We start from the raw sequence: 112085 nt of genomic DNA, 5'->3' as shown, positions 1-112085 counted from the left end.
AAGCCGGTGATGATCGTCGTCGCGGAAACCACCAACGCCCGCCAGGAGGTGGTGGCCCACCTATTCTTCCGGGAATTCGCGCGCAAGGCGCTGGTCATCGCGGTCGCGCTGGCCGTCGTGCTGCTTGCCACGATCTTCGCGGTGAAGCCCATCGACCGCCTCGGCCAGACCATCCGCGCCCGCCACGAGGACGACCTGACGCCCCTCGACGGCCGCGACGTGCCGGCGGAGGTTCTGCCACTGGTCGGCGCCATCAACCACCACCTCGACCACATCGGGCGGATGCTGGAAGCCCGCCGCCGCTTCATCACCGATGCCGCTCACCAGCTGCGCACGCCGCTGGCGGTGCTCAACACCCAGGCCGAATACGCCCTGCGCCAGGACGACGCCGGCGAGATGCGCCACGCGGTGGAAGCCCTGCACCGCAGCCTGGGCCAGGCTACCCGGCTGGCCAACCAGCTGCTGTCCCTGTCCCGCGCGGAGCCGATCAACGGCTTGATGCTGAAGCAAGAGGACGTGGATCTCGCCGCGGTGGCGCGGGACGTGGTCATCGACCTGCTGGTGCTCGCCGCGCGGCACGACATCGACCTGGGCATCGAAGGCGGCGACGCCCCGGTGATCGTCCGCGGCCAGCCACTGCTGCTGCGCGAGATGATCTCCAACCTGGTGGACAACGCGCTGCGCTACACGCCGGCCGGCGGTGTCGTGACGGTGCAGGTGGATGTGCGAGCGGGTGGCGCCGACGCACCGCCGATGGCCCGCCTGCGGGTGGTGGACGACGGTCCGGGCGTTCCGCCCGACAGCCGCAACGCGGTGTTCCTGCGCTTCTACCGCCTGCCCGGCAGCGACCACACGGGCAGCGGACTGGGGCTGTCGATCGTGAAGGAGATCGTGCTCGGCCACCACGGCGAGATCGAGCTGGACGACGCCCGGCCGGGCGCCGCCGAACGGCCGGGGCTGGCCGTTACCGTGCGCCTGCCGCTCGCCGCCGCCGACGCGGCGGACTCAGCGCACGAGGAATGAACGGAAGTTGTTTTCCTTGCCGAGGACAAGCCGGCCAAACTCGTCCAGCAGCTCGGGGCCGATGGCGTCCGCCGGCACGCGACAGGACGTGAAACCGAAGCGCTCCAGGTTGCGCGACTCGATGACCACCTGGCGCGTCTCGAAGTCGGCCCGCCACACCACCAGCACGCTGATCTCGTCGTTCACCGTGAAGGTGCCGAGTTCCAGCTCGCGCTGGCGGTTGCGCCGCTCCACGCATTCGAAGCGCAGCCCGAGGTCGAACAGCATCTGGCGCAGGCGCTCGACCGCATGGCCGGCGCGCTCGATGATTCGCACACCGCCGCCCTTCAGCGTGTAGCCGAAGGTCACCCGCTCGATGCGGCCACCATCGCTCTCGGCCTGGGTGCGGAAGTCGGCAAAGCCTTCCAGCCAGGCCAGGTTGCGGAACGCGTCGCCGGCATCCAGAAAGATATAGTTGCGCGCCACCTTGGGCTTGAGATAGTTGAGTTGGGTGCTCAGGTCGTGGAAATACTCGAAGGCCGCACGCAGACGCCGGTCGAGGCTGGTCCTGGCTGCATCGACCCGTTCGAAGGCGTCTTCGGCAGCCCGCTGGCGGGTCTCCACCTCGCCGCGCAGCTGGTCCAGCAAGCCGCCACTCCGTACGGTCGGCAGCGGCTCCTCGTCCTTTTGCGCGGCGGCCGCCTGGCCAGCGAGGCGCACCGGCGGGAAGTCGTTGCCCGGGACCTCGTGATAGGTCTCCTTCGAACGGGGCAGGCCGCTGTAGCGGGAGTCGATCTCCTGCACGCGTTTTCGCGCCGCCTCCAGATCGAAGGAGTTGATGTCGGCGAGCAGGGCCTCTGCCTCCGCATCCAGGGTGTCGGCCTTCGTATCCTCGCGTCGGCTCCGCTCCTTGTCCGGACAGGAATCCGGAAGGGAGGGCGAGGCCATGCCGCGGCCGGGAGGGAAAAAGGAATCGGGTTGCACGGAAGTCAGGACACCACTGGAAATTGATCCGCTGGAAGGGACCGGGGTTATTACAGATGCAAGTATTCCGCTGCCTGCGGGCCCGGTCAATCCCGGAATGGTGCGGGATTACCCTCCAATCCCTGTGAAAAATTCCCAGTCCCGGAAACTCTGTCCCCGAAACGGGCAAAATCCAGCATCGTTCGCTGCCTTCCGCTAGGGCAGCTTGCACGCGTAAAGGACATGCGGTTAGACTCCGCGCCGTTACGGGTGCCGACCCTGCGTCTGCAGGGAAGGTGAAACGGGAAGTCCGGTGACGTCGGTGAGCATGCTCTCCCCGACCATTCCGGCGCAGCCCCCGCTGCTGTAAGCCTGACGAATCTGCTCCACGCCACTGGGTTTTTCCCGGGAAGGCCGGCAGAAGAGAGTGAAGGCGAGCCAGAAGACCGGCCTGTGACGATTTGGTGTGGTACCGGCCCCGGGGTGTGGGCAGATCCGACCGATGGGCTTGCCCAGACCCGTTGCCGTCCCGTTCCCTCCGCCGTCTTCCGGAACCGTCGCCGCCACAGGTCCGCACCCGCCTGGTCAGTATGCGTTTGTTCTGCACATCCCCGTTGCCCTGCCGCACTTCGTTCAATCGACACGAAGGAAAGCAAGCATGCACATCGAACCGGGGTACGTCGCCAGTGCCAAGATCGTCGCCGCCAACGCCGCCGCCGTGGCGCTGCTCGGCAGCCAGTCCATCCACCTCCTCAAGCAGCCGCAGCTGATCGCCCGCACGCTCATCGCCGGCGTCTTCTTCACGCTGTTCATGCAGGCCTTCCACCTCAAGGTCGGCCCGTCCGAACTGCACTTCCTCGGCGCCATGCCGATCTACCTGTCCCTCGGCTTCGTGCCGGCCCTGTTCGGCTTCGCCATCGGCCTGCTGGCCCAGGGCCTGCTGTTCGAGCCGACCGACCTGGTGCATCTGGGCGTCAACACCCTGTCCCTCGCCGTGCCGCTGATGCTGGTGCATGCCACCTTCGGCCAGCGCCTCGCCCGGCTTGATGTGCGCAGCATCCTCAAGCTCGATGCCGCCTACTACAGCGGCGTGACCCTGATGGTCGGCTTCTGGCTTGCCATCGGTGAGGTCGCCACGCCCTTCTCCGCCTGGCTGGCCTTCGCCTCGTCCTACGCCGCCATCGTGATGGTCGAACCGATCTTCACGCTGCTGGCCCTGCAGGCCATCGGCCGCCGCCAGGACAACCCGGTGGTGCGCTTCTGCTTCGCCGCGAAGGCTGCCTGATGGCTGGCAAGGTCTGGTTCGTGGGCGCCGGTCCGGGCGACCCGGAGCTGCTCACCGTGAAGGGCCGCCGCCTGCTCGAAGAAGCCGGCGCGATCCTCTTCGCCGGCTCGCTGGTGGATCAGGCGGCGACGCTGTTCGCGCCGCCCGGCTGCGAGATCCGCGACTCCAAGGACATGACGCTGGAAGAGATGAGCGCCTGGCTCCTCGACCAGACCGCCCGCCACGCCACCGTGGTGCGCCTGCAGACCGGCGACCCCGGCCTGTACGGCGCGCTGGTAGAGATGACCCGCCCGCTCACCGCCGCCGGCATCGAATGGGCGGTGGTGCCGGGCGTCTCGTCGGCCTTCGCCTCGGCGGCGGCGGCCGGCGAGACCCTGACGCTGCCGGAAGTCACGCAGACAGTGATCCTGACCCGCGTCGCCGGGCGCACGCCGATGCCGGCGGGCGAAGAACTGGAAGCACTGGCCGCCCACCGGACGACCCTGTGCATCTTCCTGTCCATCACCCTGCTGCACGCGGTGCAGCGCGCGCTGCGCGCCGCCGGCTGGGCCGAGGACGCGCCGATCGTGGTGGTGCAGAAGGCCAGCTGGCCGGGCGAGGAGAAGATCGTCCGCGGCACCCTCGCCGACATCAAGAAGCGCTGCCAGGCCGAGAAGATCGCCAGCCAGGCAATGATCATCGCCAGCCCCACGCTGGGCGCCGCCGACTGGCCGACCCTGGCCCGCTCCAAGCTCTACGACCCGGCCTTCGGCCACCGCTTCCGCAAGGCTTCGGCCGCCTCTGAAGAGACTTCCGCATGAACGACACCACCCTGCTCCTCGTCGGCCACGGCTCCCGCAACCGGGACGGCAACAAGGAAATCCTGCACTTCGCCGCCCAGTGGCGCGAACGTCACCCGGCCTGGCGCATCGAGGTGTGCTTCATCGAGCACGCCGACGTGCTGCTCGCCGAAGGCCTCGACCGCGCCGCCCGCGACAGCCGCCGCGTCGTCGTGCTGCCCTTCATCCTCAACGCCGCCGGCCACGTGAAGATGGAGCTGCCGGCCGCCATCGAGGATGCCCGCGCCCGCCACCCCGGCGTGGACTTCGGCTGCACCCGCCACCTGGGCATGGGCCGCGAGATCCTCGCCGTGCTGCAGGGCCAGCTCGACCGCCTGATGAAATCCCTGGCGATGCCCGACCCCCAGACCACCGGCGTGGTCCTCCTCGGCCGCGGCTCGTCGGACGCCGGCGCCAACGGCGAACTGGCCCGCATGGCACGCTGGCTCTTCGAGGACAACGATCACGAGCTGGTGGACCTGGCCTTCACCGGCGTCACCTGGCCGCGCCTCGAAACCATCGTCCAGCGCCAGGTGCGCCTGGGCATGACGCAGATCTGCGTGGTGCCGGTGTACCTGTTCACCGGCGTGCTGATCGAGCGCATCCAGGCCCAACTGGAGCGCCTGCGCCAGCAGTACCCGCAGGTCGCCTTTGCGCTGGGCACCCACTTCGGTTTCGACAAGGGCATCTTCGACCTGCTCGACGCCCGCGTGGCCGGCGCCGAATTGCCGGAGGGCGGCCTGCTCGAATGCGACGGCTGCAAGTACCGCCAGGCGGCCGAAGCCGAGCACCTCCACGACCACAGCCACACCCACACCGGCCATGCCGGCTGCGGCCACAACCATGACCACGAGCATGGCCACGACCACCCCCATGAACACGCCCACGCCTGAGCCCGCCATGAGCGCCAACACCGTCACCGAACAGCTCACCGCCGCCGGCCGCGCCATCGAGCACGACTCCTTCGCGATCATCGACCGGGAAGCCGGCCCCCACGCCTACAGCACTGAGCAATGGCCGCTGGTGCGGCGGATGATCCACGCCAACGCCGACTTCGAGTTCAATGGCCTCACCGCCTTCCACCCTCAGGCCATGCAGGCCGGGCTGGAGCGCATCCTGGCCGGCAACACGCCAGTCGTCGCCGACGTGGAGATGATCTGCGTCGGCCTGTCGAAGCCGCGCCTAGCCCACTTCGGCATGACGACCCACCAGTTCATCTCCGACCCGGACGTGATCGCCGCCGCCCAGGCCGAGGACACCACGCGCGCCGTGCAGGCCATGCGCAAGGCCCACCGGCATGGCCTCCTCGACGGCGCCATCGTCGGCATCGGCAATGCGCCCACGGCACTGATCGAGGTCGTCCGGCTGATCCGCGAGGAAGGCGTCCGCCCGGCCCTGGTCGTCGGCATGCCGGTCGGCTTCGTGTCGGCGGCCGAATCCAAGGACCTGCTGATGGAGCCCGGCGACGTGCCGTGGGTCGCCATCCGCGGTCGCAAGGGCGGCTCTACGCTGGTCGTCGCGGCCATCCACGCCATCCTGGGCCTGGCCGAAGAGCGCCAGCGCCAGGCCGCCTGAGGCCACCGATGGCTGCAGGTCACACCCTCCCCGAGAAGGTCCGCAAGGGCGATCCGAAGCGGGATCGCGGCAACCGCACGGGCTTCTCAACCGGCGCCAACTCCGCCGCCGCCGCCGCCGCTGCGACCCTCGGGCTGGTCCAGGGCCGGGTGCCGGAGGCGATCGAATGCGTGCTGCCCAACACCCAGCGGGTGCGCTTTTCCATCACGGAAGGGTGGACCGACGGCCTGCACGCCCGCGCGGTCAGCATCAAGGACGCCGGCGACGACCCGGACGCCACCAACGGCGCCCACCTCACCGCCGAAGTCGAGCTCCTGCCCGGCGCCGCCGGCCAGATCGTGCTGCGCGGTGGGCCAGGCGTCGGCACCGTCACCAAGCCCGGCCTCGGCCTCGACGTGGGCGGCCCGGCCATCAACCCGGTGCCGCGCCGCAACATCACCGACAACGTGCGTGCCGCCGGCGCTCCCATCCTGGAAGCCGGCGACGGCATCGCAGTGACCATCTCGGTGCCCGGCGGCGAGGAGATGGCCAAGAAGACCCTCAACGCCCGCCTCGGCATCCTCGGCGGCATCTCCATCCTCGGCACCACCGGCATCGTGCGTCCCTACTCAACTGCAGCGTTCCGGGCCAGCGTGGTGCAGGCGGTGGACGTGGCCGCCAACCAGGGGCAGACCAGCGTGGTGTTCACCACCGGGGGTCGCACCGAGAAATGCGCGATGCGCAGCTTCCCGGAGCTGGACGAAGCCTGCTTCGTGCAGATGGGCGACTTCGTCAAAGCGGCCTTCCAGACCGCCGTCAAACAAGGCATGCAGCACATCATCGTCGGCGCGATGGTCGGCAAGCTCACCAAAATCGCCCAGGGCCTGTCGGTCACCCACGCCTGGCGCGAAGAGGTCGACCGGGAGCTGATCGCCGGCGCCGCCGCCGAAGTCGGCGCCCCGCCCGACCTGGTGGAGGAGATCCGCGCCGCCGAAACGGCCCGCTTCGCCGCCGAACGACTGGCCGAGCTGAACCTCACCGTCGCCTTCCACCGGGCCCTCGCCGAGCGCGCCATCCGCAGCCTGCGCGAGCGCTACCCCGGCCCCCACCGTCTCACCGTGCTCGCCTGCAATTTCGAAGGCGTGCCCATCGTCACCGTCGAAGAACATGAACTCGCCTGAGCAGTGCCGCATCGTCGGCATCCTCGATGACGGCTGGTTCGGCCTGGGCGACCCGGCCCGCACCGTCCTCATCGAATCCGATCTCCTCATCGGCGCCCGCCGCACGCTGGATCTCGTGGCCCCCTACCTCCCTCCCAGGGTGGAACTGCGAGATATGGACGGCCAGCTCGGCCGTGTCCCGGAATGGGTCCGTGCGGCGCGCGGCGCCGGCCACACCAGCGCCGTGCTGGCCACCGGCGACCCCCTGTGCCATGGCATCGCCAGCTTCCTGGCCGGCAAGCTCGGAGCAGATGCCATTACCGTGCGCCCCGCCGTGTCCACGCTGCAACTGGCCTTCGCCCGCTTCAGGAAATGCTGGCAGGCCGCCGCCATCGCCTCGGTGCACAGCCGCGACGCTGGCGAATGGCAGGTCGGCGCAACGCCCGAGCACGGCCTCTACCCGCTCGTCCGCGCCGCCTCCCGGCATACGCTGATCGGCGCCTTTACCGGCCCTGACAACAACCCGGCGCGCATTGCCCGGGCGCTGATCGCCGCCGGCCACAAGGACGACTTCCGCCTGTCGGTCGCTGCCCGCCTGTGCCTGCCGGACGAAACCCTGTTTGCCGACCTGCCGCTGGGCGACGCCGCCGGCATGGACTTCCCCGATCCGAACATCGTCGTGCTGGAGCGCATCACGCCGCCCGACAGCCGCGCCACCTTCGGCTTCGACGATGCCGACTTCGTGCAGCGCGCCCCCGAGAAAGGCCTCATCACCAAGCAGGAAGCCCGTGCCCTGTCCCTCGCCAAGCTGGGCCTGCGCCCCGGAAGCCGGGTGTGGGACATCGGCGCCGGCTCCGGCTCGGTGGGCCTCGAAGCCGCCCGCCTGGCTTACGACGGCCACGTGTGGGCCATCGAGAAGAACCCCGGCGACGCCGACAACGCCCGTGAGAACGCCCGCCGCCTGAAGGCCAGCAACTACACGCTGGTGGAAGGCAAGGCTCCGGCCGGGCTGGATCAATGGCCCGATCCCGACGCCGTCTTCATCGGCGGCTCCGGCGGCGAACTGGCCGAGCTGATCCGCCTGGTCCTTGCCCGCCTGCGCCCGCACGGACGCCTGGTGATGAACTTCGTGACGCTCGAGAACCTGGCCACCGCCACCGCCGCGCTCAGCGCCGCCGGTGCAACGTGGGATGTGGTCCAGCTGCAGGCCGCCCGCAGCCAGCCCATCCTCGACATGCACCGCCTCGCCGCGCAGAACCCGGTGTGGATCGTCTCGGCCACCCCGGCCGCGCCCCAACAGCAAGGAAACCCGCAATGACCGCTCCCCGCCTCGGGCGCCTGATCGGCGCCTCCCTCGGCCCCGGCGATCCCGAACTCATCACCCGCCGCGCTTGGGCCGCGCTGCAGTCCGGCGCCCGCTGGCTGTACCCGGTGAAGAAGGCCGAGGAATCCTCCTACGCCCTCGGCATCGTCGAACGCGGCGGCCTGGCCGTGCCCGAGGATGCCGAAGCGCTGGTCTTTCCGATGACCCGCGATCCGGTCGCCCTCGCCAAGGCCTGGTCCCGCGCGGCGAGCCGCACCGTCGAGTTGCTGCGCGAAGGCCGCGACCTGGTGTTCCTCGTCGAAGGCGACGCCTCCACCTTCGCCACCTTCGGCCACCTGGCCCGCGTAGTGCGCGAGCTGGCGCCGGACGTCGAAGTGGAAACGATCCCCGGCGTCAGCTCCTTCGCCGCCGCCGCAGCCGGCACCGGCCTGTCCCTCGCCGAGGAGGATGAAACCTTCGCGGTGATCCCCGCCGCCTACGGCGTGCCGGTGGTCGAGCGCCTGCTCGACGAGTTCGACACGCTGGTGCTGCTGAAGGTCAAACCGCTACTCGACGAGATCCTGGACCTGCTGACCCGCCGCGGCCTGCTCGCCACCAGCTGCTTCATCGAGAAGGTCGGCTCACCGGAAGAACGCATCGTCCGCGACGTGGCCAGCCTGGCCGGACAGAAGGTCAATTACCTGTCCCTGATGCTGGTGCAGAACCCCAAGCGGGTCCGCGGCGAACTGCGCCGTGGCTGCCGCAAGCACGCAGCCGTCGCCCCCGCCTGAGCGGCCGGCATAGCCAACAAAAATCAACCAGAAGAACGCCTCCCCAACGGAACCCCGAGCATGTCCCAGCACCTGCCCTTCTCCACCAGCCGCATCGCGGTCGTCTCCATCACCCGCCACGGCATCGCGCTGGCCGGCCGCGTGGTTGCCGCACTGCCCGGCGCGCGCCTGTTCGCGCCGGAGAAGTTCGCCGCCGAGGCCGAAGCCGCCGCACCGGGCGTCGCCGCCTGCTACGCCGGCAAGACCGGCGAGCAGATCCCCATCCTGTTCTCCAATTTCGACGGCATCGTCGCCATCGTGTCCCTCGGAGCGATGGTGCGACTGGTCGCGCCCTACCTGGTCAAAAAGGAATCCGACCCCGGCGTGGTGGTCATCGACGAGGCCGGGCGCTTCGTGATCCCGATGCTGTCCGGCCACCTGGGCGGCGCCAACGCGCTGGCCGGCACCATCGCCAGCGCCCTCGACGCCACGCCGGTGCTCACCACGGCGTCCGACGCACGCCAGACCCTGGCCGTCGATCTGCTCGGCCGCGAACTCGGCTGGACCTTCGAAGCCAGCCACGACGAGGTCGTGCGGGCCAGCGCCGCGGTGGTGAACGACGAACCGGTGGCGGTCGTGCAGGAAGCCGGCAGCTCCGACTGGTGGCTGCGCCACGCCAACGGCCGCAGCGGTCCGCTGCCCGCCAACTTGGTGCCCTTCGCGCGTCTGGAGGACGTGGAGCCGGAGCGCTTCGGCGCCGTGCTGTGGATCAGCCACCGAGACGAGCCGGCCGAACTGGCCCCGCGCCTGGCCGGCAAGCGCGTCATCTACCGCCCGCCGGTGGACCGATGAATCGGCGCCAGCCCGTAGCCCTCGGCATCGGCTGCGACCGCGGCACGCCAGCCGCCAGCGTGGCCGCGGTGGTCACCGAAGCGCTGGCCCTGTGCGGCGCCACGTTGCATGACGTGGCCGCCGTCGCCAGCATCGATCTGAAGGCCGACGAGCCCGGCCTGCTGGAGTTCGCCCACGCGCAGGACTGGTACATCCGCTTCTACCCGGCCGTCGCACTGGCCGGAGTGGACGTGCCCAACCCCTCGGAAACCGTCCGCAAATACACCGGCACGCCGTCCGTCTCGGAGGCCGCCGCGCTGCTGGCGGCCGGCACCGACATGAGCCAGCTGCTCGTCGAAAAACACAAATACCGCGGCCCCGACGGCCGTAACGCCACCGTCTCCATCGCGAGGATTCCCCAATGAACGACATCGCCTCCGCCGCCCCGCGCGGCAAGATCATGCTGGTCGGCCTCGGCCCGGGCAGCCACGAGCACCTCACCGCCCGCGCCCGCGCCGCCATCGCCGAAGCCGACACGGTGATCGGCTACGTGACCTACATCCGCCTGGTGGCCGAGCTGCTGGAGGGCAAGGAAGTCATCAAGAAGTCGATGACAGAGGAACTCGACCGGGCCATCGAATCCCTCGACCGCGCCCGCCAGGGCAAGAAGGTGGCGCTGATCTCGTCCGGCGACGCCGGCGTGTACGGCATGGCCGGGCCGACCTTCGAGGTGCTGTTCCAGGCCGGATGGACGCCGGATTCGGACATCGAGGTCGAGATCATCCCCGGCGCATCTGCCATCAACACCTGCGCAGCACTGGTCGGCGCACCGCTGACCCACGACTTCTGCGCGATCTCCCTGTCCGACCTGCTGACCCCGTGGCCGACCATCGCCCGCCGCCTGGAGGCGGTGGCCGCCTCCGACTTTGTGGTGGCGCTCTACAATCCCAAGAGCGGACGCCGCACCCGCCAGATCGTCGAAGCCCGCCGCCTGTTCCTGCGCCACCGCCGGCCGGACACGCCGGTGGCCATCGTCAAGTCGGCCTACCGCCCCAAGCAACGTATCGAATTCACCACCCTCGAGCACATGACCGACTGCGACATCGGCATGCTGTCCACCGTGCTGATCGGCAACTCCAACACTTTCGTCAAGCACGGCCTGATGGTCACGCCGCGGGGCTACGCCAACAAGTACGACGTGGACAGCGGCACCACCCGTGACGGCGAGAAGGCCGGCCGCTCCCTGTCCACCGGCCTCGACGGCTGGCTGGCCACGCTCCACGCCAGCGGCCGCAGCGCCGCCGAGCTGGCGCGGGAATACCGCCTGCCCGAGGACTACATCGCCGAGTTGCTGGCCGAGCCTTTCGAGGACGACAGCGCAGCCCCTGCCGAGGAGGCCGAGGCGTGAGCGAGCCCATCAAGCCGAAGATCGGTAGCTACCGCCGCCACCTGCTGGTGTGCACCGGCCCGCGCTGCACCGCCGACGGCCAGTCGCAGGCGCTGTTCGACAGCCTCGGCGCCAAGTTCAAGTCGGCCGGGCTGGATGGTGGCGAACTGCGCGTCAAGCGCACCCGCGCGGCCTGCTTCGCCGCCTGCAAGGGCGGCCCGATCCTGTGCGTGCAGCCGGACGGCACCTGGTATTACGGCGTCACCGACGCGGTGATGGACCGTATCGTCGACGAGCATCTGGTCGGTGGCGAGCCGGTGGCCGAGCACGTCTTCCACCAGGCCGGCGAGCCGGACTAAACACCACGCAACGATGTCCGCACGCCTCTCCCGCCTCCTGCATCTTTTCCATCGCTGGCTCGGCATCAGTGCCGGCCTGCTGGTGCTGGGCTGGTTCGTCTCCGGCCTGGTAATGCTGTATTCACCCTTTCCGCGCCTGACGGTGGAAGAGCGAGTGCAGCATCTGGAAGTGCTGCACGGCGAGGCAGTTCGGATCAGCCCCGCCGAGGCAGCTACCCAATGCCCCGGCACGCCGCGCGGCGCGCGTCTGGCCATGCTCGCCGGGCATCCGGTCTACCACTTCAGTGGCGGCAAACCGGCCTGCAGCGTGTGGGCCGACGACGGCCGCTGGGTCGGCCCGGTATCCGCGGAGATAGCCAGCGAGGCGGCCCGTCGCTTTCTGCCCGGCGTTGCGCTGGCGGAGCCGGAACGCATCGAGCGCGACCAGTGGAGCGTCTACACCAGCTACAACGCCCATCGCCCGCTGTACCGCATCGCGGCTGACGACGCGGCCGGCACGGTGCTCTACGTATCGTCGAAGAGCGGCGAGGTGCTGGCCGACACCACCCGTCGCGAGCGCCTGCTCGGCTGGCTGGGCAGCGTACCCCACTGGATCTACTTCACCCCGCTGCGCGGCGACGACCTAGGCACCTGGCACATGCTGGTTTTGTGGCTGCCTCCCATCGCGTTGCTGACCGCCGTCGCCGGCCTGGCGCTGGGCATCCAGCGTGTGCGTGTGCGACGACGTTACCCGCGCGGCCAGATCACGCCCTACCACGGCTGGAAACGCTGGCACCATCTGGCCGGGCTGGCCGTCGGCGGCTTCGCCATCACCTGGCTGCTGTCCGGCTGGCTGTCCAACCATCCCTTCGGCCTGTTGGAGATGAGCAGCCCGCCGCCCGGTAGCGCCCAGCACCTGGCCGGCGGCCCCTTCCGCCCATCTGCCGACATCAACCTGCTGCGCCACCAGCTGGCCCAGGTGCCCGATGCCCGCGAAGCCGAGTGGTATCGCTTTGGCGGCCGGGACTACCTTGAAGTACGCACCCCGGCTGGCCCCCGCCGGCTGGACGACCGGGCTCATGCCGCCGCCCCCATCGACCTGCCCACCCTCGCCGCCGCCGTCGAAACCATAGAGCACCGGCCGGTGGCCCAGGCCGAGCTGATCGACCATGAGGACCTCTACCACTACGGCCGCAACAGCCCCGCGGTGCTGCCGGCAGTGCGCATCCGCCTGGCCGACGCCCAGGACACCACCTGGTATCTGGACCCGGCCACCGGCCGCATCCTGCAACGCATCGACGATGCCAACCGCTGGCACCGCTGGGTCTTCAACGCCCTGCACCGCCTCGACTTCCCGCCCCTCGCCAGCCTGCCCGGGCTGCGGGAGGGGCTGATCACCCTGCTCTGCCTGCTCGGCGCCAGCCTGGCCGGCAGCGGCTGTGTGATCGGCTGGCGCCGGCTGTTCCGCCGGCGTCCGCCCCCCGCCTAGCCACCTCAAGGACATCCCATGAAGAAGCTTTTCGCTCGCCCCTCCCGGGGGGCGCTGGCCCTGCTCGTCTCCAGCATTGGCACCACGGCCCACGGCGCCGGCATTCCGACGCTGCAGGAAGTCACGGTCAGCACCACCAAACAGGACCTGATCGGCGTCGCCGACTCGGCCACCGAAGGCACGGTGACCGCCGCCCAGCTGCGCAACCGCCCGCTGCTGCGCCCGGCCGAGGCGCTGGAGACGGTGCCCGGAATGATCGTCACCCAGCACTCCGGCGACGGCAAGGCCAACCAGTACTTCCTGCGCGGCTTCAACCTCGACCACGGCAGCGACTTCGCCACCAGCCTGCTCGGCATGCCGGTCAACATGGCCAGCCACGCCCACGGCCAGGGCTACATGGACCTCAACTTCCTGATCCCCGAGCTGGTCCAGGGCATCGCCTACCGCAAGGGCCCCTACGCGGCCGAGGATGGTGATTTCGCCACCACCGGCTCGGCGCGCATCGACTACCGGCGCAAGCTGGACGGCAACTTCGTGGACCTTGGCCTCGGCCAGAACGGCTACCAGCGCATCCTCGCCGCCGGTAGCCAGGCCCTCGGCGCGCCGGACAGCGGCGATGGCCGCCAGCTGCTGGCCGCCGTCGAACTGATGGGCAACGACGGCCCCTGGGAGCAGCCCGAGAACCTGGTGCGCCGCAACGCCGTGCTGCGCCTGTCGGACGGCAGCGCCGCCCACGGCTACGCGATCACCGCGATGGCCTACTCGGCGACGTGGACCGCCACCGAACACGTGCCGCAGCGGGCCATCGACAGCGGCGAGATCGGCCGCTACGGCGCCCTTTCGGCCCGCGACGGCGGACGCACCCACCGCCACAGCCTGTCGGCCGAATGGGGCCGCCTTGGCGAAGCCACCGCCAGCAAGGCCAGCGCCTACGTGATCGACTACGGCCTCAACCTGTTCTCCGCCCCGTCCGGCTACATCAGCGGCCCGCAGGGCGACCAGCACGAACAGGCCGACCGCCGCATCGTGTGGGGTGGCGACGGCCGCCACGCGTGGTTCCTCGGCCCAGCCTGGCGCGACACCGAACTGGCGGTCGGCGCCCGCCTGCGCCAGGACCGCATCGGCAAGGTCGGCCTGTATTCCACGGTGGATCGCCAGCGCACCGCCACCGTGCGCGAGGACCGCATCACCGAAACCAGCGTCGGCGTCTTCGCCGAAGCCCGCACCCAATGGACGAGCTGGCTACGCAGCACCGCCGCGCTGCGCCGTGACGAGCTGCGCGCCGACGTCACGCCCCTTGGTGGCCAGTACAACATGGACAACGGCGGCCACGCCCGCGCCGGCCAGACCAGCCCGAAGCTCGGCTTCGTCTTCGGCCCCTTCAACCTGGCCGGCGCCACCGAGTTCTACGCCAACTGGGGCCACGGCTTCCACAGCAACGACGCCCGCGGCGCCACCAGCGGCACCAACCCAGCCGACGGCAGCGCCATCGACCGCGTACCGCTGATCGTCAAGGCCAAGGGCTCGGAGGTCGGCCTGCGTGCCGCCCCACTGCCAGGCTGGAACACCAGCCTGTCGGTGTGGCAGATGGACCTGGCCTCCGAACTGGTCTTCATCGGCGACGAGGGCATCACCGAGCCGAAGGGTGCGTCGCGCCGCCACGGCCTGGAGTGGGCCAACTACATCACCCCGGCCGACGGCCTCATCATCGACGCCGACCTGGCCCTGTCGAAGGCCCGCTTCAAGGACGCCACGGCCGGCGGCGACCGGGTACCCAACGCGATCCCCGTCACCGCCTCGGTCGGCGTTGCGGTGGACCGCGGCGGCCCCTGGCACGGCGGCCTGCGCCTGCGCTACCTGGGCGCCTACCCGCTGGAAGAAACCGGCGAGCACAAATCCATGCCCTTCTGGACCGCCAACCTCAAGCTCGCCTACCGCGCCTCGGCGCGCGTGCAGTTCAGCGTGGATGTGCTCAACCTGTTCAACCGCCACGCCAACGACATCGAGTACTGGGGTGGCGCCTGCACGCGCAGCGAGACCCTGGGCGGCACCTGCAACGGCGGCATCGACGGGCGCCTGGTCCATCCCCTCGAGCCGCGCAGCCTCCGTCTTGGCCTACGTATCGGTTTCTGATGCCTGCGCATTCAATTTTGCTTCCTGCGAATTGAAATCCGGGATGGCGTAATACTTATCAACGCTATCCGAATCGAGTTCGCAGAGTCCTTATAAGCGTTCTGCCTGGCCAGAATCATATTCCTGACCGGCAGAACCTTGATCTCACATTCCCGAATTCAATACTGCCGGGCGAAGACTCGATGTGCACACGGCAATATTGAATGTTCCCCCCCGATATGCCGATAAAGCAGGCATGCACATGCACGCCGTCGTCGCACCCTCTTCGTGACGCAGCAGGCTTGAACCCGCAAAGGCGATGGAGGATCCTTGAGCTGTCGCCGGCCAATGGACGACGCATAACAACAACAGCACTACATGAGCTTTCGAGGAGCCGCGATGGGCACAGCCCTGGAGACGCTTCTCCACTACTTCGGACGCCTCGTCCTGCCCTGCCTGGTCGCACTCGGCGCAGCCGGTCTGGCCCACGGCGAGGACGCACAGCAGGTTTTCCGCGTCGGCATCACCTCCTTCCGTGACAAGTCGGTCACGCTGCGGGAGTGGGGGCCGACGATGGATTACCTGGCGCAGAAGATTCCCGGCAGCCGCTTCGTCGTCGTACCGATGGGCCTGCAGGAATTCGAAACCGCCCTCGGCCGCAACGAGATCGACTTCGTCATCACCAACCCCGAGCACTACATCGTGATGGAGGCGCGCTATGGCGTGTCCCGCGTCGCCACGCTGGTCAAGCGCGAGAACGGACGCCTGGTCAACCAGTTCGGCGGCGTGGTGTTCGCACGCAGCGACCGCCACGACATCCACGACCTGGAAAACCTGAAAGGGAAGCGGATCGCCTCGGTGGACCGCACGTCCTTCGCCGCCTACCTGCTGCAGTACGATCTGCTGAAAGAGCACGATGTGGATATCGACCGCGACTGCCAGGTGGATTTCCTCGGTTTTCCGCAGGACTTGAGCGTCACCGCGGTACTGGCAGGACGCGCCGACGTCGGCTTCGTCCGCACCGGCGTGCTGGAGGCGATGGCCCGCGAAGGGCGGATCGACCTGGCACAGATCCAGATCCTGCATGCCATGCCGGGAGACAATTTTCCCTTCCTGATCTCGACCGGGCTCTATCCGGAGTGGCCTTTTGCCGCCGTACCACGGGTACCGATCGACATCCGCAACCAGGTTGCCGCGGCACTGCTGCTGATGCCGCCGGACACGCCAATGGCACGGAGTGCACGCTATTACCGCTGGTCCACGCCAGTGGAGTACCTCAGCGTGCAGAGCCTGATGCGGCGGCATCACATCTACCCCTTCGACAAGGTCGAGGCGATCACGCCGGCTCAGATCTTCCGGCGCTACACGCCCCACATCCTGCTGGCCGCACTGGCCGTCGTGCTTCTGATGGCCACGCTCTACCTGCGCGCACGCCGCCTGAACAGTGCGTTGATCCAATCCCGCCAGCAGCTCGACCACCAGGCCCATTACGACGCACTGACCGGCCTGCCCAACCGCAACCTGCTCGACTACGATCTCGAAAGGGCCCTCAGCCAGGCACGTCGTAACGGGCACGAGTTCGCGCTGTGCCTGATGGATCTGGACGGCTTCAAGCCGATCAATGACTGCTGGGGCCACAAAGTCGGCGATGAAGTGCTGCGGGAAATCGCCCAGCGCCTGCAGGACAGCCTGCGCACCGGCGACCGGGTCGCCCGATGGGGTGGTGATGAATTCGTGCTGCTGCTGGGCGGGGTCGCCACCCGGCAGCAGCTGACCGAGATCATCGAACGCATCCTGCACGTGGTGGCCATGCCGCTCGACAGCTGCCGCGGTGCCCACGTCTGCGCCAGCATCGGCGTCAGCCTGTACCCGCAGACGGCGACGGACGCCGACGGCCTGCTGAAATCCGCCGACGAGGCCATGTACAAGGCCAAGGGCGCCGGCGGCAACCGCTGGGCGGCCCACGCATAGGGATGGGCCACCCAGCAGCGCTCAGACGCTGAACTGCTCGACCGAGGCCTTGAGCTGCCGGGCCAGGCTGGCCAGATCCCCGGCGGCAACCGACACGTCCCGCACGATGCTCGAGGTTTCCTCGGACATCTCCACGGTGCGCTGGACGTTGCCCGCAATCAGGTTGCTCGTCGCACTCTGCTCGTGCAACGCGGTCGAAATTTCCGCCACCGACGCCAGCACCTGTTCGATGCTGCCCTGGATCTGTCCCATCGCCGTATCGGCCTGCCCGGCCATCTGGACGCCTTCCTCGACACTGGCGAGGCCGCCGTTCATGCCTTCGACGGCAGCCTGGGTGTCGCTCCAGATGCGCTCTATCATCCCGGCGATTTCCTGGGTGGACAGCGCCGTCCGCTCGGACAGCTTGCGCACCTCGTCGGCCACCACCGCAAAGCCGCGCCCGTGCTCCCCGGCGCGAGCGGCCTCGATGGCGGCATTCAGCGCGAGCAGATTGGTCTGGTCGGCAATCTCCTTGATGACGCTGACGATGCGCGAAATCTGGTTGGAGCTTTCGCCGAGGGACATCACGCGCTCCGACGAGCGCACCACCGCCCCGGAGATCTTCTGCATCTCGCCGACCATCTCCTGCACGGCCCGGGTCCCGCTGCGGGCCAGGGTGCCCGTCTCCGACGCATGGCGGTCCACCTCCGACGCATTGTCGGCGATGTTGCCGATGCAGGCGGTCAATTGCTCGACCGATGCCGCCGACGCGGCAGAGGCATCGTTCTGGCGTTCCGTCGCCTGCAGCATCGCACTCGACGAGGCCGACAGACGCTGGGCCGAGGTGGCGAGTTCGGCGGCGCTCCGCACGATGCGCCCGACGATCTCCCGCAGCCCGACCTGCATCTGGCGGGTCGCAAAGAGCAGGCTGGAATCATCCCCCGGCCGCGTGACGATCTCTTCCGACAGCTTGCCCTGCGCGATGTGGCGCACGACGTCGATGACGTAGCGCGGTTCGCCGCCCAGTTGCCGGAGCAAGCGACTGACGATCAAGCCGATGAGCAGGAACAGCACGGCTTGCAGCAGCACCTGGCCGATCCACAGACCGCGGTTGAGCGCCCTCAGGGCCGCCATGTCGCTTTCGATATCGATGCTCACGCTGGCGCCGCCCAGCACGAAGCCCTCTTCCACACCATGACACTTGAGGCACTCGATGCTGCGGAAATTCTTCATCGCCACATAGGGCACGACGACACGCAGCTGGCTGCCGCCCGACGGCGGGTGGGAGAAACTGATTTCCTCCTTGCCGGATTGCAGTATCCGCTGGTCCAGTTCGTCCACCGGCAACTCCTGCGGCAGCGCCGGCGGAAACTCGTCGTCCAATTGCTTGGCACGGAAGACACGCAGTTCGCGGATGAATTCGGACTTGCCGATCTTCTCGATATACAGCGCGCGGCTCTTCTGATCGCTGATGACCTCGGCGTCGCCGGCCTTGGTGATCATCAGCGTATTGAGGCCGTTGATGGCGCCATCGGCGACCATCCGCGCCCGGTCGGCAGCGGCGGCCAGAGTCTGCCGCTCGAGATGCTGCATGAGCCACAACTGCATCAGAATGAAAACAAGCACCAGCGCGCCCTGGATAAGAAGCTGCAGCCTGGCCCGGAGCCCGAATCCCTGCCACCACGATGAAAGCCAATCCAAAATGTCCCCCTGCAGGGCATTGCCCATGATATCGATAGGGGAATTAGACCATATGGCATCCATCACAGCCATTTGCAGGCCTCTGCCCTGCGGACAGACAAAGCAAAAACGCCCCGAAAGGGGCGTCTTTACTGGGTATCTGGCGGAAGCGGTGAGATTCGAACTCACGATGGGTTTCCCCACGCCGGTTTTCAAGACCGGTGCATTCAACCACTCTGCCACGCTTCCAATGCATTGCCTGTGCGCATATGCAGGGCGCGCATTCTAACATGGGCGCCCGTTTCGCCAAGCCGCGTGAAACCCGGCTACGGTTGAAACTTCCTGGTGCCTTCGATACTCTCAGTCGGTGCAGGCCATCCTGCTAATGTCATTCGGAGGTTTTACATGCAACTCGACACTTACGGTCAGCAAACGCAGGTCTTGTCGCAAGGCGCCAACCGCGTGCTGCGCAACACCTACCTGCTGCTCGCACTCTCCATGGTGCCGACCGTTGCCGGTGCGCTGATCGGCGTACAAATGCAGTTCTCGTTCCTGGCGGGCAGCCCGCTGATGAGCTTCCTGCTCTTCATGGGGATTTCCTTCGCGTTCTTCTACGGGATCGAGAAAAACAAGAACAGCGGCGTCGGCGTAGCCCTGCTGCTCGGCTTCACCTTCTTCATGGGCCTGATGCTGTCGCGCATCCTGCAGGTGGCGCTCGGCTTCTCCAACGGCGCCTCGATGATCGCGCTGGCCGGTGGCGGCACCGCAGCCATCTTCGCGACGATGGCCGGTATCGCCAGCGTTTCCAAGCGCGATTTTTCCAGCATGGGCAAGTTCCTGACCGTCGGCCTGGTGGTCGTGCTGATCGCCATGGTGGCCAACATCTTCCTGCAGATGCCGGTGCTGCACCTGGTCATCTCGGCGGTCGTGGTGCTGCTGTTCTCGGCCTACATCCTGTACGACATCAGCGCCATCGTGCAGGGCGGCGAGACCAACTACGTGACCGCCACGCTGGCTGTGTACCTGGACATCTACAACGTGTTCGTCAGCCTGCTGAACCTGATCATGTCCTTCACCGGCGAACGCGACTGATCATCGCAACTGTCGCAAGGATCAGCAAAAGCCCCCGGCATGCCGGGGGCTTTTGTTTGCAGCTTCGTCCGGACTACTCAACCCCGCTCGAACAGCGCGATGGACTCCACGTGGGAGGTCTGCGGGAACATGTTGGCGATGCCCGCGCCCTTCAACTGGTAGCCCTTTTCCTTGATCAGCACCGCCGTGTCACGGGCCAGCGTAGCCGGGTTGCACGACACATAGACAATGCGCTTCGGCGCCTGCTCGCCCAATGCCTTGACCACCGCGATGGCACCTTCCCGCGGCGGGTCGATGAGCATCTTGTCCAGATGGCCGAGGGCCGCCAGGCTGTCCTCGGTAGCCTCGAAGAGGTTGGCAGCGTAGAACTCGCAGCGCTCCGCCAGGCCATTCGCGGCGGCATTCTCACCGGCGCGGCGGACCAGCGCATCACTGCCTTCCACGCCGACCACACGGGCGCCCAGCGCGGCGATCGGCAGGCTGAAGTTGCCGAGGCCGCAGAACAGGTCGGCAATGCGCTCGCCGGGCTGCGGATCGAGCAGCTGCATCGAGCGGCGCATCAGCAGGCGGTTGATCCACATATTGACCTGCGTGAAGTCGGTCGGCCGGAAGTCCATCGACACACCGAATTCCGGCAGCGTGTAGGCCAGACCGGGCGCCTCGGCGGGATGCAGGCGATGGGCGGTATCCGGCCCGCTGGGCTGCAGCCACACCTGCACCTGCTCGGCCTCGGCAAAGGCCTTCAGGCGCACCGTATCAGCCTTGCTGAGCGGCACGATGTGGCGAAACACCAAGACCGTGATCCCTTCGCCCACGGCGATCTCGATCTGCGGCAGGCGGTCGGGCACGGACAGGCCGGCCACCAGCTCGCGCAGGCGCGGCACCAGGTTGGAAACGTGCGGCGGCAGGATCGCGCAGCTCTCCATCGGCGCCACATAGCTGCTGCGCCGCTCGTGGAAACCGATCAGCACACCGCCCTTGCTCGGCACCACGCGTACGGTGAGGCGGGCGCGATAGCGATAGCCCCAGGCCGGCCCGACGATGGGCGGATAGAGCAGGTCGGGCTTCACGCGGCCGATGTGCCACAGGGCGTTCTCGAGTACGCGCTGCTTGGCGGCCACCTGGGCGCCCGCCTCCAGGTGCTGCATGCTGCAGCCCCCACAGACGCCGAAATGCGGGCAGAGCGGCTCGACGCGCTGGGAGCTGGCCTTCAACACGCGGTCCGCATCGGCCAGTTCGTAGTTCGGCTTGACCTTGTGGGACGTGAACGTCACCCGCTCACCAGGCAGGGCGCCTTCGATGAAGATCGTCTTTCCGTCGAGATGGGTGACGCCGCGCCCCTCGTGGTCGAGGGATTCGATGACCGCTTCGCGCATGGCCGGGAGTCCAGAAATGAAGGGCGCCATTTTAGCGGCGGGACCGGTCTTTGCAAGGCGAACGGCTATAATCGCGCGATGATGACTACACTTCTGGGCGGCCTGACGGCGGAGGAATTCCTCGCCGAATACTGGCAAAAAAAACCACTGCTGATCCGCCAGGCAGTTCCCGGCTTCACCGGCGTCGCAACCAAGGACGAACTCTTCGAACTGGCCCGCGACCCTGACGTGGAATCCCGCTACGTCACCCACGACAACAAGTCCTGGGAAGTCATCCGCGGCCCGCAGAAGGCCTCCGACCTGCGCCGCAAGAAGCACCCGTGGACGGTGCTGGTGCAGGGCCTCAACCTGTTCTGCCCGGATGGCGACGACCTGCTGCACCGTTTCGACTTCATCCCCCAGGCGCGGCTGGACGACCTGATGGTCAGCTACGCGATCGACGGCGGCGGCGTCGGCCCGCACTTCGACAACTACGACGTGTTCCTGCTGCAGGGCATTGGCCAGCGCCGCTGGCTGATCAGCAACCAGGATGACCGCAGCCTCGTCGAGGACGCGCCGCTGAAGATCCTGCAGAACTTCCAGCCCGTGCACGACTGGGTGCTGGAGTCCGGCGACATGCTCTACCTGCCGCCCCACTGGGCCCACAACGGCATCGCCATCGGCGAATGCACGACCTACTCGATCGGCTTCCGCTCACCGACGTCCCAGGAACTCGCCCAGCAGTTCATGGGCCACCTGCAGGAGACGATCCAGATCGACGGCATCTACGCCGACCCGGATCTGAAACTACAGGCCCATTCGGCTGAGATCGGCGATGCGATGATCGACCGTGTGGTCGATACCCTCAAGCGCATCACCTGGACCCGCGAGGACGTACGCGACTTCCTCGGAGCCTATCTCACCGAACCCAAGCCGCACGTGTTCTTCGACTGCCCGGACGAACCGTTGGAGCATGAGGAGTTCACCGCCGCCTGTCTGGCCGACGGCTACCGGCTTGATGCGCGCAGCCTGCTGCTGTTCTCCGATGGCCGCTTCTTCCTGAACGGCGAGCCGGTTCCCGTCGAAAAGGAAGACCTCGCAATCCTGCAGAATCTGGCGGATCAGCGCCGGCTCGACTCGGTTGTCGGGCTGTCCGAGGAAGGCCTGGCCCTGCTGTATGACTGGTACTGTTGTGGCTTTGCACATCCATCAAAATCGCTGATGGAATGAAGCGCGCGCTTGATCAAAGCGCTTGACAATTGCTTGTCCCTGTTGCGGCAACGCAACAATGTCTTTATTCAAGCACTTCGTCCGTGATAGCATTCGAACCAGATCGGGTCCCCCACCTGATTGCTCCTAAATTTAGGTTGTTGTACTTCATTTATCGATAAGGGAAATCAACAATGAAACAATCTCTCCTGGTTGCTGCTCTCGTTGCACTCGCTGTTTCCGCTTGCGGCAAGAAGGAAGAGCCGAAGCCCGTTGAAGCTCCGGCCCCCGCTCCTGCTGCTGCTCCCGCTCCGGAAGCCAAGCCCGCTGAAGCTGCTCCCGCCGCTGCTCCGGCTGCTGACGCTGCCAAGCCCGCTGACGCTGCTGCTCCGGCTGCTGACGCTGCCAAGCCCGCTGAAGCTGCTCCCGCCGAGAAGAAGTAATCAGGTTTTCTCCGGTAGCAAAAAAAGCCAACCTGCGGGTTGGCTTTTTTGTTGCCGTTTTCCGGCCACAGCACTGCGTTTCTTCAGCTCCTGCAGCGGCTAGGCGAAAAAATGCCGGGGCATGCCCCGGCATTTTTGTAACCGCAAGCAACAGGCCGCCTTACTTGAGCTGGTCGAACAACAGGCCCAGGATCTTGCGGGCGGACTCGGATGTGTCCGTACCGCCTTCGCGGGTCAGCACCTGCACCGACGAACCGGCGGCATCGCCGCCCTTCACGTAGATACGGTACTGGTTGCCGGTCTGGATCGGCTGCTTCGAGTCGCTGCTACGCCAGAAGGCCAGCTTGGACAGCAAGCCTTCGTCGCCCTTCTTCTTGACGTCGACTTCCGGATCCACGTAGCGCACGTAGTAGATGCCCTGGGAGCGATCCCGGTCTTCCACAGTGAAGCCGACGCGGTCGAGGGCCAGGCCCACACGCCGCCAGGCACGGTCGAAGCCTTCCTGCACCTGCAGCACGGAGGCGCCACCAGACGCGCTCTGCAGCTTGGCCTTGTCGGCGATCGGAGCCGCGGCGATTTGCGCCTTGGCACGCGTTTCGTCGGCGCCGAGACGGATCATCAGGCGCTGCAGGAACTCCGCTTCCAGTTCGGGATCGGCCGGACGCGGCTGCCAGACCGTGCGGTCCTTGGCCTCGTTCGGGTAGATCTCCATCATGCCGCGGTGGCTGATATAGATCTCGACCGAGCCGGACTCGCTGCCGGTTTCCAGGCGGGTGCGGAACTTGTCGCGCTCGGGGGTCGAGTACAGACCGTCGAGCACCTTGCCGAGCGTGCGGCGAATGATGTCGTTGTCGATCTTCGCACGGTTCTCTGCCCAGTCGGTTTCCATCACGCCGATCTCGGGACGATCGACGTTCAACAGGAAACCGTTTTCCTGCCAGAACTCACGAATTTGTGGCCACAGCTTCTCGGCCGTACCCGGCACCACCAGCCAGCGCTGGCTGCCCGAACGCTCGATGCGCATCTTGTCGATGGACTGGGGCGCAACGACATTCGCGGCCGGCTTGACCACCGTGGTGCCGCCGGTCTGCTGCCCGGAGCGCTCCGCGTTATAGGCGGAGAACGTGGCCGAACCCTTGGGGTTCAGGTCCGGGACAGCATAGCGGTCGTCCGTGGTCGGGGTGGTGAGATCGGGCGGAACCTCCAGCGAAGGCAGCGTGGCGGCAGACGCCGCACTCTTGTAATCGATCTTCTTCGATTCCAGCAAGGAACCGGAGCAACCGGCCAGCGCAATCGTCGCAACGACGATTGCCGAACCGGAAGCCAGCTTTCGGCTTTGCATGCGTAACCCTCGGGGTGGGAAGGACAAACTCAGACTTCGATGCCGGCCTGACGCATCGCGTCCCGCACGCGCTCGTGGCAGCTATCGGACAGGCGCGTCAGCGGCAGGCGGATGCCGGCACCGATGAGACCCATCTGTTCGACCGCCCACTTGACGGGGATCGGATTGGCTTCACAGAACAGGTGACGGTGCAGACCGACCAGCTTGGCGTTGGTTTCACGGGCCTTCACGCCGTCGCCGGCGGAAGCGGCGACGCACAGTTCGTGCATCAGGCGCGGTGCCACGTTGGCGGTGACGGAGATAGTGCCATGGCCGCCCAGCAGGATGAAAGCCAGTGCGGTCATGTCATCGCCGGTGTATAGCGCGAAATCCTTGGGGGCACGGGCGATCAGGTCGCAGGCGCGGTCGATGTTGCCGGTAGCGTCCTTGATGCCGATGATGTTGGGGATCTCGGCCAGACGCAGCGCGGTGTCGTTGGACATGTCCGCCACCGTGCGCCCAGGCACGTTGTAGAGAATCGTCGGCAGCGGGCTCGCCTCGGCGATGGCACGGAAGTGCTGGTACAGGCCTTCCTGCGTCGGGCGGTTGTAGTAGGGCACAACCGACAGACCGGCGATCGCACCGGCTTCACGTGCGAACTCGCTCAGCTCGATGGCTTCGCGGGTGGAATTCGCGCCCGTGCCGGCGATGATGGGAATACGTCCAGCGGCATGCTTGACGGCAACGCGGATCAGTTCGCAGTGCTCCTCGACATCCACCGTGGGCGATTCGCCAGTGGTGCCGACGACGACGATGCCATCGGTGCCTTCCTTGACGTGGAAGTCGATGAGGCTGCGAAAACGGGAAATATCCAGGCTGCCATCTTCGAGCATCGGGGTAACGATGGCGACAATCGAACCGGTAATCATGAGCTAGTGCTGGAGAGGGAAAGTTGGGTATTGTACCCAATCACTTCGAGAAGCATAGACGGGTGCAAACAGCGGTTACCAAAAGGCGCGGCAGACCGTGACGAACTCCGCTCTCGGCCGGAACAGGAATCCCTGCGGAGCGTCGCCCGCCGGGCAGGCGCCGGGTTCATCATCGCGGGGCGCCCGCCGCAGCGGGTTTGATGCAGCAGCCTCGTGCCGTGGCTTACAGGTCTGCCAGGCTCTTGACGTGGGCGACCACGCTGCGGGCCAGTGACGACAGGGAGTAGCCGCCTTCCAGCAGGGACACGATGCGGCGCCCAGCGCATTCGGCCGCCACGGTCTTGAGCTGCTCGGTGGCCCACACGTAGTCGGCCTCGACCAGACCCATGGAGCCCATGTCGTCCTCGTAATGCGCATCGAAGCCCGCCGAGATGAAGATCATCTCAGGCGCGTGGTTGCGCAGGGCCGGCATCCAGATGTTGGTGACGACTTCGCGGAACACGTCCCCCCGACTGCCCGCCTTCATCGGCACATTGACCATGTTCGGGGCCGGATTGTCGGCGCCGCTGTAGGGGTAGAACGGGTGCTGGAAGATGCTGACCATCAGCACGCGGGGATCGTCCCTGAAGATGTCCTCCGTCCCGTTGCCGTGGTGCACGTCGAAATCCACGATGGCGACCCGCTTCAGGCCGTGCTCCTCGAGCGCGTGCCGGGCGGCCACCGCAACGTTGTTGAAGAAGCAGAAACCCATCGCCTTGCCGGCCTCGGCATGGTGGCCAGGCGGGCGGATCGCGCAGAAGGCATTCTCGGCCTGACCTGACAGCACCAGATCGGTGGCGTAGATCCCTGCTCCGGCAGAGCGCAGCGCCGCCTTCATGCTATTGGGACACAGGGCCGTGTCGGGATCCAAGTGGCGGATGCCGTGCTCCGGCACGCTGGCCAGCAGCTCCTCCACGTGCTCGCGGGGATGGGCGCGGGAAAGCTGCTCGATCGTGGCCTGCGGTGCATCGTGGAAGGCCAGGTACATATCGAGCCCCGCAGCGATCAGACGGTCGTTGATCGCACCGAGACGCTCCGGGGATTCCGGGTGATGCTCACCCATGTTATGCAACCAGCAATCCCGGTGCGTAATGAATGCGGTACTCGTCATAAACTCTCCCCTGCCTCTCACAGTGTTTTGTTATACGTCGCGAATGCTGGCACTCTCCGGCGCACGCCTTGTCCGGCGCGAACTCCGCGGCTTCGCGCCGGTCTGTGGAGCACGGCGCCGAGAGCGCTGTTATGGAATCATTATCCCCTTAACTACAGCCTGAAAAAAGCCCGCCCCATGCCGCAGCAGATTGCCAATCGCCTCGCCGAAGCCACATGCCGGATCATTCTCGGCAAGGAACATGCCGTCCGCCTCGCCCTTGCCTGCGTGCTGGCACGTGGTCATCTGCTGATCGAGGACATTCCGGGCGTCGGCAAGACGACCCTGGCCCATGTGCTGGCCCGCGTGCTGGGCCTGCAGTTCCAGCGCATCCAGTTCACCAGCGACATGCTGCCCGCCGACATCGTCGGCGTATCGATATTCGACCAGCGGGAAGGCGCCTTCCGCTTCCACCCCGGCCCGGTGTTTTCCCAGCTGGTGCTTGCCGACGAGATCAACCGCGCGACGCCCAAGGCCCAGAGCGCCCTGCTCGAAGCCATGGAGGAACGCCAAATCAGCGCTGAGGGCCGCAGCTGGCCGCTGCCCGACCCCTTCTTCGTCATCGCCACGCAGAATCCGGCGGAGCAGATCGGCACCTTCCCGTTGCCGGAAAGCCAACTGGACCGCTTCCTGATGCGCATTTCGATGGGTTACCCGGATCCTGCCGCGGAACGCGCGCTGCTGTCGGGAGAAGACCGGCGGGAGATGCTCGCGCGCCTGCAGCCCGAACTGCAGCCCGGCGAACTGGCCAGCCTGTTTGCGGCGGTACGCGACGTCCATGCCGGCCCGCGCCTGCTCGATTACCTGCAGGCCCTCCTCACCCACAGCCGCCAGGGGCCCGGTTTCGCGCTCGGACTCTCGCCACGGGGCGGCCTGGCCCTGCTGGCGGCGGCCAGGGCCTGGGCCTTACTCGCCGGCCGCGATCACGTGCAGCCCGAAGACGTGCAGGCGGTCCTGCCGGCGGTGGCCGGCCATCGCCTGCGCGCCGCCGATGACGCCCCGGTTACCGCGGAGCAACTGGCACGCCGACTGATCGAGGCAGTGGCGCTGCCCGGATGAAACCCTCCGACCTGCGCACCAGGTTCCAGCGCTGGCTGTTCCGCGTCCACGGCCCGGAGCCGACCCCGATCACGCTGGGCCAGCGGCGCATCTTCGTGCTGCCTACCCGTTTCGGCGTCGCCCTCGGCACCACCCTGCTGGTGATGCTGCTGGCGTCGATCAACTATTCCCTGAGCCTGGGCTACGCGCTGACCTTCCTGCTCGGCGGCGTTGCGTGGATGAGCATCCACCATGCGTTCCGCAACCTGGTGAACCTGACCGTCGAGCCGGGCCGGATCGAACCTGTCTTTTGCGGCAGCCCTGCGCACTTTGGCATCGTGCTGGGCAACCCGGGAACACGGCCCCGCATGGACCTGCTGTTGCGGCCGACCCAGTCCGCCCACACCTCGCCGGAGCCCTTCGACCTGCCGGCGGAAGGGCAGGCGCGGCAGGAGGTTCCGATCCCCGCCACCTCGCGCGGCTGGCTGCAACTGCCCCGCCTAACCCTCGAAACCTACTACCCCCTTGGCCTGATCCGCGCCTGGAGCCTGATCCAGCCGGACATGCGCGGGCTGGTCTATCCGGCGCCGGAAACCCACGCTCCCTCCCTGCCCTACGGCGCGGACGACCACCCCGGCCACGGCGCCCGCGGCCGGGGACAGGAGGACTTCGCCGGCCTCCGCCACCACCAGCCCGCCGACTCACCGCGCCATGTGGCCTGGAAGGCCGTGGCCCGAGGTGGCCCGTGGCGCACCAAGACCTTCGACGGCAGCGGACGCAGCACCATCTGGCTCGACTGGCAGGCCCTGCCCGCCAGCCTCGACATCGAGGCCCGCCTGTCCCGCCTGACCCGCTGGGTGCTCGACGCCGACCGGGCAGGCCTGGACTACGGCCTGCGCATCCCCGGCACGACCCTCCGCCCCACCTATGGAGCGCCCCACCGGCATGCCTGCCTCACAGCCCTCGCGCTATTCGGCCGTCCCGATGCCTGAAGCCCGCCTGCGCCCCGACCAGGCCGGCTGGCTGATTGCCAGCACGGCCATCAGCCTGGCCCCCCACGCCCAGCATCTGCCGCCGGCCATCACGGCCATCTGCGCCCTGCTGCTCACCTGGCGGGCCTTCATCGGCGTCGGCAAGGGCAGCTTGCCGAACAAATTCTTGCTCATCGGCCTGGCCGCCGCAATCGTCGGCCTGGTGCTGCTGGAATACCGCCAGTTTTTCGGCAAGGATCCGGGCATCGCGCTGCTTGCCGGCCTGCTCAGCCTCAAGCTGCTCGAGACCGACAGCCGCCGGGACGGACGGGCCGTGCTGCTGCTGTGCTTCTTCATGCAGACCGGCCAGTTCCTGTACCAGCAGAGCATGCTCATCGCCGCCGTCGCCCTGCTCGGCACACTGACCGCCATCGGCAGCCTCCTGGCCCTGCAGGGTCGCCACGCGGCCCCGAAGGCACGACTCACCGCCGCGGCGCGGCTGGCCCTGCAGGGCATTCCGCTGATGCTGATCCTGTTCGTGCTGTTTCCCCGCGTCCAGGGCCCGCTGTGGGGATTGCCGGCGGACGCCTACAGCCGGATCAGCGGGCTATCCGACAGCATGACGCCGGGCGACGTGGCGCGCCTCAGCGAATCCAGCGAGATCGCCTTCCGGGCCGCCTTCAGCGGGGCATTGCCGCCACAGTCGGAACGCTACTGGCGCGGCCCCGTCCTCAGCCGTTTCGACGGGCACAGCTGGCGGGCCGGCCGTAGCAGCGCGAGCCCGCATCCGGCCTATTCTCCCCAGGGCGTCGCCTACGCCTACACGCTGACCCTCGAAGCCCACAACCAGCGCTGGCTGCTGGCCCTCGACTTCCCGGCCGAAGCGCCCACGCTGCGCTACGGCACCGACTTTCAGTTGATGGCGGCCGAGCCGGTACGCAGCCGCATGCGGCTGTCACTGGCCTCCTACCCGCACACGTCCGTCGGCATCGATGCCACGCCGCGCGACTTGCGCGAAGCCCTGGCCCTGCCCCCGGGCAGCAACCCGCGCACCCAAGCGCTCGGTGCCCGCATCGCGCAGGACGCTCCCGATGCCAGGGCCATCCTCCAGCAGATCATCGCCGATTTCCGCCGGCGCGGCCTGAGCTACACGCTGGACCCACAACCGCTGGGCCACGACGACGCGGACAATTTCCTGTTCGACACGAAACAGGGCTTCTGCGAACACTTCGCCTCCGCCTTCGTCATCGCCATGCGCGCAGCGGGCGTTCCGGCACGGGTCGTCACCGGCTACCAGGGCGGCGAGCTCAACCCGGTGGACGGCACGCTGGTGATCCGCCAGTCGGACGCTCACGCCTGGGCCGAAGTCTGGCTGGCGGGACAAGGCTGGCAGCGCGTCGACCCGACCGCCGCCAGCGCCCCGCGGCGCATCGACGGTGGCCTCGCCGCTGCCCTGCCCGACAGCGACCGCCTTCCGCTGCTGGCGCGGGTCGATCTCGCCTGGCTGCGCGAACTGCGCAACCAGCTGGATGCCCTCGACAACCGCTGGAACCAGTGGGTTCTCGGGTACAATCCGGCCCGCCAGAAAGCACTGCTCGCCGAGCTCGGCGTCGCCAATGCCGACTGGCAGACGATCACCGCCCTGATGGGTGGCGCCTGCGCGGTCGTGACGGCTGCACTGACAGCCTGGGTGCTGCGCCGGAGCCGCCCCGCCGACGCCCTCGACCGCAGCTGGGCACTCTTCTGCAAGCGCCTTGCCGCGCTGGGGCATCCGCGAGCCGCGTGGGAAGGCCCGCTCGACTACGCCAGCCGGATCGCCAGCCTGCGGCCGGATCTGGCCGACAGCGTGCATCGCATCGCCACCGAATATGCCCGCCTGCGTTACGGCCGCGCCGGCACGCCCCCCGCCGCCCTCCAACGCCTGAAGCACTCCATCAAGAATTTCCGCCCCCGATGACACAAGCGCCCTTCCGTCGGCTCCTGACCCTATCCCTTCTGGCCGGCCTCTTCGCGTCGGTCAGCGCCCACGCCGCCGACCGCTACGCCGACCGCCCCGAAACCCAGCAATTCATCGCCGAGATGCAGCAACGCCATGGTTTCGACAAGGACGCGCTGACCTACATCTTCCGCCACGCCCAGTACCTGCCGTCGGTGATCAAGGCCATCTCGCCGCCGAAGGACCCTGGCGTACGTTCCTGGCAGCGCTACCGGGGCCGCTTCGTCGAGCCGGTGCGCATCAAGGCCGGCATGGCCTTCTGGGACCGTTACCAGGACACCATCAAGGCGGCGAGCGAGAAGTACGGCGTGCCGGAAGAGATCATCGTCGGCATCATCGGCGTGGAAACCATCTACGGCCGCAACACCGGCAACTACCAGGCGGTGTCGGCCCTGTCCACGCTGGCTTTCGACTATCCGCGGCGGGCCGAGCTGTTCCGTGGCGAACTGGAAAACCTGCTGCTGATGGCGCGCGAACAGCACCGCGACCCGCTCGACTACCAGGGTTCCTACGCCGGCGCGCTGGGCCTGCCCCAGTTCCTGCCGAGCAGCGTGCGCAACTACGCGGTGGATTTCGACGGCGATGGCCAGATCGACCTGCTCAACAGCCCCAAGGACGCCATCGGCAGCGTTGCCCGCTACATGCAGATGCACGGCTGGGAGAGCGGCGCGCCGATTGCCATTCGCGCCAGCGTGGCGCCGGGCGCCGACCTCGCCGCGCTGATCGCCAACGACGTGGATCCGGCCTTCGATCCGGCCACGCTGGCCAGCCAGGGCGTGAAGGCGGCCAGCGGCGAGATGCCCGCCAACAAGGCCGCCTTCGTCGAGCTCGTCACCCCCGGCGAAAGCAGCGAATACTGGCTCGGCTACCAGAATTTCTACGTGATCACCCGCTACAACCGCAGCAGCTTCTACGCGATGTCGGTGTTCCAGCTCGGCGAGGCGGTCAAGGCCGCCCGCGAGGCGGTGCTCGCGAACAAGCGCTGACGCCCGGGGCAGCCATGGGGGCGAATGAAGCGCCCCCGACTTTCGTACTAGAGGAGCTCCAGCACCTTCTCCGGCGGCCGGCCGACCACGGCCCGCTCGCCACGCACGACGATCGGCCGTTCGATGAGGATGGGGTGCGCCGCCAGCGCGTCCAGCCATTCATCCTCGCTGAGCGTACGCCCCTTGTAGTCGGACTTGTAGATGTCCTCGCCGGTGCGCACGATGCTCTCGGCCGGCACGCCGAGCTTCCTGACCAGTTCGGCCAGTTCGGCCCGGCTCGGTGGGGTCTTGAGGTATTCGACAATTTCCAGCGTGGCGCCCTTTTCCTGCAGCAAGCTGCAGGCGGAACGGCTCTTGGAACAACGGGCGTTGTGATACACGCGAACGGTTTCGCTCATGGGTTTCAATCCTGACGGGAGATGGGTTGGCGGAACGCCGCGGCGGCTGGCCGGCATTCCGCCCACCGCCCCGGACTACAGAAGCACATCCTTCGAAACACCGCGCCGCTTGATGATGCGGCGCAGCTGGCCCAGCGCTTCGAGCTGGATCTGGCGTACCCGCTCGCGGGTCAGCTCCAGGCTGTCGGCCAGTTCCTCCAGCGTCTGCACCTCGCACTCGTCGATGCCGTAGCGGTGGCGAATCACCATGCGCTGCTTTTCGCTGAGCTGGCCGATCCACTCCCGCACGAGGGTTTCGACTTCGAGATCCTGGATCTGCACATCCGGTGTCTCGGCATCGTCGTCCGCCAGGGATTCACCGATGGACAGGGTCGGATCGATATCCAGTGGCGCATCCAGCGAGGCGGTGTGCTCGTTGAGGGCCAGGATCGCCCGCACATCCTCCACCGGCCGCCCCAGCTGGCGGGCCACGTCCTCGATGGTGGTGTCGCCGTTGCTGGCCGCCTCGAGCTGGCGCTGGCAGCGCAGCACCTGGTTGAGCTCCTTCACCACGTGCACCGGCAGGCGGATCGTACGCGACTGGTTCATGATCGCCCGCTCAATGTTCTGGCGGATCCACCATGTTGCGTAAGTGGAGAAGCGGAAGCCCCGCTCGGGATCGAACTTCTCGAGCGCATGGATGAGGCCGAGATTGCCCTCCTCCACCAGATCGAGCAGCGGGATGCCACGGTTGAGGTAGTGCTTGGCGATATTGACGACCAGGCGCAGGTTGCGCTCGATCATCGTCTGCCGGGCCAGGAAGTCGCCCTCCCGCACCCGCCGCGACAGGGACAGCTCTTCGTCCGCGGTCAGCAGGGGATTTGCGCCGATTTCATTGAGATACAGCTGGGTGACATCACCCAGGAATTCGGTGTCGGGGGACTGCGCCGGGACTTCGAGGAAGGCCTCGACCTCCGGGGGCAGGTCCTGCTCGGGACTTTCGAGCTCCTCAGGAACGGCCGGATCGTACATGGAGTCCTCTCTGAACCGTAGGAAGACACTCAGGGAGACAACAGTTCATGCAGCTCCTCCTGCCAGTGCTCACCCAAAGTTCGGCAAGGGTGATGCCCGGCGACTATAGTCATTCATATCAGCGCACCGTTCGACCCAGCCGAGTCCCTTGCGGTACTCAGCGAGAAGGCAGGAACTTGCCTGGATCGACCGGCTTGCCCTGCTTCCGGATTTCGAAGTGCAGCTTCGGGCGATCACTGTCGGTGTCGCCCAGTTCGGCAATCTTCTGTCCCTTGCTCACCGCCTGCCCTTCCTTGACCAGCAGGTTCTGGTTGTGGGCGTATGCGCTCAGGAAGTTATTGTCATGCTTAACGATAACGAGTTTGCCATAACCGCGCAAACCCGTACCCGCATAAACGACGCGGCCGCTGGCTGCCGCAAGCACGGGGTCGCCGGTCTTGCCGGCCAGATCGACGCCCTTGCTCGAGGTTTCGTTGAAGCCGGCGATGACCTTGCCGGCGGTGGGCCAGGCCCAGTCTATCTTGCCATCGTCACCGCTGACAGCGGGCGCCGGCTTGGACGGCTCGGGCTTTTTCTCTTCCTTGGGCTCGGGCTTGGCTTCCGGCTTGACCGCCACCTCGGGCTTCGCAGCTTCCGGCTTGGTCGCCTCCGGCCGCGGCTCGATCCTGGCCACGGCGATCGGCGCTTCCGGCTTCTGGGCAAGGGCCCAGGCCTGCTCGGAATACGCGACCTTGCCGCCCTTCGGCTCCCGGCGCACACCATCGCTGCTCACCGCCGCAGCGGGAGCCGCGGAGCCGTTGGCACCGACAGGACGCACCTCGACGCCCACCGCGGTGACCGGACGCGTCACGGCGCCGGACTCGGGCGGACGCACGCGCAACTCTTGCCCGACCTCGATGAGGTTGGCGTTCTCGAGCCCGTTCCAGGCAGCGATGTCCCGGTAGTTCTGGCCGTTGTCGAGGGCGATGCGGATCAGCGTGTCACCGGGCTTGACGATGTAATACCCCGGCCGCGCCACCTTGGGTTGCGGAGGCGGCACCGGAGCTTCAGCCTTTTCCGGCACGGAACCCGCGGGACGCGTGGTGCGTTCCGAAACCGGGGCCGGCGACTTGGTGGCGCACCCGGTCATCAGCAGGGCGAGCAGGAGGCTACTGGTACAAACGCGGGACAACATCATTCCTTGAGCATCAATCATTCTGTGCCGGGCAGCAGGGGTACGAAGCGCACCGCGCTGAGGCGTGTTTCTCGGATGCCGCGAGCGCTCCGCTCGATCAGCACCAGGACCTGCTCCGCGGCGCCGACCGGCAGGATCAGGCGGCCACCGTCGGCAAGCTGCTCGACGAGCGCCGGCGGCACCTTCGGTGCGGCCGCCGCGACGATGATCGTGTCATAGGGCGCAGCTTCCTTCAGACCCACGCTACCATCGGCATGTTTCAGTCGCAGGTTGGGGCGACGCAGGTGGCGCAGGTTGTTGCGTGCCCGGTCGAGCAGCGGTAACAGACGCTCCACCGAGTAGACCTCGGTTGCAAGATGGGACAGCACCGCCGCCTGGTAGCCACACCCCGTTCCGACCTCCAGGGTCTTGCCGAGTTCGCGGCCGGCCATCAATAGTTCGATCATCCGCGCCACGACGAAGGGCTGCGAGATGGTCTGCTGCAGGCCGAGGGGCAGTGCCGTGTCCTCGTACGCCCGCGATGCCAGCGCCTCCTCGACAAAGAGATGGCGCGGCACGGCCATCATGGCGGTCAGCACGCGCTCGTCGCGCACGCCCTGCTCCCTGATGCGCTCGACCATGCGCGTCCGCGCCCTCAGGGCGGATTGCAACGCGGCGCGCAGCACTTCGCTGCTCATTTGCCCAGCCAGTCGCGCACGGTGGAGATCTGGCCCTGGTGGGTCAGATCGATCTGCAGCGGCGTGACGGATACGAAGCCGTTGGCCACCGCGTGGAAATCGGTCCCTTCACCGGCGTCCTGGGCCGCGCCGACGGCGCCGACCCAATAGACGGTCTCGTTGCGCGGTGTCACCGATTTGACGGTGGGCTCGGCCTTGTGGCGCTTGCCGAGGCGGGTGACCTGCACCCCCTTGATCTGCTCGTAAGGCAGATCGGGTACGTTGACGTTGAGCAGCGTCGGCACACCGATCGACTCCTGCTGGAAACGCTCGACCAGTTCGCGGGCCACACGCGCCGCGCCGGAGAAATTGGACGCGCCCTTGGCGACCAGGGAGATCGCAATCGACGGGACCCCCAGCAGGAAACCCTCGGTCGCCGCCGCGACGGTGCCGGAATAAATGGTGTCGTCACCCATGTTGGCGCCATGGTTGATGCCCGACACGACCATGTCCGGCAGCTCATCCAGCATGCCGGTGACGGCCAGGTGCACGCAGTCGGTGGGCGTGCCATTGACGTAATGGAAGCCGCTGGCCGCCTTGCGCAGGGACAGGGGCCGGTCGAGGGTCAGGGAATTGCTCGCGCCGCTGCGATCCCGCTCAGGGGCAACCACGGTGACCTTCCCGACTTCAGACAGGGCTGCCGCGAGGGCATGCAGGCCAGGAGCGAAATAACCGTCGTCGTTGCTCAGCAGGATGCGCATTGGAATCCGGAATCAGGCTTTCAAAACAGGTGGGGTGAAGGCTTGCCGAACGCCGTCCCGAAGGGCTGATGCCCGGCCGGACGGCTGCATGCAAAGACCTTGAACAGGCGGCGAGTTTAGCAGAGTCGGCTTCGCCGCTGCTAGGCGCAAACCATGTGGCAAGCCACCATGACACCCATGACGGGGAAAGACGGATTTGTTTTCGCTGCCATGGAATAAAGTAGGCATGGGCGCTGTTTAGACAGTACCCAGCCACCCGCAAAGGAGACAACAACCATGAACAAGCTCTTTCTCGCGATGAGTCTTTCCGCCGTCCTCGGCGCCTGTGCCAGCATGCACGACGCACCGCCGGCCCAAAGCAACTACGGCATGCTCACCAACGCCCAGGGCATGACGCTCTATGTCTTCGATAAGGACGCGGCCGGTAGCGGCAAGAGCGTCTGCAACGGCCCCTGTGCCACCAACTGGCCGCCGCTGCTCGTCGGCGAAAAGGACCAGGCCCGCGGCGACTGGAGCATCGTCGGCCGTGACGACGGACGCCGCCAGTGGGCCTACAAGGGCCGCCCGCTGTATAGCTGGAGCAAGGACCAGAAGCCCGGCGACACCAGCGGCGACGGCTTCCTGAACAACCAGTGGCACGTCGCCCGCCCCTGAGGCGCCACAGTCCCCGCGCCCGCCCCAGGTCCGATGCCCGCCGACCACGCCATCCTCGCCGAGATTCCGCGCCTGCGCCGCTACGCACGGGCGCTGACCGGCAACGACGCGGAGGCCGACGACCTGCTGCAGGACACCCTGGAACGGGCGCTGAGCAAATGGACGTTGTGGCGGCCGGGCAATCTGCGGGCCTGGCTGCTGACCATGATGCACCACGTCTTCCTGAACCAGCTGCGCGCCCGGCCGCCCCTCGTCACGCTGGACGAGGACACCCCCGCGATCCCGGTGCGGCCCCAGCAACAAGATGAACTGGACGTGCGCGACCTGGACCGTGCGCTGGCCCGGCTGCCGCCCGAGCAGCGGGAGGTTCTGCTGCTGGTCGGGCTGGAGGAGCTCAGCTACGCCGATACCGCCCGCGTCCTCGGCATACCGCAGGGAACCGTCATGTCGCGCCTGTCCCGCGCCCGCGAGCGGCTGCGCGCCATCCTGGCTGGCGAGGACCGGCCCGTGCATCTGAAAGTCGTCAAATGAACAAGGAGCGCATCGGCAGGGATCAACTGCACGCCTACGTGGACGGGCAGCTGTCCGCCGCGGAATCGGCGCAGGTCGCCGCCCACCTCGCCGACCACGCGGACGATCAGGCCAGCGTCGAAGCCTGGCGCCAGCAGAAGGCGCTGCTGCAAACGGCCTACGATCGCCAGCTCGATGCGCCGGTCCCCCACGCCATCTCCGCCTGCCTGAAGATGCAGCCCCCACGGCCCCTCCGCCGGGCAGCCATTGCGGCCGCGTGGCTCGCACTGGGTATCGGGATCGGCATCGTCGCCGACCGCCAGCTCGGCCACACGTCGACCGACACCACGCTGGCCCTGGCCAGCCTGCCTCAGCGGGCCGCCGTCGCCCATGCGGTATTCACCCCGGAAGTCCGCCACCCCGTGGAAGTCGGAGCCGATCAGGAGGCGCACCTGACGGCCTGGCTGTCGAAGCGCTTGGGCCATGCACTGCGCGCGCCCAAGCTGGCGACCGAGGGCTTCCACCTGGTTGGTGGCCGCCTGATCACCGCCGACAACGGCCCCGGCGCACTGCTGATGTACGAGGACGGCGGCGGCCAGCGCCTGACGCTGTATGTCTGTGCCGACAACCAGGACAGCGGTGCCACCGCGTTCCGCTTCGCCCACCAGGACGGCGTGTCCACCTTCTACTGGATAGACGGTCGCCAAGCCTATGCCCTGTCCGGCAAGCTGCCGCGGGAGAGCCTACTGCCGATCGCAAACACGGTTTATCGGCAACTCAACGGGGAAGGCTAGGTCGAAGACGTGGCTGGCGGTATCGGGCGAGTGGATTCCTCCCCACGCGGATCGGCCGGGAGCAATCACCTCGTTCCCCCATCCCTGTAATTTTCGCCGCCCTTCTCCGTCTACACACCACGAATAGTCACAATGGACACGCTGCCATGCTGATCCACCGCCCCACCGACATCCTGCCGTCCGACATTACGTCCCCCGAGCTGTACCACGACCGGCGCCGTTTCCTGACCCAGTCCACCGCCCTCGCCCTGGCGGCGGCGCTACCGGCCGGCCTGGCCCGCGCCGCCGGCCAGAGCCTCGGCCCACTGACCAAAAGCCCCTACAGCATTGGCGAGACGCCGACCTCCTACAAGGCCGTCACCACCTACAACAACTTCTACGAGCTGGGCACCGACAAGGCCGATCCGGCCGAGAACACCACCCGCCTCAAGCCAGCACCGTGGACGCTGCGCGTCGAGGGCCTGGTGAACAAGCCGCGCACTTTCAGCATCGAGGAACTCCTCAAGCTCGCCCCGCTGGAGGAGCGCATCTACCGCATGCGCTGCGTCGAGGGCTGGTCGATGGTCATCCCGTGGGTCGGCTTTCCGCTGGCCAGCTTGCTCAAGCTGGTGGAGCCCCAGGGCAGCGCCAAGTACGTGGAGTTCGTCTCCCACTACGACAAGAGCACCATGACCCGCGGCGTGCTCGACTGGCCCTACAACGAAGGCCTGCGCCTCGACGAGGCCCGCCACCCGCTGACCCTGTTGGCGGTCGGTCTGTACGGCGAGGTGCTGCCGGTCCAGAATGGCGCGCCGATCCGCCTGGTGGTGCCGTGGAAGTACGGCTTCAAGGGTGCCAAGTCGCTAGTGACGCTGCGCCTCACCGAGAAACAGCCGATCACCGCCTGGATGAAGGCCGGACCGAGCGAGTACGGCTTCTACTCCAACGTAAATCCGGAGGTGGACCACCCGCGCTGGAGCCAGGCCACCGAGCGGCGCATCGGCGAGTTCTCCAAGCGCAAGACGCTGATGTTCAACGGCTACGCCGACCAGGTCGCGTCGATGTACACCGGCATGGACCTGCGCCGCTTCTTCTGAACACAACAAGAAAATGACAATGACCCCGACCAACCGACAACTCGGCGCCATCAAGACGGCCCTGTTCGTTCTGTGCCTGGTGCCCGCCTTCCTGCTGTGGCGCGGACTGGAAATGGACACGCTGGGCGCCAACCCGATCGAGGCGCTGACCCGCGCCACCGGCGAATGGACGCTGCGCTTCCTGCTGATCACCCTGTGCGTGACGCCGCTGCGCAAGTACTCGGGCTGGCACTGGCTGGTGCGCCTGCGCCGCATGCTCGGGTTGTTCGCCTTCGCCTACGGCGTGACCCACCTGCTCACCTACGTGTGGCTGGACCAGTTCTTCGACTGGCACGCCATCGCCAAGGACATCCTCAAGCGCCCCTTCATCACCGTCGGTTTCGCCGCACTGGTGCTGATGACGCCGCTGGCCGCCACGTCCTTCAACGCTGCCATCCGGCGCCTCGGCGGACGCCGCTGGCAGGCCCTGCACCGGGCCATCTACCCGATCGCGGTGATGGGCTGCCTGCACTTCTGGTGGCTGGTCAAGAAGGACATTACCGAGCCGCTGATCTACGCAGCCATCACCGCCATCCTCCTCGGCCTGCGCGCCTGGTGGCGCGAGCAGGAGCGCCGCAAGCAGCTGGCCGGCGGCTACCAGCCGCAGCCGCGCTTCGATAGCAAGGTGATCAAGATCTTCGCCAAGTAGGCCGGCGGCACACGGCCGCTCAAGCCTTCGGCCGGATTGCCGACTTGGGGCGGAAGGCCTTGACGACGGCCTCGTCGGTTTCGATGTAAGGGCCGCCGATCAGGTCGATGCAATACGGCACCGCGGCGAAGATGCCGTGCACCTTCTGCTGTCCATCGGCATCCTTGAGTCCTTCGAGGGTCTCGGCGATGGCCTTCGGCTGGCCCGGCAGGTTGATGATCAGGCTCTGGCCGCGGATCACCGCCACCTGGCGGGACAGGATCGCCGTCGGCACGAAGGCCAGGCTGACCTGACGCATCTGCTCGCCGAAGCCCGGCATCACCTTGTGGGCTACCGCCAGCGTGGCCTCCGGCGTCACGTCGCGCAGCGCCGGCCCGGTGCCGCCGGTAGTCAGCACCAGCGCGCAGCCGGCCTCGTCGCACAGTGCGATCAGGGTCTGCTCGATGGATGGCTGGTCGTCGGGGATCAGACGGGTCACCGCCTCCCACGGCGTGGTCAGGGCCTTGCCCAGCCACTCCTGCAGGGCCGGGATCCCCTTGTCCTCATAGACGCCGCCCGAGGCCCGGTCGCTGATGGACACCAGGCCGATCTTCACGCCCTCGCTCATTCCTCGTCTCCCACCTCGTCGTGTTCGTGATCGGAAGCCTCGCCGGCCGCCCCGTCCTCCAGCTCGCGCAGGACCCGGAACAGCTCGCGGTAGGCGCGCGGCGGCTTGTTCTGCTCTTTCTCCTTGATCGCATTGCGACGCAGCACGCGGAGCTGCTGCAAATCGGCGCCCGGGTGGGCGACGGCGATGTCGTGGAGGGTCTTCTCGTCCTCAATCAGCTTGGTGCGCAGGTTCTCCAGGCGATGCATCTTGGCCGTCTCGACCGCCGACACGCCCTTGAAGGCATCCAGCGCGGCGCGGATCGGCGCCGGGTCGATATTGCGCATCAGCCTGCCGATGTATTGCAGCTGGCGCCGCTTGGCTTCGTGGGACGGGAAGCGCTGGTAGTCCTTCACCGCATCGCGCAGGTCCTCGTCCATCGGCACCTTGGCCAGACGCTCCTTGCCGAGGGCGACCAGTTCCTGGCCAAGGTCCTGCAAGGCATGGCTGGCGCGCTTGAGCTCCGACTTGCTGGGGCCGGTGTCTTCTTCGTCTTGATGATATTTGTAGTGGGCCATCTGGGGGCAGGAAGTGCTCGGGAAGGGTAAGATTATAGCCTTTAGCCCCTCTCCAACCGGATCGCCATGGCCGACAACCGTTTCAGCTTCACCCAGGACCAGCTCAAGACCATAGCCGAAGACATCCTCAAGTTCGCCCGCAAGCGCGGCGCGACGGCCTGCGAGGTGGATGTCTCGGAGGGCTTCGGCCAGTCCGTAACGGTCCGCCGTGACGAGGTGGACACCATCGAGTACAACCGTGACAAGGGCGTCGGCGTCACCATCTACGATGGCCAGAAGCGCGGCTATGCCAGCACCTCCGATTTCTCGAAGGAGGCCCTCAAGTCCACCGTGGACGCCGCCGTGTCGATCGCCCGCTTCACGGCCCCCGACCCGGCCGCTGGCCTGCCCGAAGAAGCCCTGCTGGCCAGGGAATTCCCCGACTTCGACCTCTATCATCCGTGGAAGCTGTCCACCGAGGAGGCCATCGAACTGGCCCGCAAGTGCGAGCGCGCCGCCTTCGCGGTGAGCCCGGAGATCCGTAATTCCGACGGCGCCAGCGTGTCGATGCAGGAAGCCCACTTCATCTCCGCCAACAGCCTCGGCTTCCTCGGCGGCTACGCCAGTTCCCGCCACTACCTGTCCTGCTCGGTGATCGCCGGCGAGGGCGACGACATGCAGCGGGACGACTGGTACTCCACCAAGCGCGATCCGTCCGAACTGGCCGACGCCGACGAGATCGGCACCTTCGCCGCCCGCCGTTCGCTGGCCCGCCTCGGCGCCCGCCAGATCCCGACCTGCGAGGTCCCGGTACTGTTCGAGGCCCCGCTGGCCGCCGGCCTGATCGGCGCCTTCGTGCACGCGGTGAGTGGCGGCGCGCTGTACCGCAAGTCGTCCTTCCTGATGGACAGCCTGGGCAAGCAGGTCTTCCCGTCCCACATCCAGATCTCCGAACGCCCGCACCTGGCCAAGGCCTTCGCCAGCAGTTCCTTCGACGATGACGGCGTCGCCACGCAGGATCGTGAGGTCATCATCGACGGTGTGCTGCAAGGCTACTTCCTCAGCACCTACTCGGCGCGCAAGCTGGGCATGCAGACCACCGGCAACGCAGGCGGCAGCCACAACCTACTGGTCAAGTCGGGCCAGTACGATCTGGAAGGCCTCATCAAGCAGATGGACCGCGGCCTGCTCGTCACCGAACTGCTCGGCCACGGGGTCAATTACGTGACCGGCGACTACTCCCGCGGCGCCGCCGGCTTCTGGGTGGAGAACGGCAAGATCCAGTACCCGGTGCATGAGATCACCATCGCCGGCAACCTCAAGAACATGCTGATGGGCATCCAGGAAATCGGCTCCGACGTGCTGGTGCGCGGCTCCAAGCACTGCGGCTCGATCCTGCTGGACCGCATGACCGTCGCCGGCGCCTGATCCGCGGGCCATCCCCAAGCAAGGAGACGCGAGCATGGAAAGACGTTCCTTCCTGAAGCGCGCCGGTGCCGGCATGGCCGGCGCTGCCGTGACAGCCCCGGCTGCCGCCGCCGACCTGCCGACCATCAAGTGGCGGCTCGCCTCCAGCTTCCCCAAGACCCTCGACACCATCTTCGGCGCCACTGAATCGGTGGCCAAGCATGTGGCGGCGGCCACCGGCGGCAAGTTCCAGATCCAGCTCTTCGCCGCCAACGAGATCGTGCCCGGCCCGGGCGTACTCGACGCAGTCAAGGACGGCACCGTCGAGATCGGCCACACGGCGTCCTATTACTACGTCGGCAAAGACCCCACCTTCGCCTTCGACACCTGTTTGCCCTTCGGCCTCAACAGCCGCCAGCAAACCGCGTGGATGCTCAGCGGCGGCGGCCTGGAGTTGATGCGCGAGTTCTTCCGCGACTACAACATCCACCTGATCCCCTGCGGCAACACCGGCACCCAGATGGGCGGCTGGTTCCGCAAGGAGATCAAGACCCTCGACGACCTCAAGGGCCTCAAGTTCCGCATCAGTGGCATCACCGGCCAGGTGCTGGCCAAGCTGGGCGTGGTGCCGCAGCAGATCCCCGGCGGCGACATCTACCCGGCCCTGGAGAAAGGCACCATCGACGCTGCCGAATGGGTCGGCCCCTACGACGACCTCAAGCTCGGCTTCAACCGGGTCGCCAAGTATTACTACTACCCGGGCTGGTGGGAGGGCGGGCCGCAGCTCTCGATCTACGTGAACATGAAGCACTGGGCTTCGCTGCCGAAGGAATACCAGGCCATCCTCGAGGACGCCTGCCTGCGTGCCCACTCGGAGATGCAGGCCAGCTACGACGCCAAGAGCCCCGCCGCCCTCAAGCAACTGGTCGGCTCGGGCACCCAGCTGCGCCCCTTCCCCAACGAGGTGATGGCCGCCGCCTTCAAGACCGCGCTCGATCTCTACGATGAAATCGCCGCCAAGAACGCCAGGTTCCGCAAGATCTACGAGGCCTGGAAGAAATTCCGTGACGACCAGCTGCAGTGGTTTGCCGTGGCGGAAAACCGCTACGACAACTTCATGCAGGCAACCCGCGTTGCCACCCGGGCCCGCAACAACAAGTAGGCGAGCGATGCACCTCCCCGTCGGGGCGACTGAATCCGCCCCCACAGGCTCCACGCAGCAGGGGCGCCACCGCAGCGATCACCCGCAGCGCCCACGGAGTGCTCCCTGCCCGGACCATCGTTCACGGCGCCCCACTGCGGCAGCGCCCGCTCCATCCAGTACCAGCATGTCCTCACCCCAGCATTCCATGTCAGTTGCGCCCCCCAATCCATCCCTTCGCACCTCCGGAGGACTCCACCCATGATCGCCGCCTTTGCCCTCCTGCTGGCCTTCCAGCTCGCCGGCGAAGCCCTGCGCGTCGCCTTGCACCTGCCGGTTCCCGGCCCGGTGATCGGCATGGGGCTGCTGCTGGTCTACCTGATCGCCCGCCGCGGCCCGTCCGAACCCTTGCGGACAACCTCCGGCACATTGCTGCAGAACCTGTCGCTGATGTTCATCCCCGCCGGCACCGGCGTCATGCTCCATGGCGCCCGCCTGTTCGATGAAGCAGGGCCGATCCTCGTCGCGCTGGTCGCCAGCACCGTGCTGGGCCTGGCCGCCACCGGACTGACGCTGCACTTCCTGACCCGCAAGCGCAAGCAGGAGGCTCCACGATGAGCCCGGAAAGCATGACCGAGATCTGGGTCTACCTGTCGGCCCAACCGCTGCTGTGGCTGACCCTGACGCTGGCCGTGTATCTGCTGGCCCTCGCGCTGCACCGCAAGGCCAAGGGTCATCCGGTCGTCAATCCGGTGCTGGTGTCGGTGAGCGTCCTGGTCGTCCTGCTGCTGGTCACCGGCACGCCCTACCAGCGCTACTTCAATGGCGCCCAGTTCGTGCACTTCCTGCTCGGCCCGACCACCGTCGCGCTGGCGGTGCCCCTCCACGCCCAGCTCAAGCGCCTGCTGGCGATGGGCGGGCCGCTGCTGATCGCGCTGGTCGTCGGCTCGCTAACCGCCGGCCTGTCAGCCTACGCTATCGGCGCCTTGCTGGGGGCCAGCACGCCAACGGTAATCTCCCTGGCCCCCAAGTCCGTCACCACGCCGATCGCCATGGGCGTCGCCGAACGCCTCGGCGGGCTGGCCTCGCTGACCGCGGTATTCGTGATCCTGACCGGCATCTTCGGGGCGATCTTCGCCGACGGCATCCTGCGGCGCCTTGGCGTGAAGGACGATGCCAGCATCGGCTTCGCCCTCGGCCTGGCCTCCCACGGCATCGGCACCGCGCGGGCCTTCCAGCTCAGCGAGCAGACCGGTGCCTTCGCCGCGCTGGCAATGGGCCTCAACGGCCTGTTCACCGCCATCACCCTGCCCTGGCTGCTGCCGCTGCTGGCGCCACTGCTCAAGTAGCGCTGCGTGAACTAGGGTTGCCCTCAGGTTGCCCACGACGTATGCGGCCCCGATAATCGGGGCCGTTGCCATTTTTGCTGCACTGCATCCATGGACTTGCTGATCGATGTGATCCTGCGCGCCGGCCGCTCGGCGGTCGAGCTGTCGTTCTTCGTGCTGCTGCCGGTGATGATCGTCATGCTGTCCCTGATGCGTCTGCTGGAAGCCAAGGGCGTGCTCGACTGGGTCGTTGCCCGGCTGGCTCCGCTGCTGCGCCCCGTCGGCCTGACCGGCCTCGGCGTGTTTGCGGCGCTGCAGATCAATTTCGTCAGCTTCGCCGCTCCCGTCGCCACGCTGACGATGATGGACCAGCGCGGCGCCTCCAGCCGCCACCTGGCCGCCACGCTGGCGATGGTGATGGCCATGGCCCAGGCCAACGTGTCGATGCCAATGGCGGCGATGGGCCTGCATTTCGGCGTCGTGCTCGGCTGGTCGCTGGTCGGCGGGCTGGCCGCCGCGGCGGCCACCTATTACGGCTTCGGACGCGCACTCAGCAGCACCGAACACACCATCGATGAAACCTTGCACCACCCGGTCGCCGAAAGCGCCAAGGGCATCCTCGACGTGATCAACCGGGCCGGCGCGGAAGCCTTCAAGATCGCCGTCGGTTCCATCCCGATGCTGGTGCTGTCCCTCACCGTGGTCCTCGCCCTGCGCCGCCTCGGCGCGCTGGACGCCCTCACCGGCCTGCTGTCGCCGCTGCTGCTGGCGGTCGGCGCCGACCCGACGCTGATCCTGCCGACCCTCACCAAGTACCTGGCCGGCGGCACCGCGATGATGGGCGTCATGGACGAGATGCTGCGCGCCGGCACGGCCAGCGCCGCCACCCTCAACGGGGCCAGCGCCGGCCTGCTGATCCACCCGCTGGATGTGCCCGGCGTGGCGGTACTGATCTCCGCCGGGCGGCGCGTCGCCGACGTCTGGAAGCCCGCCACCCTTGGCGCGTTTGTCGGCATCGCGGTGCGCATGGCGGGGCACATGGTCGCCGGCTGAGCTCGTTGCCGTCGGCGTGCTGCAGTGCCACACTGACAGGCATTCCGAGGCCCCTCGACAATGAAAGCGGGCCCGCCCATCCCCTGGAGAGCCCCATGTCGACTGCGTCGCATCTGCATTCCCCTGCCCCGCGCCAGTACAAGTACTACGAATTCGTGATGGCGGCCTTCGTCGCCGTCTATCTGTGCTCCAACCTGATCGGCCCGGCCAAGGCGGCGCAGATCAACGTCCCGGGCCTGGGGCCGGTGACCTTCGGCGCCGGCGTGCTGTTCTTCCCGATCTCCTACATCTTTGGCGACGTGCTCACCGAGGTATATGGCTACGCCCGTGCCCGCCGCGTGATCTGGGCCGGTTTCGGCGCAATGGTCTTCGCATCGGTGATGGCCGCGGTAGTGGTCGCTCTGCCGCCGGCCCCGACGTGGACCAACCAGCCCGCCTACGAGATCGCCTTCGGCTCTACCTGGCGCATCGTCGCCGCCTCGCTGACGGCCTTCTTCTGCGGCGAGTTCGTCAATTCCTACGTGCTCGCCCGCATGAAGATCCGCAGCCGCGGCCGCCACCTGTGGCAGCGGACCATCGGCTCGACGATCTTCGGTGAGGGCGTCGACTCCCTGCTGTTCTACCCCCTCGCCTTCTGGGACTCCGGCCTGATCCCCAACGACCTGCTGCCGGGCATCATGCTCGCCCAGTTCATCACCAAGGTTGGCGTCGAGACGCTGTTCACGCCGCTCACCTACAAGATCGTCGCGTTTCTGAAAGAGGCCGAGCGGGAGGATCACTACGATGTGGACACCGATTTCTCACCCTTTTCCATCAAGGTGTGACGGGTCTTGCGGCAGCGCGGCATTTCACTAGGCGAAATCGGCGCACCTGCGATACCATTCCGCGTCCTTGAATCAGAGGCAGGAAATCCGTTGTCCACGCCAGAAACCGCGAAAAGCCCCATCCAGGTCATCGAGCGCATGATGAAGCTGCTCGACGTCCTCGCCGAGCACCCCGATCCGGTGCCCCTCAAGCAGCTTGCTGCGGAAACCGGGCTTCATCCTTCCACGGCCCATCGCATCCTCGGTGCGATGAGTGGCAGCGGTTTCGTCGAACGCAGTGACGGCGGCGCCTACCGCTTGGGCATCCGCCTGCTCGAACTGGGCAGCCTGGTGAAGTCGCGCATCTCCCTGCGGGAAACCGCCATGGCCGCGATGGTGCGCCTGCACGGCACCACGGGCGAGAGCGTCAACCTCGGTATCCGCGCCGGCGACGAGATCGTCTATGTGGAACGGACCTCCAGCGGCAAGTCCGCCGTGCGCGTGGTGCACATCGTCGGCGCCCGCGCTCCGCTGCACACCACCGCCACCGGCAAGCTGTTCCTCGTCGAGGACGGCGCCCAGAAGGTCAAGGAATACGCCCGCCGCACCGGCCTGCCGTCCTCCACGCCCACTTCCATCACCACACTACAAGGCCTGGAGAAGGAACTCGACAAGGTCCGCCGCCATGGCGTCGCCTACGACCTGGACGAGGTCGAAACCGGCGTGCGGTGCATTGCCGCCGGCATCCGTGACGACAGCGGCGACCTGATCGCCGGCCTGTCCCTGTCCACGCCGTCCGAGCGTTTCAACCCGGACTGGGCTCCGCTTATCCGCCAGACCGCCGACGAGATCTCCAGCGCCCTCGGCTACCTGGCCCCAGCCACGCGCCAGACCTAGGTCACTCCCCTCCGTGGGTCGTGAGGGCGAGTAAGTTTCCCCCCCACGGGAACGGCCCCGCGCCGACGATGTAAAAAAGGCGCCTCCCGGCGCCTTTTTCATTTCAACCCAATCCCATCAGGTCGCCGGACCATGGCGACCGGCGGCGGCGAGCTTCTGTTGCATCGCGGCGCTCTCCAGCCAGCGCTTGACCCGCTGGGCGTCGGCCACCCGCGTGAAGCGGCCGAAGGAGTCGAGCAGCACGATGATCATCGGCTTGTTGAGCATCCAGGCCTGCATCACCAGGCACTTGCCGGATTCGTTGATGTAGCCGGTCTTGGACACGCCGATCTGCCAGCTCGGGCTACCGACCAGCGAGTTGGTATTGTTGAACTGGCGTTGGCGGCCGTTGAGCGACACCACGTAGTTGGCGGTGGTGGTGAACTCACGGATCAGCGGATAACGGGATGCCGCGGACACCATCTTGACCAGGTCACGCGCGCTCGACACGTTGGCGGAATTCAGGCCAGTGCTGTCGGAGAAACGGGTGTCGTGCAGGCCCAGGGATGCCGCCTTGCGGTTCATGGCCACCACGAAAGCCGGCAGACCGCCCGGGTAATTCCGCCCCAGGGACGCCGCGGCGCGGTTCTCGGAGGACATCAGCGCCAGGCGCAGCATGTCGTCCCGCTGCAGCTCGGTGCCCACCGGCACGTGGGAACTGCTGTTACGCAGGGTGTCCACATCGTCCTGGGTGACCGTCAGCGTCTCGTTGAGGGACAGGCGAGCATCCAGCACGACCATCGCAGTCATCAGCTTGGTAATGGACGCAATCGGCACCACGGTGTCGGAGTTCTTTTCGAGCAGCACATTGCCGGTGGCCTGGTCCGCCACCATGAAGGCGGCCGACTGGAGCAGCGGGTTGCCCTCGTGGTCGATGTCATGGCTGACCGCGGCAACCGCATGCTGGGCGTGGCGTGGAGCATGCGCCACCTTGCGGCCTTGAGGTTTGTCCTCGGCCGCCCTGGCGACCTTGCTGCCCCTGGCCTTGCCGGACTTGGACGACTTGGCCACCTTCTCGGCCTTTTCGGCCTTGGGTGCAGCCTTGGCGGTATGGGCTTTCTTCGACGCCGCATGATGCGCCGCAGCGAATGCGTCGCCGGGCACCGCGGTGTTGAGTGCAAAGACGCTCAGCAGGGTGAGTACGGTAGTACGGATCTTCATCGTCTTTCAAACTGGCTCATAGCGGGAAGAAACCCTTCTTCCCTATGAAAAATCTTCGCGACGGACAGGCCTCGCGGGTGGAATTCGGTGCGCTCCGGTGGATGCTCATTGAATGGGCACCGCAACAGGGCCGGACGGCACAAACGCAAACAACATACTTCTTATTCAAAATAAGGGGTTATTTTAAATTTTTGAAGTTTTTTGTGAATGATTTTTTTGCACATTTCGAGCGGGCGACTCTCATTGGAGTGCATGGGCCCCCGCAACTATCCATCGATCCTCAAAAACCGGGCCAGTTCCGCGCGCCGGCTGATCGCATCCCGATACCCGAGTTCCATCAGGGAACGGGTGTAGCCCTGCTCGAAAAGCAGGTAGGAGAGCAGCACCGAACCGTCTTTGCGCATCGCACCAATGCTGCTCAGGACCATGCTCAAGGCCCGCGGCAAGGTCTGGCGGTGGCGCGCGGCGAGGTAGTCGAGACGCTGGGACGGCGCGATCACCAGCGTTTCGATGGGGCGCAGCGGTATGCCCGCAATGGCGCGCTGCTCGGGTGTCAGCACCGCAAGGGTGGTGTTGATGCGCTCCAGGCGCTCCAGGTCCATCGCCAGCCCGTCCAGGAAGATGCTCGACATGGCGTGGCCGGCCACCTGGGCCGGCGAAGGGTAGCAGTCGGTGCGCTGCCGCGCCTCCTCCGAACGCCGCCCGCCGGCGATCACGAGGATGCGCTGCGCGCCCAGATGAATGGCCGGGCTGATCGGCGCCAGCTGACGCATCGAGCCGTCACCAAAATACTCCCGGTTGATGCGCACCGCGGGGAAGACGAAGGGAATCGCACTGGACGCCAGCAGGTGATCGACCTCCAGCTCGGTACGCATGCCGATGCGCTTCTCCCGGCGCCACGGCTGCAGATCGTCGCAGGCCTGGAAGAAGGCCAGGTTGTCGCCCGAGGTGTAACCCGACGCGCTGACCGAGACCGCCCGCAGATGACCGGCGTCGATGGCCCGGCCGATGGCGGAGAAATCGAGCTGCGCCTCCAGCAGTTCGCGCAGCGGCGTGTTGTCGAGCAGGGAACGGGGTGACTGGCGCACCAGCGCGCCGAACAGGATCGCCGACGCCCAGCGCATCACCGACTGGGTGATCGCCGCGGTATCGGCCCGATAGACATGGTGGACGTGGAAGTTGCGCCAGATGTAGGCGAGCTTGCGCACCGCCTCGTTGAAATTGGCGGAAAAAACCGCCAGCGCCGCCGCATTGACGGCGCCGGCGGATGTCCCGCACAGGATCGGGAATGGATTTTCGCGGCGCCGCCCCCAGACTTCCCGGATGGCGATGAGCGCGCCGACCTGATAGGCCGCCCGCGCCCCGCCACCGGTCAGGACCAGCGCCGCCGTGCCCGCCTCCGCCATCCCGCCGCTCCTCCGTGATCGATCTCACGCAGTTTAACGGCCGCAGACGACGGAGACATTAGGACAAGATCAACGACCCGCTTCGACCACCGTCAGCGCCGTCATGTTGACGATCCGGCGCACCGTTGCCGTCGGGGTCAGGATGTGCACCGGCTTGGCCGAGCCGAGCAGGATCGGGCCGATGGTCATGCCTTCGCCGGCAGCGGTCTTGAGCAAGTTGAAGGCGATGTTGGCGGCGTCCAGCGTCGGGAAGATCAGCAGGTTGGCGTCCTCGCTCATCTTGGCGTTGGGGAAGACCTGCTTGCGGATATCCGCATCCAGCGCCGCATCACCGTGCATCTCGCCTTCCACTTCCAGGTCGGGATGCTCGTTGTGCAGCAGCACCAGCGCCTTGCGCATCTTCTCGGCGGTCGGCGAGTTGTCGGTGCCGAAGCTGGAGTGGGACAGCAGCGCGATGCGCGGCTGGATGCCGAAACGACGCACCTCGTCGGCAGCCAGACGGGTCATCTCGACGACCTGCTCGGGGGTCGGATCGTAGTTGACGTAGGTGTCGCACAGGAACACGGTCCGGTCCGGCAGGGCCAGCAGGTTCATCGTGTAAAAGTTGCGCACGCCCTTCTGGCGGCCCAGCACCGTCTCGATGAACTTGAGGTGCAGGTGGTGCATGCCGTAGGTGCCGCAGATCATCCCGTCGGCGTAGCCGAAGTGCAGCAGCAGCGCGCCGATCAGCGTGGTGCGGCGGCGCACTTCGCGCTTGGCGTAATCCACCGACACGCCCTTGCGCTCCATCAGCGAGTGGTAGTGGGACCACAGCTGGTTGAAGCGCGGATCAGAGTCCGGGTTCACCATCTCGAAGTCCAGCTCGGGGCGCAGGCGCAGGCCGAAACGCTCGATATTGTGCAGCACGACCTCGGGGCGGCCGATCAGCACCGGACGGCAGGTACCCTCGTCCACCGCGGTCTGCACTGCGCGCAGCACGCGCTCGGCTTCGCCTTCCGCGAAGATGATGCGCTTGGGCGCCTGCTTGGCGGCCTGGAACACCGGCTTCATCACCAGGCCGGACTGCCACACGAAGTTGTTGAGCTGCTGGCGGTAGGCGTCGAAATCGGTGATCGGGCGCGTCGCCACGCCGGACTCGATGGCCGCGCGGGCCACTTCGGGAGCGATCTTGACGATCAGGCGCGGATCGAAGGGCTTCGGAATGATGTACTCGGGGCCAAAGCCTGACAGCCGCTCGCCGTAGGCCGCCGCCACGATGTCGGAGGCCTCGGCACGGGCCAGCTCGGCGATGGCACGCACGGCGGCCAGCTTCATCTCGTCAGTGATCGTCGTCGCGCCGACGTCCAGCGCGCCACGGAAGATGAACGGGAAGCACAGCACGTTGTTCACCTGGTTCGGGTAATCCGAGCGACCGGTGGCAATCAGCGCGTCGTCGCGGACCTTCTTGACCTCTTCCGGCAGGATCTCCGGCGTCGGGTTGGCCAACGCCATGATCATCGGCCGCGACGCCATCTTGGCAACCATCTCCGGCTTCAGCACGCCGCCGGCGGACAGGCCGAGGAACACATCGGCGCCCTCGATGATCTCGCCCAGCTTGCGCGCGTCGGTCTTCTTCGCGTAGCGCGCCTTGATCGGGTCCATCAGCGTCGTACGGCCTTCGTACACCACGCCTTCGATGTCGCTCACCCAGATGTTCTCGACCGGCACGCCGAGCATCACCAGCAGGTCCAGGCAGGCCAGCGCGGCCGCGCCGGCACCGGAGGTGACCAGCTTGATCTTGGAGAGGTCCTTGCCGAGCAGGTGCATGCCGTTGAGCAGCGCCGCGCCGACGACGATGGCGGTGCCGTGCTGGTCATCGTGGAAGACCGGGATCTTCATCCGCTCGCGCAGCTTGCTCTCGATGTAGAAGCACTCCGGCGCCTTGATGTCCTCGAGGTTGATGCCGCCGAAGGTCGGCTCCAGCGCCGCGATCATGTCGATCAGCTTGTCCGCGTCGGGCTCGTCGATCTCCAGGTCGAACACGTCGATGCCGGCAAACTTCTTGAACAGCACCGCCTTGCCTTCCATCACTGGCTTGGCCGCCAGCGGGCCGATGTTGCCAAGGCCGAGCACTGCGGTGCCGTTGGTGACGACACCGATCAGGTTGCTTCGGGACGTCAGCGACGCAGCCTCGGCCGGATCTTCGACGATCGCATCGCAGGCCGCCGCCACACCAGGCGAGTAGGCCAGCGACAGATCCTGCTGGTTGGTCAGCGCCTTGGTTGGCGCGATGGCGATCTTCCCCGGCTTGGGCAGGCGGTGGTATTCAAGTGCGGCCAGGCGAATTTGCTCATCCATTCAGGTATCCCTCTCCATTGTTGATGTGTGTTTGTGTACTGCCATCATCCGACCAAATTACCGTTACGGCAATTCGTGACTTCCACAGCACAAAATGCCATCCGAGTAGATTTCTCTACACGCCGAACCATGGCATAATGTAAGGCTAAGTCGGTCGGGTTAATCCTGATTGACACCAATAATACGCGCCGAGGCCTGGTGGCCCAAAAAAGACGCGATTGCCCAGCCGGAAACCTCCCGAACCGGCACTTGAAACAACGCATCCGTAACGTCCTGGAGAATCGTCAGATGTCTCAAAGCATTGCCGAAGCCGCCATCGCCGCCGCACCCGATTACGTCAAGCACCAGAAGCTCAAGCAGTGGGTCGCTGAAATCGCCGCCCTCACCGAACCCGACCGCGTGGTGTGGTGTGACGGCTCCGAAGAAGAATACGACCGCCTGTGTGCCGAAATGGTCGACGCCGGGATGCTGATCAAGCTGAACCCGGAAAAGCGCAAGAACTCCTACCTCGCCTGGTCCGACCCGTCCGACGTGGCCCGCGTCGAAGACCGCACCTTCATCTGTTCCGCCAACAAGGACGACGCCGGCCCCACCAACAATTGGGAAGACCCGGCCAAGATGCGCAAGACCCTGAACGAACTGTTCAAGGGCTGCATGCACGGTCGCACCCTTTACGTGATCCCGTTCTCCATGGGCCCGCTCGGCTCCCCCATCGCCCACATCGGCGTTGAGATTTCCGACAGCCCCTACGTGGTCACCAACATGCGCACCATGACCCGCATGGGCAAGGCCGTCTTCGACGTGCTCGGCACCGACGGCGAGTTCGTGCCCTGCGTGCACACGGTCGGCGCGCCGCTGGCCCACGGCGAGAAGGACTCCCGCTGGCCCTGCAACCCGACCACCAAGTACATCGTCCACTACCCCGAGACCCGCGAGATCTGGTCCTACGGCTCCGGATACGGCGGCAACGCGCTGCTCGGCAAGAAGTGCTTCGCGCTGCGCATCGCCTCCACCATGGCCCGCGACGAAGGCTGGCTGGCCGAACACATGCTGATTCTCGGCGTGGAAAGTCCCGAAGGCGAGAAGACCTACGTCGCCGCCGCCTTCCCGTCCGCCTGCGGCAAGACCAACTTCGCGATGCTGATCCCGCCCAAGTCCTTCGATGGCTGGAAGATCTCCACCGTCGGCGACGACATCGCCTGGATCAAGCCGCGCCTGGAAGCCGACGGCAGCACCCGCTTCTACGCGATCAACCCGGAAGCCGGCTTCTTCGGCGTCGCCCCCGGCACCTCCGAGAAGACCAACTACAACGCGCTGGCCACCCTGCGCGAGAACATCATCTTCACCAACGTCGCGCTGACCGACGACGGCGACGTGTGGTGGGAAGGCCTGAGCAAGGAAGCCCCGGCTCACCTGGTCGACTGGCAAGGCAAGGACTGGACCCCGGAGATCGCCAAGGAAACCGGCCGCAAGGCTGCGCACCCGAACTCCCGCTTCACCGCCCCGGCCAGCCAGTGCCCGTCCATCGACCCGAAGTGGGAAGACCCGGCCGGCGTGCCCATCTCCGCCTTCATCTTCGGCGGCCGCCGCGCCACCACCGTGCCGCTGGTGTACCAGGCCTTCAACTGGAACTTCGGCGTCTACATGGCCGCCACCCTCGGCTCCGAAACCACCGCTGCGGCCTTCGGCGCTCAGGGCGTGGTCCGTCGCGACCCGTTCGCCATGCTGCCCTTCTGCGGTTACCACATGGGTGACTACTTCAACCACTGGCTGAAGATGGGCCACACCGTTGATCAGGCCCCCGGCATCTTCTGCGTCAACTGGTTCCGCATGAACGAGAAGGGCGAGTTCATGTGGCCCGGCTTCGGCGAGAACATGCGCGTGCTGAAGTGGGTCGTCGACCGCGTCCGCGGCCGTGTGCACGCCACCGAGAACGCTCTCGGCTGGATGCCCCAGTACGAAGACATCGACTGGACCGGCTCCGACGTAACCAAGGCCGAGTTCGAAGCCCTGGTCAAGATCGACGCCGACGCCTGGAAGACCGAGCTGGCCGGCCACCAGGAATGGTTCGAGAAGCTGCAGGACCGCCTGCCCAAGCAGTTCACGCTCAAGCGCGAACTGTTCGAACTGGCCCTGTCGGTGTAATTTCGCAGCAGCCACCCGGCTGCTCAGGTAGCGCAAGAAAGCGTCGAGCAATCGGCGCTTTTTTGTTGCGCCTCTGCTTGCCCCTCGCTTGCCTTCTTCTGCCTTTTGACATCCGGGGCGCGAATCCCCCGCAGAGGCAAATTTGCCTCCGCTGAATCGAGCTCATCCTTCCAGGAACACTTCAATGACCCGCAGCGCCCGCCGCATGGCCGACATCCAGCCCTTCCACGTGATGGAGATCCTCAAGCGCGCCCACGAACTCGCCGCCAGCGGGCGCGACATCATCCACCTGGAAGTCGGCGAGCCGGATTTCGCCAGCCCCCAACCCATCGTCGAAGCAGCCCAGCGCTTCCTGACCGGCGGCCACGTGCATTACACACCAGCCCTCGGCCTCACCGCCCTGCGGGAAGCCATCGCCCGCTTCTACCACGACCGTTTCGGCACCGACGTTTCGCCCGAGCGCATCATCGTCACTCCCGGCGCCTCCGGCGCGCTGATGCTGGCCCTGGCGGCACTGACCGATCCGGGTGACGAATGGCTGCTGCCCGACCCCGGCTACCCGTCGAACCGCCACCTCGTGCGCAGCTTCGAAGGCAGCCCGCGCGGGCTGCCGGTGGACGCCAGCACCCGCTTCCAGCCCACGCCCGCCCAGGTCGAGGCAGCCTGGACGGCGCAGACCCGCGGCCTGATGGTGGCCAGCCCGGCCAACCCCACCGGCACGCTGCTGACGCTCGACGAAATCGTCGAGCTGCAGGAAACCGTGAGCCGGCGCAACGGCGTACTGATCGTCGACGAGATCTACCAGGGCCTCAACTACGGTGTGGACGCCTGCACCGCCCTCAGCCGGCTCGACGACGTCTTCGTGGTGAACAGCTTTTCGAAGTACTTCGGCATGACCGGCTGGCGCCTCGGCTGGCTGGTCGCCCCGGAAGCCTATGTGCGGGACATCGAGAAGCTCGCCCAGCACTTCTTCATCTCGCCCTCCACACCCGCCCAGCACGCCGCACTGGCCGCCTTCGAACCGTCCACCATTGCCATCCTCGAAGAGCGCCGGCACGAGTTCGCCGAACGTCGCAACGCACTGCTCCCCGCCCTGCGCCAACTCGGCTTCAAATTCGCCACCGAACCCCAGGGCGCCTTCTACCTGTACGCCGACATCTCCGGCATCGCCGAGGACAGCCAATCGCTGGCCCGTCGTCTCATCGAGGAAGCCGGCGTCGCCACGACGCCCGGCATCGACTTCGGCGACAACGCGCCGGAACGCCATCTGCGCATCGCCTACACGACGGGCACGGCGCGCCTGCTCGAAGCCGCCGAACGCATCGCCCGCGTCCTGTAGAAGCAGGAATGCATGTGCCCACTACTGAGCCGCTGGGGGCTACAAACACCCAACCCCTGGCTCTCCAAACAAGCCTGGCGAAACAAGCCCTTTGGATAATCTATACATCGCCCTCCAGCCCTCACGCTCTCCTTACCATCATGCCTTCAACGAGCCGACCCACCCTCGCCTTCCCAGCAATGGCACACCCCTGCATCCACCGCACTCTGATTTGACTCTCTGCACGAACTCCCAAGCCGCCAATTAGTAATGCTCTATTCGGATGGGGGAGTAATGCGAAGTGAATGGAAGCTCGCAATGAAATCAGACCTGATCCCCTTCTGGCGCTCCTTCTTGCGCGACCCACAACGTATCGGCGCAATCGCGCCCGCGGGACGCCCCCTAAGCGATGCCATGGCCCATGAAGTTCTCGCCATCAGCCATCCCGGCATCGTGATCGAACTCGGCGCCGGCACAGGTTCAATCACCCAGGCTTTGTTCGAGGCCCGCCACCACATGACTGAACTCATCGCCGTCGAACGGGCCCCCGAACTGGCTGCACACCTGCACCAAAAGTTCCCAGGGATGCGGATCCACGTGCATTGCGCAAGCGAAGTCGAACGGCTTGCCCTACCAGTACACAGTGTCCTGACTCTGGTTTCGTCACTGCCTTTCCGCTCACTGCCAACACGGGATAGACATCGCCTGAGCGCTGCAATCGCAAGAATCAGCGAAACGGCAGCTCACTTTCGACTGATCCAGTACAGTTACTTTGGCCGCCTCCCATTTCCCAGCCCCACAAAGAGTCTGGTCTGGCGACGCAGGCACACCATCATGCGCAATCTGCCCCCTGCAACCGTGTGGGTGCTGGAGCGGGCTTGAACAGGGCCAGTCGCGTAAACAAAAAAACCCGCCTCTCGGCGGGTTCCTCTTCCCCAGGCTCGGGCGCGTGTCAGGCGCCGACGATCCTTCCTCCACTGCGGGCCACCTGGCTCAGCATGGCCTTCACGGCCATCACCTTGCTGGCGTAGGGCGCCGACGGATCGCCGACGCCACCATACTGCTGCAGGGCCCGCTCGACGGAACCGGTGCTCCGGATGTACTCCTTGAGCACCAGCGCGCCGACGCGGATGTTGGTTTCAGGGTCGAACATGGCACTCTTGTCCGACTTCACATCCACCTTGTCGGGGTGGAATTTGGGAATCACCTGCATCAACCCCTGCGCGCCCATCGGGCTCTCGGCAAAGGGATTGAAGCGGGACTCGATGGCCATCACGGCCACCAGCAGCAGCGGGTCTACGCCCACGCTGCGCCCGGTCTGCTGGGCGGATGCCAGCAGCGGTTCAAGTGCCACGGCCGAGACTTGATAGCGCTTGGCCACATAGGTCTGGACACGTTGCAGGTCTGGGCTGAGCTTGATCGGCGACGCGGTTTCCACCGCCTGCACGATTTCAGCCTCTGGCTCTTCGGTGGCAACTTCTGCAACAGCAGGCGCCGCCGCACCACCAACCAGACCATCAAGAGACAGGCCCTGCACACCGTGGTTCGCAATTCTGGATGCCACGAACAGTGTGAGGATGAGACCCGCGACGAGAAGACCGCCGTGGGCGAAGTGAAGCATGTATGAAGCCGCGTGACGTGCGAACTTCGCGATACGAGTTGCGAACATGGGCTCTCCTTTCTGTGGCCACAGTCCAGCAAACGCGCGCGCACAACCGCCCCCAGGACAGCAGGGACAGAAAATCCGTTTGTATCACCCGACAGCCCCCGAAAAAAACAGGGCCGGGTTCAACTCGTCAACCAACAAAACCGGCCGACGGCGCTCGAAGGACTAGGTCGCCAGGGGTTGATCCAAACACGCTGATGCAACCAGACAGCGTGCCAAAAAAAGTACCGAGCCAGACCTCAGACAGGTCAGTAACCGGGGGGAAGAAGGCCGGTTATGCGGCGGCTCAGGCACCGACTTGTAACAAGATTTTTGCGCCAAAAAATGCACACAAAACGCATTCTATTGATTCGACTGGATTTTGTCAATGCGCCCCCCGACACCCCCACCAAAGTCGAATCCATTTGCATATGCCGAACACCATGCAAGCTGATGTACCCCGAATGAAAAATCAGGGCTTCAGGGCCGAGCAGCGCACTGCCGAAGCCAGCGCACCGGGCTCGAGAGCCCCCCAGGTTTCCGGGTCCTGAGTAGGAACGAGCACACCCGGCTGCCCCAGCATGGTCAGCCACGCGCGGGCGACATCCCGATGGGCAATGAGCCCGTTTTTCTGCCGAAAAACATCGAGCACCTTCGCGCGCCCGCTTCTCTGAAATGCCGAATTCCAGAGCACGATCGCCGGCACAACCGAATCCTCCCGACTGCTCGTTGGACCTGCATGCATCCGCCGCCCCGTACCATCGGACGGCAGATTCTCACCATGGTCGCTGGTGAAAACCAGAAATGCAGGCTCCGATTGCGCATCGAGGACTTCGGCTGCGCGCAGCAGGACGCTCGCACCGTACTCCGCGGCTCGCCGATAGCGTAGTTCGTTCAAGGCCTCGCCATCGACACCTGCCGGCTCGGGCGGAAACATCGTCGCCGGATAGCGCTGCTCATAGAAGAAGTGCTGGCCGTACATGTGGATCAGCACCGCCTTCGACGCCGCATCCGTTCGCTTCAGAAAATCCGCCATGGCTTCGATTGCCACTTCATCATAGGTATTGACGTCCATCGACGAGATTTTCTGGCTGAAATCATGCCCCTCTTCGGGCACGACCCAGATTTCGTGGTTGTTGATATAGGCGGTCCGGGCTCCGGCAGCCTTGGCGATGGCGAGCAGTGTCGGCTTGTGGGCCGCCCCCGCTACATCAGCCACATCGACAAGTGTTAACAGGCGGGGAACCGATGCGAAGGTACCATTGCCTCCCGCGCAAGCATCGGGGAGGCGTACTCCCAAGCCCCGCTCCAGCCGCGCAGCCAACTGGGCCGACCACTTCCCACGCGCGGGATCGAGCAACGCATCGGCCCGCAGCGACTCTCCGACGATGAACACCGCAACACCAGGCAGCGCATCGAACTCACGGGGCACACCGATGGTGGAGCGGATGAACTGCGGCCGAGCCTGCGCAGGCATGACTGCCTGATTAAGGGCCATACGCAGGCCCTCCTTGCCCATCTCGACATGTGACAGCCAGACAACACCCATCCGCGCCTCCGGGCCCGCGAGCCTGGCCCAGGCGGCATAACCCCCGGCATCAAGAACGGCGGACGAAGCCGGCAGCAAGGCGGCCAGAAAGACGAAGGACAACCAGCCGCGGCTGCGCGACGGCGCACGCCAAGCCGCCCATGCCGCGATGATGCCCAGTACCGCCGACAGCACGGCCACCAGTTGGAACTGTCTATTTCCCAGAACCACGCGGGCTGCGGTCAGCACCTCCTTGTAAGCACCGTTGGTCGCAGATCCCATGCTGGCGGTAGACGGCCCCATTCCGGTCACCGCCACCGCACCGATCCAGGCTAGCGTCAGGGGCAGCAGCAGCAATTGCACCATGGCCGCCCACCGAAGCATTCGCCCAGGTGCCGACGCCGCCAGCACGCCGCACAACAAAGCCCAGCCCGCCGCCTCCAAGGGGCGAGCGAGACGCCCTGACGAGACCAGCCAGATCAGCATCGGAGCCAAGGAAGCGACCAGCAGCAGCGCCCTCGCCCGGCCCTCGGCGTCACGGGCAAACCGGCCGACTACGCGGAGAATCGGAGCGCACACGCGCATGAACATCATTCCCTGTGCGAAAGGGAAGCCACTCAGGCGGGCCGCTCGGAAAGCGGGAACGGCCAGCGCATGCACGCCTCCTCGTCCACCGAGGAGGCGGCTTCGACGAGGTCCGCCAACGCGGATCCGTGCAGCGCCAGCAAACGCCGCAACCGCTCCCACGAAAAGAAGGGCCCCGGGTCCGTCTTGCGCCCGGGGGCAATATCCGAATGCCCCGTGATCCCCTCGATGGGAAAGCGCCCGCAGAGCTCCGTCAGCAGGTCGGCCAGCACCTCGTATTGCACGGCCTCGAAGGGCAGCGTATCGCAGCCTTCCAGTTCGATACCGATGGAGAAATCATTGCAACGCTCACGCCCACGCCAGGACGACGCGCCGGCGTGCCAGGCACGCATCTGCGGATCGACGAACTGGATCAATTCGCCGGTACGGCGGATGAAGAAGTGAGCGGAGACCCTCAGGTGGTGGATACCCGCGTAGTAAGGGTGCGCCTGCGGGTCGAGGGTGTTGGTGAAGAGCTGGGTGACACCGGAGCCGCCAAAGCGGTTGGGGGGTAGGCTGATGGCGTGGATGACGACGAGGCTGGTGTCGGCATTTGCCGGACGCACGTCATGATTCTGTGAAACAGGGGAAATCGCAGCATTCATGCCATGAATTTTCCCACACCCCCTCAAAACTGTCCGCCCTGAAACGGAAAACGCCCGGAGGCTCTCACCGTCCGGGCTTTCAAAAGCTGACTGACTATCAGGCTTGATTCAGGATCAGCACAGACCGGCAGACTTGCAACTGCCAGTGGTAATGTCCCAGGTAACGCTGGAGGCACTGGCAGTCGGAATCATGATGTAAGTCTTCGAATCCACTTCGGCAGTGCCGGTTGCGGTAATCGTCCCGTTATCAGCAACAGTCACGGAAGTAACCTTGCCATAGCCAGCCGGCTGGGCAGCAACGCCGCCGTTACCGTTAGAACAGCCAGTCACCGCAGCAGTCGGATCGGTACGGTTCTGGATACAAATCTCAACCTGGGACTTGAAGCCCTGCGCAGCCTGCACGACTTCCGTGAACTTCGCCTTCTTCGTGTAAGTCTGGTACTGGGGCACCGCAATCGCCGCCAGGATGCCGATGATGGCAACGACGATCATCAGTTCGATCAGGGTGAAACCGCCTTGCTTCTTCATGATGTGATCTCCACTCGTTGAATTTCGATGGTGCGGGCTGCTGCCTCGTACGCAGAGACATAGGCAACCGTCGTGCCAGATATCCCGCGTTTCATTTTTTCCATTTGGAAACAATTTATTGCCAGATGGTACGGGCTTCAGACGGCCTGCCCCACCCGTGGAAACCCATTCTTCATGTGACGTTTTTCGTCACCTGCTGCCAAAGTTCGTCAGTCCACCGGGCCATCAGGGGCCATGATCTGTCAGCCGCTCGCCGCGCGAGCGGTACAACACATGTAGCCGGGAGCGAATTCATTCGCCCTCCGCAGGTCGAAGCGGCGGATGGGCGGGTGAATGCGCCCCGACGGCAAGACCGCCCCATGGAAGAAGGGAGACACAATGGACGCCCCCAACGACAAGTACCTCCCGGCCCGCATCCTGTGGCTGCACCGCTGGAGCCCCCGCCTGCTGTCCTTCCGGCTCAGCCGCGAGGCGGGCTTCCGCTTCGTGCCGGGGCAGTTCGCGCGCCTCGGGCTGCATCAGGCCAATGGCGTGCCGGTGTGGCGTGCTTACTCGATGGCGTCGGCGACCTGGGATGACCACCTGGAGTTCTACTCGATCATCGTGCCGGACGGCGCTTTCACATCCCGCCTTGAACAACTACAAGTCGGCGACGAACTGATGATGGAGCGCCAGCCCTTCGGCTTCTTCACCACCAACCGTTTTGCCGATGGGCGTGACCTGTGGATGCTCGGCACCGGTACGGGGCTGGCCCCTTACCTGGCGATCCTGCAGGACGAGAGCACCTGGACGCGCTTCGAGCGCCTCATTCTGGTGCATTGCGCGCGCGATGCCGACGACCTCGCCTATCGCGCCGAAATCGCCGCCCTGCGGGACCATCCCCTGTGGGCCGAGCATGGACACAAGCTGATCTACCAGCCGGTCGCCACCCGTGACGACACCATTGCCGGCGCGCTCCATGCGCGCATTCCGGCGCTGCTGCAGAGCGGCGAGCTGGAGGCCCGGCTGGACATTCCACTGACCCTCGCCGACTCCCGCATCATGATCTGCGGCAGCCCGAACATGGTCCACGATACCCACAAGGCCTTGCTCGGGCGGGGCTTCCGTCTCAGCCGGCTGGCTGCGCCAGCGCAAATCGCGGTGGAAAACGCCTGGTGAGTGCCCCCTTCAAAAGCTGAGCCGCACCAAGACGGTGAAAGCCATCTTCCTTTTGTCACCCAGGAATTAGAAACTCAAGGAATGGCGCATTAATTTGGTGCATGAACCATCAATCTGCACGATCATGGTGCCATAACACACCATACCCTGATGGCAAGCCCTTCATTCATCAGGATTTTTCACCAAAATAGAGCTGGCACAGCACCTGCTTGGTGCCTCGCTTCATTTTCGGAGCCCAAAATGGAGCAAATCAGTAACACCAGCAATGTTCTCTTCGTGCTGCTAGGCGCCATCATGGTGCTAGCAATGCATGCCGGCTTCGCCTTCCTTGAGCTCGGCACAGTACGCAAGAAGAACCAGGTCAATGCCCTGGTCAAGATCCTGACCGACTTCGGCGTATCGGCCATCGCGTACTTCTTCATCGGCTACACCGTGGCCTACGGCGTCAACTTCTTCTCCAGCGCCGACGTGCTGGCCCAGAAGAGCGGCTACGAGATGGTCAAGTTCTTCTTCCTGCTGACCTTCGCCGCCGCCATTCCTGCCATCATCTCCGGCGGCATCGCCGAGCGCGCCAAGTTCCACCCGCAAAGCGTCGCCACCTTCCTGCTGGTCGGCTTCGTCTACCCTTTCTTCGAGGGCATCGCCTGGAACGATAACCTCGGCATCCAGCCGTGGCTGGAAGCGGCCTTCGGCGCCAAGTTCCATGACTTCGCCGGCTCGGTGGTGGTGCATGCGGTCGGTGGCTGGATCGCGCTGCCTGCGGTGCTGCTGCTCGGCGCCCGTCGTGGCCGCTACACCAAGGACGGCAACGTGGCCGCCCACCCGCCTTCCAATATCCCCTTCCTGGCCCTCGGCGCGTGGATCCTCACCGTTGGCTGGTTCGGCTTCAACGTGATGTCGGCCCAGACCCTCGACAAGGTCAGCGGCCTGGTCGCCCTCAATTCCCTGATGGCGATGGTCGGCGGCACGCTGGCAGCGATGGTCCTGGGCAAGAACGACCCAGGCTTCATCCACAACGGCCCACTGGCCGGCCTGGTCGCCGTGTGCGCAGGCTCCGACCTGATGCATCCGATCGGTGCGCTGGCCACCGGCCTGATCGCCGGCGTGCTGTTCGTTCAGCTGTTCACCATCACCCAGAACCGCTGGAAGATCGACGACGTGCTCGGCGTGTGGCCGCTGCACGGCCTGTGCGGCGCCTGGGGCGGCATTGCGGCCGGCATCTTCGGGGCAAAGGCGCTGGGCGGCATCGGCGGCATCAGCATCGTGTCGCAGTTGATCGGTACCGCCGGCGGCATTGTCGTCGCGGCTGCGGGCGGCACCATCGTCTATGGCGCGCTGAAGTCCATCGTCGGCATCCGCCTGGATGCGGAAGAAGAATTCGACGGCGCCGACCTGACGATCCACAAGATCACCTCCACGCCAGACCGGGAAACGCACTGGTAAACCGTGCGGTAACGAGCATCACGAAAAGCCGGCCCTGCCGGCTTTTTCTTTTCATGGCCCCCCACTCCGCGTCTACCTTGCCTCTCCCCGCCCCCGCACCTTAACCTCTGCCTGCCATCGACACCCTTGCCGGAAGCCCGGCCCAGGCGCATGCAGACACTTTCCCGCATCGACCGGCCCCTGCGGGCCGCCCGGCGCATCGCGCTGAGCCATTACACGGCCAGCGGCCTGGTGGCGGCGCTCGGCATGCTGCTGATCTCCGGCGGCATGCACTTCTACTTCGGCGCCTTCGCCGCGGCGGCCGCGTCGGTGGGCGTGGCCATCGTGATTCCGCCGGACCAACCGGCGCCCCAGCGCGGCAAGTTCTGGCAGCTGCTGCCGGCGGCGCTGATCGGCCTGCCGCTGTTCCTCGCCGTCCAGGCCCTGCACAACGCGCCGGTGCTGCTGGGCCTGCTGCTGGTGCCGGCCAGCTTCGTCGCCTTCCTGGCCGGCGCGTGGGGCAAGCGCGGGCTGCCGATCTCCATTTCGATCATGTTTGCGGTGGTGCTGTCGATGGCAGTGCCGGTCCACGAGGGCACCGGCAGCATCGCGACGACCGGCCTGTACTGCGCCATCGGCAGCGGGGGCTACCTGGTGTTCGCCAGCCTGGCCAACTCGGCCCTCAACGCCCGCTACCGGATCCAGATGCTGGCCGACGTGCTGTTTGCGCTGGCCGGGCTGATGCGCTGCCAGGCACGGCAGTTCGGCGCCCTGAGCCAGCCGTCCGACGCTGCGCCGCTGATCGGCGAGCTGCTGCGACGTCAGGCCGCGCTGGCCGACCAGCTGCAGGCGGCCCGCAACATCCTGCTCGAATCCCCGCGCACGCCGCGCCGCCAGCGTCTGGCCGGCATGCTGCTGCAGGTGCTGGAGATGCGCGACCATCTGCTGGCCAGCGAACTGGACGTGGACACGCTGCGCACGCACCCCGGCCACCCGTTGCTGCTCAACGCCCTCGGCGAGATCCTCGGCGCCCTGGCCGACGAGCTGGACAGCCTCGCCGACGCCCTGCTCATCGGTCGCCCGCCCGAACCCTTCGCCAGCCACCGCCCCCAGCTCGCCCGCCTGGAACTGCCCGATGAAGAAGACCGCGGCACCAACGGCAGCGCCCCGTCGACGGCGATGCTGGCCCGCGGTCTCAGCAACCGCCTCGGCCACATCAACGACGAAACCCTGCGCCTGATCGCTCTCGCCCGCGGCGAGGAGCAACCCGACCTGAGCCTGGTGCGCACCGCCTGGCAGGCCTTCGTCAGCCCCACGGCCTGGTCCTGGCAGCCCCTCGCCGAGCTGTGGCACTGGAACGCGCCGCCGCTGCGCCACGCCATCCGCGCCGCGCTTGCCATCGGCAGCGCCTACGCGCTGTCCCTCGCCGTGCCCTGGGGCACCCACGACTACTGGATCCTGCTGACCATCGTCGTCGTACTGCGCGGCAGCCTGGCCCAGACCGTCGAACGGCGCAACCACCGGGTGCTCGGCACCCTGCTCGGCTGCGTGCTGACCGGCGCGCTGCTGGCCGCCCATCCGCCGGCGCTCTTCCTGCTGCTGGTCGTCATGCTGGCCCAAGGCATCGCCCATGCCTTCGCGATCCGGCGCTACGTCGTCGCCGCGGTGGCCGCGACGGTCATGGGCCTGGTACAGAGCCACATGCTGAACGCCGGCAGCGCCACCTTCGAAGTCATCGAGCGCATCGCCGACACGCTGGCCGGCGTCGCCATCGCCTGGGCCTTCGCCTACGTGCTGCCGAGCTGGGAGCGCGGCCGCATCCCGGCTCTCGTGGCCCGCAGCCTCGCCGCCCAGGCCCACCACGCCCGCATCGCACTGGGCCTGGGGCAGTTGCAGGCGGTGGACAACGAACCGGAACTGGCCTGGCGGCTGGCCCGGCGCGAAGCCTACGACAGCCTGTCGGCGCTGGTGCAGGCCACCCAGCAATCCCTTGCCGAGCCCCGTGCGGTACGCCCGCCACTGGAAGCCCTGGGGCGCCTGCTGGCCCACAACTACCAGCTCCTCGCGCAGCTCACCGCGGTGAAGACGATGCTGATGTCGCGCCGCGGCCGCCTCGATGCGGCGCGCATCCAGCTTCCGCTGCAGCAGGCCAGCGAAGCCATTGACCAAGCCTTGACAGCACCCGCGGCAGCATTGGCGCCAGCGCCCTGCGCTGCAATGGAGAACCTCGCCCTGCCCGACCCCTTCGAGCAGGATCTGAGCCCCTGGCTGCTGCGCCGCCTCGGCCTGGCCAGCGAGCTCGCGGCGCAGGTCAGGGAGGATGCGGAGCAGGTGTTGCGCCCGGCGCCGACCGTGCCGGACAGTGAAATGCAGGAAGGCTCCGGACCAGCGGCTGTGGGCGAGTGATCCCGTCTCCACGGGCGGCCAGCCAGTACATTTCCGCCCTTGGGAGCCAGTTCAGTCGCCCATTCCCCTCCATCTACATACCCTCTTCCCAAGCCCACGCACGCAAAAAAATCCCGCCGAAGCACAATGCTCGGCGGGATGCTAAAGACCGGCGGGTAGTTTGGGAGGAGAGGTGCCCGCCGGGTGGGAAAAGTCGGTACAAGTTCAGTGCCGCAGGTCGCTCTCCAGCCGCCCGCGATGGGAAAACAGAAAACCGAGGCAGACGAACAACAGCACGCCCTCGATCCACAAGGCCGCCTGCACGCCCCACCAGGCCGCCAGCAGACCGGCCGCCAGCCCGCCGATGGCGTCGAAGCCGAAGCGCGTCGCCATGAAGAAGGACACCACGCGGCCGCGCATGGTCTCCGGCGTACTCGACTGCAGCAGCATGTTGATGCCCGCATTGCAGACGGTGATGCCAAAACCCAGCAGCACCAGCCCGGCAAAGGCCAGCGCCGGCAGGTGGCTGGCGCCGATGCCGACCAGCGCCACCGCGCTGATCGCCACCGCGGCGACCACCCCCTGGCTCAGCCGCGCCAGCGAACGCACGCGGGTCAGCATGACGGTGCCGAGGAAGGCCCCGCCGCCCGCCCCGCCCCACAGCCAGCCGAGGGTCCGCGCATCGCCGAGGAAGACATCCTTGGCCAGAATCGGCAGCAGCGTCGCGTAGCTCGACGCGGTCAGGTTCACGCCGATGACCACGCCGATCAGCACCCGCACGTACCAGGTGTCCCACACATAGCGCGCGCCTTCCTTGAAGACCCGCCCGACCGGGCCGCGCACCGGCTCCGGCATCCGTCCATCGGCGCGCAGCACCGCAACGATCAGCGCCATGAAGGACAGCGCGTTGAGGCCGAAACACACCGCCTCCGAACTCAGCCCCAGCAACAGCCCGGCCACCGGCGGCCCGAAGAAGCGGCCGCCATTGACCAGCATCGAGTTAAGCGCCAGCGCATTGGGCAGATCCTCGCGGCTTTCCACGAAGGCGTTGATCAGCGAATGGCGCAGCGGCGCATCGAAGCTGCTCAGCACACCGAGCAGCAGCGACATGGCGACGATCAGCGTCGGCCCGATCCAGCCCAGTGCCGTCAGTACCGCCAGCGTCAGCGCCTGGGTGGCGAGCAGGGACTGCACGACGATCAGGCAGCGCCGCTTGTCCTGCTTGTCGATCCACGCGCCGGCCAGCGGCCCGAGCAGCAGCTGCGGGGCCAGCGACGCAAAGGTGGTCACACCAAGCAACGCGGCCGACCCGGTCAGCCGGTATACCAGCCACACCAGCGCCACCTGCTGGATCCACGAGCCGAGCAGCGACACCGCCTGGCCAAAGAAGTACAGCCGGAAATTGGCCGACCGCAACGCACGTATCGACTCGGGAACCCTTCTCTCACTCACCCCTGCACACTCCGCAAACCGTCTGGTCCTCAGCTTCTCCTCGCCTGGGCCGACATGCGGACCGGTGCGTTGGAAGCCCCGAAGCCGGCATAGCCGTCACGGCGCTGGACGATTTCGAAGAAAAAGCGGTCCACGAACATCTGGGTATAGAAGTGGAAGAATTCCCCCTCCTCGTTGCGGTCGTAGAGGACCCCGAGGCGGCGCATGCGTTCGAGCTGCGCGTCGTCCAGCTCGAAACGGGCCGGCAGGTCCTCATAATAATTGTCGGGCACATCGAGCAGGGCAATGCCGTGCCGGGTCAGATACTCGGCGGTCGCAAAAATGTCGTCGCTGGCCAGCGCGATGTGATGCACGCCGCCGCCCTGCAGCGCCTCCATGCTGCGCCCGGTAACGGTGGCGCGGCTATGGGACACGTTGAGGGCGATGCGCAAGGACTGGTCTGCATTGACCATCGCACAGCTGCGCACCAGTCCGTTGGGATCGGCCAGCTCCATGCTCTCCTGCGGATGCAGGCCCAGCACCACGCGGTTGAACAGCACGCCGGTATCGAACTGTTCGAAAGGGAAGCCCTCCGCCAGGTGATCCACGCTGCGGATGCCGGCCTTGCAGCGGCCGTGCTTGGCCGGGTCGACAACGAAGTCGGTCTCGAGGAAACCCTTGTCCTCCAGCGCCTGGGACACGAAGTAGATGATGCTGTCGTCCACCGCGCGCAGCGCCGGGATCAGGGCCTCGTTGGGGCCCACGCGGCCGGCGTGACTGGGCACGTGGAAGGCCACGCCGCGGTTCACCGCCCGCTGGCCGTCGTCGGTGGCAAGGCCTAGCGCGCAGATCGACGGCCCGCGGCGCTGGAAGTAGTCGCTGGCGAAGGAGCCCGGCTCGTTGTTGAGCACCAAGCGCACGTCGCCCTGCTGGTAGAGCTGGACGTTCTTGGTGCGGTGCGTGCCGGAATGATCGAAGCCGAGCCCCTGCAGCGCCTTGCCGAGCGCCTTGCCGGACGCGTCGTCCACCGCGAACTCGATGAAGGACAGGCCGCGCAGCTTGGGCGGCGCCGGCGGGTTGAACAGCTCGATGCGCTCGGTCAGCGCACGAGTGGCCGGATCGCTGACGGCCTGGGCTTCCAGGCGCGCACGGATCTGCTCCTCGAGGTAGAGCAGCGACGAGAAGGCGTCGAGGGTCGTGCGGCGGTTCGGCGCGGCGCGGAACACGTCGTTGAAGATCTCCAGCGACAGCGGCCCCGGATAGCCGGCCTTCAGCACATGCTCCATGAAACCGACCAGGTCGAAAGTACCCTGACCTGGGAAGCAGCGGTAATGACGGCTCCACTGCAGCACGTCCATCACCATGCGCGGCGCGTCGGCCAGCTGCAGGAAGAACAGCTTGTCGGCCGGGATCTGCTCGATGCCGGCCGGGTCGTCGCCGCGCGACAGGATGTGGAAGCTGTCCAGGCACAGGCCCAAATGCGGGTGATCGGCCTTTTTGACGATGTCCCAGGAATGGCCGTAGCGATTGACGTGGTGGCCCCAGGCCAGCGCCTCGTAGGCGATGCGCAGCCCACGCTCGGCAGCCTTCTCGGCCATCGCGTGAAGCTGCGAGGCCATCAGCTCGTCGTCGCAGATGGTGTTCGGCTGCACGTTGGAACACACCAGCAGCATCGGCGCACCGAGCTCGACCATCAGGTCGAACTTGCGCTGGGCGCGGTCCAGGTTGCGCTTGAAGCGGGCGTCGTCCACGCCGTCCATGTCGCGGAAGGGCTGGTACAGGTCGACGCCCAGGCCCAGGTCGGCACAGCGCTGGCGGATCTCGCGCGGCGACAGGCGGCTGTAGATGAGGTCGTTCTCGAAGATCTCCACGGCGTCGAAACGCGCGCGGGCGATGGATTCCAGCTTCTCTTCGAGGGTTCCACTGATGCAGACAGTGGCAATGGCTCGGCGCATCAAGGGTCTCCGCCTGTTGTGCTTGTTTATAGACAGAATCTTAGGCAGGCCGTTTCGGGCGGACCATTGCCCCGCGAGGCTTATGGCGCGACAATCGCGCACCCCATATCAACAATCGCGCGCTTTGCACCGGCGGCTTCCACGGCCGGCGCCCGCAACGGAGACACGCAAATGGCCGAAGAAGAACTGGAACTCGACCGGCGCGACTGGATTGCCGGCCTCGAAAAAGGCCTGCGCATCATTGAGGCGTTCAGCGACGCCCACCCGCGCCTGACCCCGTCCACCGCCGCACGACGCACCGGCATCACCCGCACCGCGGCGCGGCGCTACCTGCTGACGCTGCAGCACCTGGGCTACGTGGACAGCGACGGCACCCATTTCTGGCTGACGCCGCGCATCCTGCGCCTGGGCTGGTCCTACTTTGACTCCGCCAAAGTGCCGCGGGCCGTGCAGCCCTTCCTGCAGCGGATCAGCATCGAGCTGGGCGGTTCGGCCTTCTTCGCCGTGCTCGACCAGGACGAGGTGGTCTTCGTGGCCCGCAACGGCGTGGGCCGCGTGCAGAGCCTGGGTTTCGTGCTCGGCGCGCGCATCGCCGCCAACCTGGCCTCGGCCGGCATCGTACTGCTGGCCTGCAAACCGCCCGAGGAGGTGGAGCGCTGGCTGACCGGACGCAAGTTCATCCCCTACACGCCGCACAGCTACACCAACGTGGAAGACGTCCGCGCCGTCATTGAAAAGGCCCGTACGTTGGGTTACAGCATCCTGGAGCAACAGCTGGAGCAGGACCGCCGCGGCATCGCAGTGCCGGTGCGGACCCGCGCCGGCGTTGTCGTCGGCGCGATCAGCGTGAGCCTGCCGATTGGCAACGAATCCTCCCAGCAGGCGCTGACCCGCGCCCTGCCGGTGCTGCGTGAGGCCGAGCACGCGCTGCTGTCACTACTCTAGAGGCCGTCAGCGGATCGCCGACACCGCCGCGCGCAGGGCCAGCAGGTAGCTGTCCACGCCGAAACCGCAGATCTGCCCCTTAACGATGTCGGCAAACACCGACACGTGGCGGAAGGCCTCGCGGGCGTGGATGTTGGACATGTGCAGCTCGACGACCGGACAGGTCAGGATCGCCAGCGCGTCGCGGATGCCGTAGCTGTAGTGGGTCCATGCGCCGGCGTTGATCAGCACCGCATCCACACCGTCGGTGAAGGCCTGGTGGATGCGCAGGCACATGTCGCCTTCCTGGTTGGTCTGGTAGCTCTCCACTTCCACGCCCAGTTCGCGGCCCAGGGCCTGCAGCTGGCCGTCGATCTCCTCCAGCGTGACGGTGCCGTACTGCACCGGGTCGCGCTTGCCGAACATGTTGTGGTTGATACCGTGCAGCATCAGGATCTTCTTCATTGCGCTCATCCTCCTCAGTACTTGATCTGCGCCACGGCGCGCAGCTCGTCCGGCGTGGCGGTGCCAAAACCGAAGAACTCCAGGTAGGCCGGGATCATCTCGAACAGCATGTCGGTGCCGACCTGGATCGGGCAGCCCTTGGCCTGGGCGGCGGCGAGCAGCGGCGTGATTGCCTGCTTCATCACAACTTCGCCGACGAAGGTGGTCGGCGCCACGCGGTCCATGTCGAAAGGCAGAGGATCGTCCGCCTTCATGCCCAGCGGCGTGGCATTGACGATCAAGTCGAAACCGGCCGGATCGTTCGAACCGGTGCTGACCTTGAGTTCAGGGTAGTGGGCGACGAGGCGCTCGGCGAGGCTCTTCGACGACGCCTCGAAGTTGTCGAACAAGGCCATCTCGGCGACGCCGGCGGCGGCCAGCGACGCGGCGATCGCGCAGCCCACGCCGCCGTTGCCGGACACCAGCACGCGCTTGCCCTTCAGCTCGAAGCCCTTGCGCAGCACGCCGCGCACGAAGCCGGCGCCGTCGAACTGGTCGCCGAGCAGCGTGCCGTCGGGGCGCAGCAGGATCGCGTTGCAGGCGCCGGCGATGCGCGCGGTGGGCGTCACCTCGTCCACCAGCGACATGGTGGTGACCTTGTGCGGCATGGTCACCAGCGCGCCGCGCAGGTTGGTCATCTTGCGCACCGTCTGGATCGCCGCCGGGTAATCCTCGGGCTTGACGCCCATCGGCATCACCACCGCGTCGATGCCCTTCGAGTCGAACCACGGGTTGTAGATCATCGGCGCCTTGAAGGCTTCGGTCGGGTAGCCGAGGTGGGCGATGACGGTCGTTTTGCCACTGATCATGTGTGTCTCCTTTTCTTATCCGGGGGAAGGCGGCGACGTCCGTTGCCTCTCTCTGGATGGAAAGCTGGCGGAGCATCGCGCCGTTGCGGCCCGCCTCGGGACATCCCGGGCGACGCAACATGGAGCGCAGCTTAGCGACGCGTGCACACCGGCAGAATCCGCCAAATGCCGGTCCCGGGCGATTAACGCACAGCCCTGTGCGACAATCGCCCAGCTTGGATTCCGCATCGCAGCAAGGCTCAGCGCAGGGGAACCGTCAGCTCCCGGATCACTGCCGCAGTATTCGGACGCACACCACGCCACCAGACGAAGGCCTCCGCCGCCTGTTCGACGAGCATCCCGACGCCGTCGGCCAGGCGCGCCACGCCGGCCTGCGCCGCCAGCTGGAGGAAGGGCGTGAGGCCCTTGCCATACGCCAGCTCGTAGGCCAGCCCGGCCGGCGCGAACGCTGTCGCGGGCACGGGCGGCAGCTCGCCGCGCAGGCTCGCCGACGTCGCATTGACCACCAGATCGAAGATCTCGCCCGCGAGTTCGTCGTAAGCCACCGCCCGCAGCACCCCCTGCCCGGCCACGCTGGCGGCCAGGGCTACCGCCTTGTCCCGGCTGCGGTTGGCGATCACCAGTTCCCGCGGCCCGGCGGCCAGGAAGGGCAGCACCGCCCCGCGCGCCGCGCCGCCGGCACCGAGCAGCAGCAACCGCTTGCCGGCCAGCGGCAGGCCCAGGTTGCGCTGGATGTCGTTCAGCAGACCGACGCCGTCGAAGTTGTCGGCGAGAATCCGTCCGTCCTCGAACTTGAGGGCATTCACCGCACCGGCCAGCCGGGCCCGTTCGCTCGGTGCGTCCGCCAGTTCGAAGGCCTGCAGCTTGAAGGGCGCAGTCACGTTCATGCCGCGTCCGCCGGCCGCGCGGAAGGCAAGCACGTCGGCGGCGAAGGCGTCGAGGCGGCCCTCGATGGCGCGGTAGTCCAGCACCTGCCCAGTAGCCTGCGCAAAACTGCGGTGTATCAGCGGCGACTTGGTGTGGCCGATGGGATTGCCGATGACGGCATAGCGGTCGATCATCACGCGGCCTCCCCGGCGGCCAGTCCGGCCACCGCCTCTTCGGCGTACAGCACGCCATCCCGGAACAGAGTCTCGATGTCATCTTCAGCATAGCCCAGCGCCGCGGCAATCTGGCGGTTGTGCTGCCCGAGCAGCGGCGCCGGTACGCTCTGCGTGGTGTCGCAACTGGAGAAGCGGTACGGCAGGCCGGGCAGCTGCACCTTGCCGAGCACCGGGTGCTCCTGCTCCACCAACATGCCACGGGCAATGACCTGTGGGTCGGCCAGCACCTCGTCGATGCGTTGCACCTTGGCACAGGGCACGTCGATGGCATCCAGCTGCGCCAGGCAGTCGGCCACGTTGCGGGCCGCCACCCAAGCGCGCACCACCGGCAGGATCTCCAGGCGGTTTTCGTTGCGCCCGGCGGCGCTGTGGAAACGCGGATCGGCAGCCAGGCCGGCCGGCCCGCCCTGCCCTTCGATCAACCCGGCCAGGCGCTTCCAGGCCTCGTCCACCTGGGCGGCGATGACCAGATTGCCGTCGCAGGCGGCGAAAACCCCGTACAGCGTCGAGTTGGGCAGGTCGTGACCGGTCTGTTCCGGCACCTCCTTGCCGCCGGACAGGGTGTAAGCCTGCACCGCGTATTCGTGCATCGACACCAGACAGTCGTACAGGGCCAGGTCGATGTGCTGGCCGCGGCCGGACTTCACCCGGCCGAGCAGCGCCGCGCACACCGCGGCGACGCCGGTGGTGCCGGTGTACATGTCGCCCAGCGCGATGCGCAGCAGCGGCGGCGCCTCGCCGGGGGTGCCGACCATCTGCATGATGCCGCTCTTGGCCTCGGCGATGAGGCCGAAGCCGGCCCGGTGGGAATCCGGCCCACTGTGACCATAGGCGGACACCGAGCAATACACCAGCCCCGGGTTGCGCGCCGACAGTTCCGCGTAGCCCAGCCCCAGCTTGTCCAGCGCGCCCGGCCGGTAGTTCTCGACGAACACGTCGGCGCCGTCCACCAGCTTGTGCAGCATCTCCAGGCCGCGCGGGTCCTTCAGGTTGATGCACAGGCCCTGCTTGCCCATGTTCTGCTGCAGGAAGTAGCCGCTCTGGCCACCGATGAAATAGGCGTGCTGACGTCCGGCGTCACCGCCGCCGGGACGCTCGACCTTGATCACCTCGGCGCCCAGCGCGGCCAGGCTGCGGGACAGGTGCGGACCGGCCAGGAAGTGGCTGTAGTCGATGACGCGGATGCCTTCGAGGGGAAGATTCTGGCTCATCACCGGGCCTCCTCCTGCGCGGACTCCCAGCCCGGACGGCGCGGGATCATCAGGCGATGCTCGCCCTTCTGGACGACCTCGCCGTGCTGGTTGATCAGCTCGGACGGCAGGATCACGATGCCCCAGCCCGGCTTGCTGTTCGACAGGCGCGCCGCACCGACGCGGAACTGCACATGCACGCAGTCGCCAAGCTTGATCGGCGCGACGAAGCCCCATTCCCAGCCGAGGGACATGCCCGGCACGAAGCGGTAGTCGGCGATCGTCTTCAGGCCGTCGGCGATGGACAGGCCGAACAGCCCGTGGGCCACGCGGGTGCCGAAGGGCGTCGTGCGGGCATAGTCCTCGTCGGTATGCACCGGCGTGTGGTCGCCGGTCAGGTCGGCGTAGGCCATCACGCGGGCCTCGGTGACTTCGTAGCTGGGACTGATGCAGGCATCGCCGACGCGGGCGTCGTCCCAGTAGCGTTCGTAAATCTCGTTGCTCATGGAGGTCTCCTCGGGGCGACTCGTCGGCGCCCCCGGGTTTGTCATACGGATTGGGGAAGGACGGCGGCGGATCAGGCGCGGGGCTGGACCGCCAGCGCCTGGCCGACGCTGCCCGGCGCGGCCTGGATCAGCTCGACGGCGAGGCCGTCAGGCAGACGCAGCCAGTTGCGCCCCTGGGGCATTTCGCTGACGCCGAAGGAACGGGCTGCGGCCAGCGCCGCCTCCAGGTCGTCGCACATCACACCGATGTGGCCGAGGCGGCCTTCGGGGCCATCGAAGTCGGGGCGCGCCATGAACTGCATGCCGCCGAGGGTCCAGTACTGGGCCGGTGCCTCGACGGTACCCTGGACCTCACGCAGGCCCATGCCGAGCACGTCATGGAAGAAGCGGATGTGCCAGTGGATGTCGCGCACCCACACCGCCACGTGCTCCACGTAGGCCAGCGTCGCCCCGGCCGCCGTACGCGGCGCCGCCACCTTGCCAGCAAGCGCCCGCTCGATGCCCTTGATGCAGCCCACCAGCGCCGCATTCACCGGCGTGGGCACGCCGAGGCGCTGGCCCCAGCGCAGCACCGAGCCGTTGATGAAGTCGATCTCGGTCGGCGAACCGGCTTCCAGGCTCTGCAGCATCGACGCTTTGAAGCTCGCTGGCAGGCCTTCGGCAGCCTTGTCCCAGACCTGTTCCGGCGTAGTGAAACCAAGTTCGACACCGGCCGCGCGGGCCACTGCGATGGCTTCGGCGACGGCGGCCAGCGCCGTGGCCTTCACTTCGGGCACCGCGTAAAGCTCGCCGTAGGGCAGCCGGCTGATGCCCGACAGGGCGCCGGTGGCGACGTTGACCAGCAGCTTGTCCCACAGGGTGCCGACGATGTTGGTGCTCACCGTGGTGGTCAGGCCGGCACGTTCGAACTCGGCGGCGATGACCTGCACACGCTCGCTCGGTGTGCCGTCCAGTTCGCCGATGTAAGTGTGCTTGCCGGCCGTGCCGGCGATGATGCGGGCCGCGCCGAGCATCACGCCACCGACGTAGGTTTTGCCGGCCAGCACCCGCTCGCGGCCGACCACCTCGGCCAGGATGTCCTCGTGGCCGAGCCCGTTCTGCAGGGACAGCACGACCGTCTGCGGGCCGATCAGCGCCGCGGCGCCCGTGATCGCCACGCGGGTGTCGAAGGATTTGACGAGGACCACCACCAGGTCCACCGGGCCGACGTCGGCGGCGCAGGTGGCCGCCTTCACCGCCACCCGGCGTTCGCCGGCGGCGCCCACCACGGTCAGGCCGCTGGCGTTCATCGCGGCCACGTCGGTCTGGGAACGCTTGATGAGCCACACGTCGGCCCCCGCTTCGGACAGGGCAGCCCCGATGGCGCAACCCAGTGCGCCGGCGCCCAGAATGCAGATCTTCACGCTTCCTCCTTGTTCGTTGAGCTGTGCTGGGCGGCACGATAGGCCGCGCCCCAGCTAGCGACAATGCAATGGAGGAAATGTGTATATTGCGAAATACAATGAGCGAGACACCTGTCGACCTACCCGATCCGAAGCTGCTGCAGCTCTTCGATGTGCTGTACACCACCCGCAGCGTGACCCGCTCGGCCGACCAGCTCGGCCTGGCGCAACCCACCGTGAGCATCTGGCTGCGCCATCTGCGCGAGCGCTTCCGCGACCCGCTGTTCGTCCGCACACCGTCGGGCATGCAGCCGACGCCGGCAGCCGATGCGCTGATCGGCCCGGCGCGGGCGGTGCTCGACGCCCTGCGCCGCCTGTCGAGCTGGGAGGCCGAGTTCGTACCCGCCAGCGCCGAGCGCCATTTCCGCATCTGCATGACCGACGCGAGCCACATCACGCTGCTGCCGCAGGTGCTCGCCCACGTGCGCTCAGTGGCCCCCCAGGTGCGCCTGGCGGCAACCCGCATCGACGGCAATACGGCACAGGCACTGGAATCCGGCGAGGCCGACCTGGCCGTGGGCTACGCCCCGTGGCTGGAATCCGGCATCTACCAGCAGACACTCTTTCCCCAGGACTGGGTGTGCCTGGCGAACCGCGCCCACCCGCGCCTGGAAAGCGCGCTGTCGCTGGCCCAATACGTGGCCGAAGGCCATGTGGCGATCAGCGCCGGCACCGGCTATCAACTGCTGGAAAGCGCGCTTGAACGCCATGCCGTGCGCCGGCGCATCATCTTGGAGCTGCCGGGCTTCCTCGGCCTGGGAGCGATCGTCTCCACCACCGACCTGCTGGTCACGCTACCGCGGCAGATCGGTGAAACACTGGCCGAATTGAGCGGCCTGGCGCTATACCCCTGCCCGATCCCGGTGCCATCTTTCGAGGTGAAGCAACACTGGCACGCCCGCTACCACCACGACGCCGGCAACCGCTGGTTGCGCGGCCTGCTGGCCGAACTGTTCATGGGCAACAAGCTGCGCAGCTAGTCCACTCCGGCAGCCTTTTTCCGCCTTTCCTGCACTAAATCGGGGTTTCGGCCCCCATTTTTGGGTGCACCGCAGCAATTTGTGGCCCGATTCGCCTCTCCGTCGAAGCTGCGCGGCAATCGCGCAACCGCAATCAACAATCGCGCAAAGCGTGCGTTGAGCCGGGTTTTTCGCGGGAACCTCCTCTGTAAGCTCGGCCCCGTACTGACCCAACGAGGTCGGCAACGCCACACAAGCCAGATCCCACGCGCTGGCACAACAAAGACAGAGGAGACATCCATGATTCGACAAAAGACCCTGCCCGCCCTGCTGCTGCTCGCCGGCATCACCACCCTTGCCGGCCCCCGCATCGCGGTCGCCGGTGAGCTCGAAGACCTCAAGGCCCAGCTGCAGGCCCTGCAGTCCCGCATCGAGAAGATGGAGGACAACCAGAAGCAGGCCGCCACCGTGAAGACGGTCGTCCCGGCCAGCGTGCCGGCGGGCAGCGCAGCTGCCACCAACGTGACCGTCGGCACTGCGCAGAGCCCGTTGAGCCTCAATGTGGGCGGCGGTGTCGTCACGCTGTACGGCAACCTCGACGAATACCTGAACTACATGAAGAGCAGTTCCGGTGCCACCATCGCCTCGGCCCAGGACGGCGCCGCCCTGCGTAGCCGCATCGGCTTCAAGGGCGACCGGGCGATCAGCCCCGACTATGTGGCCAAGTTCCAGCTCGAACAGGGCTTCAACCTCACCAACGGCAGCGCCGCCGACACCGCCAACGCCAGCAGCACCGGCCTGACCACCAGCGGCCGCCTGTTCGACCGCCAGGCCTGGGCCGGCGTGCAGACGCCCTACGGCGATTTCCGCCTCGGCCGCCAGAACACCGCGATCTTCGCCCGCGGCGACTACTTCGACCTTACTTCGCGCACGCTGGGCTCGGTGGTCAACAACTTCGGCGTGCCGTCGCGCTACGACGGCGACCTGTCGTGGATCTCGCCGCGCTGGAACGGCCTGCTGGCCGAGGCACACTACGCCTTCGCCGGCGCCAACCCGGTGGCCGGCACCGCCACCACCACCAGCAACGTCAGCCCCAGCAACATGGCTGTCTATCAGTTCGCCCTGGACTACCTCTACGGCCCGTTCCGTATCGGCTACGCCGGCATCGAGGGCCGCCCCGACTACAAGGGCACGGTGAAGAAGAACGCCGAGTACCACAGCTTCTACGCCAACTACGACTATGGCCGCGGCAAGATCTACGCTGCTTTCGTGCGCTCCAACAACGGTGGCGCCAACGGCAATGGCAGCGGTGCGCTGAGCAACGTCGGCGGCAACATCGTCGGCAACAACCCGACCGGCAGCACCAGCGGCTCCCTCAACGCGGGCCAGACCGGCACCGGCCTGGACATCTTCTACGAGATCTACCAGCTGTCCGCCGACTACCGCATCACGCCCCAATGGCGCGTCGGCGGCCTGTGGGGCACCATCAAGGACACCACCGGCCAGTCCAAGGGTTCCAAGGGCTGGGCCCTCGCCAGCTATTACGATCTCAACAGCAACGTGATGCTCTACGCCCTGCTCGACTCCGTCGACAACCAGCAGAACGGCAACTGGGGCCCGGCTGGTTCGGCCGGCCTGACCAAGACCTTCTCCGGCACCGACCGCACCGGCCAGCGCATCGACGGCATCCAGACCGGTTTCGTCTTCAAGTTCTGAGCTTCATCAGGCCCCCCCTTTCGGGGTGGGCCGTTTCTTGCGGGCGACACGCACCCGGCATGAGAACCGGGCAGCGCTTTCAGCCGAATGCATCCTGCTGCTGCTGCCGGCGTCGGCCGGCTGCAGCAGCAGGGGCGCAGGACCTGCATATCGATTTCGTTCTCCTCGTATTGATTGGGCACCCTCGCGGTGCCCGCTTTTTTTGGAGAACCGGGCCAGCGCCCGCTTCAGCAGCCGTTCTGTTGGGCGTGATGGACCAGTTCGAACTGCGTGCCGCCGACCAGCGTGCGGGTCAGCGCGCCCATTTCCCGATTGCCCAGCAAGGATGCATCGACAAAATGGATGCCCCGCGACTCCAGCTCCGCCACCGCCTTCTCCACGTCGGGCACGCCGAGGCCAATGCGGTTGAAGCCTTCCTGCCAGTGGGCGTCCTCGGCGCCTGCGGGTGGCTCGATGAACTGCAGGAAGAAGCAGCCGCAGGCGCTGCGCATGATGGTGCCGCGCGGCAGCACACCGAAGCGCATGCCTTCGGGCAGCGGCGTGAAGCCCAGCACCCGCTCGTAGAAATTGCACCAGCGCGCCGTGTCACCGGCCAGGATGTACTGCACGATGCCGAAGAAGTGCATGCCGGCCAGCGCCGGCACGTCGAAGCGGGCCTCGGGCAGCGGCAGGAAATCCACCTCGTAGAAAGACACACCTGCGCGCCGGTCGAGCAGGAACAGCACCGCACCGCCCGGCCCATGCACGCCGGGGATGTTGAGCTCCATCGGCCCGGCTTGGCTGCTCACCGGCTGGGCGCCGCAGGCCAGCGCGTGGCGGTAGGCCACGCCGGCATCCGGCACACGGATCGCCAGCGCCTTCAGCACCACCTCGGCCTCCGCGTCGGCCTCGCCTTCCAGCGCCCGCTCGTCGGCATTGACGATCACGTTCACATCGCCCTGCCGGTACAGCAACACATTGCGCGAACGATGCTTTGCCACCGGCTGGAAACCCATCGCCAGCAGCGCCGCGCCGAACTCCTTGGGCCGGCTGGTGGCGTACTCGACGAACTCGATACCTTCGATTTCCGGCTCGCCGCCCAGTGTTTCAAATCCCATGCTCTTTCCTCTCTGCCGGGCCAATGCCCAGGGACTAAACCGCCCCTAATTCTGACACGAAAGCCGGCCCCATCTGCGCGCGGACTCGCCTTTCTCCAAGCACGAAAGGCGTCCGCGGCCCCTTCCGGGAACCGCGGACGCCCGCGTCGCTTCCTGCCAGCCGCCGCCCCTTGCCGGGACGGCGGCCATCCGTCACTCCACGTTCTCGAACAGCATCAGGCCAGCGGCCGTGTTGGAGATGGGAATGTGGTAGTTGGAATGCAGCTTCTTCACTTGATCCACACTGCCCATGGCGGCGCGGGCGGCGATCCACATCAGCAGTTCGATGCCCTGGGTGCCGGTGAAGTCGACCAAATCCTCCACCGAGTACTGGGTCGCCCAGGCCGGGTCGGTGACCAGGCTGTCCATGAACTTCAGGTCGAAGTCCTTGTTGATGAAGCCGGCGCGCTCGCCGTCCAGCTGGTGCGAAAGACCGCCGGTACCGATGATCACCACGCGGGCGTCATCATCCCAGCCGCGCACCGCCTCACCGATGGCCTGGCCGAGCTTGAAGCAGCGCTTGGCGCTGGGCAGCGGGTGCTGCACGGTGTTGATGCACACCGGCACGGTACGCACCGGCCAGGCTTCGCCGGCGTTCGGCCACAGCAGCTTCATCGGCAGCGTGAAGGCGTGGTCCACCAGCATTTCCTGGCAGGTGGTGATGTCGAATTCCTTGTCCACCAGCGACTCGATAAGGTGCCAGGACAAGTCCAGGTTGCCGGGGAAAGCCGGCAGCGTCGGGATGCCCCAGCCTTCGTCGGCATTGCTGTAGCTCTCGGCCGCGCCCACCGAGAAGGTCGGCATCTTGTCGAGGAAGAAGTTGAGGCCGTGGTCGTTGTAGATCACCACCGCCACATCGGGCTTCACTTCGTCGAGCCACTTCTGCACCGGCGGGAAACCATCGAAGAAAGGCTTCCAGTAGGCGTCTTCCTGCAGGCCGCCGGCAATGGCGCGGCCGATCGCCGGAACGTGGGAGGTAACAATGCCGCCAACAATCTTTGCCATGTCTTATTTCCCCGCTTCCAGCAGTTTCGCCTTGAAGGCTTCCTTGGTCATCCCGGTCTGTTGCGCACCGATGTCTTGCATGTCCAGCCCGAAGATGCCGGCGAACTTGGCCAGGTAGTAGGCATTGCCGCCCGCCGCGATGAGATCCAGCACATTGCGCTTGGCGATGGCCGCCGCCTGCTCGGCGTTCAGGCCATACTTGCGGCAGTAGGCGTCCTCGTCCTTCACGAACTCCGCGCGGTTGGCCGCCGAGTTGAAGGAGTAGCACATCTTGTTGAGGGCGTAACCCTTGCGGGCGGCCTCACCGTCGAAAATCGGGGTGCCGGGAATCACCCGGCGCTGCTTCGTGTCAGCCATGCGTGTCTCCGTTGTAGGAATGTGATGACGTGACGGAGTTTGACCCTACGAACAAAATGGATAAATGCAAAGACGCCGAATCGTCCCATGAGTAATTTCGATCATTTGAGCCTCGATGGCCGCCTGCTTCAGCTCCTCGTCACCGTCATCGACGAAGGCTCCATCACCCGCGCCGCCGAACGCCTGGGCGTCACGCAGTCGGCGGTCAGCCATCTCCTCGACAAGCTGCGCGGCATCGTCGGCGACCCGCTGTTCGTCAAGTCGGGGCGCGGCATCGTCGCCACCGCACGAGCCGAGGAGCTGGCCGTGCACGCCCGTGTGCTGCTCGACGAGCTGCGCCGCTTCGCCACCGCCGCCGAGTTCGATCCGGCTCAGCTCGCGACCACCTTCACCATCGCCGCCAACGACTTCCAGCGCGACCTGCTGCTGCCGCGCCTGCTCGACCGCCTGCGCACGGCGGCACCGGGCGTCACGTTGCGGGTGATCCCGTCCGACGTGCCGACGCCGGAGATGCTGCGCGACGAGCACTGCCAGCTGGCCATCTCGCCGCGCCCGCCGGAAGCCGGCGACATCCTGCAGAAGCGCCTCTTCGAGGACAGCTACCGGGTCTTCTACGACGCCGCCTGCCGTGACGCACCGGACGGCCTCGACGACTACCTGGCCGCCGAGCACGTCACCGTGCTGTACGAGCCGCGGCGCAGCCTCGACATCGACAAGCTGCTCGCCGCCCAGGGCATCCAGCGCCGCTTCGTCGCCAGCGTGCCGGGCTTCGCCGGCATCCCGTCCTTCCTGCGCGGCAGCCAGCGCCTCGCCACGCTGCCGGGCCTGCTCGGCGGCGGCCTGCTGCACGGCCTGGCCAGCATCGCCCCGCCGCTGCCCTGCCCGCCGATGCCGATGTACATGATCTGGCACCTGCGCCACCGCCACGACCCCGCCCACAGCTGGCTGCGCGCCGAACTGGAAGCCGTCGTGCCCGCCGCCCTCACCCACGCTGCTCCCACTGCGGCCCCGACCTCAACAACCTAGGATCAAGCCCTGCCCGGAACTGTGCCCACGAGGTCCATTCCCCCGCACCAGGCGCAGCGGGCTTGCCGACGCCCATCCGTGCCGTGCGTCCCCGTGACACGCACGGCACGGCCGCCACACTCATGCAGGCGCGGCGGTGATTGACGGGTAATATCCAGCCTTGACCATCCCAGCAAAGCCTTTACCGCATGTCCATTGAAGCCAAAGAAAAGCCCCGCTACGCCATCGTGGCGGCCGTCCAGCTCCCCCAGGTCAGCGACATCGAGTTCGAGGCCTCCCTCAACGAATTACGCGAGCTGGCAAAAACCCTTGGCTTCACAGTCGTCCACACCTTCATCCAGAAGCGCGCCGGCTTTGATCCGATGGCCTATCTGGGGGTCGGCAAGCGCCAGGAGATCCACGACTACGTCAACAGCAACTCCGCCCCCGACAGCGGAGACGCACCCATCGACGCCATCCTGGTGGACCACGAGATCTCCCCGTCGCAGGCCCGCAACCTCGAACTCGAAGTCGGCTGTGAGGTGATGGACCGCACCATGGTCATCCTCGAGATCTTCCACCGCAACGCGCGCTCCCGCGCCGCCCGCGCCCAGGTGGAAATCGCCCGCCTCGGCTACATGGCCCCGCGCCTGCGCGAAATGGCCAAGCTGGCCGGGCCGCAGGGCCGCCAGCGCAGCGGGGTCGGGGGCCGTGGTGCCGGCGAATCCGCCACCGAGCTGGACCGTCGCAAGATCCGCGACCGCATCGCCGAACTGCAGCAGGAAATCATCGCCATGGACGCCGAGCGCAAGACCCAGCGCGCCCGCCGCCAGGAGCGCCAGGGTCTGGCCGGCGTCGCCCTCGTCGGCTACACCAACGCCGGCAAGTCCACGCTGATGCGGGCCCTCACCGGCAGCGAGGTGCTGGTCGCCAACAAGCTCTTCGCCACGCTCGACACCACCGTGCGCGTGCTTCACCCGGAGAGCGTGCCGCGCGTGCTGGTCAGCGACACCGTCGGTTTCATCAAGAACCTGCCCCACGGCCTCGTCGCCTCGTTCAAGTCCACCCTCGATGAGGCGCTCGACGCCTCCCTCCTGCTGCACGTCATCGACGCCAGCGACCCGGGCTTCCAGCGCCAGCTCGAAGTCACCGACGAGGTGCTCGCCGAGATCGGCGCCGAAGAAGTGCCGCGCATCCGCGTCTTCAACAAGATCGACCACGTCGGCGACGCAGAGGCCCAGGCCGAGTGCGAAGCCGCGCTGCACGCCCAGTACCCCGGCTGCATCGTGATGAGCGCCCGGCGCCCCGCCGACGTCTCGCGCCTGCGCGACGATATCGTCGCCTTCTTCCAGAAGGATCTGGTCGAGGCCGAACTCTTCCTGCCCTGGTCGGCCCAACAACTACGCGGCGAGATCTACGCGCGCTGCCAGGTGCTCGGCGAACGCGCCGACGAAGAAGGCGCCTTCTTCCACGTGCGCGGCGAAGCCGACACCCTGACGGCCCTCGGCGAACAGCTCGCCCAGGTACGCTGAAGGCGGAGCCGTCCCCTTCCACCTATTGCCCACCTCGACGCCATGAACAAGACCTTACTGATCAGCCTCGCCGCGACCTCCGCCATTCTGAGCGGCTGTATCGTGGCTCCGGCCAGCCACCCGTATTACCGCGAACCCGTCATGGTCGCCCCGCCGGCGCCGCGTATGGAATACGTCGGCCCGCCACCGGCCGCCGGCTATATCTGGATCAGCGGCTACTGGAACTGGGTTGGCAGTCGCCACGAATGGTCGCCCGGCCACTGGGAAGCCCCGCGCCCCGGCTATCGCTGGGCGCCCCACCAATGGGAACGTGAAGGCGACCACTGGCGCCAGTCGGGCGGCCGCTGGGAGGAAGACCGCGGGCGCCGGGACAACCGTGATCACGATCGCGGCCACGACCGGGATCGTGACAGGGATCGGCGCGACTGAAGAAACGGGAGAGCCCATGAAACTCGGCTACACCATCATCTACGTGCCCGACGTCGCGGCGTCGATCGCCTTCTTCGAGCAGGCCTTCGGCGTGACGCGCCGCTTCGTGCACGAATCCGGCACCTACGGCGAACTCGACACCGGCGAGACCACCCTCGCCTTCGCCGCCCTCGAACTGGGTCACACGCACTTCCCGGCCGGCTTCGTCGCCGCCAGCGAATCGCCGCAGCCCCTCGGCTTCGAGGTCGCCTTCGTCACACCGTCCGTCGCGGACGCCCACACCCGCGCACTGGCCGCCGGCGCCACCGAACTGCTGGCCCCCGAAGCCAAACCCTGGGGCCAGACCGTCTCCTACGTACGCTGCCCGGACGGCACGCTGGTCGAGCTGTGCACGCCGGTGGGTGCGTGACGCCCAGCGGGCTGCCGCAGCTATCGACGCCCCTCGAGATCGACACGCCGCGTCTACATCTGCGCCAGTGGAGAGCAGCCGACCGGGCACCGTTTGCCGCCCTCAACGCCGATCCTCGGGTCATGGAGCACTTCCCAAGCCCCCTTGATCGTGCTGCCAGCGACGCAATCGCCGGGCGCTGCGAGACGCACATCGCCGAGCGGGGCTGGGGTTTCTGGGCGGTGGAGCTGCGGGATTCGGGCGACTTCATCGGCTTCGTCGGCCTCAACGTGCCGACCGCCGCGCTGCCGTTCGCGCCCTGTGTGGAGATCGGCTGGCGCCTTGCTCACACGGCCTGGGGCCACGGCTTGGCCAGCGAGGCGGCACGGGCGGCGCTGACAGCCGGCTTCGAGACGCTGGGGCTGGCGGAAATCGTGTCCTTCACGGCGCAGCCCAACCGTCGCTCCCAGGCCGTCATGGAAAGGCTGGGCATGCGGCGGACAGCCGAGGACTTCGACCATCCGGCTCTACCGGAAGGGCATCCGCTACGCCGCCACTGCCTCTACCGGCTGGACGGCGCCACCTGGCGCGCCAGCCGCCCTACAGACGCGCTCAGGAACTAAGGCCGAAGCCCGGCACGTGGTGGAGCAGCCAGATCGCCGCGGCGATGGTCACGAAGGAACCCACGGTCGCCACCAGCAGGGTTGCGGCGCAGAAGCCCTCGCGGCCGTGCTTCTGGCCGAAGATGGGATAGATGCTGAGCATCGGTGCGCTGGCCAGCAGCACGGCGCCGGCCGCGAGCAGCGGGTCCACCGGCCCGAACAGGTAGAGCCCGAGAGCCACCGCCAGCGGATGCAGGATCAGCTTGGCGAAGCTGACGACACCCACGTCCACCAGCACGTCCTTCAGCGGCAGGCCGACCAGGCTGCCGCCGATGAAGAACAGGGCCACCGGCGCCGACGCCGCGGCGACCATTTCCACCGCCTTGGCGAGCTGCGGCGGCTGGCTGACGCCGAAGAAGGAAAACGCGAAGGCGACGAAGATCATCACCACCAGCGGACTCTTGCGCAGGCCCAGCAAGGCCCGCCCGAAAACGTGGAAGAAAGGCTCGTGGCGGGCCTTGCCGGCGTCGCCCAGGGCCAGGCACAGGGGCAGCATCAACATGTTCTCGATGATCATCGACAGCGCCAGGGCCATCGACGCGGTCGGGCCGATCACCTGCAGCGCGATCGGGTAGCCCACGTAGGCGCTATTGGCGGAGCCCATGCCCATGCCGATCAGGCTGGCATGTTCGAGACTCTGCCCGCGCACCAGGCGCGCCCACGCGACGCCGATGCCCACCATTGCCACCGACCCGAACAGGTAGGCGCTCAGGTAAGGCAGGTTCAGCACCTCGGCGAAGGAGCGCTGGGAGATCGACTTGAAGACCAGCATCGGCAGCGCGATGCGGATCACGAATGCGCCCAGCGCGGTCAGCCCCGCCTTCGGGAAGATCCCGGTCCGCACGGCCAGGTAGCCCATGCCGATGAGCACGAAGATCGGGGTGGTAATGGCGAGGATGGCCAGCATGAGGAAATGGGATCCCAATAAATGCACAAGGGGCGAACGAATTCGCCCCTGCTATGTGTCGTCAGAAACCGGCCTGGATCATACGGGCAGGAATTCCTCGGTATCGATCTCGGTCTGGGTCGCAGCATTGTAGCGTGTGCCGATGACCGTTCCTTGATTGATCACAGCTTCGAGGCGGGCAATCAATTCGGGTTTCAGCGTGACCGTCGCCGCGGCGAGGTCTTCCTGCAGGTGGGCCACCGAGGTGGTGCCGGGGATCGGCACGATGTCCTCGCCCTTGGCCAGCAGCCAGGCCAACGCGAGCTGGGCCGGCGTGCAGCCGGCTTCCTGCGCCAGCGCCGCGTAGGCTTCGTAGAGGCGCAGGTTGGCGGCGTAGTTGTCGGGGGCGAAACGCGGCATGGCGCGGCGGATGTCCTTGGCGTCGAAGGCCGCCACGTCCAGCGGACCGCCCAGGAAGCCGCGGGCCAGCGGGCTGAAGGCCACGAAGGCGACGCCCAGCTCGCGGCAGGCGTCAAGCACGGCGATCTCCGGGTTGCGGGTCCACAGGGAATACTCGGTCTGCAGCGCGGCGATGGGATGCACCGCGTGGGCCTTGCGCAGCGTCGTCGCCGACACCTCGGACAGACCCAGCGCACACACCTTGCCGGCCTTGACCAGCTCGGCCATCGCGCCGACGCTGTCCTCGATGGGCACGTTCTTGTCCCAGCGGTGCAGGTAGAGCAGATCGATCACGTCCGTCTGCAGGCGGTCGAGGCTGGCCTCGACGCTGGCGCGGATGCTCTCCGGGCGGCCGTCGATGACGCGCTTGCCATCCACGCCGTGCATGCCGCACTTGCTGGCCAGCACAAAGCGCGACCGATGGGGCGCCAGCACGCGGCCGAGCAGTCGTTCATTGGCGCCGAAACCGTACAGCGCAGCGGTATCGAAGAAATCGACGCCGGCATCGAGGGCTTTCAGCAGCACTTCCGCCCCCTGCTCCGGCGCCGGCGGCACGCCGTAGGCGTGGCTGAGGTTCATGCAGCCGAGGCCGATGGGCGACACGGCGAAAGGACCGATCTTGCGCTTCAATGTGAACTCCTGATGTTTTTCCCGAAGCCCTCGTCCAAGCCCTGAGGCAGGCACAGAAGGCGTAGCGAGCGCCCCGAGGTCGCGACGAGGAACGGAGACGTACAAGCGTACGTCGAGTACCGGAATCGCGAGATCGGGACGCGCAGCAGCCTTATGCGCCGGCGTTCAACTGCTGTTCGAGCTGGTGCAGCACCTTGTAGCAGGGCAGCACGCTGGCCACGCTGGAATTCGGCTGGCGGCCTTCACGGATGGCGGCGAAGAACTCGCGGTCCTGCAGCTCGATGCCGTTCATCGACACATCCACCTTGGACACGTCGATCTTCTCTTCCTTGCCGTTCACCAGATCGTCGTAGCGGGCGATGTAGGTGGCGGTGTCGCCGATGTAGCGGAAGAAGGTGCCGAGCGGGCCGTCGTTGTTGAAGGACAGGGACAGCGTGCAGATGGCGCCGTTGGCAGCCTTGAGCTGGATGGACATGTCCATCGCGATGCCCAGGGTCGGGTGGATCGGGCCCTGGATGGCGTTGGCCTGCACGATGGGGCTGCCGGCCTGGTAGGCAAACAGGTCCACAGTGTGGGCGGCGTGGTGCCACAGCAGGTGGTCGGTCCAGCTGCGCGGCTGGCCGAGGGCGTTCATGTTGGTGCGGCGGAAGAAGTAGGTCTGCACATCCATCTGCTGGATGTTGAACTCGCCGCCCTCGATCTTCTTGTGCACGTACTGGTGGCTGGGGTTGAAGCGGCGGGTGTGGCCGCACATGGCGACGAGGCCGCTCTTTTCAGCCAGCGCCACCACTTCCTCGCCGTCCTGCAGCACGTCGCACAGGGGGATTTCCACCTGCACATGCTTGCCGGCCTTCAGGCAGGCCAGGGTCTGGGAGGCGTGCATCTGGGTCGGGGTGCACAGGATCACCGCGTCCACTTCGGGCAGCGCCAGGGCTTCGTCCAGCTCGGTGGTGACGTGGGGGATGCCGTACTTCTCGGCGACCGCCTTGGTGGCTTCCAGGTCACGGCTGATCAGCGACACGACTTCCACGCCGTCGATGTTCTTGATGCCGTCCAGGTGCTTGATGCCGAAGGCGCCGGCGCCGGCCAGCGCGACCTTGATCGTCTTGCTCATTTATTGGTTCTCCAGAATCAGATGGCCCACGCCGGTGTTGGAGGCGGGGACGTGATAGAAACGGTGCGCGACCTTGGGCGCCGGGCCGCCGGCCACGTCGTCCATGGCGCCGCGGGCGATCAGCCACATGACCAGTTCGATGCCTTCGGAGCCGGCTTCACGCACGTAGTCGATGTGCGGCACCGCGGCGGCACCTTCGGGATCGGCGATCAGCTTGTCGAGCCAGGCGTTGTCCCACTCGCGGTTGATGAGGCCGGCGCGCGGGCCCTGCAGCTGGTGGCTCATGCCGCCGGTGCCCCAGATCTGCACTTTCAGCGGCTTGTCGAAGGACTCGATGGCCTTGCGGATGGCCTTGCCCAGGTTGTAGCAGCGGCGGCCGGACGGCACCGGGTACTGGACCACATTGACCGCGAAGGGGATCACCGGGCACGGCCATTCCTGCGGGCTGCCGCACAAGAGGTTGAGGGGCACGGTGAGGCCGTGGTCCACATCCATCTTGTTGACGATGGTCAGGTCGAAGTCGTCCTGGATTACGCTCTGGGCGATGTGCGAGGCCAGTTCCGGGTAGCCCTGCACCACCGGCACCGGGCGCGGGCCCCAGCCTTCGTCGGCGGGCTGGAACTCGGCGGCACAGCCGATCGCGAAGGTCGGGATCATCTCCAGGCTGAAGGCCGTGGCGTGGTCGTTGTAGACCAGGAAGATGACGTCCGGCTTGTTGGCCTCCATCCATTCTTTGGACGGCTGGTAGCCCTTGAAGAGCGGCACCCAGTACGGGTCGGCGGTCTTGCCCAGGTCGATGGCGGCGCCAATGGCCGGCACATGGGAGGTATAAACGGATGCGGTGATCTTGGCCATGGTCAGTCCTTCTTGCGGCCAGCCTGGCCTTGCGGTTGATGCTGGGCCTGGGCGTCGCCGTCCTCGCCGATGTAGCGGTTGCCCTCTGCGGAGCGGCCGCCCTTGATCATCATGTCGCGGTATTCCTCCTCGCTCATGCCGGTCATGCTGCCGGCCATCTGCTGGAAGCTCTTGCCGTCGGTGGCGCCGATCTTGGCGAGGAAGTAGATGTTGCCGCCCAGCGCGATGCAGCGGTTCAGGTCGCGGGCCAGCACGGCCAGCTTCTGGTCTTCGGTCATCGGCCACTCATCCAGGTAGCCCCGCTCGTCGGCCTTGAAGCGCTCGCGGTTGGCGGCCTTCATCAGCGACATGCAGAACTGGTTGAGGTGGTAGCCGAGACGGGACTGCTCGGCATCGAAGATCGTCGTGCCGGGAACGTCCTTGTAGGGCTTGTCGAGTGCCATCGTGGTGTCTCCTGCCGTCCCCGCAGGCCCTTGCATGGGACCCGCGGTGGGAGCGGTCATTGTGCTTCTTCGGGCCAGTAGAGTCGCTTGGGGTTATCCACCAGCAGCTTCTGCTGCAGCTCAGCGGTCGGGGCGACGTGAGGGATGAAATCCACCAGCAGGCCGTCGTCAGGCATGTGGTCCTTGAGGTTGGGGTGCGGCCAGTCGGTGCCCCACAGCACACGGTCGGGGAACTCCTCGACGACGCGACGGGCGAAGGGCACCACGTCCCGGTAGGCAGCCTGTTCGCCGTCCAGCGCCTTGGGGCCGCTGACGGACAGGCGCTCGGGGCAGCTGACCTTGGACCACACGTTCTTGTGCTCGCGCATGAACTTCAGGAACAGCTCGAACTCCGGACCGTCGATGGGCTTGGTCACGTCCGGACGGCCCATGTGGTCGACGACCACGGTGGTCGGCAGCGCGGTGAAGAAGTCCCACAGCTCGGGCAGATCCACCGCCTCGAAATAGATCACCACGTGCCAGCCCAGCGGGGCGATGCGGGCGGCGATCTCCAGCAGCTCGTCCTTCGGCGTGAAATCCACCAGCCGCTTGACGAAGTTGAAGCGCACACCGCGCACGCCGGCGGCGTGGAGGTCCTGCAGCTCCTGGTCGGAGATGCTGCGCTTCACGGTGGCAACACCGCGGGCCTTACCGTCGGAGTGCACCAGCGCATCGACCAGCGCCCGGTTGTCGGCGCCGTGGCAGGTGGCCTGCACGATCACGTTGCGCTCGAAGCCGAGGTGGTCGCGCAGCGCGAAGAGCTGCGCCTTGGACGCATCGCACGGGGTGTACTTGCGCTCGGGGGCGTAGGGAAACTCGGCCCCCGGCCCGAACACGTGGCAGTGGGCATCCACGCTGCCGGCCGGCAGCTGGAAGCGGGGCTTGGACGGACCGGCGTACCAGTCGAGCCAGCCGGGAGTCTTGGTGAATTCCATCGTCGTCTCGCTCAGTCGATGTACTTGAGGCCAGCTTTCGCGAGGGGCTCGCGCAGGCTGTACATGTCCAGGCCCAGCTCACCGGCGGCGAAGCGGGCGCGCTTGGCGGTTTCGTTGTTCTCGCGGGCTTCAGCGGCGTCGGCCACTTGCTGGGCGATGGCGGCGGGCACCACCACTACGCCGTCGTCGTCGGCGATCACCACGTCCCCCGGGTTGACCACCGCGCCGGCGCACACCACCGGCACATTCACCGAGCCGAGGGTCGCGCGGGTGCAGCCCTTGGCGTGGACGGCGCGGCTGAACACCGGGAAGTTCATCTCGGTGAGGTCCTTCACGTCGCGCACGCCGCCGTCGATGATCAGGCCCTTGGCGCCCTGGGCCTTGTAGGAGGTGGCCAGCAGGTCGCCGAAGAAACCGTCGGTGCTGTCGGCGGTGCAGCCGGCAACGACCACGTCGCCCGGCTTGATCTGCTCGGCGGCCACGTGGAGCATCCAGTTGTCGCCCGGCTGCAGCAGCACGGTGACGGCGGTGCCGCACAGGCGGGCACCGGCGAAGACCGGGCGGATGGTCGGCTTCATCAGGCCGACGCGGCCCATCGCTTCGTGGATGGTGGCGACGCCGAAACGGGACAGTTTTTCGACGGCGGCGGGGTCGGCGCGGTCAATGTTGCGCTTGACGATACCGAGGGTGTTCATGGGCAGGCTCATGGTGGATTCCTTTTTATCTTGTCTCTCGTGTCGGGGCGGGGGTGCTTACAGACCCTTGGCCTTCAGCGCGGTGTCGAGGCGCGGATAGACGCGGCGGGCGTTGCCCTCGTAGACCTTGTAGCGGTCCTCGGCGGACAGGTTCAGGGTGCCCTCGATGTAGCGCTTGGTATCGTCGTAGTAGTGGCCGGTCTCCGGGTCGATGCCGCGCACGGCGCCGATCATTTCGGAGGCGAACAGAATGTTGTCCACCGGGATCACCTTGGTCAGCAGGTCGATGCCCGGCTGGTGATAGACGCAGGTGTCGAAGAAAATGTTGTTGAGCAGGTGGTCCTTCAGCAGCGGCTTCTTCAGCTCCTGGGCCAGGCCACGGAAACGGCCCCAGTGGTAGGGCACCGCGCCGCCACCGTGGGGGATCACGAACTTCAGGGTCGGGAAGTCCTTGAACAGGTCGGAGGTCAGGCACTGCATAAAGGCCGTGGTGTCGGCGTTCAGGTAGTGGGCGCCGGTGGTGTGGAAGGCGCAGTTGCAGCTGGTGGACACGTGGACCATCGCCGGGATGTCGTACTCGACCATCTTTTCGTAGATCGGGTACCACTGCTTGTCGGACAGCGGGGGGCTGGTCCAGTGGCCGCCGGACGGGTCCGGGTTGAGGTTGATGCCGACGTTGCCGTACTGCTCGACGCACTTCACCAACTCGGGAATGCAGGTGGCCGGATCGACGCCGGGGCTCTGCGGCAGCATGGCGGCGCCGATGAAGTTGTCGGGGAACAGCTGGCTGACGCGGTAGCACAGCTCGTTGCAGATGGCCGCCCAGGTGGCGCTGATGTTGAAGTCGCCGATGTGGTGGGCCATGAAGCTGGCGCGCGGCGAGAAGATCGTCAGGTCGGAACCACGCTCCTTCATCAGGCGCAGCTGATTGGTCTCAATGGTCTCGCGCAGTTCGTCGTCGCTGATCTTCAGCTCGGAGACCTTAGGCATTACGGACGGATCCTTGATGCCGGCGATCTGGCGGTTGCGCCACTCTTCGAGGGCCTTCGGGGCGGTGGTGTAGTGACCGTGGATGTCGATGATCATGGTGTGTTCCTTGTAGGTTCTTGCTTGTATGGACGCATTCTTTCAAGCATGAAGACTGCGCATAAGCGGTCTAGCGCTCTAGCAGCTATATCGCTTTGCTATATCTTTACCGCAACGATCAGTGGCCCGGCGCATCGGCCAGCTTGGGCTTGGCGCCGTTTGCCTCCGGATGCACGAACTCCTTCACCAGCAGGGCCGCGCCGGCGATCAGGCCGGGCACCGCGACCACCGCGAAGATGCTGCCGAAATCCAGGTGGCGGGCGCTCAGCTCGGCCACCAGGAAGGAACCGGCGATACCGCCGAAACGCCCGATGCCGAGCATCCAGGCCACGCCGGTGGCACGGCCGCGGGTCGGGTAGAAGGCCGCCGCGAGGGCTGGCATCGACGACTGGGCGGTGTTCATGATCGCGCCGGCGCCGAACACCACCGCCACCAGCAGGCCGATGCTGCCGGCCGCGTGGCCGATGGCGAAGATCGCACCAGCGGTCAGGAAGTAGCCCACCGCAATGACCCGGTTGGCGTTGAAGCGGTCCATCAGCCAGCCGAACAGGATTGCGCCGACGCCGCCGAGGGGGAACAGCGCCGAGATCAGCGTCGCAGTCTTGGGATCGAGGCCGCCGTCCTTGAACAGCACCGGCATCCAGTTGATCAAAGCATAGAAGATCACCAGCCCCATGAAGTAGGCGACCCACAGGGACACCGAGCCGACCACGTAGCTGCGCGACAGCACCACGCCGATGCCACTGCCCTCGGTCGGGGCGTGGGCCTTCTCGGTCATCACGAAAGCGGCGGCCTTGTCGGCGGCGCTGGAGATGCGGCGCAGCACGCCACGGATGTGCTCGACGGAGAAGCCCTTGGCCACCATGTAGCGCACCGACTCGGGCAGGAACAGCAGCAGCAGGAGCACCAGCGCCAGCGGCGCCAGGCCGCCGAGGCCCAGCACGCTGCGCCAGCCCCACTGGGGAATCATCCACGCGGCGAGGAAGCCGCCGAGGGAGGCACCCAGCGGAAAGCCGCAGAACATCGCGTTGGTGAGGGTCGACCGGCGCGCGTCGGGGCAATACTCGCTCATCAGCGTCACCGCGTTGGGCATCGCCGCACCAAGGCCGAGGCCGGTGACAAAGCGCAGCACCGACAGCTCGGTGAGGCTACCGGCGAAGGAAGAAGCCAGGCAGGCCACGCCGAAGATCAGCACCGACACCACCAGCAGGCGCTTGCGGCCGAAGCGGTCGGCCAGCGGCCCGGCGGAGATGGCCCCCGCCGCCAGCCCGAACAGTGCCGCGCTGAGCACCGGCGCCAGCGCCGGCTTGGTGACGCCCCACTCCTGGATCAGCGACGGAGCGATGTAGCCGATGGCGGCGGTGTCGAAACCGTCCAGCAGCACGATGCAGAAACACAGGCCGAAGATCAGCCACTGGAAACCGGAAAACGGGTGCTCATTGAGGAACGTCTGCACGTTGACGTTCTGGGTCTGGCTCATTTCGACTTCTCCTCCAGGTGCCGCCGGTGGCGGCTATTTTGGTTTGTTGAAACTCTTTTATTTCTTGTACTCGACGGCCCTGCAGGGGCGGACTCATCCGCCCGCAGCCCCGTCATCGAAGTCCGCGGGCGAATGAATCCGCCCCTGCAAAGGAAAGAAAGCCCGCCGGCTCAGCCCTGCCGGCCGTCCCACGCGGCGGCCGGCACCATCACCTCGCCGCGCATGATCAGGCGCGCGGTGCGCAGCAGCGCCGCGCGGGTGACGTTCTGCGGGTTGGCCGGATCGAGCTCCAGCTCCACCGAGAACTCGCCGGTCGGGTGTTCCACCGACACCGCCTTGACGTTGCCGTCCGGCACCTTGGCGATGCCCGCGGTAACCGAGCCTTCCAGCACGCAGGCGGTGGCCACGGTGACCGCCGCCAGCACGCCGATGGCGTCGTGGCAGACGTGGGGAATGAAGCTGCGGGTGGTCAGGCTGCCGCCTTCGCGGGCCGGCGCCACCAGGGTCATCTTGGGGTAGTTCTTAGCGCTCACGTCGCCGAGGCCCATCGCGTGGCCACAGGCGATGCGCAGGCGCTCGATGCGGTCCTTCAGCTCGGTGTCGGCGTTCATCTCGGCGACGCTCTCGTAGCCGGTCCGGCCCACGTCGGCGGCGCGGAAGATCACCAGCGGCATGCCGTTGTCGATGCAGGTCACCTCGATGCCGTCGATCACGTCCTTCACCTGGCCGGTGGGCAGCAGGCCGGAACACACTGAGCCGGCGGTATCCAGGAAGTTGATGGTGATCGGCGCCGAGCTGCCGGGCACGCCGTCGATGCGTGCGTCGCCGGCGTATTCCACCTGGCCGCCCGGCGTCTGCACGGTGATGTCGCACTGCATGTCGGTGTTGAGGGTCAGCACGCGGAAGGTGCTGGTCTCGCCCTGGGCCTGCACCATGCCGGCTTCCAGCGCGAAGGGCACCACGGCGGCGAGCATGTTGCCGCAGTTGGGGGTGGTGTCCACGGTGTCCCTGTCGGGCTGGAGCTGGGCGAACAGGAAGTCCAGATCGACCCCCGGCGTCGCGCTCTTCGAGACGATCCCCACCTTGCTGGTCAGCGGGTGGGCGCCGCCGAGGCCGTCGATCTGGCGGCGGTCGGGGGAACCCATCACCGCGAGCAGCACCCGGTCGCGGGTGGCGATGTCGGCGGGAAGGTCCGCAGCGTTGAAGAACGGCCCCCGGGAGGTGCCCCCACGCATGAAACAGGTTTTGATTGGCGTTTGCATGCGATGCATTCTTCGCCTGTGCCACCCCCTGCAATAGCGGTCTGATGCTCTAGCAGCTATAACAGTTCGTGATACCTTCCGGTACTTCCGCTGCGTCCCGAAAAGCCTGCGTCCATGGACCTGAAACAGCTCGAATACTTCGTGCGGGTTGCCGAACTCGGCAGCTTCACGCGCGCATCCATCGTGCTTGACATCGCCCAGCCGGCCCTCAGCCGGCAGATCCGACTGCTGGAGGTGGAGTTGCGCCAGAACATGCTGGTACGCAACGGCCGCGGCGTGACGCTGACCGAGGCCGGCAAGGTCCTGCTCGAACACGCCCGCGGCATCCTCCATCAGGTGGAGCGGGCGCGGGAAGAACTCGGCCGCGTGCGCGGTGCCCTCACCGGCCGCGTCGCCGTGGGCCTGCCACCGAGCCTGGCCCGCGTGCTGACGGTGCCGCTTACGCGCGCCTTTCGCGAACGCCTGCCGGAAGCGTCCCTGTGCATCCGCGAGGGCCTGTCGGTGACGATGCAGGAATCACTGATCTCCGGCCGCCTGGACGTCGCGCTGGTCTACAGCACGATGCCGTCCCCCGACATCGAGACGCGGCCGCTGCTCGACGAGGAGCTGTTCCTGATCCGCCCCAACAAGGGCCAGCCGCCGCGCCCGGTGACGCTGGAGGAAGTGGCCCAGATGCCGCTGATCATCCCCAGCCGCCCCAACGCCATCCGCATGGTCATCGAAGCCGCGCTGGCCGACGCCGGGCTGCGACCCAACATCGCCATCGAGATCGACGGCGTCAGCGCCCTCCTCGACCTGGTGGCGGACGACGCAGGCGTGGCGGTCCTGTCGAAGACCGCACTGCAGACCTCCGGCAAAGCCGACCAGCTCGTACCCCACCCGATCACCCCGCCGCTGCACAGCCGCCTGTCCCTCGCCGTCAGCGCCCTGCGCCCAGCCACGCTGACCCAGCAGGCGATGGTCGAACTGATCCGCGAGACTGTGGGCAAGAGCCTGTGTACCTAGATGGGCCGCTTCGCCTGACTTCAGAGTCCCTCGGGGAGCGCCTGGAAGACATGCTCAACGGTGCGTAGCTCCTCATCCCCGAAACCCGCTTCGTAGAAGACGTCCCGCCAGCATTTCAGGGTCGTCCGCTGAATATCATGGATGACCGTCAGCGCTTCATCCCGCCTGAGCGTGAAGGCCTCCGCCACGCTGACGAGATTGGCGATGGTTCCGGCGCCGGAATCCCCGACCAGCATGGCGTGGTGATGGACGGCGTGGCGTTTCAAGCTGGGCACGATGTCGTAGGCCGGCGCCAGTTCAAAGGTGTCGCCCTGAACATGCAGGAGACCGTGGTTCAGCTCATGGTCATCCACGTTCTTCACGACGCAATTGAATACCATGCGACCGAAAAGCGCCTTGCGATGCGCCTCCGTGCAGCCGTAGCGAGGCATCCAGCGGGACAGGCGCGCATAGGAAGGCGTGGACACCGCGGCGTAGGCCGGGTCGGCATGAAAGACGCTGCGGGCACTCAGAAACCCGCGCCGGCCGATCCGGGCGTCGGTCACTTCCCGGTCGAACCGCCGCACCAGGCAGACATCCCGGCCATCCACTTCCCGGATAAGGGTTTCCGCCGTCGAGATTCCACAGAGCCGGCCCAGTTGCATGGTCGCGTGCTCCAGGCGCGGAATGCTGATGCGGGGCTCGTCGTCGATGCTGGGAAACTTGGCGATCCAGACTGCGTTGTTTTCGACGATATTGCACTTGGGGCGGGCGCCGCCGGTTCCCGGGTGCAGGGCTTTCAGCAACTCGCTATCGACGGGACGATCAGCTTCCACATCTTCCGCCGCAGCAAGCAACTGCGCCAGGGAGAACTCACGGCTCGCTTGCTCTTGCGGAACGTCCTTCGCCCCGCTCGAAAAGGCCAGTGCGCCGGCGCGGCCGGGATCGTTCCTGAGGATGTAGCCACGCGGATAATCCTGCTGGCCGACCAGCCGATCGATCACCTTGACGCCCCAGCGGTCCGGGCAACTGTCGAGAATCGCACCGGGAAAACCACTCAAGGACGTGAAGGTGAACTCGCCCTTTTTCAGCGGCAGGGCGACCGGGTCGATGGGAATGGCTTCCTGACGCTCCAGATAAGAGCGCCCGTAGGTGAAATGTCCGACCTTGCCGGCGGCGGTTTGCGACACGCTCAGCCGCCCGGCCACGACCGGCATCTGCTGGCCGGGCAGATAGACCCAGATGAAGAGATCCTCAGAAGTCATCATCGATCTTCCGTTGGACGTGTACGCGCTTCTTGGCCGCATCCAGCGCCAGCGACAACCCTTCCCTGTCCAGCCCCGGATCCGCTATCAGCTCGACCTCGTTGGCCAGACCGAGCAACCAGAGGACTTGCAGCACGCTGCCGATGGCGACCGTCTCCTCCCCCCGTTCAATCGCCTGGATGGTCGAGCGCGAGAGGCTGGTGCGTGCAGCCAGATCCTCCTGGCGCCAGTTTCGAAAGACTCTGGCCGCACGGATACGCCCCCCCAGACGCTGGGCGATCCGGGTGATCTCTTCTTGATAAACGGATGATTTCTGGCTTGCCATAGCAATCATTATTGGAAACAATGATTGCTATGGCAAGCCTACCTTGCGATTCGGCTGACAGCACGGATCGGCGACGCGGCCCCTCAGGCGCCCGCCCTGGCCGCCTGCCGCGGCGGCAGTGCGCACAGCACGGCGCCGGCCGACACCACCAGGATGCCGACGATCACGCGCGGGCCGATGGCTTCGTCGAGCAGCAACCAGGCGCCCACCGCAGAGACGCCCGGCACCAGGGCCAGCATCATCGAGGCCTGGCAGGCGCCGATCTTGTGGTTGGCGTAGCTGTACATGCTGCCCGCCACCAGCGCCGCGACGACGCCCTGGTAGACACATTGCAGCGCGATCTCGCCGGTCGGCGCCAGCAGCACCGCCTTCGGCAGCCAAAGCAGGTACACCGGCAGGTAGGCTACGCAGGAAAAGCTCGCCACGCCGGTGATCGCCAACCACGGGCGGACCTGCCAGCGGCGCATCAGCAGGCCGAAGATCGCCCAGGTCAGCGCAGCGGCGAAGAACAGCAGGTCGCCGATCCACTGGGCGCCGCCGCGGCCGGCCACCACGCTGTCGTAACCGATCAGCACCAGCCCGCAGGACGACAGCAGCAGCGCCAGCGCAATGTGGCGGGCGAGCCGGAAGCCGGCCAGCACGGCGACGATGACGATGGTCCAGAACGGGATGCCCCCGTTCACGAAGACGCCGGCGTGGGCGGTCGGCGCGAAGGCGAAACCGGAATACACCAGCAGCCCGTAGCCGAGCCCACCGAACAGGGCCAGCGCCATGTAGCGCGGCCAGTCGGCCGGCTTCACGCGGGCCAGGAAGAAAGGCAGGGCGATCAGGCCGGATACGCCGAAGCGCATCGCCGCGATGTCGAAGGGCGTCAGCACGCCCTTGCTGCCAAGGCGGGAGACGATGTTGAAGCCCGACCAGCACAGCACCACCACGCCGGCGGCCAGCAGGCCCTTGGTGTGGTCGGACAGGCCGGGACGGTCGGCAACAACATGATCGGCGGAATTCATCGGCAGGCCTCGGCAGTTCGGCCGGGGCGACACCCCGGCTCAGTTTTCAATCAACGCTCTCATTGTGGCTCAAGCCCCGGCTTTCCCCATGTCCGCCGAGTGGCGCCCATGAGTAATCCGCGAAGGCCGCCCGCGCCTCCTCCACCGCCTGGTCGGCGCGCAGCGCAAAGGCGTCGAAGCCGCAGCGATGCAGGAAGTACAGCTGGTCGCGCAGCACATCCCCCACCGCCCGCAGCTCGCCGCGATAGCCGTGGCGGTTACGCAGCAGGCGGGCCAGGGAGTAGCCGCGCCCGTCGGTGAACACCGGAAAGTGGATCGCAATCAGCGGAAGCGTGTCCAGCCACGGCAGCACCGCGTCGAGCCCGTCCTCCGCCACCAGCAGCACACCGGCCCGCTGCGGGTCGAGGTCCGCCCGATGGGCCAGCCACAGGGGCAAGGGCAGCAGCAGCGGCCCGCCCGCGGCGATGGCATCGGCGATGTGCGCCGCGCTGGCGTCGGCGTCGATGGGTTGCCAGCGGTCGGCGACGATCTCGCCATGCTTGAGGATCACGGCGCTCATGCTCCAGCTCCATACACGCGGGTCTTGAAGGGCTCCAGGCCGAGGCGCTCGACCGCGTCGATGAAGAGCTCCCCTTCGTGCCGCAGGGCCAGGTACACCTCCAGCAGGCGCTGGATCACGTAGGGGATCTGCGGCGCCGCGAAGGCCGGGCCGATCACCTTGCCGATGGCTGCCCGCGTACCTTCCCGGCCGCCAATCGTCACCTGGTAATACTCCTCGTTGTTCTTGTCCACGCCGAGGATGCCGATGTGCCCGATGTGATGGTGGCCGCAGGCATTCACGCAGCCGGACATGTTGAGTTCCAGCGGCCCGATGTCGAACTGATAGTCCAGATCCTCGAAGCGCTGCTGGACCGCCGCCGCCACCGGGATCGAGCGCGCGTTGGCAAGAGAACAGAAGTCGCCGCCCGGGCAGCACACCACGTCGGTCAGCAGGCCGATGTTGGGCGTCGCCAGGCCCAGCGCCCGCGCCCCTTCCCACAGGGCCGGCAGGTCGCGGCGGGCGACGTGGGGCAGCACCAGGTTCTGTTCGTGGCTGACGCGGATCTCGCCGGCGCTGAAACGCTCGGCCAGCTCGGCCACGCCGTCCATCTGCTCGGCGGTGGCGTCCCCCGGCGGCGAGCCGGCTTTCTTCAGGGACAGCGTGACGATGGCACGGCCGGGGTCGCGATGCGCCGCCACGTTGCGCTCGACCCAGCGGGCAAAGGCGCGGTTGCTCGCCAGCGCCGCTGCATAGACTGGGTCGGCCGCGTCAGCAGGCGGCAGATCGGCACGGGCGAAGAAGGCGTCCATGTCGTCGAAGGTCTGCTCGGCAATCATGCCGGGGCCGCCGCGGGTCCACGCCCATTCGTCCTCCACCTCCCGCGCGAAGCCGTCCAACGTCAGGTCCTTGACGAGGATCTTGATGCGCGCCTTGTACTTGTTGTCGCGGCGGCCGTAGCGGTTATAGACCCGAAGAATCGCCTCGAAGTAGTTGAGCAGTTCCTCGCGCGGCAGGAAGTCCTTCAGGCACTGGCCGACCATCGGCGTGCGGCCGAGGCCGCCACCGACGAAGACCTGGAAGCCGATCCGCCCGTCCTCGGCCACCCGCGCACGGGCGCCGATGTCGTGGAAGCGCACGGCGGCACGATCTTCCTCGCCGCCCGCGATAGCGATCTTGAACTTGCGCGGCAGGAACAGGAACTCCGGCGCCAGCGTGGACCACTGGCGGACGATCTCGCAGTAGGGGCGCGGGTCGAACAGCTCGTCGGCGGCCACACCGGCGAACTGGTCGGTGGTGATGTTGCGGATGCAGTTGCCGGAGGTCTGGATCGCGTGCATCTGCACGGCGGCCAGTTCGGCCAGGATGTCCGGCGTTTCCTCCAGGCGCACCCAGTTGAACTGGATGTTGCTGCGCGTCGTGAAGTGGCCATAGCCCCGGTCGTAGCGGCGCGCGATGTCGGCCAGCTTGCGCAGCTGGTAGGCCGCCAGCGTGCCGTAGGGAATGGCAACCCGCAGCATCGGCGCGTGGCGCTGGATGTAGAGGCCGTTCTGCAGGCGCAGCGGACGGAACTCGTCCTCCGCCAGGCGCCCGTCGAGGAAGCGCGTCATCTGGTCGCGGAACTGGACGACCCGGTCATCCACCAGGCGCTGGTCGGTTTCGTTGTAGCGGTACATGGTTTCGTTCTCGGGCAGTGGCTCAGGGCAGCACGAAGGTGCTCTTCTCGCTGACCTGGGTGTCGGGGTCCTGACGGGCCTTGATCAGGAAGGCGATCGGGCTAGCACCGGGCCTGGCGGCATCGGGCGGCGCGGCGACGGTCACGTGGACTTCGCGGATACCGCCGGCCTCGCCGGCAAAGTGGCTCGCGCCGACCAGCTGGATGCCGGGCAGGCCGCTCACCGCCACGTCGAAGTCGCGGTCTTCCTCGGCCAGGTTCATCAGCTTGAGGGTGTAGGCGTTCTCGATGAGGCCATCGGCGGTCTCCCGCGACAGGCTGCCCCGGTCGCGCAGCACGTCCACCAGCAGCAGCGAACGCTCGCTGAGGGTCCAGGCGCCGAGGGCCACGAAGACCCCGATCAGCCCGCCATACACCGCCAGCCGCGGCCGCCCGCTGCGGGCTGGCTGGCCGGCCAGCTCCTGCTCCGACGCGAAGCGGATCAGACCGACGGGCTTGGCGACCTTGGTCATCACGTCATCGCAGGCATCCACACACAGGCCGCAGTTGATGCACTGGTATTGCAGGCCGTCGCGGATATCGATGCCGGTCGGGCAAACCTGCACGCAGATGCCGCAGTCGATGCAGTCGCCCTTGCCTTGCGTTGCACCTTGCCCGGCGCCCTGCCCCGCCGCCTTCAACGCGGCCGCGCCCTTGCGCGGCTCGCCGCGGGCCACGTCGTAGCTGACGGTGCGGGTGGTGCTGTCGAACATCACGCCCTGGAAACGGGAGTACGGACACATGTGCTGGCACACCGCCTCGCGGGCAAAGCCGGCCTGCACGTAGGTGAACAAACCGTAGAAGATCAGCCAGAAGCCTTCCCACGGGCCAACGTTCCAGCCCGCCACCGCCGGCAGCAGCTCGCGGATCGGCGTGAAGTAGCCGACGAAACTGATCGCCGTCCACGCCGCCACCAGCGCCCACAGCGCGTATTTGGTGCCGCGCCGAGCCAGCTTGTCGAGGCTGGTCGGGGCCTGGTCGAGCTTCAGGCGGGCCAGGTGGTCGCCCTCCACCTTGGCCTCGATCCACATGAAGATTTCCGTATAGACCGTCTGCGGACAGGCGAAGCCGCAGAACAGCCGCCCCGCCAGCGCAGTGACGAGGAACAGGCCGGTGGCGGCGAGGATAAGCATGATGGCCAGCAGCAGCGCATCCTGCGGCCACAGCACCAGGCCGAAGAGGTAGAACTTCTCGTGGGGAATGTCGAACAGCACGGCCTGGCGGCCGCCCCACTGGAGCCAGCAGGCCCCGTAGAAGACCAGCTGGGTGAACCACACCATCGCCCAGCGGATCGTGTTGAATCGGCCGCGCACCTCGCGGGCGTGGATCTTTCCCTTCTTGCGGTACAACTCCAGTTTGGCTTCGCGGACCTTGCTGACAGGCTTGTTCATCTGGGTATTCCTCCTGGACCGGGAGTAGATCACCCGGCGCCGGATGGAAACAGATTCAGCCTGTCGTGTTTTTTATAGGTACAGAATTTCTGCCGCTACAGAAGCGCCCCCAACGTGGCGACCGCCGCCCGCCCGCGCTCGCCGAGGGGATGGCCGAAGTTGAGGCGGATGCAATGGCCGAACTCGCGCTTGGCCGAGAAGATCGGCCCCGGTGCGATGCTGATGCCCTGCTCCAGCGCCCGGCGGTGCAGCTCGAGGGCATCGGTGCCGCGCGGCAGCTCCGGCCACAGGAAGTAGCCGCCCTGGGGCCGCGCCAGCCGCGTGGCGGCCGGGAAATGGGTTTCGACGGCGGCCACCAGCGCCGCCTCCTGGGCCGCCAGCGTGCTGCGCAGCTGGCGCAGGTGCTTCTCGTAGCCGCCGTGCTTCAGGTAATCCGCCAGCGCGATCTGTACCGGCACCGTCGTCGCCAGGCTCAGGGACAGCTTCTGGCGCTGGATCGCCGCCGCGTAGCGCCCCGCCGCCACCCAGCCGATGCGGTAGCCCGGTGCCAGGCACTTGGAGAAGGACGACACGTGCATGACGCGCCCGTTCGGGTCCACCGCCTTGGTGCACAGCGGCGCCTCGGCACCGAAGTGCAGCTCGGCATACACGTCGTCCTCGATCAGCGGCACGTCGTGGCGGTCGAGCAGCTCCACCAGCGCCTGCCGCCGCTCGTCCGGCACCCGCGCGCCGGTGGGGTTGGCGTAGTTGAGCATGAACAGGCAGGCCTTCACCGGATGGTGGCGCAGCGCGTCCTCCAGCGCCGGCAGGCTGACGCCCTCGCGCGGGTGGCTGGGGATCTCGATGACCTTCAGGCCCAGCCGCTCGGCGGCCTGCAGGCCGGCGTAGAAGGTCGGCGACTCGATGGCGATCAGGTCGCCCGGCCGCGTCACCGCCTGCAGGCACAGGTTCAGCCCTTCCATCGCACCGGAGGTGATGACGATCTCCTGCGGCGCCACCGACGCGCCGTGGGCCAGGTAGCGCAGGGCCAACTGGCGGCGCAGCTCGTCGTTGCCCGGCGGCAGGTCGGTGACGGTGGCCAGCGGATCGAGGTGACGGGCGGCGGCGGCCAGGCAGCGCCCCAGCTTGTCAAGGGGATACAGGTAGGGGCTGGGAAAACTGGAGCCGAGGGGCACCACCGCCGGGTCCTTGACGCTGTCGAGGATCTGGAAGATGAAGTCGCTGACCTCCAGCGCCGTCGAATGGCCGACCGGGTGGGTCATCTCCGGCTCGGCCAGGCGCTGGCCCAGACGCGCCCGCACGAAGTAGCCTGATTTGGGGCGCGCATCGACGAGGCCGCGGCTTTCCAGCAGCGCGTAGGCCTGGGTCACCGTCACCGGCGCGATACCGTGGCTCTTGCAGGCCTGGCGCACCGACGGCAGGCGGTCGCCGGGGCGCAACACGCCATCGGCGATCAGGCGGGCGGTCTGTTCGGCAAGATCCTGATAGAGACTCATGGGCCGGATGGTAGCAGGCCCGCCTGCACTTGCAGCCCCCACCAAGCTGTATACAATTACAGCCAAAGAGAGACCGCCATGCCCCTTCGCCCCTTCCCCGCCCGGCACCACAGCCCCCTCCACTCGTCCGCCAGTGTGGCCTTCCAGGCTGCCGCGGGGAGCGCGTCCCGGTGAGCGGCACCATCGACGCCGCCGTGCCCGCCTACCTGGACAGCCTCAACGAAGTCCAGCGCCAGGCCGCCACCCACGGCGTCGGCACGCCGGACGGCGACGGGCCGCTGCTGGTCATCGCCGGCGCCGGTTCGGGCAAGACCAACACCCTCGCCCACCGGGTCGCCCACCTGCTGGCCCACGGCGCCGACCCCAGCCGCATCCTGCTGCTGACCTTCTCCCGCCGCGCCGCCGACGAGCTGGCCCGGCGCGTGCAGCGCATCGCCGCCAAGGTCTCGCCGCGCCACGCCCAGCTGGCCGCCACCGGTTTTCCGTGGGCCGGCACCTTCCACAGCGTCGGTGCGCGGCTGCTGCGCGAATACGCCGGCGCCATCGGCCTCGACCCGGCCTTCACGATCCACGACCGGGAAGACTCGGCCGACCTGATGAACCTGGTCCGCCACGAGCTGGGCCTGTCGGCCAAGGGCAAGCGCTTCCCGCTGAAAGGCACCTGCCTGTCCATCTACTCCGCGGTGGTCAATACCCGCGCGCCGCTGACCGACGTGCTGCTGTCCACCTTCCCGTGGTGCGCCGAATGGGCCACCGAGCTGAAGGCCCTGTTCCGCGCCTACGTGGCCGCCAAGCAGGCTCAGCAGGTGCTCGACTACGACGACCTGCTGCTCTACTGGGCCCAGATGGTCGGCGTGCCCGAGCTGGCCGCCGACGTCGGCGGACGCTTCAGCCACGTGCTGGTGGACGAATACCAGGACACCAACCGCCTGCAGGCCGAGATCCTGCTCGCCCTCAAGCCGGACGGCCGCGGCCTCACCGTGGTCGGCGACGACGCCCAGTCCATCTACAGCTTCCGCGGCGCGACGATCCGCAACATCCTCGACTTCCCCGGCCACTTCGACCCGCCGGCCCGCCAGCTCACGCTGGACCGCAACTACCGCTCCACGCAGCCCATCCTGGCCGCCGCCAACGGCGTCATCGGCCAGGCCAAGGAGCGCTTCTGCAAGGACCTGTGGAGCGAGCGCGCCTCAGCCGAGAAGCCGCGGCTGATCAGCGTCCGCGACGAGGCCGACCAGGCCGCCGGCGTCGTCGAGCGCATCCTCGCCCGCCGGGAGGGCGGCCTCCGGCTCAAGGCCCAGGCGGTGCTGTTCCGCGCTGCCCACCACAGCGTGCGGCTGGAGATCGAGCTGACCCGCCGCAACATCCCCTTCGTGAAGTTCGGCGGGCTCAAGTTCCTAGAAGCCGCCCACGTCAAGGACGTGCTGGCGATCCTGCGCTGGGCGCAGAATCCCCGCGACCGGGTGTCCGGCTTCCGTGCCATTCAGTTGCTGCCCGGCTTGGGGCCAAAATCCGCCGGACGCATCCTCGACAACCTGCAGGCCGCCCCGCCGGGTTGCCTGCTGCTCGCCGAACAGCCGGTGCCCGACAGCGCCCGCCTGCACTGGCGGGAATTCGCCGCGCTGGTGGAAGGGCTGGCCGAGGCCGGCGCCTGGCCCACGCCCGTCGAGAAACTGGCCTTATGGTACGAAGGCCAGATGGAGCGCCTGTTCGAGGATTTCAGCGTGCGCCAGGCCGACATCCAGCAACTGGCGCGCATTGCCGCCACCTACCCGAGCCAGGAACGCTTCCTCACCGAGCTGACCCTCGACCCGCCCGACGCCACCAGCGACGAGTCCGGCAAGCCGCTGCTCGACGAGGACTACCTGATCCTGTCCACCATCCACTCGGCCAAGGGCCGCGAGTGGCCGGCGGTATCCCTGCTCAACACGGTGGACGGCTGCCTGCCGTCCGACCTGGCGACCGGCAGCGAACGGGAGATCGAGGAGGAGATGCGCCTGCTCTACGTGGCGATGACCCGCGCCAAGGACCATCTCGACCTCTACGTACCGCAGCGCTTCTACATCAGCGGCCAGTCCTCCACCGGCGACCGCCACGTGTACGCCAGCCGCACACGCTTCATCCCCAACCGCCTGCTCGACCACTTCGAGACCTGCACCTGGCCCGAGGCCACCCCCGACACGCCGGCCAAGGCCGAAACCCGCCAGGCAGCTGTGGATCTGGCGGCCCGCATGCGCTCGATGTGGGATTGACCCGCAAGATTGACCGGCGGCATTGACCGATACGGAGCACCCGCCTAGTCTCGAAAGGCCTCCCGACGCCTTTCGACGATGACCGCCCCCGCCCGCAAGACCCTGCTGCTCGTCTATCACTCGTGGACCGGCGCCACCGAGCAGATGATCCACGCCGTCGCCCGCGGCGCTGCCGGCGAGCCTGATATCGACGTGCGCCTGCTGCGCGCCCCCGAGGCCGGCCCCGGCGACCTGTTGGCTGCCGACGGGTATGTCTTCGCGACGCCGGAGAATCTCGCTGCGATCGCCGGGCTGATGAAGGATTTTTTCGACCGCAGCTACTACGGCGCCCTCGATCGCATCAACGGCCGGCCTTACGCCGCGGTAATATGCGCGGGTAGCGACGGCAGCAACGCCGCCCGCCAGATCGCCCGCATCGCCACCGGCTGGCGCCTGCGCGACATCGCCCCGCCGCTGATCGTGTGTACCCACGCACAGACGCCGGAAGACATCCTGGCACCCAAGCACGTCCCCACTGACGAACTGGCCAAGGGCGAGGAACTCGGCGCCGCCTTCGCCACCGGGCTGGCGATGGGCGCGTTCTGACACAACGCAGCATAAATTTTCCGAATCGCCGAACCGCCACGCCCACGTGGCGTCGAACCTGCATGCCCTTGAATCCGCCCCCTTGCTGACTGCCGATGCCCCATAACGTCTCCCTGATCGCCCTCATCGCTGCCGGCCTCGGCCTGGCCATGGTCCTCGGCCTGGTGGCCACCCGCCTGCGCATGCCGCCGCTGGTCGGCTACCTGCTCGCCGGCGTGGCCATCGGCCCCGGCACACCGGGTTTCGTCGCCGACCTTCCGCTGGCCGGCCAGTTGGCCGAGATCGGGGTGATGCTGCTGATGTTCGGCGTCGGCCTGCATTTCTCCCTCGACGACCTGCTGGCGGTGCGCAAGATCGCGGTGCCCGGCGCCGTCGTGCAGATTGCCGTGGCCACCGGCCTCGGCGCAGCGATGGCCGTGTGGTGGGGTTGGCCGGTGGGTGAGTCGGTGGTGTTCGGGCTGGCGTTGTCGGTGGCCAGTACCGTCGTGCTGCTGCGCGCGCTGGAGGCGAAGGGCATCCTCGACTCCACCAACGGACGCATCGCCGTCGGCTGGCTGGTGGTGGAAGACCTGGCGATGGTGCTGGTGCTGGTGCTGCTGCCGGCGCTGGCGCCGCTGCTCGGCGCCAAGGACGCCGGCCCCCAGGCCGACGTATCGACTCTCGTGCTGACCGTCGGTATCACCCTCGCCAAGGTGTCGGCCTTCATCGCGCTGATGCTGCTCGTCGGCGGCCGCGCCTTTCCGCGCCTCTTGTGGCTGGTGGCACGCACCGGCTCGCGGGAGTTGTTCACCCTTTGCGTGATCGCCGCCGCAGTCGGCGTGGCCTACGCATCGGCGATCCTCTTCGACGTGTCCTTCGCGCTGGGCGCCTTCTTCGCCGGCATGATGATGCGCAAGTCCGAGTTCAGCCACCGGGCGGCGGAAGACTCCCTGCCGCTGCGCGATGCCTTCTCGGTGCTGTTCTTCGTATCGGTGGGCATGCTGTTCGACCCGCAGGTGCTGATCGACGCGCCCTTCAAGGTGCTCGGCGTGGTGTTCATCATCCTGTTCGGCAAGACCCTGGCCGCCATCGCACTGGTGCTGGGCTTCCGCTACCCCCTCAACACCGCGCTGACGGTGGGCGCCAGCCTGGCCCAGATCGGCGAGTTCTCCTTCATCCTGGCCGGCCTCGGGCTCGGCCTGGGGCTGCTGACGATGGAGGGGCAGAACCTGATCCTCGCCGGCGCGCTGATCTCCATCGCCCTCAACTCGGTGCTCTTCGCCGCCATCGAGCCGGCCCAGGCCTGGGCGCGGGCCCGCTCGGCGTGGGCACGCAAGCTTGACCTGCGGGACGACCCGCTGGCTGCACTGCCGATGACCACCGACCGCAAGCTGCTCTCCAACCAGGTGGTGCTGGTGGGCTACGGACGTGTCGGCCGCCACATCGCGTCCGCGCTCGACAAGCGGCACGTCCCCTACGTAGTGGCGGACAGCAACCGGGAAGTGGTGGAAACCCTGCGCAAGCTCGGCAAGGCCGCCGTCAGCGGCGACGCCTCCGACCCCATCGTGCTGGTCCAGTCCCACATCACCCGCGCAGCAATGCTGGTCATCACCTCACCGGACCCGCTGGCCAGCCGCAAGATGGTGGACATCGCCCGCAAGCTCAACCCGGAGATCGTCACGGTGCTGCGCGCCGACAGCGAGGACGACGCAGACCTCCTGCGCCGGGAGAAGCTCGGCCGGATCTTCGTCAGCCACCAGGAGCTGGCCGTCGGCATGTCCCAGTACGTGCTGTCCGAGCTGGAATTCGAGCAGGACAGCCATGGCCATGGTCACGGCCACTACTCCCATCACCACCACGGCTGACGCCCGCCGGGCGCTTCAGCCTGGCGAAGCCGCCTTCTGAGTCCGCCCGGCGTCCGGCAAGGGCGGGAAGGCCGGCAGCGCAACCTCGATCGCCCGTCGCGTATCCGCCAGCAGCATGGCCGTGACCTCGGCGTCGATGTGCCCCGTATCGGCCAGCATGCGCATGAAGGACGACACCTCGGGTTCTCCCAGGCCCTGGCGGTACGGCCGGTTCTGCACCATCGCCTGGAAGATGTCGGCGACGCGCAGGATGCGCGCCTCCAGGGACAAGGTGTCGCCCTTCAGGTGGAAGGGGTAGCCGGAGCCGTCCGGCTCCTCGTGGTGATAGGCCGCCCAGCGGGCAATGTCCTCGAAGCCGTCGATGTTGCGCAGGATCTGGAAGGTTTCGAAGCTGTGGGTGTTGATGATGCGGCGCTCGCGGCTGTCGAGGCGGCCGGGCTTGTCGAGAATCTCGTCAGGCACCCGCAGCTTGCCCAGGTCATGCAGCAGGCCGGCAATCTCCAGCTTGTCGCAGTTTGCCGCCGGAACGCCCAGGCGCTCCGCCAGAAAACGGGCCAGCCGCGCCACGCCCAGGGAATGTTCGGCGGTGAAGGGGCTCTTGGCGTCGACGATGCGCGCGAAGATGGCGGCCAGGTGACGCAAATCGCCCATCGACGCGGGAAAGGGCTCCGCCCGCGCCAGCTGATCCACCATGCATGCCTGGATCGAGCGCGGCTCCAGCATCAGCCAGAAAGCCTCGGTACGGGAGGCCGCCATGAAGGCTTCAACCAGATCCGGCGCGAAGTAGCTGCCCGTGTGCGCGGCGATGCTGTTACGGATGCCCTCGGTGTTCTGCAGCGTACTGTTGTCGGCGTAATACGGCGCGGCCAGCGCATCGACCCGGTCCGCCAGGTACAGGCGGTTGGCCTGGCGGGCCACGTCGGGCGGCAGATCGGCCGGCATCGCGTCCCAACGGGTATGGTGGTAGCGCACCGGCTCGGCCATCGGCGCCAGCGGCGGAAAGCTGGTGAGCAGCGCGTGCCCCACTTCGCAGTGGATCTGGGAATCCTCCCAGTCGAACTCCTCGACCAGGTGGTTGTGGGTGCTGGTGGACGACACGCCGATGTCGTGCAGCATGCCGAGGTCGAACAGGAAGGAGGCGTCGGCCTCGCCCAGGCCCTCGGCACGCGCGCAGGCGGCGGCCATGATGCCGACCCGCTTGCCGTGGGCCACATCGTCCACGCCAACCAGGTCGAGGGCGTCGGACAAGGCGTAGATCACGTGGTGAAGGTCCGCATGAATGGTCATCAAGCCACCTCGCTGGCGGTGAAGGGACGCGCTCCGCGCCCCCGGTATTCGGTCGGGCTGCAGCCCATCTCCTGGCGGAACATGTAGGTGAAGGCCGACGGCGACGCGTAGCCCAGCTCCAATGCTATATCGGTTACCGCGCGCCCTGCCCCCAACCATTCCACAGCGCGGAACAGACGCAGGCGATGCCGCCATTCGCGCAGCCCCAGCCCCAGTTCCTTCTCGAAGCGCCGCGCCAGCGTGCGTGCCGACGCCCCCAGCGCAGCCCCCCATTCATCAGCGCCGCGCGGGTCGGCGGGGTTGGCGTAGAGGGCCTCGCAGAGCCGGCGCAGCATCGGGCTGGTCGGCCATGGCAACTGGAAATCCTGCACCGACAGGCGGCGCAGCTGGTCGAGGATCAGCGCATGCACGCGTCCCAGGTAATCGGCCGTTTCCCGGCGCCCGCCGATATCCGCCAGTTCGACGATCAGCGCCCTCAGCAGCGGAGACACCGCCAGCACCGAACACGTTCCCGGCATGCCCAGATCGGGCCCGTCGGCTACGTACAGGTTGCGGAACTCCGCGCCGTGCAGCGCGCCGGTGGTGTGCAGCACACCGGTAGGCACCCAGATCGCCTGCTCCGGCGTGATCACGTAGCGGGATTTTTCGACCATCACCACCAGCGTGCCGGCGGTGGCGTAGACGAACTGGTTCCAGCGGTGCGCGTGGGGCGGAAAGATGTGGCGGGCCGGCAGAGTTTCGAACCGCTGGAACACCGGCCCCGGCAGTACCTCGATGTCCGGCACATCGACCAGCGTCCAGTCTTCTTCCAGGTTCATGGTTTTTCCCCACTCAGCCAATGTCAGATCATCGACAACGAAAGTCATCCTATCGAAAGTTTGACAGCGCTGCACGCCCTAAGATCAAACCATAACAACCCGTAAAAGAGAGAACAGCATGCACGCCCCCGCAACCGCCCTTCCCGCCAGCAGCGCGGCCGACCGCTACCGGGTGATCTTCGCCGGCGTCTGCGCGCTGATCCTCACCGTCGGCCTGGCCCGCTTCGCCTACACGCCGCTGCTGCCGATCATGCGTGGCGAGGCCGGCCTCAGCGCGATGGACGGTGGCTGGCTGGCCACCTTCAACTACGTCGGCTACATCACCGGTGCGCTGGTGGCGGCGACGATCAGCGATCTCGGCCGCAAGTTCAAGCTGTACCGCATCGGCCTGGTGGTGGCGGTGGTCAGCACCGCCGCGATGGGCGCCACGCAGGACGTGACGCTATGGGTCGCGCTGCGCTTCGTGGCCGGGCTGTCGAGCACCGCCGGCCTGTTGATCGCCTCCGGCCTGGTCCTCAACTGGTTGATCCGCCACGGCCACCGGCCGGAGCTGGGCCTGCATTTCGCCGGCATCGGGCTGGGCATCATCGTGTCCGGGCTGGCGGTGGCCGGCATGGTCGGCCACCTGGCATGGGACGGCCAGTGGCTGGGCCTCGGCCTGCTCGGCGTGCTGTTCTTCGTGCCGGCCTGGTTCTGGCTGCCGGCCCCGGCGCCGGTGAGCGCCCAGGCCACCGCCCAGTTGCCGGCGCCGCCGTCACGGCGCTGGATGGGGCTCTTCATCGCGGCCTACTTCTGCGCCGGCTTCGGCTACGTGATCAGCGCCACCTTCATCATCGCCATCGTCGAGAAGCTGCCGATGCTGGCCGGCAAAGGCGGCTGGGTGTGGGTCATCGTCGGCCTGGCGGCGGCACCGTCCTGTTTCCTGTGGGACCGCATCGCCACCGCCTGGGGGCAGATCCCGGCGCTGCTGCTCGCCTACGGCCTGCAGATCGTGTCGATCCTGCTACCGGCTTTCAGCGACGGCACGGTCGCCAACCTGGCCAGTGCAATGCTCTACGGCGGCACCTTCGTCGGCATTGTCAGCCTGACCCTGTCGATCATCGGCCGCTGCTTCCCGGCCAACCCGGCCAAGGCGATGGCACGGCTGACCCTCAGCTATGGCGTGGCGCAGGTGGTCGCCCCGGCGATGGCCGGCTACATCGCCACGGTGACCGGCAGCTACAAGGGCGCGCTGATCATTGCCGCGTGGGTGATGGCGGCCGGCATGGCCTTCCTGGTCGCCGTTGCACGACAACGGCAGTAAGCACTGCAGACACAGAACGACACAAATTACAAGCGACTCCGGCACCAATCATCAAAAATATATGCGTCGGTAATTTTTACAAATTTATATCGAAAAACCTCAATCAATTCTAAAAACCTATACAACTTAATAATTTATCAATTTTGGCCCGAGTTTTGCTGAAGGCGGCGGAGTCTGTTTTTTTAACCTGCGCTACCTTTTACAAGACTGCTACATGAAGAAGATCCTGATCGCCGCCGCCCTGATGGCCGCCCACACCGTTTCCCACGCCGCCCCCATCTACGTGGGCAGCTACCAGGTCGATAACGGCCCGTGGTGGACTTCCAATCCCACGGTTTACTCCGCCACCGAAGCGGCCGCCCTGATCTTCGGTGGCGTCGCCAGCGACTACGACATCTCGACGATCTCCTCCGACGTCAACAGCATCAACAACATGGGCTGGTACACCATCTGGGGTATCTCCGGCGGCACCGAATTCGCCGAAGACTACAAGCTCGACCTGGGCGACCCCGGCTACAACGCGCCGGGCGGTTCCTACAGCGCGATCTCGGCCTACACCGCCGACAATGCCCAAGGCAGCTTCTACACCAACTACGTGTTCCGCGTGAGCGGTGGCGGCAGTCATGTGCCGGAGCCCGCCTCCCTGGCCCTTCTGACCGCCGGCCTGTTCGGCATCCGCGCCGCACGCCGCCGCACCGGCCGCTAAGCGCTCAGGCCCGACAGGGCCGCGCCCGCAGCACAAGAAGACAAAGGCCCCCGCATCCGCGGGGGCCTTGTTGTTTGCAGACCCGAATCAGCGATCCGGTTAGCGCAAGGTCGCCAGGTAGGCCAGCAGGTCGGCTCGCTCGGCCGCGCTGGCCAGGCCGTCGTACTTCATCTTGCCGCCGGGCACGAGCTTCTTCGGCGCCGTCACGTAGGCGTCGATCTTGTCCGGCGTCCAGATGATGCCGCTGGCCTTGAGGCCGTCGGAATAGCTGGCGTCGGCCACCGTGGCGGCCTTGCGGCCGACCACGCCAAACAGGCTCGGGCCCTTCTTGTTCTTGCCTTCGCGCGCGCTGTGGCACTCGGCGCACTCGGTGGCGAACACGTCCTTGCCCTTTTCCACGTCGCCAGCGGCGCGGGCCTGGAAGCTCAGGGAGCTGGCTGCCGCCACCACCAGCAAAGGCAGGACGGTACGAGAGATCATTTTCATCACATCACTCCGTCAGAACGAGGTCCACGCGAACAGGAACAGCGTGTTGTTGTCCTTCGCGTCGCGGCCGTTGCCGTCGTAGTTGGTCTTGGCGCCGTTGTACTTGTTGTACATGGTGTATTGGGCACCCAGGCGGACGTTGGCCCACGGGGCGCCCCAGGAGTTCTCCTTGCCCCAC

106 protein-coding genes, 1 tRNA gene and 1 riboswitch (2 of these 108 running past the window's edge) are annotated in these 112085 nt (G+C 66.8%); of the genes, 54 read left to right on the top strand and 53 right to left on the bottom strand.

The genetic code is table 11. The features are described from left to right. A protein-coding gene (locus AC3QL2_RS18095; protein WP_493235542.1) for a sensor histidine kinase crosses the window boundary here: on the top strand, positions 1-1023 show its 3' portion. The gene continues 417 nt to the left of window position 1, outside the view; 1023 of the gene's 1440 nt are visible here — the last part of the coding sequence; its start codon lies off the left edge, out of view; its stop codon occupies positions 1021-1023. Here AC3QL2_RS18095 and AC3QL2_RS18090 read toward each other — a convergent pair. Further along, positions 1006-1950 (bottom strand): hypothetical protein, encoded by a 945-nt coding sequence (locus AC3QL2_RS18090; protein WP_493235540.1) that lies wholly within the window; start codon positions 1948-1950, stop codon positions 1006-1008. The genes AC3QL2_RS18095 and AC3QL2_RS18090 overlap by 18 nt on opposite strands. A 266-nt stretch (positions 1951-2216) precedes the next feature. After that, a riboswitch (cobalamin riboswitch) is annotated at positions 2217-2434 on the top strand. Positions 2435-2623: 189 nt separating this feature from the next. On the opposite strand from AC3QL2_RS18090, the gene AC3QL2_RS18085 reads away from it, so the two are divergent. The 14 genes from AC3QL2_RS18085 to AC3QL2_RS18020 all read left to right on the top strand — a co-directional run bounded on the left by AC3QL2_RS18085 (position 2624) and on the right by AC3QL2_RS18020 (position 16983). Beyond that, positions 2624-3250 (top strand): energy-coupling factor ABC transporter permease, encoded by a 627-nt coding sequence (locus AC3QL2_RS18085; RefSeq protein WP_493235538.1) that lies wholly within the window; start codon positions 2624-2626, stop codon positions 3248-3250. Beyond that, positions 3250-4050, top strand: a complete 801-nt coding sequence (cobM, locus tag AC3QL2_RS18080) for a precorrin-4 C(11)-methyltransferase (protein ID WP_493235537.1) — start codon at positions 3250-3252, stop codon at positions 4048-4050. The genes AC3QL2_RS18085 and cobM overlap by 1 nt, the downstream gene beginning before the upstream one ends. Then, on the top strand, positions 4047-4961 hold the full coding sequence (locus AC3QL2_RS18075) for a sirohydrochlorin chelatase (RefSeq protein ID WP_493235535.1): 915 nt from the start codon (positions 4047-4049) through the stop codon (positions 4959-4961). Before cobM ends, AC3QL2_RS18075 begins: the two co-directional genes overlap by 4 nt. A gap of 7 nt (positions 4962-4968) precedes the next feature. After that, positions 4969-5643 carry a precorrin-8X methylmutase gene (locus AC3QL2_RS18070; RefSeq protein WP_493235533.1) on the top strand — a complete coding sequence of 225 codons (675 nt, stop codon included), beginning with the start codon at positions 4969-4971 and terminating at the stop codon, positions 5641-5643. Positions 5644-5651: 8 nt separating this feature from the next. Further along, entirely contained in the window at positions 5652-6803 is a 1152-nt protein-coding gene (locus AC3QL2_RS18065) for a cobalt-precorrin-5B (C(1))-methyltransferase (protein ID WP_493235532.1), read from the top strand. After that, a complete protein-coding gene (cbiE, locus tag AC3QL2_RS18060; protein WP_493235530.1) occupies positions 6790-8100 on the top strand; it encodes a precorrin-6y C5,15-methyltransferase (decarboxylating) subunit CbiE in 1311 nt (436 codons plus the stop codon). The genes AC3QL2_RS18065 and cbiE overlap by 14 nt, the downstream gene beginning before the upstream one ends. Beyond that, on the top strand, positions 8097-8876 hold the full coding sequence (gene cobI / locus AC3QL2_RS18055) for a precorrin-2 C(20)-methyltransferase (protein WP_493235529.1): 780 nt from the start codon (positions 8097-8099) through the stop codon (positions 8874-8876). The genes cbiE and cobI overlap by 4 nt, the downstream gene beginning before the upstream one ends. A gap of 60 nt (positions 8877-8936) precedes the next feature. Beyond that, positions 8937-9707, top strand: a complete 771-nt coding sequence (locus AC3QL2_RS18050; protein WP_493235528.1) for a cobalamin biosynthesis central domain-containing protein — start codon at positions 8937-8939, stop codon at positions 9705-9707. Next, positions 9704-10111, top strand: coding sequence for a cobalamin biosynthesis protein (locus AC3QL2_RS18045; RefSeq protein ID WP_493235527.1), 408 nt, complete (start codon positions 9704-9706; stop codon positions 10109-10111). The genes AC3QL2_RS18050 and AC3QL2_RS18045 overlap by 4 nt, the downstream gene beginning before the upstream one ends. Continuing rightward, positions 10108-11094: a precorrin-3B C(17)-methyltransferase gene (gene cobJ / locus AC3QL2_RS18040; RefSeq protein WP_493235526.1), complete on the top strand. Its 987-nt coding sequence runs from the start codon at positions 10108-10110 to the stop codon at positions 11092-11094. The genes AC3QL2_RS18045 and cobJ overlap by 4 nt, the downstream gene beginning before the upstream one ends. Further along, positions 11091-11432, top strand: coding sequence for a (2Fe-2S) ferredoxin domain-containing protein (locus AC3QL2_RS18035; RefSeq protein ID WP_493235525.1), 342 nt, complete (start codon positions 11091-11093; stop codon positions 11430-11432). Before cobJ ends, AC3QL2_RS18035 begins: the two co-directional genes overlap by 4 nt. Positions 11433-11445: 13 nt before the next feature. Continuing rightward, positions 11446-12900 carry a hypothetical protein gene (locus AC3QL2_RS18030; RefSeq protein ID WP_493235524.1) on the top strand — a complete coding sequence of 485 codons (1455 nt, stop codon included), beginning with the start codon at positions 11446-11448 and terminating at the stop codon, positions 12898-12900. An 18-nt stretch (positions 12901-12918) separates the two neighbouring features. Beyond that, positions 12919-15033, top strand: coding sequence for a TonB-dependent receptor (locus tag AC3QL2_RS18025; RefSeq protein WP_493235523.1), 2115 nt, complete (start codon positions 12919-12921; stop codon positions 15031-15033). Between the two features lie 378 nt (positions 15034-15411). Further along, the gene (locus AC3QL2_RS18020) at positions 15412-16983 is read left to right on the top strand and encodes a diguanylate cyclase domain-containing protein (RefSeq protein ID WP_493235522.1); all 1572 of its coding nucleotides are present in this window, start codon (positions 15412-15414) and stop codon (positions 16981-16983) included. Positions 16984-17004: 21 nt separating this feature from the next. Here the strand turns inward: AC3QL2_RS18020 and AC3QL2_RS18015 are convergent, their stop codons facing one another. Both AC3QL2_RS18015 and AC3QL2_RS18010 read right to left on the bottom strand, forming a co-directional pair. Then, entirely contained in the window at positions 17005-18555 is a 1551-nt protein-coding gene (locus AC3QL2_RS18015; protein ID WP_493235521.1) for a methyl-accepting chemotaxis protein, read from the bottom strand. A 248-nt stretch (positions 18556-18803) separates the two neighbouring features. After that, positions 18804-18891 (bottom strand) — tRNA-Ser (locus AC3QL2_RS18010). A gap of 156 nt (positions 18892-19047) precedes the next feature. On the opposite strand from AC3QL2_RS18010, the gene AC3QL2_RS18005 reads away from it, so the two are divergent. Continuing rightward, the gene (locus AC3QL2_RS18005) at positions 19048-19734 is read left to right on the top strand and encodes a Bax inhibitor-1/YccA family protein (RefSeq protein ID WP_493235520.1); all 687 of its coding nucleotides are present in this window, start codon (positions 19048-19050) and stop codon (positions 19732-19734) included. A 77-nt stretch (positions 19735-19811) separates the two neighbouring features. Here the strand turns inward: AC3QL2_RS18005 and rlmD are convergent, their stop codons facing one another. After that, a complete protein-coding gene (rlmD, locus tag AC3QL2_RS18000; protein ID WP_493235519.1) occupies positions 19812-21110 on the bottom strand; it encodes a 23S rRNA (uracil(1939)-C(5))-methyltransferase RlmD in 1299 nt (432 codons plus the stop codon). Between the two features lie 78 nt (positions 21111-21188). Here rlmD and AC3QL2_RS17995 point away from each other — a divergent pair, with 78 nt between their 5' ends. Further along, entirely contained in the window at positions 21189-22319 is a 1131-nt protein-coding gene (locus AC3QL2_RS17995) for a JmjC domain-containing protein (protein ID WP_493235518.1), read from the top strand. Between the two features lie 173 nt (positions 22320-22492). Next, a complete protein-coding gene (locus tag AC3QL2_RS17990; RefSeq protein ID WP_374484138.1) occupies positions 22493-22741 on the top strand; it encodes a hypothetical protein in 249 nt (82 codons plus the stop codon). Between the two features lie 160 nt (positions 22742-22901). On the opposite strand, the gene bamC is transcribed toward AC3QL2_RS17990, so the two are convergent. From bamC to AC3QL2_RS17975, 3 genes are all read right to left on the bottom strand, one after another. Next, a complete protein-coding gene (bamC, locus tag AC3QL2_RS17985) occupies positions 22902-24083 on the bottom strand; it encodes an NlpB/DapX family lipoprotein (protein WP_493235517.1) in 1182 nt (393 codons plus the stop codon). 29 nt (positions 24084-24112) lie between these two features. Then, a complete protein-coding gene (gene dapA / locus AC3QL2_RS17980) occupies positions 24113-24991 on the bottom strand; it encodes a 4-hydroxy-tetrahydrodipicolinate synthase (RefSeq protein ID WP_493235516.1) in 879 nt (292 codons plus the stop codon). 223 nt (positions 24992-25214) lie between these two features. Next, on the bottom strand, positions 25215-26141 hold the full coding sequence (locus tag AC3QL2_RS17975) for a histone deacetylase family protein (RefSeq protein ID WP_493235515.1): 927 nt from the start codon (positions 26139-26141) through the stop codon (positions 25215-25217). Positions 26142-26318: 177 nt separating this feature from the next. On the opposite strand from AC3QL2_RS17975, the gene AC3QL2_RS17970 reads away from it, so the two are divergent. The 4 genes from AC3QL2_RS17970 to mltB are packed head-to-tail and all read left to right on the top strand — an operon-like array spanning position 26319 to position 31171. Continuing rightward, entirely contained in the window at positions 26319-27239 is a 921-nt protein-coding gene (locus AC3QL2_RS17970; RefSeq protein ID WP_493235514.1) for an AAA family ATPase, read from the top strand. Continuing rightward, positions 27236-28210: a DUF58 domain-containing protein gene (locus AC3QL2_RS17965; RefSeq protein ID WP_493235513.1), complete on the top strand. Its 975-nt coding sequence runs from the start codon at positions 27236-27238 to the stop codon at positions 28208-28210. The genes AC3QL2_RS17970 and AC3QL2_RS17965 overlap by 4 nt, the downstream gene beginning before the upstream one ends. Continuing rightward, positions 28203-30146 carry a transglutaminase TgpA family protein gene (locus AC3QL2_RS17960; protein ID WP_493235512.1) on the top strand — a complete coding sequence of 648 codons (1944 nt, stop codon included), beginning with the start codon at positions 28203-28205 and terminating at the stop codon, positions 30144-30146. Before AC3QL2_RS17965 ends, AC3QL2_RS17960 begins: the two co-directional genes overlap by 8 nt. Then, on the top strand, positions 30143-31171 hold the full coding sequence (gene mltB, locus AC3QL2_RS17955) for a lytic murein transglycosylase B (protein ID WP_493235511.1): 1029 nt from the start codon (positions 30143-30145) through the stop codon (positions 31169-31171). The genes AC3QL2_RS17960 and mltB overlap by 4 nt, the downstream gene beginning before the upstream one ends. Before the next feature lie 47 nt (positions 31172-31218). Here the strand turns inward: mltB and arsC are convergent, their stop codons facing one another. From arsC to surE, 5 genes are all read right to left on the bottom strand, one after another. Further along, entirely contained in the window at positions 31219-31569 is a 351-nt protein-coding gene (arsC, locus tag AC3QL2_RS17950) for an arsenate reductase (glutaredoxin) (protein WP_493235510.1), read from the bottom strand. A gap of 75 nt (positions 31570-31644) precedes the next feature. Further along, on the bottom strand, positions 31645-32580 hold the full coding sequence (gene rpoS, locus AC3QL2_RS17945) for an RNA polymerase sigma factor RpoS (RefSeq protein WP_493235509.1): 936 nt from the start codon (positions 32578-32580) through the stop codon (positions 31645-31647). Positions 32581-32737: 157 nt separating this feature from the next. Next, positions 32738-33751 carry a peptidoglycan DD-metalloendopeptidase family protein gene (locus AC3QL2_RS17940; RefSeq protein ID WP_493237100.1) on the bottom strand — a complete coding sequence of 338 codons (1014 nt, stop codon included), beginning with the start codon at positions 33749-33751 and terminating at the stop codon, positions 32738-32740. 20 nt (positions 33752-33771) lie between these two features. Next, positions 33772-34431, bottom strand: a complete 660-nt coding sequence (locus AC3QL2_RS17935) for a protein-L-isoaspartate(D-aspartate) O-methyltransferase (protein ID WP_481115195.1) — start codon at positions 34429-34431, stop codon at positions 33772-33774. Continuing rightward, positions 34428-35171, bottom strand: a complete 744-nt coding sequence (surE, locus tag AC3QL2_RS17930; RefSeq protein ID WP_493235507.1) for a 5'/3'-nucleotidase SurE — start codon at positions 35169-35171, stop codon at positions 34428-34430. Before surE ends, AC3QL2_RS17935 begins: the two co-directional genes overlap by 4 nt. 276 nt (positions 35172-35447) lie before the next feature. Between surE and AC3QL2_RS17925 the strand changes: the two genes are divergently transcribed. The 5 genes from AC3QL2_RS17925 to msrQ all read left to right on the top strand — a co-directional run bounded on the left by AC3QL2_RS17925 (position 35448) and on the right by msrQ (position 38893). Beyond that, complete coding sequence (locus AC3QL2_RS17925; protein ID WP_493235506.1) at positions 35448-35825, top strand: COG4315 family predicted lipoprotein; 378 nt, start codon at positions 35448-35450, stop codon at positions 35823-35825. Positions 35826-35858: 33 nt separating this feature from the next. Then, on the top strand, positions 35859-36356 hold the full coding sequence (locus AC3QL2_RS17920; RefSeq protein ID WP_493235505.1) for a sigma-70 family RNA polymerase sigma factor: 498 nt from the start codon (positions 35859-35861) through the stop codon (positions 36354-36356). After that, positions 36353-37129, top strand: coding sequence for an anti-sigma factor family protein (locus tag AC3QL2_RS17915; protein ID WP_493235504.1), 777 nt, complete (start codon positions 36353-36355; stop codon positions 37127-37129). Before AC3QL2_RS17920 ends, AC3QL2_RS17915 begins: the two co-directional genes overlap by 4 nt. 146 nt (positions 37130-37275) lie before the next feature. Then, positions 37276-38205 (top strand): protein-methionine-sulfoxide reductase catalytic subunit MsrP, encoded by a 930-nt coding sequence (gene msrP, locus AC3QL2_RS17910; protein WP_493235503.1) that lies wholly within the window; start codon positions 37276-37278, stop codon positions 38203-38205. A gap of 13 nt (positions 38206-38218) precedes the next feature. Beyond that, entirely contained in the window at positions 38219-38893 is a 675-nt protein-coding gene (gene msrQ, locus AC3QL2_RS17905; RefSeq protein ID WP_493235502.1) for a protein-methionine-sulfoxide reductase heme-binding subunit MsrQ, read from the top strand. A 19-nt stretch (positions 38894-38912) separates the two neighbouring features. Here the strand turns inward: msrQ and mog are convergent, their stop codons facing one another. Both mog and yjgA read right to left on the bottom strand, forming a co-directional pair. Continuing rightward, positions 38913-39500 (bottom strand): molybdopterin adenylyltransferase, encoded by a 588-nt coding sequence (gene mog / locus AC3QL2_RS17900; RefSeq protein ID WP_493235501.1) that lies wholly within the window; start codon positions 39498-39500, stop codon positions 38913-38915. Further along, on the bottom strand, positions 39497-40057 hold the full coding sequence (gene yjgA, locus AC3QL2_RS17895; RefSeq protein WP_493235500.1) for a ribosome biogenesis factor YjgA: 561 nt from the start codon (positions 40055-40057) through the stop codon (positions 39497-39499). The genes mog and yjgA overlap by 4 nt, the downstream gene beginning before the upstream one ends. A gap of 66 nt (positions 40058-40123) precedes the next feature. On the opposite strand from yjgA, the gene pmbA reads away from it, so the two are divergent. From pmbA to AC3QL2_RS17860, 7 genes are all read left to right on the top strand, one after another. Continuing rightward, positions 40124-41464 carry a metalloprotease PmbA gene (gene pmbA / locus AC3QL2_RS17890; RefSeq protein WP_493235499.1) on the top strand — a complete coding sequence of 447 codons (1341 nt, stop codon included), beginning with the start codon at positions 40124-40126 and terminating at the stop codon, positions 41462-41464. A gap of 34 nt (positions 41465-41498) precedes the next feature. After that, positions 41499-42605 carry a TRAP transporter substrate-binding protein gene (locus AC3QL2_RS17885; protein WP_493235498.1) on the top strand — a complete coding sequence of 369 codons (1107 nt, stop codon included), beginning with the start codon at positions 41499-41501 and terminating at the stop codon, positions 42603-42605. Positions 42606-42845: 240 nt separating this feature from the next. Then, positions 42846-43202 (top strand): CidA/LrgA family protein, encoded by a 357-nt coding sequence (locus tag AC3QL2_RS17880; RefSeq protein ID WP_493235497.1) that lies wholly within the window; start codon positions 42846-42848, stop codon positions 43200-43202. Then, positions 43199-43933, top strand: a complete 735-nt coding sequence (locus AC3QL2_RS17875) for an LrgB family protein (RefSeq protein WP_493235496.1) — start codon at positions 43199-43201, stop codon at positions 43931-43933. Before AC3QL2_RS17880 ends, AC3QL2_RS17875 begins: the two co-directional genes overlap by 4 nt. 90 nt (positions 43934-44023) lie before the next feature. After that, a complete protein-coding gene (locus AC3QL2_RS17870; RefSeq protein WP_493235495.1) occupies positions 44024-44965 on the top strand; it encodes a nucleoside recognition domain-containing protein in 942 nt (313 codons plus the stop codon). Between the two features lie 95 nt (positions 44966-45060). Further along, complete coding sequence (locus AC3QL2_RS17865; protein WP_493235494.1) at positions 45061-45789, top strand: queuosine precursor transporter; 729 nt, start codon at positions 45061-45063, stop codon at positions 45787-45789. Positions 45790-45927: 138 nt separating this feature from the next. Beyond that, positions 45928-46665, top strand: coding sequence for an IclR family transcriptional regulator (locus tag AC3QL2_RS17860; RefSeq protein WP_493235575.1), 738 nt, complete (start codon positions 45928-45930; stop codon positions 46663-46665). A 117-nt stretch (positions 46666-46782) separates the two neighbouring features. Here the strand turns inward: AC3QL2_RS17860 and pbpG are convergent, their stop codons facing one another. From pbpG to AC3QL2_RS17845, 3 genes are all read right to left on the bottom strand, one after another. Then, positions 46783-47865, bottom strand: a complete 1083-nt coding sequence (pbpG, locus tag AC3QL2_RS17855) for a D-alanyl-D-alanine endopeptidase (RefSeq protein WP_493235493.1) — start codon at positions 47863-47865, stop codon at positions 46783-46785. A 266-nt stretch (positions 47866-48131) separates the two neighbouring features. Beyond that, positions 48132-49271: a patatin-like phospholipase family protein gene (locus AC3QL2_RS17850; protein WP_493235492.1), complete on the bottom strand. Its 1140-nt coding sequence runs from the start codon at positions 49269-49271 to the stop codon at positions 48132-48134. Between the two features lie 69 nt (positions 49272-49340). Beyond that, the gene (locus tag AC3QL2_RS17845) at positions 49341-51608 is read right to left on the bottom strand and encodes an NADP-dependent malic enzyme (RefSeq protein ID WP_493235491.1); all 2268 of its coding nucleotides are present in this window, start codon (positions 51606-51608) and stop codon (positions 49341-49343) included. 288 nt (positions 51609-51896) lie between these two features. On the opposite strand from AC3QL2_RS17845, the gene AC3QL2_RS17840 reads away from it, so the two are divergent. From AC3QL2_RS17840 to AC3QL2_RS17830, 3 genes are all read left to right on the top strand, one after another. Further along, positions 51897-53753 carry a phosphoenolpyruvate carboxykinase (GTP) gene (locus AC3QL2_RS17840; RefSeq protein WP_493235490.1) on the top strand — a complete coding sequence of 619 codons (1857 nt, stop codon included), beginning with the start codon at positions 51897-51899 and terminating at the stop codon, positions 53751-53753. A 184-nt stretch (positions 53754-53937) separates the two neighbouring features. Beyond that, positions 53938-55092 (top strand): pyridoxal phosphate-dependent aminotransferase, encoded by a 1155-nt coding sequence (locus tag AC3QL2_RS17835; protein WP_493235489.1) that lies wholly within the window; start codon positions 53938-53940, stop codon positions 55090-55092. 297 nt (positions 55093-55389) lie between these two features. Next, on the top strand, positions 55390-55953 hold the full coding sequence (locus tag AC3QL2_RS17830) for a class I SAM-dependent methyltransferase (protein WP_493235488.1): 564 nt from the start codon (positions 55390-55392) through the stop codon (positions 55951-55953). Positions 55954-56023: 70 nt separating this feature from the next. On the opposite strand, the gene AC3QL2_RS17825 is transcribed toward AC3QL2_RS17830, so the two are convergent. From AC3QL2_RS17825 to AC3QL2_RS17810, 4 genes are all read right to left on the bottom strand, one after another. Then, positions 56024-56740, bottom strand: a complete 717-nt coding sequence (locus AC3QL2_RS17825; protein ID WP_493235487.1) for a lytic transglycosylase domain-containing protein — start codon at positions 56738-56740, stop codon at positions 56024-56026. Positions 56741-57188: 448 nt separating this feature from the next. Then, entirely contained in the window at positions 57189-58838 is a 1650-nt protein-coding gene (locus tag AC3QL2_RS17820) for a sulfatase-like hydrolase/transferase (RefSeq protein WP_493235486.1), read from the bottom strand. Positions 58839-58861: 23 nt separating this feature from the next. After that, positions 58862-59473: a 1,6-anhydro-N-acetylmuramyl-L-alanine amidase AmpD gene (gene ampD, locus AC3QL2_RS17815; protein ID WP_493235485.1), complete on the bottom strand. Its 612-nt coding sequence runs from the start codon at positions 59471-59473 to the stop codon at positions 58862-58864. A 114-nt stretch (positions 59474-59587) separates the two neighbouring features. Next, positions 59588-60001 carry a pilin gene (locus tag AC3QL2_RS17810; RefSeq protein WP_493235484.1) on the bottom strand — a complete coding sequence of 138 codons (414 nt, stop codon included), beginning with the start codon at positions 59999-60001 and terminating at the stop codon, positions 59588-59590. A gap of 378 nt (positions 60002-60379) precedes the next feature. On the opposite strand from AC3QL2_RS17810, the gene AC3QL2_RS17805 reads away from it, so the two are divergent. From AC3QL2_RS17805 to AC3QL2_RS17795, 3 genes are all read left to right on the top strand, one after another. After that, a complete protein-coding gene (locus tag AC3QL2_RS17805; protein ID WP_493235483.1) occupies positions 60380-61159 on the top strand; it encodes a ferredoxin--NADP reductase in 780 nt (259 codons plus the stop codon). A 240-nt stretch (positions 61160-61399) separates the two neighbouring features. Continuing rightward, entirely contained in the window at positions 61400-62602 is a 1203-nt protein-coding gene (locus AC3QL2_RS17800; protein ID WP_493235482.1) for an ammonium transporter, read from the top strand. Between the two features lie 150 nt (positions 62603-62752). Further along, on the top strand, positions 62753-64987 hold the full coding sequence (locus AC3QL2_RS17795; protein ID WP_493235481.1) for an FUSC family protein: 2235 nt from the start codon (positions 62753-62755) through the stop codon (positions 64985-64987). A 204-nt stretch (positions 64988-65191) separates the two neighbouring features. Here the strand turns inward: AC3QL2_RS17795 and AC3QL2_RS17790 are convergent, their stop codons facing one another. Next, positions 65192-66382, bottom strand: coding sequence for an MFS transporter (locus tag AC3QL2_RS17790; protein WP_493235480.1), 1191 nt, complete (start codon positions 66380-66382; stop codon positions 65192-65194). A 65-nt stretch (positions 66383-66447) separates the two neighbouring features. After that, on the bottom strand, positions 66448-68352 hold the full coding sequence (locus AC3QL2_RS17785; protein ID WP_493235479.1) for a bifunctional sugar phosphate isomerase/epimerase/4-hydroxyphenylpyruvate dioxygenase family protein: 1905 nt from the start codon (positions 68350-68352) through the stop codon (positions 66448-66450). 171 nt (positions 68353-68523) lie between these two features. Here AC3QL2_RS17785 and AC3QL2_RS17780 point away from each other — a divergent pair, with 171 nt between their 5' ends. Then, a complete protein-coding gene (locus AC3QL2_RS17780) occupies positions 68524-69297 on the top strand; it encodes an IclR family transcriptional regulator domain-containing protein (RefSeq protein ID WP_493235478.1) in 774 nt (257 codons plus the stop codon). A 6-nt stretch (positions 69298-69303) separates the two neighbouring features. Here AC3QL2_RS17780 and aroQ read toward each other — a convergent pair whose 3' ends face one another. From aroQ to AC3QL2_RS17750, 6 genes are all read right to left on the bottom strand, one after another. Continuing rightward, on the bottom strand, positions 69304-69741 hold the full coding sequence (gene aroQ, locus AC3QL2_RS17775; RefSeq protein WP_493235477.1) for a type II 3-dehydroquinate dehydratase: 438 nt from the start codon (positions 69739-69741) through the stop codon (positions 69304-69306). 14 nt (positions 69742-69755) lie between these two features. Beyond that, positions 69756-70589 (bottom strand): shikimate dehydrogenase family protein, encoded by an 834-nt coding sequence (locus tag AC3QL2_RS17770; protein ID WP_493235476.1) that lies wholly within the window; start codon positions 70587-70589, stop codon positions 69756-69758. A gap of 239 nt (positions 70590-70828) precedes the next feature. Further along, complete coding sequence (gene aroE, locus AC3QL2_RS17765) at positions 70829-71647, bottom strand: shikimate dehydrogenase (RefSeq protein ID WP_493235574.1); 819 nt, start codon at positions 71645-71647, stop codon at positions 70829-70831. Positions 71648-71649: 2 nt separating this feature from the next. Beyond that, entirely contained in the window at positions 71650-72903 is a 1254-nt protein-coding gene (locus AC3QL2_RS17760) for a CaiB/BaiF CoA transferase family protein (RefSeq protein ID WP_493235475.1), read from the bottom strand. Further along, the gene (locus AC3QL2_RS17755) at positions 72903-73388 is read right to left on the bottom strand and encodes a MaoC family dehydratase (protein WP_493235474.1); all 486 of its coding nucleotides are present in this window, start codon (positions 73386-73388) and stop codon (positions 72903-72905) included. The genes AC3QL2_RS17760 and AC3QL2_RS17755 overlap by 1 nt, the downstream gene beginning before the upstream one ends. Before the next feature lie 71 nt (positions 73389-73459). Continuing rightward, a complete protein-coding gene (locus AC3QL2_RS17750; protein WP_493235473.1) occupies positions 73460-74791 on the bottom strand; it encodes a 2-dehydropantoate 2-reductase in 1332 nt (443 codons plus the stop codon). Positions 74792-74889: 98 nt separating this feature from the next. On the opposite strand from AC3QL2_RS17750, the gene AC3QL2_RS17745 reads away from it, so the two are divergent. Both AC3QL2_RS17745 and AC3QL2_RS17740 read left to right on the top strand, forming a co-directional pair. Continuing rightward, entirely contained in the window at positions 74890-75810 is a 921-nt protein-coding gene (locus AC3QL2_RS17745) for a LysR family transcriptional regulator (RefSeq protein ID WP_493235472.1), read from the top strand. A 279-nt stretch (positions 75811-76089) separates the two neighbouring features. Then, positions 76090-77505 (top strand): porin, encoded by a 1416-nt coding sequence (locus tag AC3QL2_RS17740; RefSeq protein WP_493240269.1) that lies wholly within the window; start codon positions 76090-76092, stop codon positions 77503-77505. 227 nt (positions 77506-77732) lie between these two features. On the opposite strand, the gene AC3QL2_RS17735 is transcribed toward AC3QL2_RS17740, so the two are convergent. From AC3QL2_RS17735 to AC3QL2_RS17725, 3 genes are all read right to left on the bottom strand, one after another. Then, positions 77733-78602: a VOC family protein gene (locus AC3QL2_RS17735; protein ID WP_493235153.1), complete on the bottom strand. Its 870-nt coding sequence runs from the start codon at positions 78600-78602 to the stop codon at positions 77733-77735. Between the two features lie 192 nt (positions 78603-78794). Continuing rightward, positions 78795-79646, bottom strand: coding sequence for a class III extradiol dioxygenase family protein (locus tag AC3QL2_RS17730; RefSeq protein WP_493235152.1), 852 nt, complete (start codon positions 79644-79646; stop codon positions 78795-78797). Positions 79647-79649: 3 nt separating this feature from the next. Next, entirely contained in the window at positions 79650-80003 is a 354-nt protein-coding gene (locus AC3QL2_RS17725; RefSeq protein WP_481121712.1) for a protocatechuate 4,5-dioxygenase subunit alpha, read from the bottom strand. An 87-nt stretch (positions 80004-80090) separates the two neighbouring features. Between AC3QL2_RS17725 and AC3QL2_RS17720 the strand changes: the two genes are divergently transcribed. The 5 genes from AC3QL2_RS17720 (at position 80091) to AC3QL2_RS17700 (ending at position 83980) form a co-directional block, all read left to right on the top strand. Then, positions 80091-81029 (top strand): LysR family transcriptional regulator, encoded by a 939-nt coding sequence (locus tag AC3QL2_RS17720; RefSeq protein WP_493235151.1) that lies wholly within the window; start codon positions 80091-80093, stop codon positions 81027-81029. Positions 81030-81217: 188 nt separating this feature from the next. Continuing rightward, positions 81218-82540, top strand: a complete 1323-nt coding sequence (gene hflX / locus AC3QL2_RS17715; protein WP_493235150.1) for a GTPase HflX — start codon at positions 81218-81220, stop codon at positions 82538-82540. Between the two features lie 42 nt (positions 82541-82582). Next, positions 82583-82969, top strand: a complete 387-nt coding sequence (locus tag AC3QL2_RS17710) for a hypothetical protein (protein WP_493235149.1) — start codon at positions 82583-82585, stop codon at positions 82967-82969. 16 nt (positions 82970-82985) lie between these two features. Continuing rightward, positions 82986-83378 carry a VOC family protein gene (locus AC3QL2_RS17705; RefSeq protein ID WP_493235148.1) on the top strand — a complete coding sequence of 131 codons (393 nt, stop codon included), beginning with the start codon at positions 82986-82988 and terminating at the stop codon, positions 83376-83378. Continuing rightward, positions 83375-83980, top strand: a complete 606-nt coding sequence (locus AC3QL2_RS17700) for a GNAT family N-acetyltransferase (protein WP_493235147.1) — start codon at positions 83375-83377, stop codon at positions 83978-83980. Before AC3QL2_RS17705 ends, AC3QL2_RS17700 begins: the two co-directional genes overlap by 4 nt. Here the strand turns inward: AC3QL2_RS17700 and AC3QL2_RS17695 are convergent. The 10 genes from AC3QL2_RS17695 to AC3QL2_RS17650 form a co-directional block, all read right to left on the bottom strand. Beyond that, a complete protein-coding gene (locus AC3QL2_RS17695; protein WP_493235146.1) occupies positions 83970-84926 on the bottom strand; it encodes an AEC family transporter in 957 nt (318 codons plus the stop codon). The genes AC3QL2_RS17700 and AC3QL2_RS17695 overlap by 11 nt on opposite strands. A gap of 78 nt (positions 84927-85004) precedes the next feature. After that, positions 85005-85994, bottom strand: coding sequence for an aldo/keto reductase (locus AC3QL2_RS17690; RefSeq protein ID WP_493235145.1), 990 nt, complete (start codon positions 85992-85994; stop codon positions 85005-85007). Positions 85995-86145: 151 nt separating this feature from the next. Continuing rightward, complete coding sequence (locus tag AC3QL2_RS17685) at positions 86146-87108, bottom strand: Gfo/Idh/MocA family oxidoreductase (protein WP_493235144.1); 963 nt, start codon at positions 87106-87108, stop codon at positions 86146-86148. Continuing rightward, complete coding sequence (locus AC3QL2_RS17680) at positions 87109-87963, bottom strand: class III extradiol dioxygenase subunit beta (RefSeq protein WP_493235143.1); 855 nt, start codon at positions 87961-87963, stop codon at positions 87109-87111. Between the two features lie 2 nt (positions 87964-87965). Then, entirely contained in the window at positions 87966-88406 is a 441-nt protein-coding gene (ligA, locus tag AC3QL2_RS17675) for a protocatechuate 4,5-dioxygenase subunit alpha (protein ID WP_493235142.1), read from the bottom strand. A 56-nt stretch (positions 88407-88462) separates the two neighbouring features. Then, positions 88463-89380, bottom strand: a complete 918-nt coding sequence (locus tag AC3QL2_RS17670; RefSeq protein ID WP_493235141.1) for an amidohydrolase family protein — start codon at positions 89378-89380, stop codon at positions 88463-88465. Positions 89381-89391: 11 nt separating this feature from the next. Continuing rightward, positions 89392-90087, bottom strand: a complete 696-nt coding sequence (ligK, locus tag AC3QL2_RS17665; RefSeq protein WP_493235140.1) for a 4-carboxy-4-hydroxy-2-oxoadipate aldolase/oxaloacetate decarboxylase — start codon at positions 90085-90087, stop codon at positions 89392-89394. Positions 90088-90132: 45 nt separating this feature from the next. Beyond that, positions 90133-91161, bottom strand: coding sequence for an amidohydrolase family protein (locus AC3QL2_RS17660; RefSeq protein WP_493235139.1), 1029 nt, complete (start codon positions 91159-91161; stop codon positions 90133-90135). Positions 91162-91279: 118 nt separating this feature from the next. Beyond that, positions 91280-92641, bottom strand: coding sequence for an MFS transporter (locus tag AC3QL2_RS17655; protein WP_493235138.1), 1362 nt, complete (start codon positions 92639-92641; stop codon positions 91280-91282). 170 nt (positions 92642-92811) lie between these two features. Then, a complete protein-coding gene (locus AC3QL2_RS17650) occupies positions 92812-93903 on the bottom strand; it encodes a 4-oxalomesaconate tautomerase (protein ID WP_493235137.1) in 1092 nt (363 codons plus the stop codon). A 114-nt stretch (positions 93904-94017) separates the two neighbouring features. Between AC3QL2_RS17650 and AC3QL2_RS17645 the strand changes: the two genes are divergently transcribed. Beyond that, on the top strand, positions 94018-94908 hold the full coding sequence (locus AC3QL2_RS17645) for a LysR substrate-binding domain-containing protein (protein ID WP_493235136.1): 891 nt from the start codon (positions 94018-94020) through the stop codon (positions 94906-94908). 20 nt (positions 94909-94928) lie between these two features. Here the strand turns inward: AC3QL2_RS17645 and AC3QL2_RS17640 are convergent, their stop codons facing one another. From AC3QL2_RS17640 to AC3QL2_RS17610, 7 genes are all read right to left on the bottom strand, one after another. Further along, complete coding sequence (locus AC3QL2_RS17640) at positions 94929-96155, bottom strand: type II toxin-antitoxin system HipA family toxin (protein WP_493235135.1); 1227 nt, start codon at positions 96153-96155, stop codon at positions 94929-94931. Further along, positions 96142-96477, bottom strand: a complete 336-nt coding sequence (locus AC3QL2_RS17635) for a helix-turn-helix domain-containing protein (RefSeq protein WP_493235134.1) — start codon at positions 96475-96477, stop codon at positions 96142-96144. The genes AC3QL2_RS17640 and AC3QL2_RS17635 overlap by 14 nt, the downstream gene beginning before the upstream one ends. 83 nt (positions 96478-96560) lie before the next feature. Then, on the bottom strand, positions 96561-97487 hold the full coding sequence (locus AC3QL2_RS17630) for a DMT family transporter (RefSeq protein WP_493235133.1): 927 nt from the start codon (positions 97485-97487) through the stop codon (positions 96561-96563). Between the two features lie 46 nt (positions 97488-97533). Beyond that, on the bottom strand, positions 97534-98046 hold the full coding sequence (locus AC3QL2_RS17625; RefSeq protein ID WP_493235132.1) for a DUF934 domain-containing protein: 513 nt from the start codon (positions 98044-98046) through the stop codon (positions 97534-97536). Then, a complete protein-coding gene (locus tag AC3QL2_RS17620) occupies positions 98043-99701 on the bottom strand; it encodes a nitrite/sulfite reductase (RefSeq protein ID WP_493235131.1) in 1659 nt (552 codons plus the stop codon). Before AC3QL2_RS17620 ends, AC3QL2_RS17625 begins: the two co-directional genes overlap by 4 nt. Before the next feature lie 22 nt (positions 99702-99723). Beyond that, on the bottom strand, positions 99724-101130 hold the full coding sequence (gene ccoG / locus AC3QL2_RS17615; protein ID WP_493235130.1) for a cytochrome c oxidase accessory protein CcoG: 1407 nt from the start codon (positions 101128-101130) through the stop codon (positions 99724-99726). Positions 101131-101225: 95 nt separating this feature from the next. Next, entirely contained in the window at positions 101226-102626 is a 1401-nt protein-coding gene (locus tag AC3QL2_RS17610) for an aminotransferase-like domain-containing protein (protein ID WP_493235129.1), read from the bottom strand. Between the two features lie 170 nt (positions 102627-102796). On the opposite strand from AC3QL2_RS17610, the gene AC3QL2_RS17605 reads away from it, so the two are divergent. From AC3QL2_RS17605 to AC3QL2_RS17595, 3 genes are all read left to right on the top strand, one after another. Continuing rightward, positions 102797-104878 (top strand): ATP-dependent helicase, encoded by a 2082-nt coding sequence (locus AC3QL2_RS17605; protein ID WP_493235128.1) that lies wholly within the window; start codon positions 102797-102799, stop codon positions 104876-104878. 78 nt (positions 104879-104956) lie between these two features. Next, the gene (locus AC3QL2_RS17600; protein ID WP_493235127.1) at positions 104957-105463 is read left to right on the top strand and encodes a flavodoxin family protein; all 507 of its coding nucleotides are present in this window, start codon (positions 104957-104959) and stop codon (positions 105461-105463) included. A 95-nt stretch (positions 105464-105558) separates the two neighbouring features. Further along, entirely contained in the window at positions 105559-107307 is a 1749-nt protein-coding gene (locus tag AC3QL2_RS17595; RefSeq protein ID WP_493235126.1) for a cation:proton antiporter domain-containing protein, read from the top strand. A 15-nt stretch (positions 107308-107322) separates the two neighbouring features. Here the strand turns inward: AC3QL2_RS17595 and AC3QL2_RS17590 are convergent, their stop codons facing one another. After that, complete coding sequence (locus AC3QL2_RS17590) at positions 107323-108594, bottom strand: HD-GYP domain-containing protein (protein WP_493235125.1); 1272 nt, start codon at positions 108592-108594, stop codon at positions 107323-107325. Beyond that, positions 108594-109412, bottom strand: a complete 819-nt coding sequence (locus AC3QL2_RS17585) for an AraC family transcriptional regulator (protein WP_493235124.1) — start codon at positions 109410-109412, stop codon at positions 108594-108596. The genes AC3QL2_RS17590 and AC3QL2_RS17585 overlap by 1 nt, the downstream gene beginning before the upstream one ends. 118 nt (positions 109413-109530) lie before the next feature. On the opposite strand from AC3QL2_RS17585, the gene AC3QL2_RS17580 reads away from it, so the two are divergent. Further along, positions 109531-110715: a YbfB/YjiJ family MFS transporter gene (locus AC3QL2_RS17580; protein WP_493235123.1), complete on the top strand. Its 1185-nt coding sequence runs from the start codon at positions 109531-109533 to the stop codon at positions 110713-110715. A 214-nt stretch (positions 110716-110929) separates the two neighbouring features. Next, positions 110930-111421, top strand: a complete 492-nt coding sequence (locus AC3QL2_RS17575) for a PEP-CTERM sorting domain-containing protein (RefSeq protein WP_493235122.1) — start codon at positions 110930-110932, stop codon at positions 111419-111421. Between the two features lie 99 nt (positions 111422-111520). On the opposite strand, the gene AC3QL2_RS17570 is transcribed toward AC3QL2_RS17575, so the two are convergent. Both AC3QL2_RS17570 and AC3QL2_RS17565 read right to left on the bottom strand, forming a co-directional pair. Further along, positions 111521-111907, bottom strand: a complete 387-nt coding sequence (locus AC3QL2_RS17570) for a c-type cytochrome (protein ID WP_493235121.1) — start codon at positions 111905-111907, stop codon at positions 111521-111523. Positions 111908-111919: 12 nt separating this feature from the next. Next, positions 111920-112085, bottom strand: the end of a protein-coding gene (locus AC3QL2_RS17565; RefSeq protein WP_493235120.1) for a cytochrome C. Its footprint extends 1169 nt past the window's final position; the window shows 166 of its 1335 coding nt (coding positions 1170-1335); the start codon falls outside the window, past its right edge — the gene reads right to left on this strand; its stop codon occupies positions 111920-111922.

This window comes from Zoogloea sp. GW822-FHT05C07, from assembly GCF_058800215.1.
Note: the sequence above shows the minus strand (reverse complement) of the source record. Positions and strands in the feature narration are given on the sequence as shown.

Excerpts from the sequence above, each read along its gene's own strand:
- AC3QL2_RS18090 (WP_493235540.1), bottom strand. The coding sequence starts at position 1,950 with ATGGCCTCGCCCTCCCTTCCGGATTCCTGTCCGGACAAGGAGCGGAGC.
- AC3QL2_RS18085 (WP_493235538.1), top strand. The coding sequence starts at position 2,624 with ATGCACATCGAACCGGGGTACGTCGCCAGTGCCAAGATCGTCGCCGCC.
- cobM (WP_493235537.1), top strand. The coding sequence starts at position 3,250 with ATGGCTGGCAAGGTCTGGTTCGTGGGCGCCGGTCCGGGCGACCCGGAG.
- AC3QL2_RS18075 (WP_493235535.1), top strand. The coding sequence starts at position 4,047 with ATGAACGACACCACCCTGCTCCTCGTCGGCCACGGCTCCCGCAACCGG.
- AC3QL2_RS18070 (WP_493235533.1), top strand. The coding sequence starts at position 4,969 with ATGAGCGCCAACACCGTCACCGAACAGCTCACCGCCGCCGGCCGCGCC.
- AC3QL2_RS18065 (WP_493235532.1), top strand. The coding sequence starts at position 5,652 with ATGGCTGCAGGTCACACCCTCCCCGAGAAGGTCCGCAAGGGCGATCCG.
- cbiE (WP_493235530.1), top strand. The coding sequence starts at position 6,790 with ATGAACTCGCCTGAGCAGTGCCGCATCGTCGGCATCCTCGATGACGGC.
- cobI (WP_493235529.1), top strand. The coding sequence starts at position 8,097 with ATGACCGCTCCCCGCCTCGGGCGCCTGATCGGCGCCTCCCTCGGCCCC.
- AC3QL2_RS18050 (WP_493235528.1), top strand. The coding sequence starts at position 8,937 with ATGTCCCAGCACCTGCCCTTCTCCACCAGCCGCATCGCGGTCGTCTCC.
- AC3QL2_RS18045 (WP_493235527.1), top strand. The coding sequence starts at position 9,704 with ATGAATCGGCGCCAGCCCGTAGCCCTCGGCATCGGCTGCGACCGCGGC.
- cobJ (WP_493235526.1), top strand. The coding sequence starts at position 10,108 with ATGAACGACATCGCCTCCGCCGCCCCGCGCGGCAAGATCATGCTGGTC.
- AC3QL2_RS18030 (WP_493235524.1), top strand. The coding sequence starts at position 11,446 with ATGTCCGCACGCCTCTCCCGCCTCCTGCATCTTTTCCATCGCTGGCTC.
- AC3QL2_RS18025 (WP_493235523.1), top strand. The coding sequence starts at position 12,919 with ATGAAGAAGCTTTTCGCTCGCCCCTCCCGGGGGGCGCTGGCCCTGCTC.
- AC3QL2_RS18020 (WP_493235522.1), top strand. The coding sequence starts at position 15,412 with ATGGGCACAGCCCTGGAGACGCTTCTCCACTACTTCGGACGCCTCGTC.
- AC3QL2_RS18015 (WP_493235521.1), bottom strand. The coding sequence starts at position 18,555 with ATGCAGCATCTCGAGCGGCAGACTCTGGCCGCCGCTGCCGACCGGGCG.
- AC3QL2_RS18005 (WP_493235520.1), top strand. The coding sequence starts at position 19,048 with ATGCAACTCGACACTTACGGTCAGCAAACGCAGGTCTTGTCGCAAGGC.
- rlmD (WP_493235519.1), bottom strand. The coding sequence starts at position 21,110 with ATGCGCGAAGCGGTCATCGAATCCCTCGACCACGAGGGGCGCGGCGTC.
- AC3QL2_RS17995 (WP_493235518.1), top strand. The coding sequence starts at position 21,189 with ATGATGACTACACTTCTGGGCGGCCTGACGGCGGAGGAATTCCTCGCC.
- AC3QL2_RS17990 (WP_374484138.1), top strand. The coding sequence starts at position 22,493 with ATGAAACAATCTCTCCTGGTTGCTGCTCTCGTTGCACTCGCTGTTTCC.
- bamC (WP_493235517.1), bottom strand. The coding sequence starts at position 24,083 with ATGCAAAGCCGAAAGCTGGCTTCCGGTTCGGCAATCGTCGTTGCGACG.
- dapA (WP_493235516.1), bottom strand. The coding sequence starts at position 24,991 with ATGATTACCGGTTCGATTGTCGCCATCGTTACCCCGATGCTCGAAGAT.
- AC3QL2_RS17975 (WP_493235515.1), bottom strand. The coding sequence starts at position 26,141 with ATGACGAGTACCGCATTCATTACGCACCGGGATTGCTGGTTGCATAAC.
- AC3QL2_RS17970 (WP_493235514.1), top strand. The coding sequence starts at position 26,319 with ATGCCGCAGCAGATTGCCAATCGCCTCGCCGAAGCCACATGCCGGATC.
- AC3QL2_RS17965 (WP_493235513.1), top strand. The coding sequence starts at position 27,236 with ATGAAACCCTCCGACCTGCGCACCAGGTTCCAGCGCTGGCTGTTCCGC.
- AC3QL2_RS17960 (WP_493235512.1), top strand. The coding sequence starts at position 28,203 with ATGCCTGAAGCCCGCCTGCGCCCCGACCAGGCCGGCTGGCTGATTGCC.
- mltB (WP_493235511.1), top strand. The coding sequence starts at position 30,143 with ATGACACAAGCGCCCTTCCGTCGGCTCCTGACCCTATCCCTTCTGGCC.
- arsC (WP_493235510.1), bottom strand. The coding sequence starts at position 31,569 with ATGAGCGAAACCGTTCGCGTGTATCACAACGCCCGTTGTTCCAAGAGC.
- rpoS (WP_493235509.1), bottom strand. The coding sequence starts at position 32,580 with ATGTACGATCCGGCCGTTCCTGAGGAGCTCGAAAGTCCCGAGCAGGAC.
- AC3QL2_RS17935 (WP_481115195.1), bottom strand. The coding sequence starts at position 34,431 with ATGAGCAGCGAAGTGCTGCGCGCCGCGTTGCAATCCGCCCTGAGGGCG.
- surE (WP_493235507.1), bottom strand. The coding sequence starts at position 35,171 with ATGCGCATCCTGCTGAGCAACGACGACGGTTATTTCGCTCCTGGCCTG.
- AC3QL2_RS17925 (WP_493235506.1), top strand. The coding sequence starts at position 35,448 with ATGAACAAGCTCTTTCTCGCGATGAGTCTTTCCGCCGTCCTCGGCGCC.
- AC3QL2_RS17920 (WP_493235505.1), top strand. The coding sequence starts at position 35,859 with ATGCCCGCCGACCACGCCATCCTCGCCGAGATTCCGCGCCTGCGCCGC.
- AC3QL2_RS17915 (WP_493235504.1), top strand. The coding sequence starts at position 36,353 with ATGAACAAGGAGCGCATCGGCAGGGATCAACTGCACGCCTACGTGGAC.
- msrP (WP_493235503.1), top strand. The coding sequence starts at position 37,276 with ATGCTGATCCACCGCCCCACCGACATCCTGCCGTCCGACATTACGTCC.
- msrQ (WP_493235502.1), top strand. The coding sequence starts at position 38,219 with ATGACAATGACCCCGACCAACCGACAACTCGGCGCCATCAAGACGGCC.
- mog (WP_493235501.1), bottom strand. The coding sequence starts at position 39,500 with ATGAGCGAGGGCGTGAAGATCGGCCTGGTGTCCATCAGCGACCGGGCC.
- yjgA (WP_493235500.1), bottom strand. The coding sequence starts at position 40,057 with ATGGCCCACTACAAATATCATCAAGACGAAGAAGACACCGGCCCCAGC.
- pmbA (WP_493235499.1), top strand. The coding sequence starts at position 40,124 with ATGGCCGACAACCGTTTCAGCTTCACCCAGGACCAGCTCAAGACCATA.
- AC3QL2_RS17885 (WP_493235498.1), top strand. The coding sequence starts at position 41,499 with ATGGAAAGACGTTCCTTCCTGAAGCGCGCCGGTGCCGGCATGGCCGGC.
- AC3QL2_RS17880 (WP_493235497.1), top strand. The coding sequence starts at position 42,846 with ATGATCGCCGCCTTTGCCCTCCTGCTGGCCTTCCAGCTCGCCGGCGAA.
- AC3QL2_RS17875 (WP_493235496.1), top strand. The coding sequence starts at position 43,199 with ATGAGCCCGGAAAGCATGACCGAGATCTGGGTCTACCTGTCGGCCCAA.
- AC3QL2_RS17870 (WP_493235495.1), top strand. The coding sequence starts at position 44,024 with ATGGACTTGCTGATCGATGTGATCCTGCGCGCCGGCCGCTCGGCGGTC.
- AC3QL2_RS17865 (WP_493235494.1), top strand. The coding sequence starts at position 45,061 with ATGTCGACTGCGTCGCATCTGCATTCCCCTGCCCCGCGCCAGTACAAG.
- AC3QL2_RS17860 (WP_493235575.1), top strand. The coding sequence starts at position 45,928 with ATGATGAAGCTGCTCGACGTCCTCGCCGAGCACCCCGATCCGGTGCCC.
- pbpG (WP_493235493.1), bottom strand. The coding sequence starts at position 47,865 with ATGAAGATCCGTACTACCGTACTCACCCTGCTGAGCGTCTTTGCACTC.
- AC3QL2_RS17850 (WP_493235492.1), bottom strand. The coding sequence starts at position 49,271 with ATGGCGGAGGCGGGCACGGCGGCGCTGGTCCTGACCGGTGGCGGGGCG.
- AC3QL2_RS17845 (WP_493235491.1), bottom strand. The coding sequence starts at position 51,608 with ATGGATGAGCAAATTCGCCTGGCCGCACTTGAATACCACCGCCTGCCC.
- AC3QL2_RS17840 (WP_493235490.1), top strand. The coding sequence starts at position 51,897 with ATGTCTCAAAGCATTGCCGAAGCCGCCATCGCCGCCGCACCCGATTAC.
- AC3QL2_RS17835 (WP_493235489.1), top strand. The coding sequence starts at position 53,938 with ATGACCCGCAGCGCCCGCCGCATGGCCGACATCCAGCCCTTCCACGTG.
- AC3QL2_RS17830 (WP_493235488.1), top strand. The coding sequence starts at position 55,390 with ATGAAATCAGACCTGATCCCCTTCTGGCGCTCCTTCTTGCGCGACCCA.
- AC3QL2_RS17825 (WP_493235487.1), bottom strand. The coding sequence starts at position 56,740 with ATGTTCGCAACTCGTATCGCGAAGTTCGCACGTCACGCGGCTTCATAC.
- AC3QL2_RS17820 (WP_493235486.1), bottom strand. The coding sequence starts at position 58,838 with ATGATGTTCATGCGCGTGTGCGCTCCGATTCTCCGCGTAGTCGGCCGG.
- ampD (WP_493235485.1), bottom strand. The coding sequence starts at position 59,473 with ATGAATGCTGCGATTTCCCCTGTTTCACAGAATCATGACGTGCGTCCG.
- AC3QL2_RS17810 (WP_493235484.1), bottom strand. The coding sequence starts at position 60,001 with ATGAAGAAGCAAGGCGGTTTCACCCTGATCGAACTGATGATCGTCGTT.
- AC3QL2_RS17805 (WP_493235483.1), top strand. The coding sequence starts at position 60,380 with ATGGACGCCCCCAACGACAAGTACCTCCCGGCCCGCATCCTGTGGCTG.
- AC3QL2_RS17800 (WP_493235482.1), top strand. The coding sequence starts at position 61,400 with ATGGAGCAAATCAGTAACACCAGCAATGTTCTCTTCGTGCTGCTAGGC.
- AC3QL2_RS17795 (WP_493235481.1), top strand. The coding sequence starts at position 62,753 with ATGCAGACACTTTCCCGCATCGACCGGCCCCTGCGGGCCGCCCGGCGC.
- AC3QL2_RS17785 (WP_493235479.1), bottom strand. The coding sequence starts at position 68,352 with ATGCGCCGAGCCATTGCCACTGTCTGCATCAGTGGAACCCTCGAAGAG.
- AC3QL2_RS17780 (WP_493235478.1), top strand. The coding sequence starts at position 68,524 with ATGGCCGAAGAAGAACTGGAACTCGACCGGCGCGACTGGATTGCCGGC.
- aroQ (WP_493235477.1), bottom strand. The coding sequence starts at position 69,741 with ATGAAGAAGATCCTGATGCTGCACGGTATCAACCACAACATGTTCGGC.
- AC3QL2_RS17770 (WP_493235476.1), bottom strand. The coding sequence starts at position 70,589 with ATGATCAGTGGCAAAACGACCGTCATCGCCCACCTCGGCTACCCGACC.
- AC3QL2_RS17760 (WP_493235475.1), bottom strand. The coding sequence starts at position 72,903 with ATGAGCCAGAATCTTCCCCTCGAAGGCATCCGCGTCATCGACTACAGC.
- AC3QL2_RS17755 (WP_493235474.1), bottom strand. The coding sequence starts at position 73,388 with ATGAGCAACGAGATTTACGAACGCTACTGGGACGACGCCCGCGTCGGC.
- AC3QL2_RS17745 (WP_493235472.1), top strand. The coding sequence starts at position 74,890 with ATGAGCGAGACACCTGTCGACCTACCCGATCCGAAGCTGCTGCAGCTC.
- AC3QL2_RS17740 (WP_493240269.1), top strand. The coding sequence starts at position 76,090 with ATGATTCGACAAAAGACCCTGCCCGCCCTGCTGCTGCTCGCCGGCATC.
- AC3QL2_RS17735 (WP_493235153.1), bottom strand. The coding sequence starts at position 78,602 with ATGGGATTTGAAACACTGGGCGGCGAGCCGGAAATCGAAGGTATCGAG.
- AC3QL2_RS17730 (WP_493235152.1), bottom strand. The coding sequence starts at position 79,646 with ATGGCAAAGATTGTTGGCGGCATTGTTACCTCCCACGTTCCGGCGATC.
- AC3QL2_RS17725 (WP_481121712.1), bottom strand. The coding sequence starts at position 80,003 with ATGGCTGACACGAAGCAGCGCCGGGTGATTCCCGGCACCCCGATTTTC.
- AC3QL2_RS17720 (WP_493235151.1), top strand. The coding sequence starts at position 80,091 with ATGAGTAATTTCGATCATTTGAGCCTCGATGGCCGCCTGCTTCAGCTC.
- hflX (WP_493235150.1), top strand. The coding sequence starts at position 81,218 with ATGTCCATTGAAGCCAAAGAAAAGCCCCGCTACGCCATCGTGGCGGCC.
- AC3QL2_RS17710 (WP_493235149.1), top strand. The coding sequence starts at position 82,583 with ATGAACAAGACCTTACTGATCAGCCTCGCCGCGACCTCCGCCATTCTG.
- AC3QL2_RS17705 (WP_493235148.1), top strand. The coding sequence starts at position 82,986 with ATGAAACTCGGCTACACCATCATCTACGTGCCCGACGTCGCGGCGTCG.
- AC3QL2_RS17695 (WP_493235146.1), bottom strand. The coding sequence starts at position 84,926 with ATGCTGGCCATCCTCGCCATTACCACCCCGATCTTCGTGCTCATCGGC.
- AC3QL2_RS17685 (WP_493235144.1), bottom strand. The coding sequence starts at position 87,108 with ATGAGCAAGACGATCAAGGTCGCGCTGGCCGGCGCCGGCGCCTTCGGC.
- AC3QL2_RS17680 (WP_493235143.1), bottom strand. The coding sequence starts at position 87,963 with ATGGCCAAGATCACCGCATCCGTTTATACCTCCCATGTGCCGGCCATT.
- ligA (WP_493235142.1), bottom strand. The coding sequence starts at position 88,406 with ATGGCACTCGACAAGCCCTACAAGGACGTTCCCGGCACGACGATCTTC.
- AC3QL2_RS17670 (WP_493235141.1), bottom strand. The coding sequence starts at position 89,380 with ATGGAATTCACCAAGACTCCCGGCTGGCTCGACTGGTACGCCGGTCCG.
- ligK (WP_493235140.1), bottom strand. The coding sequence starts at position 90,087 with ATGAGCCTGCCCATGAACACCCTCGGTATCGTCAAGCGCAACATTGAC.
- AC3QL2_RS17660 (WP_493235139.1), bottom strand. The coding sequence starts at position 91,161 with ATGATCATCGACATCCACGGTCACTACACCACCGCCCCGAAGGCCCTC.
- AC3QL2_RS17655 (WP_493235138.1), bottom strand. The coding sequence starts at position 92,641 with ATGAGCCAGACCCAGAACGTCAACGTGCAGACGTTCCTCAATGAGCAC.
- AC3QL2_RS17650 (WP_493235137.1), bottom strand. The coding sequence starts at position 93,903 with ATGCAAACGCCAATCAAAACCTGTTTCATGCGTGGGGGCACCTCCCGG.
- AC3QL2_RS17645 (WP_493235136.1), top strand. The coding sequence starts at position 94,018 with ATGGACCTGAAACAGCTCGAATACTTCGTGCGGGTTGCCGAACTCGGC.
- AC3QL2_RS17640 (WP_493235135.1), bottom strand. The coding sequence starts at position 96,155 with ATGATGACTTCTGAGGATCTCTTCATCTGGGTCTATCTGCCCGGCCAG.
- AC3QL2_RS17635 (WP_493235134.1), bottom strand. The coding sequence starts at position 96,477 with ATGGCAAGCCAGAAATCATCCGTTTATCAAGAAGAGATCACCCGGATC.
- AC3QL2_RS17630 (WP_493235133.1), bottom strand. The coding sequence starts at position 97,487 with ATGAATTCCGCCGATCATGTTGTTGCCGACCGTCCCGGCCTGTCCGAC.
- AC3QL2_RS17625 (WP_493235132.1), bottom strand. The coding sequence starts at position 98,046 with ATGAGCGCCGTGATCCTCAAGCATGGCGAGATCGTCGCCGACCGCTGG.
- AC3QL2_RS17620 (WP_493235131.1), bottom strand. The coding sequence starts at position 99,701 with ATGTACCGCTACAACGAAACCGACCAGCGCCTGGTGGATGACCGGGTC.
- ccoG (WP_493235130.1), bottom strand. The coding sequence starts at position 101,130 with ATGAACAAGCCTGTCAGCAAGGTCCGCGAAGCCAAACTGGAGTTGTAC.
- AC3QL2_RS17610 (WP_493235129.1), bottom strand. The coding sequence starts at position 102,626 with ATGAGTCTCTATCAGGATCTTGCCGAACAGACCGCCCGCCTGATCGCC.
- AC3QL2_RS17600 (WP_493235127.1), top strand. The coding sequence starts at position 104,957 with ATGACCGCCCCCGCCCGCAAGACCCTGCTGCTCGTCTATCACTCGTGG.
- AC3QL2_RS17595 (WP_493235126.1), top strand. The coding sequence starts at position 105,559 with ATGCCCCATAACGTCTCCCTGATCGCCCTCATCGCTGCCGGCCTCGGC.
- AC3QL2_RS17590 (WP_493235125.1), bottom strand. The coding sequence starts at position 108,594 with ATGACCATTCATGCGGACCTTCACCACGTGATCTACGCCTTGTCCGAC.
- AC3QL2_RS17585 (WP_493235124.1), bottom strand. The coding sequence starts at position 109,412 with ATGAACCTGGAAGAAGACTGGACGCTGGTCGATGTGCCGGACATCGAG.
- AC3QL2_RS17580 (WP_493235123.1), top strand. The coding sequence starts at position 109,531 with ATGCACGCCCCCGCAACCGCCCTTCCCGCCAGCAGCGCGGCCGACCGC.
- AC3QL2_RS17575 (WP_493235122.1), top strand. The coding sequence starts at position 110,930 with ATGAAGAAGATCCTGATCGCCGCCGCCCTGATGGCCGCCCACACCGTT.
- AC3QL2_RS17570 (WP_493235121.1), bottom strand. The coding sequence starts at position 111,907 with ATGAAAATGATCTCTCGTACCGTCCTGCCTTTGCTGGTGGTGGCGGCA.